89 protein-coding genes, 1 tRNA gene and 3 pseudogenes (2 of these 93 only partly in view) are annotated in these 115,343 nt (G+C 34.9%); 33 read left to right on the forward strand and 60 right to left on the reverse strand.

From position 1 onward, the window contains the following. From QWY90_RS09880 to ribB, 4 genes and pseudogenes are all read left to right on the forward strand, one after another. Window positions 1–544: the end of a DNA translocase FtsK gene (locus QWY90_RS09880; RefSeq protein WP_290285749.1), read on the forward strand. The gene continues 1,892 nt to the left of window position 1, outside the view; only the last 544 of its 2,436 coding nucleotides appear in the window; the start codon falls outside the window, past its left edge; the stop codon is at window positions 542–544. Between the two features lies 1 nt (window position 545). After that, complete coding sequence (lolA1, locus tag QWY90_RS09885) at window positions 546–1,187, forward strand: outer membrane lipoprotein periplasmic chaperone LolA1 (protein WP_290285751.1); 642 nt, start codon at window positions 546–548, stop codon at window positions 1,185–1,187. A gap of 6 nt (window positions 1,188–1,193) precedes the next feature. Continuing rightward, a pseudogene (locus QWY90_RS09890) lies at window positions 1,194–2,621 on the forward strand (LptF/LptG family permease); the annotation flags it as partial. 383 nt (window positions 2,622–3,004) lie between these two features. Further along, window positions 3,005–4,138 carry a 3,4-dihydroxy-2-butanone-4-phosphate synthase gene (ribB, locus tag QWY90_RS09895; RefSeq protein ID WP_290285753.1) on the forward strand — a complete coding sequence of 378 codons (1,134 nt, stop codon included), beginning with the start codon at window positions 3,005–3,007 and terminating at the stop codon, window positions 4,136–4,138. A 97-nt stretch (window positions 4,139–4,235) separates the two neighbouring features. Here ribB and QWY90_RS09900 read toward each other — a convergent pair whose 3' ends face one another. The 40 genes from QWY90_RS09900 to QWY90_RS10090 all read right to left on the reverse strand — a co-directional run bounded on the left by QWY90_RS09900 (window position 4,236) and on the right by QWY90_RS10090 (window position 39,300). Next, window positions 4,236–4,388: a lmo0937 family membrane protein gene (locus tag QWY90_RS09900; protein WP_290285754.1), complete on the reverse strand. Its 153-nt coding sequence runs from the start codon at window positions 4,386–4,388 to the stop codon at window positions 4,236–4,238. 88 nt (window positions 4,389–4,476) lie between these two features. Then, a complete protein-coding gene (locus QWY90_RS09905; RefSeq protein ID WP_336622159.1) occupies window positions 4,477–4,725 on the reverse strand; it encodes a CsbD family protein in 249 nt (82 codons plus the stop codon). Window positions 4,726–4,779: 54 nt separating this feature from the next. Next, entirely contained in the window at window positions 4,780–5,184 is a 405-nt protein-coding gene (locus QWY90_RS09910) for a low affinity iron permease family protein (protein WP_290285755.1), read from the reverse strand. A 43-nt stretch (window positions 5,185–5,227) separates the two neighbouring features. Beyond that, window positions 5,228–5,407 carry a hypothetical protein gene (locus QWY90_RS09915; RefSeq protein ID WP_290285756.1) on the reverse strand — a complete coding sequence of 60 codons (180 nt, stop codon included), beginning with the start codon at window positions 5,405–5,407 and terminating at the stop codon, window positions 5,228–5,230. A 152-nt stretch (window positions 5,408–5,559) separates the two neighbouring features. Beyond that, window positions 5,560–5,967, reverse strand: a complete 408-nt coding sequence (locus QWY90_RS09920; protein WP_290285757.1) for a hypothetical protein — start codon at window positions 5,965–5,967, stop codon at window positions 5,560–5,562. A gap of 36 nt (window positions 5,968–6,003) precedes the next feature. Next, window positions 6,004–6,318, reverse strand: a complete 315-nt coding sequence (locus QWY90_RS09925; RefSeq protein WP_290285758.1) for a hypothetical protein — start codon at window positions 6,316–6,318, stop codon at window positions 6,004–6,006. 338 nt (window positions 6,319–6,656) lie between these two features. Then, the gene (locus QWY90_RS09930; protein WP_290285759.1) at window positions 6,657–9,158 is read right to left on the reverse strand and encodes a cation-translocating P-type ATPase; all 2,502 of its coding nucleotides are present in this window, start codon (window positions 9,156–9,158) and stop codon (window positions 6,657–6,659) included. 113 nt (window positions 9,159–9,271) lie between these two features. Beyond that, entirely contained in the window at window positions 9,272–9,706 is a 435-nt protein-coding gene (locus QWY90_RS09935) for a response regulator (RefSeq protein ID WP_290285760.1), read from the reverse strand. A 4-nt stretch (window positions 9,707–9,710) separates the two neighbouring features. Continuing rightward, the gene (locus QWY90_RS09940) at window positions 9,711–13,187 is read right to left on the reverse strand and encodes a CHASE3 domain-containing protein (protein ID WP_290285761.1); all 3,477 of its coding nucleotides are present in this window, start codon (window positions 13,185–13,187) and stop codon (window positions 9,711–9,713) included. Between the two features lie 16 nt (window positions 13,188–13,203). Further along, a complete protein-coding gene (locus tag QWY90_RS09945) occupies window positions 13,204–13,398 on the reverse strand; it encodes a hypothetical protein (RefSeq protein ID WP_290285762.1) in 195 nt (64 codons plus the stop codon). 18 nt (window positions 13,399–13,416) lie between these two features. Further along, window positions 13,417–13,956 (reverse strand): helix-turn-helix domain-containing protein, encoded by a 540-nt coding sequence (locus tag QWY90_RS09950; RefSeq protein WP_290286962.1) that lies wholly within the window; start codon window positions 13,954–13,956, stop codon window positions 13,417–13,419. A gap of 105 nt (window positions 13,957–14,061) precedes the next feature. Further along, window positions 14,062–14,622: a helix-turn-helix domain-containing protein gene (locus QWY90_RS09955; RefSeq protein WP_290285763.1), complete on the reverse strand. Its 561-nt coding sequence runs from the start codon at window positions 14,620–14,622 to the stop codon at window positions 14,062–14,064. Window positions 14,623–14,663: 41 nt separating this feature from the next. Continuing rightward, window positions 14,664–15,005: a cupin domain-containing protein gene (locus QWY90_RS09960; RefSeq protein WP_290285764.1), complete on the reverse strand. Its 342-nt coding sequence runs from the start codon at window positions 15,003–15,005 to the stop codon at window positions 14,664–14,666. Window positions 15,006–15,376: 371 nt separating this feature from the next. Then, window positions 15,377–16,105, reverse strand: a complete 729-nt coding sequence (locus QWY90_RS09965; protein WP_290285765.1) for a DUF2490 domain-containing protein — start codon at window positions 16,103–16,105, stop codon at window positions 15,377–15,379. Window positions 16,106–16,108: 3 nt separating this feature from the next. Then, a complete protein-coding gene (locus QWY90_RS09970) occupies window positions 16,109–16,294 on the reverse strand; it encodes a YgaP family membrane protein (protein WP_290285766.1) in 186 nt (61 codons plus the stop codon). Window positions 16,295–16,305: 11 nt separating this feature from the next. Then, a complete protein-coding gene (locus QWY90_RS09975) occupies window positions 16,306–16,623 on the reverse strand; it encodes a hypothetical protein (RefSeq protein WP_290285767.1) in 318 nt (105 codons plus the stop codon). A gap of 20 nt (window positions 16,624–16,643) precedes the next feature. Next, on the reverse strand, window positions 16,644–19,835 hold the full coding sequence (locus QWY90_RS09980) for an efflux RND transporter permease subunit (protein WP_290285768.1): 3,192 nt from the start codon (window positions 19,833–19,835) through the stop codon (window positions 16,644–16,646). Window positions 19,836–19,880: 45 nt separating this feature from the next. Beyond that, window positions 19,881–20,969, reverse strand: a complete 1,089-nt coding sequence (locus QWY90_RS09985) for an efflux RND transporter periplasmic adaptor subunit (RefSeq protein WP_290285769.1) — start codon at window positions 20,967–20,969, stop codon at window positions 19,881–19,883. A gap of 2 nt (window positions 20,970–20,971) precedes the next feature. Next, window positions 20,972–22,282 (reverse strand): TolC family protein, encoded by a 1,311-nt coding sequence (locus tag QWY90_RS09990; RefSeq protein WP_290285770.1) that lies wholly within the window; start codon window positions 22,280–22,282, stop codon window positions 20,972–20,974. A gap of 125 nt (window positions 22,283–22,407) precedes the next feature. Continuing rightward, window positions 22,408–22,695, reverse strand: coding sequence for a hypothetical protein (locus QWY90_RS09995; RefSeq protein WP_290285771.1), 288 nt, complete (start codon window positions 22,693–22,695; stop codon window positions 22,408–22,410). Window positions 22,696–22,817: 122 nt separating this feature from the next. Beyond that, the gene (locus QWY90_RS10000; protein ID WP_290285772.1) at window positions 22,818–23,255 is read right to left on the reverse strand and encodes an OsmC family protein; all 438 of its coding nucleotides are present in this window, start codon (window positions 23,253–23,255) and stop codon (window positions 22,818–22,820) included. 13 nt (window positions 23,256–23,268) lie between these two features. Next, window positions 23,269–23,571 (reverse strand): thioredoxin, encoded by a 303-nt coding sequence (gene trxA / locus QWY90_RS10005; RefSeq protein ID WP_290285773.1) that lies wholly within the window; start codon window positions 23,569–23,571, stop codon window positions 23,269–23,271. After that, the gene (locus tag QWY90_RS10010; RefSeq protein ID WP_290285774.1) at window positions 23,564–23,770 is read right to left on the reverse strand and encodes a hypothetical protein; all 207 of its coding nucleotides are present in this window, start codon (window positions 23,768–23,770) and stop codon (window positions 23,564–23,566) included. Before QWY90_RS10010 ends, trxA begins: the two co-directional genes overlap by 8 nt. 11 nt (window positions 23,771–23,781) lie before the next feature. Then, window positions 23,782–24,039 carry a heavy-metal-associated domain-containing protein gene (locus QWY90_RS10015; protein ID WP_290285775.1) on the reverse strand — a complete coding sequence of 86 codons (258 nt, stop codon included), beginning with the start codon at window positions 24,037–24,039 and terminating at the stop codon, window positions 23,782–23,784. Continuing rightward, complete coding sequence (locus QWY90_RS10020) at window positions 24,039–24,248, reverse strand: YgaP family membrane protein (protein WP_290285776.1); 210 nt, start codon at window positions 24,246–24,248, stop codon at window positions 24,039–24,041. Before QWY90_RS10020 ends, QWY90_RS10015 begins: the two co-directional genes overlap by 1 nt. Window positions 24,249–24,260: 12 nt before the next feature. Beyond that, entirely contained in the window at window positions 24,261–24,575 is a 315-nt protein-coding gene (locus tag QWY90_RS10025; RefSeq protein WP_290285777.1) for a rhodanese-like domain-containing protein, read from the reverse strand. A gap of 226 nt (window positions 24,576–24,801) precedes the next feature. Beyond that, the gene (locus QWY90_RS10030; protein ID WP_290285778.1) at window positions 24,802–25,431 is read right to left on the reverse strand and encodes a Crp/Fnr family transcriptional regulator; all 630 of its coding nucleotides are present in this window, start codon (window positions 25,429–25,431) and stop codon (window positions 24,802–24,804) included. 305 nt (window positions 25,432–25,736) lie between these two features. Further along, window positions 25,737–26,594: a CPBP family intramembrane glutamic endopeptidase gene (locus tag QWY90_RS10035; protein WP_290285779.1), complete on the reverse strand. Its 858-nt coding sequence runs from the start codon at window positions 26,592–26,594 to the stop codon at window positions 25,737–25,739. Between the two features lie 68 nt (window positions 26,595–26,662). Next, window positions 26,663–27,487 (reverse strand): DUF4249 domain-containing protein, encoded by an 825-nt coding sequence (locus tag QWY90_RS10040; RefSeq protein WP_290285780.1) that lies wholly within the window; start codon window positions 27,485–27,487, stop codon window positions 26,663–26,665. A 12-nt stretch (window positions 27,488–27,499) separates the two neighbouring features. Further along, window positions 27,500–29,911, reverse strand: a complete 2,412-nt coding sequence (locus QWY90_RS10045) for a TonB-dependent receptor (protein WP_379691449.1) — start codon at window positions 29,909–29,911, stop codon at window positions 27,500–27,502. A gap of 46 nt (window positions 29,912–29,957) precedes the next feature. Then, window positions 29,958–31,385 carry a C1 family peptidase gene (locus QWY90_RS10050; protein WP_290285781.1) on the reverse strand — a complete coding sequence of 476 codons (1,428 nt, stop codon included), beginning with the start codon at window positions 31,383–31,385 and terminating at the stop codon, window positions 29,958–29,960. Between the two features lie 127 nt (window positions 31,386–31,512). Next, a complete protein-coding gene (locus tag QWY90_RS10055; protein WP_290285782.1) occupies window positions 31,513–32,208 on the reverse strand; it encodes a LytR/AlgR family response regulator transcription factor in 696 nt (231 codons plus the stop codon). Beyond that, complete coding sequence (locus QWY90_RS10060) at window positions 32,201–33,268, reverse strand: sensor histidine kinase (RefSeq protein WP_290285783.1); 1,068 nt, start codon at window positions 33,266–33,268, stop codon at window positions 32,201–32,203. Before QWY90_RS10060 ends, QWY90_RS10055 begins: the two co-directional genes overlap by 8 nt. A gap of 139 nt (window positions 33,269–33,407) precedes the next feature. After that, entirely contained in the window at window positions 33,408–34,094 is a 687-nt protein-coding gene (locus tag QWY90_RS10065) for a peroxiredoxin-like family protein (RefSeq protein ID WP_290285785.1), read from the reverse strand. 73 nt (window positions 34,095–34,167) lie between these two features. Then, on the reverse strand, window positions 34,168–35,541 hold the full coding sequence (locus QWY90_RS10070; RefSeq protein ID WP_290285786.1) for an alginate export family protein: 1,374 nt from the start codon (window positions 35,539–35,541) through the stop codon (window positions 34,168–34,170). A gap of 164 nt (window positions 35,542–35,705) precedes the next feature. Beyond that, the gene (locus QWY90_RS10075) at window positions 35,706–36,299 is read right to left on the reverse strand and encodes a short chain dehydrogenase (protein WP_290285787.1); all 594 of its coding nucleotides are present in this window, start codon (window positions 36,297–36,299) and stop codon (window positions 35,706–35,708) included. Window positions 36,300–36,491: 192 nt separating this feature from the next. After that, entirely contained in the window at window positions 36,492–37,127 is a 636-nt protein-coding gene (locus QWY90_RS10080; protein WP_290285788.1) for a class I SAM-dependent methyltransferase, read from the reverse strand. A gap of 11 nt (window positions 37,128–37,138) precedes the next feature. After that, window positions 37,139–38,170 carry an NAD(P)/FAD-dependent oxidoreductase gene (locus tag QWY90_RS10085; RefSeq protein ID WP_290285789.1) on the reverse strand — a complete coding sequence of 344 codons (1,032 nt, stop codon included), beginning with the start codon at window positions 38,168–38,170 and terminating at the stop codon, window positions 37,139–37,141. 6 nt (window positions 38,171–38,176) lie between these two features. Beyond that, complete coding sequence (locus QWY90_RS17675; protein WP_500683690.1) at window positions 38,177–38,401, reverse strand: hypothetical protein; 225 nt, start codon at window positions 38,399–38,401, stop codon at window positions 38,177–38,179. A gap of 86 nt (window positions 38,402–38,487) precedes the next feature. After that, window positions 38,488–39,300 carry an AraC family transcriptional regulator gene (locus tag QWY90_RS10090; RefSeq protein WP_290285790.1) on the reverse strand — a complete coding sequence of 271 codons (813 nt, stop codon included), beginning with the start codon at window positions 39,298–39,300 and terminating at the stop codon, window positions 38,488–38,490. A gap of 622 nt (window positions 39,301–39,922) precedes the next feature. On the opposite strand from QWY90_RS10090, the gene QWY90_RS10095 reads away from it, so the two are divergent. The 17 genes and pseudogenes from QWY90_RS10095 to QWY90_RS10170 all read left to right on the forward strand — a co-directional run bounded on the left by QWY90_RS10095 (window position 39,923) and on the right by QWY90_RS10170 (window position 63,479). Beyond that, on the forward strand, window positions 39,923–41,239 hold the full coding sequence (locus QWY90_RS10095) for a phage integrase SAM-like domain-containing protein (RefSeq protein WP_290285791.1): 1,317 nt from the start codon (window positions 39,923–39,925) through the stop codon (window positions 41,237–41,239). Between the two features lie 482 nt (window positions 41,240–41,721). Beyond that, window positions 41,722–43,365: a site-specific DNA-methyltransferase gene (locus QWY90_RS10100; RefSeq protein WP_290285792.1), complete on the forward strand. Its 1,644-nt coding sequence runs from the start codon at window positions 41,722–41,724 to the stop codon at window positions 43,363–43,365. 2 nt (window positions 43,366–43,367) lie between these two features. Continuing rightward, window positions 43,368–46,007, forward strand: coding sequence for a DEAD/DEAH box helicase (locus QWY90_RS10105; RefSeq protein ID WP_290285793.1), 2,640 nt, complete (start codon window positions 43,368–43,370; stop codon window positions 46,005–46,007). Window positions 46,008–46,196: 189 nt separating this feature from the next. Next, window positions 46,197–46,568 carry a hypothetical protein gene (locus tag QWY90_RS10110; protein WP_290285794.1) on the forward strand — a complete coding sequence of 124 codons (372 nt, stop codon included), beginning with the start codon at window positions 46,197–46,199 and terminating at the stop codon, window positions 46,566–46,568. Window positions 46,569–46,726: 158 nt separating this feature from the next. Further along, the gene (locus QWY90_RS10115; protein WP_290285795.1) at window positions 46,727–47,581 is read left to right on the forward strand and encodes a DUF3347 domain-containing protein; all 855 of its coding nucleotides are present in this window, start codon (window positions 46,727–46,729) and stop codon (window positions 47,579–47,581) included. 9 nt (window positions 47,582–47,590) lie between these two features. Continuing rightward, window positions 47,591–48,313, forward strand: a complete 723-nt coding sequence (locus QWY90_RS10120) for a DUF3347 domain-containing protein (protein ID WP_290285796.1) — start codon at window positions 47,591–47,593, stop codon at window positions 48,311–48,313. Beyond that, window positions 48,314–48,772, forward strand: a complete 459-nt coding sequence (locus QWY90_RS10125; RefSeq protein WP_290285798.1) for a heme-binding domain-containing protein — start codon at window positions 48,314–48,316, stop codon at window positions 48,770–48,772. 21 nt (window positions 48,773–48,793) lie between these two features. Next, window positions 48,794–51,331: a heavy metal translocating P-type ATPase gene (locus QWY90_RS10130; RefSeq protein ID WP_290285799.1), complete on the forward strand. Its 2,538-nt coding sequence runs from the start codon at window positions 48,794–48,796 to the stop codon at window positions 51,329–51,331. Between the two features lie 8 nt (window positions 51,332–51,339). Further along, complete coding sequence (locus tag QWY90_RS10135) at window positions 51,340–53,853, forward strand: multicopper oxidase domain-containing protein (protein ID WP_290285800.1); 2,514 nt, start codon at window positions 51,340–51,342, stop codon at window positions 53,851–53,853. 296 nt (window positions 53,854–54,149) lie between these two features. Next, window positions 54,150–54,311 (forward strand): annotated as a pseudogene (locus tag QWY90_RS16980) (DUF6799 domain-containing protein); the annotation flags it as partial. Between the two features lie 75 nt (window positions 54,312–54,386). Then, window positions 54,387–54,473 (forward strand): annotated as a pseudogene (locus tag QWY90_RS16985) (heavy metal-binding domain-containing protein); the annotation flags it as partial. A gap of 91 nt (window positions 54,474–54,564) precedes the next feature. Then, window positions 54,565–54,879, forward strand: coding sequence for a DUF6660 family protein (locus QWY90_RS10145; protein WP_290285803.1), 315 nt, complete (start codon window positions 54,565–54,567; stop codon window positions 54,877–54,879). Window positions 54,880–54,973: 94 nt separating this feature from the next. Then, window positions 54,974–59,278: a CusA/CzcA family heavy metal efflux RND transporter gene (locus tag QWY90_RS10150; protein WP_290285804.1), complete on the forward strand. Its 4,305-nt coding sequence runs from the start codon at window positions 54,974–54,976 to the stop codon at window positions 59,276–59,278. Between the two features lie 11 nt (window positions 59,279–59,289). Beyond that, window positions 59,290–60,444: an efflux RND transporter periplasmic adaptor subunit gene (locus QWY90_RS10155; protein WP_290285805.1), complete on the forward strand. Its 1,155-nt coding sequence runs from the start codon at window positions 59,290–59,292 to the stop codon at window positions 60,442–60,444. 34 nt (window positions 60,445–60,478) lie between these two features. After that, on the forward strand, window positions 60,479–60,832 hold the full coding sequence (locus tag QWY90_RS10160) for a heavy-metal-associated domain-containing protein (RefSeq protein WP_290285806.1): 354 nt from the start codon (window positions 60,479–60,481) through the stop codon (window positions 60,830–60,832). A gap of 5 nt (window positions 60,833–60,837) precedes the next feature. Further along, complete coding sequence (locus QWY90_RS10165; RefSeq protein WP_290285807.1) at window positions 60,838–61,452, forward strand: class I SAM-dependent methyltransferase; 615 nt, start codon at window positions 60,838–60,840, stop codon at window positions 61,450–61,452. Between the two features lie 2 nt (window positions 61,453–61,454). Next, on the forward strand, window positions 61,455–63,479 hold the full coding sequence (locus QWY90_RS10170) for a heavy metal translocating P-type ATPase (protein ID WP_290285808.1): 2,025 nt from the start codon (window positions 61,455–61,457) through the stop codon (window positions 63,477–63,479). Window positions 63,480–63,925: 446 nt separating this feature from the next. Here the strand turns inward: QWY90_RS10170 and QWY90_RS10175 are convergent, their stop codons facing one another. From QWY90_RS10175 to QWY90_RS10195, 5 genes are all read right to left on the reverse strand, one after another. Next, window positions 63,926–65,116 carry a primase-helicase family protein gene (locus QWY90_RS10175; protein WP_290285810.1) on the reverse strand — a complete coding sequence of 397 codons (1,191 nt, stop codon included), beginning with the start codon at window positions 65,114–65,116 and terminating at the stop codon, window positions 63,926–63,928. Then, complete coding sequence (locus tag QWY90_RS10180) at window positions 65,113–65,436, reverse strand: hypothetical protein (protein ID WP_290285812.1); 324 nt, start codon at window positions 65,434–65,436, stop codon at window positions 65,113–65,115. The genes QWY90_RS10175 and QWY90_RS10180 overlap by 4 nt, the downstream gene beginning before the upstream one ends. Window positions 65,437–65,447: 11 nt before the next feature. After that, the gene (locus QWY90_RS10185; RefSeq protein WP_290285813.1) at window positions 65,448–65,744 is read right to left on the reverse strand and encodes a helix-turn-helix domain-containing protein; all 297 of its coding nucleotides are present in this window, start codon (window positions 65,742–65,744) and stop codon (window positions 65,448–65,450) included. Between the two features lie 82 nt (window positions 65,745–65,826). Further along, entirely contained in the window at window positions 65,827–66,681 is an 855-nt protein-coding gene (locus QWY90_RS10190) for a hypothetical protein (RefSeq protein WP_290285814.1), read from the reverse strand. Between the two features lie 253 nt (window positions 66,682–66,934). Further along, window positions 66,935–67,019 (reverse strand) — tRNA-Ser (locus tag QWY90_RS10195). 263 nt (window positions 67,020–67,282) lie between these two features. On the opposite strand from QWY90_RS10195, the gene QWY90_RS10200 reads away from it, so the two are divergent. Beyond that, a complete protein-coding gene (locus QWY90_RS10200; protein WP_290285816.1) occupies window positions 67,283–69,529 on the forward strand; it encodes a M1 family metallopeptidase in 2,247 nt (748 codons plus the stop codon). Between the two features lie 215 nt (window positions 69,530–69,744). On the opposite strand, the gene QWY90_RS10205 is transcribed toward QWY90_RS10200, so the two are convergent. From QWY90_RS10205 to QWY90_RS10220, 4 genes are all read right to left on the reverse strand, one after another. Further along, complete coding sequence (locus QWY90_RS10205; RefSeq protein WP_290285817.1) at window positions 69,745–70,101, reverse strand: YegP family protein; 357 nt, start codon at window positions 70,099–70,101, stop codon at window positions 69,745–69,747. 26 nt (window positions 70,102–70,127) lie between these two features. After that, window positions 70,128–70,877, reverse strand: a complete 750-nt coding sequence (locus QWY90_RS10210) for a sensor histidine kinase (RefSeq protein ID WP_290285818.1) — start codon at window positions 70,875–70,877, stop codon at window positions 70,128–70,130. A 219-nt stretch (window positions 70,878–71,096) separates the two neighbouring features. Beyond that, window positions 71,097–71,747, reverse strand: coding sequence for a response regulator transcription factor (locus tag QWY90_RS10215; RefSeq protein ID WP_290285820.1), 651 nt, complete (start codon window positions 71,745–71,747; stop codon window positions 71,097–71,099). Window positions 71,748–71,771: 24 nt separating this feature from the next. Next, window positions 71,772–73,487, reverse strand: a complete 1,716-nt coding sequence (locus QWY90_RS10220) for a sensor histidine kinase (RefSeq protein ID WP_290285822.1) — start codon at window positions 73,485–73,487, stop codon at window positions 71,772–71,774. 804 nt (window positions 73,488–74,291) lie between these two features. Between QWY90_RS10220 and QWY90_RS10225 the strand changes: the two genes are divergently transcribed. Both QWY90_RS10225 and hemN read left to right on the forward strand, forming a co-directional pair. Next, complete coding sequence (locus tag QWY90_RS10225; RefSeq protein WP_290285824.1) at window positions 74,292–74,663, forward strand: hypothetical protein; 372 nt, start codon at window positions 74,292–74,294, stop codon at window positions 74,661–74,663. 127 nt (window positions 74,664–74,790) lie between these two features. Continuing rightward, window positions 74,791–76,155, forward strand: a complete 1,365-nt coding sequence (gene hemN, locus QWY90_RS10230) for an oxygen-independent coproporphyrinogen III oxidase (RefSeq protein ID WP_290285825.1) — start codon at window positions 74,791–74,793, stop codon at window positions 76,153–76,155. A gap of 57 nt (window positions 76,156–76,212) precedes the next feature. Here the strand turns inward: hemN and QWY90_RS10235 are convergent, their stop codons facing one another. From QWY90_RS10235 to QWY90_RS10275, 9 genes are all read right to left on the reverse strand, one after another. Next, window positions 76,213–76,443 (reverse strand): HP1242/YdcH family protein, encoded by a 231-nt coding sequence (locus QWY90_RS10235; RefSeq protein ID WP_290285826.1) that lies wholly within the window; start codon window positions 76,441–76,443, stop codon window positions 76,213–76,215. Window positions 76,444–76,468: 25 nt separating this feature from the next. Then, window positions 76,469–77,173: a sulfite exporter TauE/SafE family protein gene (locus tag QWY90_RS10240; RefSeq protein WP_290285827.1), complete on the reverse strand. Its 705-nt coding sequence runs from the start codon at window positions 77,171–77,173 to the stop codon at window positions 76,469–76,471. Between the two features lie 15 nt (window positions 77,174–77,188). After that, window positions 77,189–77,647 (reverse strand): FixH family protein, encoded by a 459-nt coding sequence (locus tag QWY90_RS10245; RefSeq protein ID WP_336622160.1) that lies wholly within the window; start codon window positions 77,645–77,647, stop codon window positions 77,189–77,191. Between the two features lie 15 nt (window positions 77,648–77,662). Beyond that, window positions 77,663–79,084, reverse strand: coding sequence for a cytochrome c oxidase accessory protein CcoG (ccoG, locus tag QWY90_RS10250; protein ID WP_290285828.1), 1,422 nt, complete (start codon window positions 79,082–79,084; stop codon window positions 77,663–77,665). Between the two features lie 32 nt (window positions 79,085–79,116). After that, a complete protein-coding gene (locus QWY90_RS10255) occupies window positions 79,117–80,061 on the reverse strand; it encodes a cbb3-type cytochrome c oxidase N-terminal domain-containing protein (RefSeq protein ID WP_290285830.1) in 945 nt (314 codons plus the stop codon). Between the two features lie 19 nt (window positions 80,062–80,080). Then, window positions 80,081–80,248: a CcoQ/FixQ family Cbb3-type cytochrome c oxidase assembly chaperone gene (locus QWY90_RS10260; RefSeq protein ID WP_290285831.1), complete on the reverse strand. Its 168-nt coding sequence runs from the start codon at window positions 80,246–80,248 to the stop codon at window positions 80,081–80,083. Between the two features lie 7 nt (window positions 80,249–80,255). Further along, window positions 80,256–82,439, reverse strand: a complete 2,184-nt coding sequence (gene ccoN, locus QWY90_RS10265; protein ID WP_290285832.1) for a cytochrome-c oxidase, cbb3-type subunit I — start codon at window positions 82,437–82,439, stop codon at window positions 80,256–80,258. 3 nt (window positions 82,440–82,442) lie between these two features. Further along, a complete protein-coding gene (ccoS, locus tag QWY90_RS10270) occupies window positions 82,443–82,664 on the reverse strand; it encodes a cbb3-type cytochrome oxidase assembly protein CcoS (RefSeq protein ID WP_290285835.1) in 222 nt (73 codons plus the stop codon). 107 nt (window positions 82,665–82,771) lie between these two features. Continuing rightward, window positions 82,772–85,153: a heavy metal translocating P-type ATPase metal-binding domain-containing protein gene (locus tag QWY90_RS10275; RefSeq protein WP_290285837.1), complete on the reverse strand. Its 2,382-nt coding sequence runs from the start codon at window positions 85,151–85,153 to the stop codon at window positions 82,772–82,774. Between the two features lie 108 nt (window positions 85,154–85,261). On the opposite strand from QWY90_RS10275, the gene QWY90_RS10280 reads away from it, so the two are divergent. The 5 genes from QWY90_RS10280 (at window position 85,262) to QWY90_RS10300 (ending at window position 108,411) form a co-directional block, all read left to right on the forward strand. Beyond that, a complete protein-coding gene (locus QWY90_RS10280) occupies window positions 85,262–85,942 on the forward strand; it encodes a Crp/Fnr family transcriptional regulator (RefSeq protein WP_290285838.1) in 681 nt (226 codons plus the stop codon). A gap of 293 nt (window positions 85,943–86,235) precedes the next feature. Next, the gene (locus QWY90_RS10285; RefSeq protein ID WP_290285840.1) at window positions 86,236–86,709 is read left to right on the forward strand and encodes a hypothetical protein; all 474 of its coding nucleotides are present in this window, start codon (window positions 86,236–86,238) and stop codon (window positions 86,707–86,709) included. Between the two features lie 11 nt (window positions 86,710–86,720). After that, window positions 86,721–106,421 (forward strand): FIDD domain-containing protein, encoded by a 19,701-nt coding sequence (locus tag QWY90_RS10290; protein ID WP_290285841.1) that lies wholly within the window; start codon window positions 86,721–86,723, stop codon window positions 106,419–106,421. A 39-nt stretch (window positions 106,422–106,460) separates the two neighbouring features. Next, window positions 106,461–107,735, forward strand: a complete 1,275-nt coding sequence (locus QWY90_RS10295; RefSeq protein ID WP_290285842.1) for a sterol desaturase family protein — start codon at window positions 106,461–106,463, stop codon at window positions 107,733–107,735. After that, window positions 107,725–108,411, forward strand: a complete 687-nt coding sequence (locus QWY90_RS10300; protein WP_290285843.1) for a lysoplasmalogenase — start codon at window positions 107,725–107,727, stop codon at window positions 108,409–108,411. Before QWY90_RS10295 ends, QWY90_RS10300 begins: the two co-directional genes overlap by 11 nt. Window positions 108,412–108,426: 15 nt before the next feature. On the opposite strand, the gene QWY90_RS10305 is transcribed toward QWY90_RS10300, so the two are convergent. Together QWY90_RS10305 and QWY90_RS10310 are read right to left on the reverse strand one after the other, a co-directional pair. Beyond that, entirely contained in the window at window positions 108,427–108,840 is a 414-nt protein-coding gene (locus QWY90_RS10305) for a DUF6691 family protein (RefSeq protein WP_290285845.1), read from the reverse strand. A 3-nt stretch (window positions 108,841–108,843) separates the two neighbouring features. After that, a complete protein-coding gene (locus QWY90_RS10310) occupies window positions 108,844–109,401 on the reverse strand; it encodes a YeeE/YedE family protein (protein ID WP_290285846.1) in 558 nt (185 codons plus the stop codon). A 132-nt stretch (window positions 109,402–109,533) separates the two neighbouring features. Between QWY90_RS10310 and QWY90_RS10315 the strand changes: the two genes are divergently transcribed. The 4 genes from QWY90_RS10315 to QWY90_RS10330 all read left to right on the forward strand — a co-directional run. Beyond that, on the forward strand, window positions 109,534–109,989 hold the full coding sequence (locus QWY90_RS10315) for a 2-dehydro-3-deoxyphosphooctonate aldolase (protein WP_290285847.1): 456 nt from the start codon (window positions 109,534–109,536) through the stop codon (window positions 109,987–109,989). 64 nt (window positions 109,990–110,053) lie between these two features. Next, window positions 110,054–110,872 (forward strand): 3-deoxy-8-phosphooctulonate synthase, encoded by an 819-nt coding sequence (gene kdsA / locus QWY90_RS10320; protein WP_290285848.1) that lies wholly within the window; start codon window positions 110,054–110,056, stop codon window positions 110,870–110,872. Between the two features lie 11 nt (window positions 110,873–110,883). Further along, complete coding sequence (locus tag QWY90_RS10325) at window positions 110,884–111,744, forward strand: hypothetical protein (protein WP_290285849.1); 861 nt, start codon at window positions 110,884–110,886, stop codon at window positions 111,742–111,744. A gap of 35 nt (window positions 111,745–111,779) precedes the next feature. Next, window positions 111,780–115,343, forward strand: the 5' portion of a protein-coding gene (locus QWY90_RS10330) for a CUB domain-containing protein (RefSeq protein ID WP_290285850.1). It continues 4,722 nt past the right edge of the window; 3,564 of the gene's 8,286 nt are visible here — the first part of the coding sequence; it begins with the start codon at window positions 111,780–111,782; its stop codon lies off the right edge, out of view.

The following is a 115,343-nucleotide window of genomic DNA, read 5'->3' on the forward strand; positions in this document are numbered from 1 at the left end:
GGTGAATGTAATTACAGGACTTATCAAAGCGAATTTCCCGGCACGTATCGCTTTTAGAGTTACTTCTAAGATAGATTCAAGAACGATTTTAGATACACAAGGAGCTGACCAATTAATAGGGCGAGGCGATTTACTTTATTCAAACGGAAATGATTTAGTGCGTGTTCAATGTGCTTTTGTAGACACACCAGAAGTCGAAAGAATTGTAGATTATATTGGTTCCCAAAAAGCCTATGCCAGTGCTTATTTATTACCTGAATATGTTGGTGAAGAAGGCAGTAGTATAAATTTAGAATTTGACATATCCGAAAGAGATAGCTTGTTTAGAGATGCTGCCGAAATAATTGTAACCGCGCAGCAAGGTTCGGCATCATTATTGCAAAGGAAGCTGAAATTGGGTTACAACCGCGCAGGACGATTGATTGATCAGTTAGAAGCCGCCGGTATTGTAGGTCAGTTTGAAGGAAGCAAAGCAAGAAGTGTTAATATTACTGATTTAGCTTCATTAGACCAATTCTTTAATAATGAACAAAACAATGATTAAGATGAACAAAATAGTATCAATTGTTATTTTATTTTTAGTAACTTTTACTACTAATGCTCAAGATAAAAAAGCAAAAGATTTGTTAGACCAAGTAACAACAAAGATTAAATCCTACGATAATATCGTTATCGATTTTAAGTATACTCTAAACAATCTAAAAGAGAACATTAACAAAGAAAGTAAGGGAAATGTGATAATTCAAGACAACAAATATGTGTTGAATTTCATGGGTGTTACCAAAATATTTGACGGTAAAAAAAACTACACCATCGTCCCAGAAGACGAAGAAGTTACCATATCAAGTTTAACTGAAAAAGACGATAACTCAATTACACCATCAAAAATGCTTACCTTTTTTAACAGCGGTTATAAATTTAGCTGGGATATTCTTCAAGATGTAAAAGGTCGAAAAATACAGTATATCAAATTAGTGCCAACCAATACAAAAGACCAACGAAAAGAAATCCTTTTAGGCATTGATTCCCAAACCAAGAACATCTACAACGTCATTGAAATGGGCAAAAACGGAACTAAAACCACACTTACTGTTAATTCTTTTAAAACCAATCAGCCATTATCAAAAAATCAGTTTACCTTTGCCGCCAGTAAATATCCAAATTACTACATCAATAAACTAGATTAATTTCGGGTGAAAATACTTGACAAGTACTTATTAAAATCCTTCCTCATTACATTTGCTACGGTATTTGTAATTCTATTTTTCATATTCGTTTTGCAAGTAGTTTGGCTGTTCATATCTGAATTGGCTGGTAAGGACTTAGATTTCATAATGATTTTGAAGTTCCTTTTGTTTAAAATGCCAAGTATTATTCCACTTGTATTACCCTTATCTGTTTTATTAGCTTCCATTATGACTTTTGGAAGTTTAGCCGAAAATTATGAGTTTGCCGCAATGAAATCTTCCGGAATATCATTGCAACGTTCCATGAGAACCTTAATTTACTTTATTACATTACTTAGTATTGTTGCCTTTTTCTTTGCTAATAATGTAATTCCGTATGCCGAATATAAATTCATCAACTTCCGTAGAAATATAGCCCAAGTAAAACCGGCAATGGCTATAGCCGAAGGACAATTCAGCCAAGTTGGAACTTATAACATTAAAGTTGAAAAAAAAACTGGCGATAATGGCAGATATCTTAGCGGTGTTACCATTCATAAATTGTCCACTATTGGTGCTGGAAGCAACACCGTTATCAAAGCTAAAAAAGGAGAATTAATAAGTAGTGAAAACTCAAACATTCTGAAATTAGTATTGAAAGACGGGAATTATTATGAAGACATTATTCCTAAAAAATTTGAAGATCGCAATAAAGTCCCTTTCGCAAAAAGCGAATTCAAAACCTATGTTTTCAATATTGACTTGTCAAAGTTGAACAGTGCGAATTTAGACGAAGAACAAATCACCAATACCAATACGATGCTCAATATTAGTGAACTAAAATTCACTCTTGATTCCTTACAAAAAAATTATAAAAAAGACCTAGTTTCCATTGCTGAAAATATAAACCTACGTTCAGCAATGACTACTTCAAGTTTTACTACTAATACCAATTTACCATCACTTAACACTGCCAATATCTTAGCTAATTTCTCTGAAAGTGATAAAACACAAATGCTCCGAGTAGCAAGCAGTAACGTTGATGCTACCAACTTTTCTTTAGAAAGTTCTCGCTTTGAATTGGAAGACAAAAAAATGAATATCAACCAACATTGGATTGCTTTTTATGACAAATTCGTAATTGCTTTTGCTTGTTTGCTAATGTTCTTTATTGGTGCACCTTTGGGTGCTATTATCAGAAAAGGCGGATTAGGATTGCCTATAGTTTTTGCGATACTTATTTTTATCATTTTCCACTTCATTAATACTTTTGGGAAAAAAGTGGCACAACAAGATGAATTAACACCTTTCTTGGGTTGTTGGATGTCTACTTTTGTTTTGACTCCTTTAGCAATAATATTAACCAAAAGAGCTACTGATGATAAAGGATTTACGATTAGTTTTGATTGGATAACAGATATTTATAACCGATTTATACCATCCAAAAGTGAAGAACAACTAACAGAACAACCTGTTGTAAACATCAAACCCGTTAAGGTTGAAAAAGATTCAGATTGGGAAAAACTCAACAAGCAATATAATATCTATAATACAATATCTTTGGTTGCCTATTTGCTGCTTTTAGGAATATCTTTCCTTGGAAAACCTGAAACGGTTATTGCTATTATATTGACGCTTACAGTTGCCGGTATTTTCTATTCCGCATTGATAAAGTCTCAACTATTATTGGGTAAAATAGGAACAATTACTCATAAAAAAGCAGATTTAAATATATATCAGATTATATTGGCAGGGTTTCCATTCTTTATCTTGTTTTATTTCTTCAATAGAAGTTATCTAAAAGAAATCGTTTCCGAATATACTAAAAGTACTAATTAATGAGCTCAAGTAAAATAAAACTCAACACAATAGAAGAAGCTATAGAAGACATTCGACAAGGCAAAATTATTATTGTAGTTGATGATGAAGACCGTGAAAACGAAGGAGATTTTTTGGCTGCAGCCGAAAAGGTAACTCCGGAAATGATAAACTTCATGGCTACTCACGGAAAAGGATTAATCTGTGCGCCATTGACCGAAAAGCGTTGTGATGAGTTAGAATTGCATTCAATGGTGAAGAACAACACCGACCACATGCAAACCGCCTTCACTGTTTCAGTAGATTTAAAAGGCCATGGTGTTACCACAGGAATATCAGCATCAGATAGAGCTAAAACGATATTAGCTTTGGTAAATGAAGATACAAAACCATATGATTTGGCTCGACCAGGACATATCTTTCCCTTAACGGCTAAACAAGGAGGCGTATTGCGCAGAACAGGTCATACTGAAGCTGCTATTGATTTTGCAAGATTAGCAGGTTTTAAAGCTGCTGGTGTGATTGTAGAAATCATGAATGAAGATGGTACAATGGCGCGCTTACCTCAACTAGTTGAAGTAGCTAAGAAATTTGACCTGAAATTAGTATCCATTGAAGATTTAGTTGCCTATAGAATGCAACACGATAGCTTGATTGTCAAGAAAGATGATTTTGAAATTGAAACCCGTTTCGGTAAATTCCGTTTGCGAGCTTACCAACAAACAACTAATAAGCAAGTACATTTGGCATTGACCAAAGGAAGCTGGAATTTAGGTGACCCAATACTTACCAGAATTAATTCTACACAAGCCAATAATGATATCCTCAATACGCTAGCCTCAACTATTGATAAAAAACTGGACGATGTTTTTAACCGAATTATCCAAGAAGAAAAAGGTGCAATCCTATTTATCAATCAAGAAGTAGATTCTTCAGATTTGCTAAATAGGTTGACGGAGTTGAAGAATTTACAAGCGGAAGGTATTTTTAAAGTGCCACAAATCAAAATGGACGTAAAAGATTTTGGTATTGGTGCACAAATACTTCATGATATAGATATCTCTAAAATACGTCTGATTTCAAATACGACACAAGCCAAACGTGTCGGAATGATTGGATACGGATTAGAGATTACTGAATACGTGGTTTATTAAATAACTTTGACATATCCAGAAAACAGAAAACCGAAAATTCATTTGGTTGATTATAAGTAAAAAGGTAGTAACGAATTTTGAGTAAGTTGCTTTATTTTTATATTTTTTTACCTTGAATTAACCTCAATAGTATTGCAATAATGGCAATAACTAATAAAATGTGAATAATACTTCCGGCACTGTAGGCAAAGAATCCTATAGCCCAAAAAATAATTAAAATAACTGCGATTGTGTAAAGAAGATTGCTCATAATATTTTTTTAATTTATAAAATTGAATAAGTAAAGAAAAAAATGATTAATGCATTTTTCCTTCAGAAAATAAATAGTTTTTTCATAATTATAGATTTTCAAGAATCTTAATTAGTTCTTCTTTAGTCTTCCCTAATTTGATTTGAAGTTTACCCATCATTTCTTCTTTTTTACCTCCCATAAATAATAAATCATTGTCGGTTAGCTTGGCAAATTTTTGTTTGAGTTTCCCTTTTTGTTCTTCCCAATCTCCGTTTAAGATAGCTGTGTTCATAGTCTTTTTTTTAGTATTAGAATGCTTTTCATAACACAACAAAGTTGCGGTGAATTTTGCCATTATGTTTTATATAGTTGTTTCAAAGAGTTTTAAAATTCACAGTTTTTAGTAAATTTATATTTGACTTTCATCTGCATCTTCCTTTATAATTTTTTCAATTTCTTCATCGATATACTCTCTGGCTAATTCTCTGATTTCTTGTTCGGTTTTTTGAGACGTATTCATTACCGAATTATTTGCTGGTTCATGGGAAGAAATAAGCTCATTAATTTTTAAATGTATTAAAGCAGAATATCTGTTGAATGATTTTTGAATGACGAACAAACTCAAGAATGTAATACCAAAAATGATGTCTCCAATGTTTTGATGCTGATTATTTGAGGTAAATAAATTTGTTGCCCACCAATATATTACAAGTATAAATGCCAAAATAAATGTAATAGCGTTCCCTAAAATTCGGGTGGCAATTGAAGTTAATTTTTCAAAAACTAGTTCCACTTTTAAATAAATAATATTCATACGTTATCACTATCTTTTTTATGATTTTTCATTAGGTTATGTTTTAAAGGGTTCTACCCATACTGATATGATTTGGAGCATATTTCAATAGTAAATTTTCTAAAGAGTTGAAATAGTCTTGCAAGATTTTAATGGTTATTTCTGGGTGTAAAGCATCCGGAATTGTCTCAGGCATTTCGTTTAAGAATTTTATCAATTCCGGAAATTCCTTACGAATGGTCATTGTTATCTTTGAAATATTCTCGTTAAGCTCTTTTTCTGTTTTCATCCTATATATGCTAAATAAAAAGCACCAAAATTGACTTTGGTGCTTTCTAAAGTTAAAAATTAACCAATAAACTAAACTTAAGCAATCTTTAATCACTATTCTCTCAACTATTTATTCCGTTTTCCTTTTCCGTTGCCATGATTTTCTTTTCGATCACCGTTGCCTTTCCAGTGTGTACCATTATTATAAAATTTCACTTTATGCTTTTTAAAATGAGTGTATGGACTACGACCATGATAATTATTTAAAACAACTATGTGACCCGTATTTAAATTGTAATTCCTGTAACGTCTTGGTAAGGCTCTTGATCGAACCCATGTTCCGTTATTAAGGTATATAAACTGTGATTGACGGATATCGTAATACGAATCTATGTCGGATAAATAATAATATTCTTCGGTTGTATATGCTGGTCCCCAAACCGGACGAGCACCAATATTTACTGTGACTTGTGCGGTTATTGAACTTGTTACGATTAACATCAATACAATCGCAATTACTTTTAGTGTTTTCATTTTTTTAATAATAAGTTAGTGTACGCTATCAGAAAATTATAATAAAATAATTAATAATAGAATGATTATAATGATGGCGCCAATAGATAAATAAACCCCATTTCCTCTAGCTTTTAAACTTTTTTTGATGGCACGAACTTCTTTTCTCAATTCTTTTTTCTCAGAAGATTTCATTTCGGATTTATCCATGGCTTTAATTTCATCTAAACGATCGAGCATATTTTTAACTTCAACAGGCATTTCTGTTTTATTGCTTATAGTACTTGGATTTTTTTCCACCGTATTTGGTGTATTTGCAAAAGCACCTATTGATAGAAGGAATACCAATAAATAATAGTTTAATTTTTTCATCTTTTTATTTGTTTATGTTATCCTGTAAAATTGATGATAATTAGCATTTGTAGTGTTACACAAATTTTGCTTAATGTTTCAAAATTCATAGTTTTCATTTTTATTTTTTAGAACTCTCCTTCAATTCTTTTTTCTTTTTTGCTTCGGCTTTTTTCTTTTTATTAAAATAACCTTTCAACAAAAAGTTATTTATATGATTTCGATAATAATGTAAAACACAAAATTGACAATGAAAACGGCAAACTAGTTGTAATATAGCTATATAAGGTTAAGCAAAGTTGGTGTTTAAACTTGAAAGAAGTTATATACTATTTTAAAAGAGTTGCAGAATTCCTATATTATGAAGTAGATACTCGCTTATACAACTTAACTAATTCATACCAAATAACAGCTAAAAAACCAATGCCAATACTCATAGATAACTGCGAAATACTTAAATGTTCAAAGCCAAAGAAATTGGTCAAAGGTTCTACATAAAGTAACAATCCGGTAATGGCAATTGTAATTCCGATAATTACTGAAACTAAATTGTTTTTATAGGCTAATGTTGTAAAAATAGAATAGTAAAAAGAGCGATTGACCAAGGTTAGAAATATATTGGCTGTAACTAAAACTACAAAAACCATTGTTCTAATAGTTGCTTCGGTAAGCCCAAGATAAATGGCATATTGATACAAAAATAATGTCCCAACTGTTATCATCAAACCTTGAATGATACTTGTAGAAAGTTCTTTCCAATTAAAAAAAGTGCTTGTAAACAGACGCGGTTTTTGCAACATGGTATTTTTTTCGATAGGTTCATTTTCATACACTATAGAACAGGTTGGTCCCATTATCAATTCTAAAAATATGATGTGAATGGGTGAAAAAATGTTAGGATATACCCATCCCAAAGCCAACGGAATAAATACTGTCAGGATAATTGGAATATGGATAGAAATAATAAACTGAATGGCTTTTTTTAGATTGGCATATATTTTTCTTCCCATAGAAATGGCATTAACCATTTTGTCTAAATCGTCATTTATTAGGATTAAAGATGCCGCTTGTTTTGCTATTTCCGTTCCTTTTTTGCCCATCGCAATTCCAATGTGAGCGGCTTTTAATGCTGGACCGTCATTTACACCATCGCCCGTCATTGCAACTATTTCTCCAGTAGCTTTTAAGGCGTTAATGATAAGAAGTTTGGCTTCGGGAAACATTCGAGTAAACAAATTAATTTCTGCAACTTTCATTTTAAATTCCGCGTCTGATAATTTCATCAAATCATCTCCCGAAATGCTATTTTCATAACCTATAAATCCAATTTGTTTGGCAACAGAAGAAGTGGTTTCAGCATTGTCGCCAGTGATTATTTTTACGGAAATTCCGGCTTTGTAAAAATGTTGCAATACTAAATGAATGTCCTTTTTGGGTGGGTCATAAAATGCTAATAGTCCTTTGAAATCCAATTGAAATTCTTGTTGCGTTTTTGGATAATTTTTGCCTTCAAAAATAGCTTCACCAACTGCTAATACACGATATCCTTCTATAGAAAGACTTGATATCGTGGCTAAAATTTGCTCTTTTTCTTTTGCCGATAATTTAGCCATTGACATGATTGCTTCAGCTCCGCCTTTTGCAGCGATAATTCGATTTCCTGATTTACCTCCAAAAATATGGGTCATCATTGGCGGTTTGCCCGATAAAGGATATTCGTGCACCATTTTAAAATGAGAACGTTCGTCTTTTTTGATGAATTTTGAATAGGCTTCGTGAACTGCCACTTCCATTGGATCAAAAGGCATAGGTTCACTTGCCCACATTGATAATGAAATTAACTCTTTTTCGTCATCGTTCAATTCGGTTTCTAAATCCGTAATTTTTTCAGATTTTAATGCAAATACTTTCGCTAAACTCATGGTATTTTCTGTAATTGTACCTGTTTTATCAATACAAATTACTGTAGCACTTCCGAGTGTTTCAACGGTTTTCATTTGCTTTACTATAATGCCTTCTTTCATCATACGCCAAGCGCCAAGTGCCATAAATGTGGTAAAAGCAATAGGAATCTCTTCAGGTAAAATACTCATCGCTAAGGTTAATGCTTTGAGTAAACTATCGAGTATATTATAGGAATGAAAATAATTTAATACCCAAACAATTCCAAAAACTAGGGCTCCAATGATTGCCATTTTCTTCACGAAATTCCCTATTTGTAGTTCTAAAGGTGTTTTTTCTTCTGTAATAGCTTCGAGACTTTTGCCAATTTTACCTAGTTTGGTTTCATTACCAATGGCTGTAATTGTTGCAATGGCTAATCCGCTAGCTACGGTTGTTCCTTGAAAAACTAAGTTGTCTGTACCCGACTTATCTTTGGTAACCGACATAGATTCACCGGTTAAGATGGCTTCATTTACCGAAAAGTCATTAGAATGTATAATAGTGCCATCTGCCGAAATGGACGTTCCTTCTTCTATTAGTAAACTATCGCCAATGACTAATTCTTCCGTTTTTATTTCAATGGTTTTTCCATTTCTGATGACTTTACAATTTGGTTTTGTAAACTCTTTTAATTTAGCTAATGCATTTCGGCTACGGGCATTTTGATAAGAAGAAATAAGTGAAATTAGTACAATTGATGATGCCAAAAAAAAACCATTAACTAGTTCTCCACTAATAAAATAAATAGTTGAAGCAAACAATAACAGCAATACCATTGGATCTTTTACAAATTTTAAAATGGCTTTTAAAAAGTGGTTTTCTTCTTTTAGATGTATGGAATTTTCGCCATGAGTTCTTCTTGAGAGAATCACTTCTTCGTTTGACAACCCTTTGATATTGAAATTTTTTACAGACATAATTGTAGTTTTTCAGTCTTACTTAACGAACAAATTTCAAATAACAAGGTACAAAATAGTTTACTCAATTTTAATGATTCTATGTAAAAAGATTGTAAAAATCTGAATGAAAGTTACATTCTATCCATATACCATTTGAGTTCTTTTTCTATTTTTTGGTATTTAAAAACCGTATTGATTGCTTTTTGTAATCGGACAAAAGCGGTTTCACTTTTCACCACATAATCAAACGCTTTGTGATGCATGCAACTTACAGCAACGTCAATTTTATCTTGTGAGGATAACATAATAACCGGTATTTCAGTGTCAAATTCTTTGATTTTATCTAAGGTTTGAATTCCGTTCATCGCATTTTTAACAATGCCGTCAAGATGAAAATCGAGTATGATAATATCGGGGGTTTTGGATAAAGCAGCAACGCAAAGTTCACCAGTGGCAAAGGTTTCTATTTCAAAATCGCCATGATGAAGAAACTCAATTTCTAATGCTTTTAAAAATACCGCATCATCATCTACTAAGAACAATTTGATTTTATTTTCGTTTTTCACGATATTATTTATTTAAATTATTTAATTCATTTTCCAATTCTGAACACGATTGCACACACACTTTTTCGAGTTTTACAACCAATTCATTTAACTCGACTGATGCTTCTAATCGCTCTGCATATTCCTGAATTTTCTTTGCCAATTCAGTAAATTGTGGATTGATTCCCATAATAGCAAATGAAGGAATCATTTTATGCACTGTTGCTTTTAATAACAACCAATCTTTATTTTTATGACTTTCTTTCATTGAAGAAATTAATGGTGGCGTTTGTTTTAAATACGCTTGTATCATTTCGGTCATTAATTTTGGATTGGATTTGGTCAATTTTGTTAAATAACTTAAATCCACGTATTTTATCATATCGGTTTCATTTTCACCATCAATTACATGTTCGATGATGACTACTGGTTTCTTAATCAATCCAATTAATTTGCTGTATAACAAACGTTCGTCCACTGGTTTTGAAATATAATCGTTCATGCCTACTTCTTTGCATTTGGCAACATCTACAGTAGTTACATCTGCCGTAAGCGCAATAATTGGAAGGGTTAACTTCATGGTCTTTCTAATGTATTCTGTTGCTTCAAAGCCGTTCATTTCGGGCATTTGCAAATCCATTAATACAATATCATAGTTGTTCTTTTTGAGTTTTTCAACCGCAATTTTACCATTAGCCGCAATTTCACATTCAAATCCGAAATCGTCTAACAAGGTTTTCATCAGTAATTGATTGAGCTCCATGTCTTCCACCACTAATATTTTGGTGTCTTTGATATCGGTATTTAATTCGAGTATTTCCGGTTCCAGTACGGCATCGGCATTTGTTTTCATAAATTTTAAAATGAAACTAAAAGTAGAACCTTTTCCAAAGGTACTGTCAACAGTAATGGTTCCTTTCTGAGCTTCGACTAATTGTTTTACAATAGCCAATCCCAAACCTGTTCCTCCAAATATTCTAGAAGTGCCGCTGGTGGCTTGTTGAAAGTTTTCAAAAATTTTCTCCGTTTTCGTTTCTTTTATTCCAATTCCAGTATCAGCAATAGCAAATTTAAGTAGAACCTCTTCATCGGTTTCTGATTGCAAGTTCACACTTACTGTTATCTTACCTTCATTGGTAAACTTCACGGCATTACTTACTAAATTTAAAATAATTTGATGTAATCTAACGGAGTCACCTAATAAAACTTCGGGAATGTTCTTATCGTAATGGGTAATTAACTTTAAATTTTTCTCCTGAATTTTGGTTTCAAAAAGATGCAACATGGCTTTTATTGACAAATGAAGTTTGAAAGGCGTTTTTTCGAAAGTCATTTTTCCGGCGTCCACTTTAGCTAAATCCAGAATGTCATTAATCAATACAATTAAGGCATCGCCGCTCATTTTTATTGCCGTTAAGTATTCTTTTTGTTTGGCTGTTAATTCGGTTTTGAGTACTACTTTGGTAAAACCTATAATGGCATTCATTGGCGTTCGAATCTCGTGACTCATATTTGATAAGAACTGCTGTTTTGATTTCACAGCTTCTTCGGCTTTTGTTGTCGCTGTTTCGGCTATTACTTTGGCATCTTCTGCAATAGAAGTTGCCAGTTCTGCATATATTTTGGCTTCGATTAATTCTTTTTCAGCTTTCTTTTGTTCGGTAATATCTCTTGCTACCACTACGGCACCAATAACATTTCCTTTATCATTTTTATAAACCGACCCGTTAAAAAGTACGTCGGTTAGTTTGTGGTCTTTTATGGTAAGCGGATAATCGACCACAAAACCTTTAGCAAAAACTTCTTCATACCCTTCTTTAGCTTTTTGTGGGTCAGTAAAATAAGTAATAAAGTCAGAACCTAGTAAATCTTCTTTGGATACATGTGTAACTCTAACTGACGCTTGATTGGTATCGGTAATTTTGCCTTCTGGACTAATGGTAAATAGAGGATCACGACTGGCTTCAATTAAGCTTAAGGAATATTGAGATGCTAATTCTAAGGAATCAGTATAAGCCTCTAAGACTTTACTTTCTAGAACTCGTTTTTCTTTTTCTTCGTTTTGGAAATTTAATTCCTTATCGGCAATTTCTAATTCATCGGCGCGATTTTGCTTTTCGTCAATTTGAAATAAAAGTTCTTTGTTGGCAATTTCTAACTCATCAGCACGATTTTGTTTTTCGTCTTTTTGAAAAGCTAATTCTTTATTGGCAATAACCAATTCGGCTGCTTTTTTTTCTTTAATTTTATTTTGGTATTCTAATTCTTTGTTGGCAAGTACTAATTCTTCGGCGCGGTTTTCTTTTTCCTGATTTTGATAAGCTAATTCTTCATTAGCAAGAATTAGTTCGTTTGCACGGTTTTCTTTTTCTTCGTTCTGAAAAGCCAATTCTTCGTTGGCAATGACCAACTCGGCGGCGCGTTTTTCTTTTTCTTCATTTTGGTACGCCAATTCATTATTAGCACTACGCAAGTCTAAAGCCCATTTTTGTTCGGCAATATCACGAGCAACAATTACAACACCTTTAATTACTCCTAATTCATCTTTATAAACAGAACCATTAAAAAGTACATCGGTTAATTTTCCGTTTTTGTGTCGAATGGTTAGCGGTGCATCTACAACAGAACCATTGGCAAACACATCTAAATATACTTCGAGTGCTTTTTGATGATCGGTGAAATAATTGATGAAATCGGAACCAATTAATTGCTCTTTTTCTATTCCGGTTACCTTTACTGTGGCTTGATTTAAATCGGTTATTTTACCTTCATTATTGATCGTTACTAATGGGTCTAAACTGGCTTCAATTAAACTTAAGGAATATTGAGAAACGTCTTTTTGATGTTTATTATGCAGCTCTAATTCAGCATTTCGCTTGTTATGATTTTTAGATAAATAATAAATAAAAATAACTAAAAGTACTAAAAACAAGAATAATCCGAAGAGTGAAATTTTTGATAATTTTACACTAGAAACATTTTCGTCTTTTCGTTCTTTTAATAAAGCTAATTCTTCAGAATTGATGGTTTTGATGTTTAGCCTGATGGCATCCATGGCTATCTTCCCTTTTAGAATGGCAGCTAATTCAATATCTTTGTTGCCTCCGTTTTTCTTTTTATTATCAATCAATAATTTTGACAAACCGATTCGTTCAGCAATAGATTCTTTTAATTTTTTTACCCTTATTTGTTGATTGGGATTGTCTTTTGTTAGTAGTAAAAGAGCGTTTATATCTTGATTAATTTGATTTAAACTTTCGTTATAAGGGGCTAAAAATGCTTTATTATTTGTTAAGGCAAATCCTCTAACACCTGTTTCTATATTGATGATATCTAAAAGAATTTCATTAGTTTTATTGATAACAAGATTGGTGTGATTTACCATTTTTTCTGATGACTTTACTACTAAAGTATTGTAATAAAAAATGGCCAATAGTATGGCAATCAAAGCAATTGCAATGTAATAAAAGAGTGTGTATTTTTTATTTAAAGTATAAGTCATTTGGGCTTTTTTACAATTATGATTCGTCTTTTGTGGTACGAACTAAACTTATACCGGTACCAAAAAACAACAATCCCAAAACACCATAAATGATTAGCATTTTAATGTCACGATTGCCACCAGAAGTGTTTAAAAATAGGTTTGCAGTATATATAAGTCCAACAATTCCAAGTATTGTTAATATGGCGCCAAAAATTCTTTTGATATTCATAATTGCTGTTTTAAGTAGTTAAATATCCTCTATAGAATTTCTCCTTTTATCTTTTAGTTGTTTAAAATGCGATGGCGAAAGTCCGGTTACTTTTTTGAATTGGGTGGATAAATGCGCCACACTACTATAATTCATTTTCCATGCGATTTCGGTAATATTTAGTTCTCCATAAATCATGAGTTCTTTGATGCGCTCAATTTTATGAGAAATGATGAATTGTTCTATTGTTGTTCCTTGGACTTCCGAAAATAAATTGGCGAGATAGGTGTAATTGTGGTTTAATTTTTCGCTTAAATAATCAGAGAAATTCACTTTTATTTCTTGTTCTGTATGGTGGATCATTTCAATAATAATATTTTTTATGCGTTCAATGAGGATGGCTTTTTTATCATCCATAAGTTCTAAACCAGACTCGAGCAGGCCTTTTTTTAACATTTCACGTTTCTCGAAAGTGATGTTTTCCATGATTTCAACTTCACCTAAATCGACGACAATAAAATGCAGACCCAATTTTTTCAATTCGTCTCTAACTGCTAATTTGCAGCGATTGCTGACCATGTATTTGATAAATAATTTCAAGAATAGATAGTTTTATTAATTTACTCAAATTTGATGCTTTCTATTCGAAATATGTTACACTATAAACAAAATAAGTTGTACAATTCAGATGTTTTCGAGCGTAATTCTTTTTTTGCCTTTGAGTTGTTTGAAGAAACTTGGCGTCAGTCCGGTTACTTTTTTGAACTGATGGGATAAATGGGATACGCTACTATAATTGAGCATATAAGATATTTGGGAGAGATTTAATTCGCCGTATAAAAGCAATTCTTTTACACGTTCTATTTTATGAGCGATAATGAATTGTTCTATAGTTATTCCTTTTATTTCAGAAAACAATTTAGAAATATGGGTGTAATCAAGCCCTAATTTTTCACTGATGTAATCGGAATAATTTACTTTAGGAAGTTCATCAGTATAATGAACCATTTCGATAATAATGTTTTTGATTTTTTCTATTAAAACTGCTTTTTTGTCATCCATCAATTCCAATCCGGATTTCAAAAGTCCTATTTTTAAAATACTTCGTTGACCAGGTGTTAAATCATCTATTAATTCAACAGTCCCTAAATCTAAAATAACATAGCGAAGATCCAGTTTGTCTAACTCTTCTTTGACCACCATTTTACAGCGGATACTTACCATGTATTTTATGTAGAGCTTCATATAAATTTGTTTTCAAAATAAAGTTATCAAGAATTTATAATTTAATCTTCGTAACCGCTTTTAATTATGGTAGAAATCATTTTGAATTGCACATTGGCATTAAAGCGATGTCTGGCATGTGCAGGAATAATAATTCCTTGTCCTAGAGTTAGTTTGTGTTTTATCTTGTTGAAAATAATTTCAGCAGTTCCATCAATTATTTGTATATAATTGTCAAATGGAGAAGTTTTTTCGGCTAATTCTTCTCCAGCATCAAAAGAGGAAGCCGTAATGTTACCTGTAGTTTTTTTAATTATTGTTTTACTTAATACAGCATTAGGTATGTACTGAATGATTTCGACAATGATATGTGATTTTCCTTTTTCAATTTCTAGGGCTTCCATTTTTGTTGAGAAACTTACCGATTAATTCAAAATTCGCACTAAGCGATTGTATTGAAAAATAACTTTCTATTACAAATGTGATGTTTATAATTGGTTAAATAAGTAAACATTTCTTAAAATAAGTTATATAATTCTTAGGTCTTGTTATTTATATGGATAAGAATGGCTTTAAAAAAATTCAACATTTTTAGGCCTTCTTAGTATCCTGTTCTATATTGGTTCGGTACTTGTTCGGTAAAAGCTCCATTTTGCCAAAGCGCTACCGAACGAATATCGAACATGTATCGAACAAAACACGAATAATTATAGAGCAAAGGGACAGTAAAGGACAAAACCGGACATTATCGGACATGCTAATTTCAAAATCTGTTCTAAAATGGAATGATTTGTTTTTTAATTAAGGTGTAAGTGAAATTCAAGTACAAATTGTTTTCCCTTATTAAATCACTAGTACTTTTTGGTAGTCTTGAGATATGGTTATAGCCTAAATCGAATTTTATAGCATCATTAGGCTTAAATGTTATGTTAGCTACTGTTCTGTTTTGATCAAATAGATGTTGGGAATCCGTTCCATAGGCATTTATGAATATTTCATCGCCAATATCCAGATTGTATTTTGGATTTAAATCATATCGCAACCCTAGGCGTTGCCTTACTCGAATAACATTCTCTGTTGCTCCTTCAAATACTCGGTATTCGAAAGCCGTTCTATTGAGAAGAAATAAATTTGAGGTCATTTTGTGCTGCACTTCGATAGCTGCCGAGAATCTATATTCACTGGTAGGGCTAGCTGATTCATCCGATTGCTTTTGGATAATTTTGTAGTTTGAAAAATAGGCAAAAGGAGATATTGCAAATGTGACCTTTTCACTTTGTTTGAAATAGCACCAAGTTCTGAATGAATATAATAGTTTTTTATCCAAAGGGTTTTCGTTATCAAAACCATTTTGACGACGGAGTTGCCCTTCGAAATCAGTCTTAAATTTAGTTCCAATGGGTATACTCAAAGTTGCTCTAAACCAACTATTAGTATGCTCTTGCGCTTTTACCTTACTACCAGCTAAAACAACCAGTATTAGTAAGAGAATGCCTCTTTTCAATTTTTAGTCTTTAATGCCGAGTTTCTTTAAAATATCTTCCATCAAACACCATTTGGTAAAAGATGATTGTAAAAGATTGACACCTACAAAAGCGGTAAACCATAACCAATTCTGATTTACATATACAGCCAATAGAAGACTGATTATGATAAAAATTCCAGCTATAGCTCTTATTAGTCTGTTGATCATATTTTAGATTTTTAGGTTGTTGAATTACTAGATTTTTCGATGTTGAGTACTGCAATGTGAATGTGTGATAACGACACTTGAGCAGTATTGAATTCAGTTATTAAATTAAAAAGGTGGTTTACGTTTTCTTTTTTAACGAAAGCATAAAAGAGAATGGATTCCGTTTCGTTTACTTCTGAAGCAAACCAATTTTCAGGGGTTGCTGTATCTGAAAAATCCATATACCCGGTTACTTCCCTGAATGAATAGGTTTTGACATCCGCTTTTTTTAAAATGGTTTTGATATCCTTTTGAAAGGCTATGCTTGAAGTGATAATTACTAATTTCATTTTTTTTACTTTTTAAAGAATTATTTTTCCCATTTTTTCCTTTCGGTTACATAGTAGATGATTGGCACTACTAAGAGCGTTAGTATCGTAGAAACTATAGCTCCAAATACTAACGATATCGCCAATCCTTGAAATATAGGGTCAAATAGTATAATAGAAGCTCCAATTACTACAGCTCCGGTAGTTAATAATATTGGTGTAGTTCTGACGGCTCCTGCTTCTATAATGGCTTGTTTTAAGGGAATACCCTCTTGTAATCGAATCTCGATAAAGTCTATTAGTAATACCGAGTTCCTCACCATAACTCCGGCTAAGGCAATCATTCCGATAAAGGAAGTAGCTGTAAAAAATGCTCCCAATAACCAGTGACCCAATACAATTCCGATTAACGAAAGAGGAATCGCCATCATCATCACCATTGGTGTTTTAAAGTTTTGGAACCAACCTACAATCAGCATGTAAATGATTACGATAACAATCATAAAAGCGAGCCCTAAATCACGGAATACTTCTAAGGTTATTTGCCATTCCCCATCCCATTTTACCGTAAAATCACTTTCGTCTGTAGGTTGTTCCATATAAAGCTCGTTTACTTTATAGCCTTTGGGCAATGCCATTTTTTGCAGTTTTTCATTCATCCCCAAAATGGCGTATACGGGACTTTCCAATGCTCCCGCCATATCTGCTGTTACATAAACTACCCGTTTTTGGTCTTTGCGGTAAATGGTTTTTTGTAAAGTGTCCTGAACTACTTTCACCAAATCACTCACCGGAACTACATTGCCGCGATTGCCTTTTATTTTTAGGTTTTCGATGTCTTGTAAACTGGTTTTGTCTTTATCATCAAGTGAAAGCACGATGCCTACATTGTCGTTCGAGTTTTCATCATAGAGATTTGAAACCGGATATTCTTTTAGTAAATAAGTTAAGTTTCCAATTACTTGTTGTGGCGCAATGCCATTAAGCATCGCTTTCTCTTTATCGACTTCCAAACGGTATTCGGTTTGGTTGTCTTCGGTCATCCAATCTACATCCACAATATCGGATGTTGTAGCTAAAATGTTTTTTACCTGATTGGCTACTTTGATTTGGTCTTTGTAATTTGGCCCATAAATCTCCGCTACCAAAGTGGACAATACAGGTGGTCCCGGCGGCACTTCAATAATCTTAACATTGGCACCATATTTTTCGGCAATTTTTTGCACTTCGGGACGCACTTCTTTGGCAATGCCATGACTTTGCATATCACGGTCTTCTTTATGCAATAAATTCACTTGAATATCTGCCATGTTACTTCCACCACGCAAATCATAATGACGCACCAATCCGTTAAAAGTAATTGGTGCTGATGTTCCTATATAGTTTTGATAGTTTACTACTTCTGGAACGGTTGAAAGGTATTGCGCTATTTCCTGTGTAACAGCTGCGGTTCTTTCTAAGGTGGTTCCTTCTGGCATATCAATCACTACTTGGAATTCGTTTTTATTATCAAAAGGCAGCATTTTTACCACTACCGATTTGGTGAAGAACATAGTTACTGAACCCAAAAGTAGTAAGACTGTAATCCCCACTAAAAGTCTACGCTTCTTACTGCTTTCCAACAATGGTCTTTCGAGTTTGTTGTAGATTTTATAAATGAATGATGTTTCTAAACCCTGTTCTGCTTTGTGTTCCTGAGTTTCTTTTTCCTGTAACAAATGATAGCCCAGATAAGGTGTAACAGTTAAGGCAACAAATAAAGATAGTAACATCGCTATAGAAGCTCCAATAGGCATCGGACTCATATAAGGTCCCATCATGCCTGATACAAAGGCCATAGGTAGAATAGCGGCAATAACGGTAAAAGTCGCTAAGATGGTTGGATTTCCTACTTCATTTATAGCATATATTGCCGCTTGTTTGAATGGCAGTCGCTTCATTTTGAAATGGCGGTGCATGTTCTCGGCAATGATGATGCTGTCATCTACAACTATACCAACCACAAAAACTAAGGCGAAAAGCGTAATTCTGTTTAGAGTATAGCCTAATAGGTAATAGGCAAATAAGGTTAAGGCAAAAGTCAGTGGTACTGAAAAAAATACTACTAATCCACCTCGCCAACCCATTGCCAATATTACTAAAAGTGTAACGGCAATAATGGCAATTCCCAAGTGAAGCAATAATTCACCCACTTTATCAGAAGCAGTTTCTCCGTAATTACGGGTCACTTCTACATGAACATCGTCAGTAATAATTGTTTTTTTCAATTGGTTGACCCGATCCAAAATCTTTTCCGATATCTTCATGGCATCGGCTCCTTTTACTTTTCCGATAGAAATGGTTACTGCTGGATATTCTGACTTTGCTGTTTTGAATTTTTCATTGGCTTTGCCATAACCAAACGATACATAGCTGCTTGGCGTTGATGGACCGTCTTCTACTTTGGCTACTTGTTTTAAATATACCGGTAAATTGGCATTGACACCTACTACTAAATTCTCAACATCTTCGGATGATTTTAAAAACTGTCCTGTGGTAACTAAATATTCTTTATCGCTATTTACAAAACTGCCCGATTGCGAGCTGCCATTATTGGCTTGAATCATTTGCATAATGCCCAAAGCATCTATACCGTTTTCGGCCATTTTATCTTTGTCTAAGACTACTTTTACTTCACGATTTCGCCCTCCAATTTCTCTGGTGATGGCAACATCTTTTACTTTTTCTACCTCTGAAGTTACTTCTTCAGCAATTTGACGTAATTCAAAATCATTCAATTTATCACTCCATAAGGTCAATCCTAACATTGGGACATCATCAATGGAACGTGTTTTTACAATAGGTTTGTAAACGCCTTGCGGAAACATATTTTCGTGCTTGGCCAACTCGTCGTATAGTTTTACATACGAACGTTCTACATCCTGACCCACATAAAATTGTACTATCAACATTGCCTGACCGTTCATTGCCATACTATGTACATGTTCTACACCTTTGATGTTGGAGAGTATTTTTTCTAAGGGTTTTACCACACGACTTTCTACTTCTATCGGGTTTGCTCCCGGATAGCCAACCATTACGTCAGCCATTGGCACATTAATTTGTGGTTCTTCTTCACGGGGAATTAAGAACGAACTATAGACACCAATGATCATCAATCCTACCATTAACAGAATAGTTAACTTGGAATGGATGAAAAAATGGGCGATTTTACCTGATATACCTTCTTGCATTTTTTAGATTTTTAGAATATTAGCTTCTTAGACAGTAAACAATGATTATTGGATAACTACTTTTGCTCCGTTATATAATTTACCTTCTGCTGAAAGGATGTATTGTTCGTTAGCTGATAAACCAGATAATATTTCTACCTGACTGCCATAGGTTTTGCCAATGCGCAGCCATCTTAATATGGCTATATCTTTGTTGCCTATGGTATAAATTCCGGTTAGTTGTCCTTGATGAATTAAAGCGCTTTCGGGCACTACAACTTTGTTTGTGGTGGTTGTAGTTGCTTGTTTCTTACTAACCAATGGAAACTGTACATTGACAAACATGCCCGATAGCACTTTAGTATTACTGTTGTTTAAATTTATTTTGACCAAATATTGTCCGCCTGTGTTTTTTGCCGAACCACTTACTTCAATCACTTTTCCTGTTAAAGTCTGATTGGTCGATTTTACCAAAACTTTCACGTTCATACCGTTTTGAATGGAAGTAATATCACTTTCAGAAACCATTGCTGTTATTTGTAAGCGCGAAGCACCTTCAATGCTTACTAATGGCATTCCGGGATTGGCCATATCGCCTTCTTTGATAAAAGTATTGGTCACTTCTCCTGAGAATGGAGCGGTAATATTGGAGTAAGAAAACTGCGCCATGACTTCGTTACGCATTTGTTTGGCTCCTTCTAAACCTGCTTTTGCCATTTCATAGCGTGAGGTCATATCATCCAGTTCTTTTTGAGAAGCGCTTTGTTGGTTGAATAATGCTGTAAAGCGATCGAAATCTTTTTTTGCATTGTTATACGTTGCCGTAGCTTGTAAAATTGATGCATCTACTTGGGCTTTTTTGGCCTGCAAATCGGCGTTGTTGATACTTACCAACAATTGTCCTGCAGTTACTTTTTGACCCACTTTGACATTTACCTTGGTCACATAGCCCATCATGCGAGTGCTTACATTAGCACTGTTTTCGGCTTCAATCTTACCGCTGGCTGAAACAAAATCAGGATTGTTGTCAGCTACGATGCCACTTACTTTTACAAGAATGCCAGCTTCATTGTTGGTTACTTCTTTTTTCTCCTTTCCACAAGAAAGCATTAATGTTAATCCGATTGTGAGTAGTGGTATATATATCTTTTTCATGATTAATTGGTTAAAAATTGTAAATATTGTTTGGTGAAATTGTATTCGAAAACGGCTTGCACATGCTCTAGTTCTTTTTGAATTGTTTGGGTTTCTGATTGTAGTAAATCAGTTGTTTTTTCTAATCCTTGTGTAAATCTATTTTGACGAATTCTGTATGCCTCTTGGGATTGCTCGAAAGCTAATTGAGATAACTTGACTTTGTTTTCGGCATCGAGTAACTGACGATTTGTTTTATTGACTTCTAGTTGGCTTTGTTTTTTGTATTGTTGCGTTTCGATACTGGCTTTTTGAAAATCGGCTTTGGCTTTGTCCATTTTACCAATGGATTTATAGCCGTCAAATACGCTCCAGGACAATTGGGCTCCTACAGTATATCCATTTGCTTTAGTACCGAATAACGTTTGATCATATAGTTCATAGCTACCAAAGGCATTCAATCGTGGCAAGAAATTCATTTTGCTTGACAAGTACATTTTTTGATAAGCCGATGTCGATAAAGTCATGGCTTGTATGTCTTTTCTGTTTTCGGGAACCTCTGTTGTAACTGTAGCTACGCTAATGTTGCTTTCCAATTCTTCCGAAGGTTTGTAGGTTTTATTTTTAGTGTCTTCATTCAATAAAAAACCTAAATAATCAGAAGCATTTTGAATGTTGCTTTTTGCATATTGCAATTGATTAGTAACCTCATTTACCCGAATTTGAACATTTAAAACATCCGTTTTTTGCACTAATCCTTGTTTGAAATAATTGTCAATTAATTTTAAATTTGCTTGCGCTGTTCTTTCTGCTTTTGTCAAAACAGTTACCGCTTTGTATGCCAACTGCAATTGCATATAAGCTTTGCTTACTTCTAACTGCATGTATTCCTTAGTACGTTCGGTTTGCAGTTGATAGGCTTGCATTTTAGCAAAGGCCGCTTTTCTCTCGTAAAGTCCGTCAGCATTGAGTAATGGTTGTTGGATACTAATTACAGTAGCAAAGTTTTGTGTTTTGGCCGGATTGTTTAACAGAGTCGGATTAAAGTCGGAAGCCGTTAGTATTTCCTGATTTAGTTTAGAACCAAATGCCATCAATGGATTCGTAGTTGAAATTCCGGTATGACTAGCTGTAATGTTGGGCAAAAAGAGCGCATTGGATTGTTGGTAATCTGCTTTGGCTGATTGATAGGTTTTTTCAGCCTGCTTTATCTGAAGATTGGCATCGGCTATTTTTTCTTGAATTTCTTTTTTAGAAATAGACAAGGTATCTTGACTGTAGCCAAAAATGGAGTAACTTAAAATTCCGATGGTGATAAGAAATTGATTCTTCATAATGGTTGTTCTGAATTATGAAGCAAAGATATTATGGCGAAATTCTGTAGTCAGTAACTATTGTCACACAGCCAAAAAAAAGTGCCTGATAAATCAAGCACTTGAAAAAATCTTACTGTAAAAAATCAGGATTTGGTCTTAGCGGCACAACAGGCAGCTTTTCTTTCTTTTGGACAATTTTTCATTTCTGCTGCAGTACACATTTTTTTATCCATAGCACATTTCTTCATTTCTGCTGCAGAACATGTTTTTTCTGTTTTAGCTTTTTGTTTTGCTCTTGGCTTGCCAGCTTGAGCATTGCTATTGACTGAAAATAAGATAGCTGCTAAAGCCATCATTGAAACAATTTTTTTCATATGTATTGTATTAAGATTATTATATATTATTATTTTTTTTATTGCTTTCGGAATCATTTTCAGGTTTCTTTTTTTGGATTTCTAATTTGTAGAATAGCCATCCAAAACCTATCACAAGGTGCAACAGTATGATCCCAAAGATTATTTTTTCCATAGTTGCTTCAATTGTTGTTTTATAATTATTCGATGTTGACTTTGGGTTGTAGTATCACTTTAGAAGTGATTGAATTTGAAATAAGGCAAGCTTTCTCGCTCATTTCCATTACTCTAATTCCTTTGTCTTTTAATGTTTCTTCTTTAATGGTTAGTATGGGTGAAAGTGTTATTTCAGTAATGCAAAATTTGCCTTCAACCCTGTCTAAAGTTCCAACGGCATTGCATTCAAACTTTGTAAATTCAAATCTAGAATTTTCGGAAACCGCTAAGAATGTTGTCATAAAGCAACTATTTACTGAAGCCACGAACAAATGTTCCGGCGACCATAAACCAGGAATTCCTTTTGGGAATTCAGGAGGCGTAACTACTTCTATTTTACTGTTTAATACATCCGACTGTAGTATTCCTTTTCTATCTTCAATCCAGTTTAATTTTACTTGATATTGGTGTTGATCTGACATGGTTTGCGATTTGTTATTTAGTATTTTGTAAAATAGTCTCCGTTATCTGCTCTTTAGTTAATACACCTGATTGCCGCCATAATTGCGCTCCGTTTTGAAATAACATCATGGTAGGAACACCTCGGATTTGGTATTTTGCCGCCAGTTCCTGATTTTTATCCACATCTATCTTTATAATAGTAATTCGATCGCCTAAACTATCTTTAACATTTTTAAGTACTGGACCTAACATTTTGCATGGGCCACACCAAGTTGCATAAAAATCTAGCAATACAGGTTTATCTGAATTTATAATTTCCTGAAATGAATTATTCATTATTCTCTTTTTTAGTGTATGAAAGGTTACATCCACTTGCGCCACATCCTAAGTTAAAAATGGCTTGGGCAAAGAAGAATATACCAAAAGCTATAAAAAACCATTCGTGTGTAGTATATGCTTGAAAGAATAGAAAAAAGGCAAATCCCAATCTTACCCAACGCATCGTGTGCCAGTTTGTAAACAAAAGTTGTTTCATCGTATTGTCTTTTAATTCATTTTCCCAATAGCACAATTCACATAGGACTTTGCTATTTTTAGGAGTGAGTTATCTCCTTTTTCGGGATAGCCTAACTCATTGAGCTTCTTTATTAGAAGGGCTTTTTCGACATCCCCAGTAATGGTAATGGTATCTGTCTCTTTGTCGATAACCACTTTTTCTACTTTGTCTAACTTTAATAAGGCGGTTTGAATACTATTCATGCAACCGCCACATTTAATGTTTTCGACGATAATTTGTTGTTCCATTATTTTGTTTTATTAGAACAGGTATTGATGCCAAACGGAGCATACAATGGGCAAAAGCTAATTAAGCTGGTTAATACAAAGACCACTGCTAACGCTCCTAATACTATCGCAACTGTCCCACTGATGGTATTGGTAAAATATAAAATTGCTACTATAACAGCTAACACGATTCGGATTAGCTTGTCGGTTGTTCCCATATTTTTTTTCATGATTTCTTGTTTTTATTTGGTTAAAAGTGACTCGACATTTTGCCAAGTTCTACCGTTGGTTACGTTTGTAATGCCATTTCGTTCTAAAATGGCTTTAGCCTGACTACTGCGGGCTCCGCTTCTACAAAACACCACAATATTTTTTTTGCCTTTAAATTTGGACAACAGGTTTGGTATTTGATCTAAAGGGATGTTTACAGAACCTTTTACATGTCCTTGAGCAAATTCGGCTGACGAACGAACATCAACCAAGAAAGCTTCATCATTTATTTTTTGAGACAAATTGTTATCTTCTTTTGAAAACATATTTTTGAGTATTCCAAACATATTTTAGGTTTTAGAGTTAAAAAAATAGTTGTTAAAAACAAAATGTACACCGGCTTTACAACTATAGCATTTTGATAAAATGTATTATAGGTATATAAATAGGGCAATTAATTTTTTGTAAAATTACAGCCAATCGTTTAGATAGTTTGTGATATATATCACATAAAGGAGAAACGAATGTAATAAAAGAATGTAGTAAAATAAATAGTGATGAAATGATAACTTATCAGACTTTTAAGAGTTCTATCTGATTTCGTTGCAAAATTAAAAGTCCGCGTTGCTCCATTTTTTTTAGTAATCTTGAGATTACTTCTCGTGACGTATTTAACTCTGTTGCAATTTCTTGGTGGGATAGGTTTAGTTTGTTTGAATTATTGGCTTCTTTGTGTCTTTTTAAATAAAAGACTAATCGTTCATCCATTGCTTTAAAAGCAATATTATCTACTACATCTAAGACTTCTTCAAATCGGCTACGATAGGTTTCAATTACAAATTCGTACCAACTTCGATGTTGCATCATCCATTTATCCATTAAAGAAAGAGGTACCATTATCAATTCTACATCTTCGACAACTTTTGCCATAATTTGGCTAGTTTCATTTTTTGTAGCACAAATCATTGATATTGCGCAAGCTTGACCAGGTTGGAGGTAATACATGAAAAACTCTCCGCCATTTTCATCTTCTCTGTATATTTTTATTCTGCCGCTGATAACCAATATTGTATTTCTTATATATTGACCTGTTCTCATTAATACATCGCCTGTTTTGAATTCTTGAATTGTGGCGTTAGTATCAATATCATCAATGAGTGAATTTGAGAAATAAGGGAATAATTTTTTGATTGGTTCGTGCATTAGAATGAATTTTAGAAAAGTAAAAGTACTATAAAACAAATTGCATTCTAGTGAAGAACGCTAATTTTTGATTTAGCTGATTGTAAAGGCATCTTATTTACTTATTGTTACTATTTCTACAATACTAGATTATTTAAAGAAGCTTGAGAGAAAAAATTTGCTCACTGTGTATTTATTTTTTTAAAGGTATTCGCAAAAAGCTAGGAGCATTTCCGGCGCAAGTCAAGTAGTGAACATGTTATTGCACTAATAACTGTGACGGTATTTTTTTTAGGAGCGTTGGGAAGGAGTGGTAGAAAAAATATTTATCTATTCCAAGAAGGACTTATAAGTTTGGCTTTACCTAATCGGATTAAAATCATTGAAGCCAATAAGCAAAAGATGATAGCTTGTATTGTTGCTTCCGGACCAAATTCACCACCTGTTATTAAGCTATTTCCTGAAATTTTTGTAGTTAGGAAACTGCTTGTTTTTTCATTACCGGAAGTTATGGCTCCAAAAATCCCCGATTGCGTAAAATTCCAGGCAAAATGTATAGCGATTGGAAACCATAGATTTCGCTTGTAAATATAGGCAGCCCCCATAAGGAATCCGGCTTCTATAGCAACACATACTCCGGAGAATAAAGTACTATTTGGATTTATTAAATGCAATGCCCCGAAAATAATGGCAGAGAGTAATAGCGCGATATAACTGCCTAACTTTTCTTCTGCGATTCGAAAAATAATTCCCCTTATTAAAATTTCTTCAAAAATCGCTACTGAAAAGGCTACCGTGAAAGGAATAATCATATTGGAAATCGCATTAATAGCAACAATTTCAAAACCACCATTTAAAGCAATCACTAACACTGTCAGGCTCTGTAATAGTGACCCTATCAGTATTCCTGTAATACTATAGTTGATTATTCCTTTACTAGAAAATTCTGTTATCTCTCTTTGTTCAATTTTTCTAAAAAAGTAACTATAGGCGCCAATTACAGCAGCAGATGCAATTATTCCTTTTATGAGGTTTCTGTAATTTTTATCTAATAACGTTAAATCAAGTATTTTCGATGTTACTTGCTGAGCGATTATAAAGGCAATAAAACACACTAAAAGACCGAGTAGGATTAAAGTTATTGGAGCATTTAAAATTCTTTTTTTGGTGGTAATTATTTCCATAAGATTTAAATTTGATGGTTAAATTAAATAGCTTAAATTGTAGTGTTAGATTTTAATTGCTAGTGAATTTATTGAATGGTATAATTCGTTACATCCGATTCACTTACTCTGAAATAGCCAAGTGCATAGTTTTCAAAATTGGTTTCGTTTTTTATATTTCCTCTCACTGTGGCTGGTGGAGACTGAAACGGTCCTCCTCCGGAACTACCAGCCACACTTAGCAGTATACTCATATAATTATAATAGGCTTGTGATATACCATAGTGCGTAATTTCAATCTGTTCGCCAGGATTAGTATCCGCTTCGAGTACCAAACTGAAAAAGGTATTTCCCTGAAAAAAGGTATCGTCATCAATAGAGTATTCCGGTTTTAGGTTATTTGAGAATTTGTATTTATAGAGATAATAATTATCAACGTTTGGCGGATCGTTGAAAAAAGTTTTAATTTTCAGGAAGTCATTTCCAAGACCCGTTTGAAATTCTTGTGTCACTGAAGTTATTGCCGATACTGATTTTAGGGTTTCAGAAGCGGTATATTGCTGTCCGTTATTGACCACCGTTAAAGTGTAGGTTTCGTCAATCACCGGAACAAAATTGGAACAAAGATAAACTCCCGTATTAGGTGTTTCTGTAAAGTTAAAAACAACATTGGAGCTGTTTTTTACCAATACCGTTGCCCCGGAAACTGCTGGTATTACATTGGTATAAAAATCAGTTGTGGTAGACAATTTTATAACCTGGTTGTTGCCAGCTGTCCCTTTTTGCCAAATCAGAGAGGCATCAATTACTAGCCTAGGGTTTGCTGTGTTTAAAGGAATGTCAACTACATCCTGGCAGCTGTTTAAAAATGTAGCTGCGAGTATTACGATTATTAAATTTACTTTATTTTTCATGGTGTTTAGTATTTAAAATTTAAAATTATAGCTTACAGAAGGAACCATTCCGAAAATGGAAGTTCTTAAGGCTTCATTATTTCCAGTATCGGCATTTTGTTTAAAATTTATTGAAGCAGCATTCTTACGGTTGTAGACATTATAAATACTAAATACCCATTCTGATTTCCAGCTGCGTTTTTCATTACTATGAGGCGTTAAGGTTGCCGAAATATCTAAGTGATGGTAAACCGGTAATCTATTTTCATTTCTTAGTCCATAACTGGGTACCAAAATATCCTGATAAGTATACTGACCGTTTGGATAGGTTACCGGCTGTCCGGATTGGAGTATAAAGTTAGCTCCAAAACTCCATTTTTTATTTAAAGTATAGGAGCTTGTAACGGCTAGATTGTGTAATTTATCATAGGCAGAGCTATACCATTTTCCGCTGTTTATTCCTGTTTCAGAACTGTTTCTTCCCGGAGTTTGTTGTTCTGATTTTGATAAAGTGTATGAAATCCAACCTGTTAATTTGCCTTCATTTTTTCGTAACATTAATTCTAAACCATAAGAGCGCATTTTACCGTTGAGGACCACTTGTTCAATTGCTTCGTTAGCAACCAAATCAGCGCCATCGATATAATCCATTCTGTTTTGGATTTTCTTGTAGAAGGTTTCTACTTCAAGGGAATAGTTATCATTACTAAAATTTTTGAAATATCCCAAAGCCACTTGGTCAGCAATTTGGGGTTTGATGAAGTTGTCACTTGGCATCCAAACGTCAAGTGGTGTTGGCGATGAAGTATTGGAAACTAATTGTAAATACTGAACCATTCTGTTGTAACTGGCTTTTATAGATTGATTTTTATTCAATTCATAAGCAATAGAAAAACGAGGTTCTAAATAATTATAGCTTTGAATTACTTTGTTTTTATCATAATACCGGGTTCCGATTGGCGTTGCTTTTTGATACGTTTGTGTATCCTGATCAAAAATTACGGGTTCGTTGTTGGTATAAAGATTTATGTTGGATTGACCAAGTCTATAAAAGAGGCTGTATCTTAAACCATACGAAAGTGCTATTTTTTTAGAAATTTCTTGTTGGGCATCTAGGTATATGGCTGGTTCAAAAGCATATTTTTTATCTAATTGTTTATAATTTATTCCCGAATTTGCACTTGTTGGTGAAATGGTTCCTGGGTTGAAATCATAATAAATACTATTGATACCAAAATTTAATTTGAATTTATCAGAAATGTAATTCTTGAAATCATATTTTACAGTGTAGTTTTTTATTCCGGAATCCCAATTGAAATCGGCTAAATCCAAACCTAATCCAAAATAGTAATCGCTATAAATTAGTGACAGATTTGAAAATAATTTGTCATTGTATAAATGATTCCAACGCAAGTTTAAGATGGAATTACCATACGTATTGGTAAAACTTTTATTTAAACTAAAAACATCGCGACCGAAATACCCTGATAAGAAGACATTATTGTTTGGGTTTAATTTATAGGATACTTTTGTGTTTAAATCATAGAAATAGGCAGCGTCATTTTTGTGTTTATCCGAAAGTTTTAAAAATAAATGGGCATAAGAAGCGCGACCACCTATTAGGAATGAACCTCTTCCCTTTACTATAGGACCTTCGGCTAATAATCTGCTGGAAATTAATCCAATGCCTCCATTCATATGGAAACCGCTACTGCTGCCGTCTTTTTGATACATATCTAAAACAGAAGAGGCTCTTCCTCCAAATCTTGCTGGAATTCCACCTTTGTATAATTTCAAATCCTTTATGGCATCAGGGTTAAAGACTGAAAAGAAGCCAAAAACATGGGAAGAATTAAATATGGTTGCTTCGTCTAAAAGAATTAAATTCTGATCGGCACCACCTCCCCTAACATTGAAGCCAGAAGCTCCTTCTCCAGCATTAGTAACTCCAGGCAGTAGTAACAGCGATTTGAGCACATCAACTTCACCAAGAACGACAGGCATCTTTTTTATAGTAGCAATAGAAAGTTTGTTGATACTCATTTCTGCTTTTCTGATGTTGGTTGCTTTTTTTTCGGCGGTAACCACTACTTCTTGTAATTGCTCTTCGCTACTGAAAAGTTGAAAGTTGGTTTTGGTGTTTTTGTTCAGCGTAACGCTTTCTGATAACGTTTGAAAACTCACAAAACTCAATTGGACGATATAATTTCCTTTGGGAATTGTTATAGAGTAGAAACCATATTCATTGGTTGTTGTTCCTGTTTTTAATTCAGGAATATACACGTTGACACCAATTATAGTTTCATTGCTTTTGGCATCGGTAACCGTTCCGCTTAAGGTAAATTTTTGAGCTGACAGGTTACCTGTGTTTGTGTCTTGCGAATACATATTACTAAAAAAAAGCAGCAGTGTTGTGGTTAAGAGGTAAATTAACTTTGCGTTCATATTTTTATTTTTTAAAAGGATTTTTAAATTTCAATTGGTAATAGCATTACAGATTTTTGCCTACCTTCTTAGTTATTTCTTTAGGGATGGCATTTTTATTGACCATTACAGAAATTGTTTTTAATTGCAAATATTCTTTTGACATATAGAGATACCCACCACAATCACTATTGTCAGATGAGTTTTTTAGGATATAAAAGCGATTGCCTTTTTCGTTTTCTGCCATTCCAATAATGTGCATGTTGTGTACATCTTCGGTGGTGCGATTATCGAAAGCTGCCTGTCTAATATCTTGAGTTATGATTTTAGGATTATCCAATACTGCGAAACCATTTTTAAATCCTTCGTAAATATCTCCATCCCAGCAAACCGAATAATTTTTCATCAAAGCATTATCGATTACGGTAGTGAAATCATCGATTGGAAGATTTAAATACTGATTGTTGTTCCAGTTGGCTTCAATCTCTAAATTGAACTTTGCATAAAAAGGATGATGCGTATAGGAAGTTATTTCTACATAATCATCAGGATTGATTCCAATCATTTCATTGGCAAATGATATAGTATTGTATTGTTTACCATCATACTCAAAAGTATAGGGTACTTCGCCCATAGTTTGCGTTAGGATTTTATCCATGTCATTTCGGTATAGTTCTGGTGTCAAATCTCCATGGGAATTTTTATAATAATTAGCCTTTTCTAATAAGGCTTTATTCATATCACCATGATCATGTTTAGTATCAGCATCATTTTTTCCGGAATAAACACTTTCTGGAATGGCTCCATATTCCTTGTAGGCTTTTAAAACACTAAAAGTTAAATCGCCTTCTGAAAAAGCACTGGCACCATTTCGTCTGATATAATTTTCGGCTTTATTGATATAAGTAGGTCTAACAAAAAACATAGGAGAAAGCACAATGGTTTTTTTACCCAATCTAATGGCTTCGGTTTCTATGAATGAAGTGGTAGCAAAACTCCAACAATCACCAGTGGCTTGTTGGTCTTTAATGGGTGTGGTCTCTATTAACTTAATTATTTTATATCCAGCAATTTTTGGATTTAGATTTGTTTTTAATTTAAATACATAATTGGTTCGGCTTAATTTTAAAGCGGTATTACCACCCCACATTCCAGTAATAATAGAATCTCCGGGCATAATTTTTCCTTTGAAAATTAAAGGAGCAGTTTCTGGCCAACCTAATGATTTTCTCGCGTCAGCGAAAACACTATCCTCAACCATCCATACTTTATCAAGGGAAATGTCTTTTAGTCTTTTATCAGGGAAATCCATGAAGCCTTTGATTGAATTATTTTTTAATTCAAATCTAAAAAGCACTAATTCAGATGAAGATAAGTCTTTGGTATTCGTTTTTCCCATCCAAGAACCAGCTAATGGGTTTTGGGTTTTAGGTTGCGCTTGCATTAAAAAGCCAATAAATAATAGAATAATTAGAATTGCATTTTTAGTTCTCATACTTGTTCTTATGTATAATTTTATACAAAAGTCCAAGAATGAAACAAGGGCTACAATATTATTATGCGAAGTACCTGAAGCTGTCTGCAAACTAGCGTTTTAAGTCTGCAAGGCATTTGCTGAAAAGCTAGATTCTGTTATTTATCATCTTAAAAAACAGTTCTTTATAGGTTTCAGAAATTGGAATTATCTGATTAGCAATTTTTATTCTCATCCGTTCAATGGATTCTATTTTGTTAATCCCAACCATATAGGATTTATGCACTCTGCAGACCAGATTGGATGGTATGATTTGCTCTAGTTCACTAAAGTTTTGAAGCGTCATTATTTTTTTATTTAAGGTATGGATTCTGCGGTAATCCCGCATTCCTTCAATAAATAAAATATCGCTTAAATCGATTTTTACTAATCGGTTTTCAGTCTTTACAAAAATAAAGTCCTGTTGCGTTGAAGGTAAAGGTTGAATGGTATTTTCTTGTGCTTTGTTTACCGCTTTTAAGAATCTATCGAATGTAAATGGTTTTAATAAATAGTCGGTGACGTTGAGTTCGTAACCTTTTATAGCATATTCTTGGTAGGCCGTAGTTATAATAACCTGACTTTCTATTTTGGAACTCTCCAGTAATTCGATACCAGATAACTCATCCATATTAATGTCTAAAAAAAGTAAATCAACTTTATTAGCTTTTAAATACGCCAACCCATCCAGTGCATTTTCGAATGTACCACATAAATTCAGAAAGGGTATTTTGTCGACAAAACTCTTGGTTCTCTCAAGGGCCAAAGGTTCGTCTTCTATGATGATACAGGAATAGCTATCCATTTTTGATTGTTAATTTTACACTGTAAAGGTTCGTTTGTTTGTCAATTTCTAATTGATGTTGCTCGGGATAGATCAAATGTAGCCGTTTTTGAATAAGATCATTGCCTAAACCATTGCTTTCTTGCACTACTTTTCGATTGGAATCATATTTATTTTCACAAACAAACAGAATTTCATTCTGATTAATAACTAACTGAACCGTAATAGCATTGTCTATTTTCTTATTGGTGCTGTGCTTAAAAGCATTTTCAATAAAGGGAATAAAAACCATTGGAGCAATTGTTATGTTCGCTGGATTACCTATTACTTGAAAGCTAACATAATTCGCATTTGCCGTCCTAATTTTTTGTAATTCGATGTATTTCTCAATGTATTCAATCTCTTTTCGCAGTAAAATTTCATCTGTTTTGGTTTCGTAAAGCATAAAACGCAAGATGTCGGAAAGCTTGTTTAAATAATTGGAAGCTTCGGTTGCATCTTTTAAAATCAGTACATCAATGTTATTTAGTGTATTAAATAAAAAATGAGGGTCCAACTGCGATTTTATCAATGCCATTTCGGTTTCATGATTTTTTTGCTTCAACTCTTCTTTTAATTTTATTTCATTAAACCAGGTGATAAAACCTTTAATAATTAATGCTGCTAAACCTACTATTGCAGCAATAAAACTCATAAATAATATTGTTCTTATAGCGGTTGACCTACCATTTACGCCTCCTTTATCCATGTCATTAAGAAAACCAGATTCAATTAAATAGCGCATCAGGATATAGGCAATTGTAGAAGCAGCAATTGAAATTAATACCCCAAAAATAAAGGAAAGGAAAAACTTCTTTTGTTGTAGGTATTTTGGAAAAACTAGTAAATAGCAACCATAAAATGTTAGAAATGATGGAAGAAAGGCAAATAGGAAAAGGGATTTGAAGGCATTTAAAACTCTTACTGTTTGATCGACTGCTTGATTACTGCTCCTGTAGAAAACAGCTAACATGATTGCTATTAAAAGTAAATAACAAAACCAAAAACCAATATGTAATAAAATAACGATTGATTTTTTCATAACTTCAAATTTAGGGATTTAGAAGAACAATATTCGATGATTTTAAAATCATTAGAAAATATAGTATTCCAATTGGGGATATTCGTCTGCAAGATGCCGAAAAGTCAATGCAGAAGCAATATCCCAATAGTAAAAAATCCTAAAATCCGGATATATTAGATAATGCATCTAAAATATCTTGTGGTTCAACTCGAAGTCTATAATCACCGTTTTCAGATTTTGCAAAAACAATTGTCCCGTTTTTATCAATTATAAACACCGCTGGAACTGGAATATCCTTAGTATCATGGTTGTAAAAATCATAGAAATCATAAAAATCAACCCCCAGTTTTTGGGCTTCATTTATAATTTCGGTTTCACTATCTATTATAGTTGTAAATAATTTTGCTACACTATTTCCAGCATCACTTAACACGTCATAACCGAGGTCATGTTTGGCTTGCATGTACAAAGAACTAACAGGGTTTTGTGGAGAAATAGCAATTAAGTTAGCCCCAAATGCTTTAATTTCTGGCACTATTCTCTGATAAGCATTTAATACAAGATTACAATAGGGACACCAATTGCCTCTATAAAAAGTAACAACAACAGGTCCTTTATTTATTAAACTCTCCATTGAAATTATAGTACCATTGGCATTAGGAAGTTTAAAAAATGGTGCTTTATCACCTACTTTGATTTTTAATGGGTTTTTGATTTTTTTTGCTAAAAGCGTTGCATCCAAATTGAAGATGTCTAAAGTTTCTTTACCAAGCATAGCTTCTAGGTCATATTCAAATGTATTTTTTTCTTCGCTATATACTGGAATTTTAATTGATTCAGCCATTTTTTTGGATTTAGAATATTTGTTTTAAAAATTAGAATTGCTTTAATAGCGTAATCAAACCTTGATTAACATTTTAAAATTTGAATGTTGTTTTAAAAGAAAGATAGCTTACATCTTTTCCATTTCCTGTAGCTTTTGGATAGCTGCCCGCTTCAAAATAGGAGGCATCCAATGAGAAAGATAGATTCTTATTTTGTTGATAGTTGGTTTCCAAAACATAGAATTGGCCTAGTGTTTTTTTATCCGAAACAAAAAGGGCATTAGGTCTTGGTCTGTTTTCAATCATACCTGGCGAATAGGTTCCGTCCTGATTGCTGTTTCTTGCCATAAAGAATACTTGTGCCAGTATGTTTAGCTTTTGGATAGGATTTATTTTAAGGTAAGGATAGAAACTGATGATGTTTGTTGCTCCAATTGGAACTGCAAGACCATAAGCAGGTTTAGCATACAATAAATTATAGGTGTTTAATTTGTTGTCACTATTGTCTTTATCCCCTGAAGCCACATTAGCGGCAAAACCAATTATTCCTTTTTTGGCAGGCAAGACCGTTAGATTAACATCCGCTAAAAAGTTATACGCTTCAATAGTTAAATCATTGAATTTACCTGTTTGATACCCACCTTCAAATTCAAAGTTTATGGTTTTCATATTTGAGAACAAACGTATACCAAATGTTTGACGGTCTTCAAATCCGCTTAAATAATTGTACATTCTAGCTTTTGATTGGAAATCGACTAGATAATAGTCCAATCCCAGTTTGCGATTAGAAAAATAGTGTGTTCCATAGATACCATATAAACCATCATGCATGCTTTCGTCATCAAAGACATATTGTTTTGAAATTACTTTAGAAACGGCAAAGAAGTCCATTGTCCCATTTTTGAATTTATGTTTAACTACCAATCCATCAAAGGCTTGTCTTGTGTTTGGTCCTTCTCGAACAGTAATTAAACGATGGTTGCCATAATACATTTCCTGATGGCCTAGTCTGAAATTCCAGTTGGTTACTTTTAATTCTGCAAATGCCAGATGAAGACTTAACTGGTTTTCATCAATTTCGGGAATAATTGGGTTGTCATTCAGGAAGCGAAGTGTGCTGTTAAGCTGGATGAAAAAACGAAAATGATTTCCTAATTCTATATTAGAATGTACCATTAATCGGTGCCAAAGTTGATTGACTGAAACATCTTGAAAAGTAGGAGGCACATCACCAAAGTTGATGTTGTTATACACCTGAAACTGTTCACGCAATTCGCCTCCAAAAGAAATGGAATTGTTCTTTCCCAGAGGAATATATTTTAGCTGATTGAACCCTTTTTTGATACTGTCTTTTTTCACCATCGAAAAGTCATCATCGTAACGCATCAAGCTGATTTTATTTTGCGCCTGTGTTGATGACACCATCATTGTGACCAAAAGTGTTATTGTATAGATTAAATTTTTCATAAGTATTGTAATTTGTTGGTATAAATCCCAACAGTTATTTGATTAAATTTTTTGATTGTAACTTCATTTCTCTGAAGTTCGATTGAAACCCATTCATAAACCGAAGGTCATTACCATTGCAAAATAATGACCTACGGATACTATCGCTTTCGCGAATAAAAAAATTACGGTTTGATTACGTGTCCTGTAACCGATCCAAAAACACTTTTGCGGAACATGAACTCCAATTGTTTCATAGTGGTTGGAATTTCTCCCGGAAAATAAGGGAAATAATGTGGAGAGTTTTCGATAACTGTTGGACTAACTGCATTGATACGAATACCATTTTCCAATTCGATGGCAGCTCCACGAACAAATCCTTCTACTGCTCCGTTGGCAGCTGATGCATTGGCGAAGTTGATTTGTGGTTCTTCTGTTAAAGCACCAGTAATTAAAGTGAATGATCCTTTAGGATTAATATAATGTTGTCCGATAAGCACTAAATTAATTTGTCCCATCATTTTTCCTTCTACACCTTTTCTGAATGTTGTATCGTCTAATTTTTTCCATGGTCCAACGAAAGTTGGTCCAGCTGTTGAAATAAGAGCGTCAAAAGGTCCTACTGCTTGAAAGAATTTTTCAATGGCTTCTGGTGAAGTAATATCGACTTGAAAGTCTCCTCCTTCAGAAGCTGCTCTAATGATTTCATTTTCTTTTTCAAAGGCACTTGATAAGTACGTTCCCATGGTGCCAGTTGCACCTACGATGATAATTTTCATTTGTTAAAATTTTAATTAATTATTTATTTAGCAAAGATATTTCAGGAGATAGGCTGCAGGATAGGACAAAAATGAAGTTGAATAGGACATATTTTAAATTGTTTTTCAGCTATAAACCACAAACAAAAAAACCCTGAAACTTATTAATTTCAGGGCTTACTCAGCTAATTATTGGGTGTGCTAAGCTATAGCTTATTTTTTTCTGCCAACAAACCGAATTACAGAACCTTTTCCGATATGGTATTTGCCTTCTTCTAATGTAATTTCTTTTTCTTCTAAAAGTAATATCTCATAATTGTCAAAGTCAGCTGCTATTTCAGCAGTAGAGAACAACATATCAAAATCTTTTGGACCACCGACTTTTGGGTCAATACTATTGTAAAGCAAATGCAATTTACTGAAAGCTTCGAAAATAATAATGCCTCCGGGTTTTAGATAGTCATTTAATTTCTTATGCAACACTGATTTTTTTTCAGCAGCAAAATGTGCGTAGATTAAACCAATAGCATCGAATGACAATGGCTCAAACTGGAGTTCTTCGAGATCTCCAACACTATATTCCAGGTCAACCTTTTTTTCTTTTGCCAATTCAAATGCTTTTGACATTCCTTCTTCACTTAAATCAGTTGAGGTTACTTTCCATCCTAATTGTGCTGCAAAAACGCCATTACGCCCTTCGCCATCAGCGGGCATTAGTATTGAACCCGGTTCGAATTTTTGAATCCATTCTTTGAAAAATAAATTAGGTTCTTTTCCGTAAACAAATTCGTTGTCCATGTATCGTTCATTCCACATGGCTTTATAATCAGCATCCCAAGATTTATTCATTATTGTTTTTTTTAAAATTGTTCTAAAATCATTTTTTTACTAACCATCATTCCGGCTGCTGTCCCCATTGCTACTGAATTTGCAACAGAGCGCAATCGGGTTACATTATCACCGCAGGCATAAACGCCATCAATAGAAGTTTCTTGAGAAGGATTTACCTTGATATAGCCTTCGTCATTTAATTCGCAACCTAACGATTCGGGAATAGCACAATTTTGTTCAAACGAGTTTCGGGAATACATTGCCTTTACTTCAGCTTTTGTACCGTCTTTGAAAATGATATTTTGTATGTATCCATTGTTGTGATCTAGTTTTTGAATTTCTTTTTCTACTATTTTTATCTGATGTTTTAAAAGTTTCTCTGTTTGTTTGTCACTCAATGTTGATTTTCCATTGGTATACAAAGTTAAGTCGTTTGTCCAATTAGAAATCAGTTTGGCTAATTCATTTCCGTGTTCCCCATTGCCTAATATACCCGTTTTTTCATTTCTAACTTCGTATCCATGGCAATAAGGACAATGCAACATCGAAATGCCCCAACAATCTGAAAATCCTTCTATGGCTGGCATTTTATCTTTTATACCCGTTGCAAAAATTAGCTTGTCAGCCAGAAATGTTTCGCTCGTTGTTACCTGAATTTCAAATTGATTCCGTATCTTTTTTCCATTGGTTGCAAAACCTTCAAAAAAGGTAACAGAATCATAATTTTCAACTTGTTGTTTGGCAAGAGTTGCAATTTCTAATGGCGTTTTTCCATCTTGGGTAAGGAAGTTATGTGAATGTGGTGTTTGCGCATTACAAGGTTTTCCGCCGTCAATAATTAGCACTTTTTTCAAAGCTCTGCCCAAAGCCATAGCTGCAGCAAGTCCGGAATAACTTCCGCCTACAATGATTACATCAAATTTTTTATTCTCTTTCATAGTATCGTCTTTTGAAAATTTTAGTGTTGGAAATGGTAATGAAAGTGCCACCAGTGCGAGTCCGCTTTGCCTTATAAATTCCCGTCTGGAATGTGATGGTACTGTTGAGTTGTCATCATTCATTCTGGATTATTTCTTGTTTATGTCTATTGATAGTTGACGCATGATAAAATCCACAAAAGGAACACCAACGAACACAACCCAAGGCACTAATATAAGCGTTAGCATTAAAGTCTTTAAATACAAAGGTAATTCCAGTGAGGATTTGCTTAACAGATAAAGGAATAATGTAATAGAGGGGTAAATTGCCACCCAGATTTTGAAGGCAGCCATTAATTTCATTTTTGTTTTCATACCGATTATTATTTTGAATATTTATTCAGCAAAAGTAAATGCAACAACAATGATGGGAATAGGACAAAAATAAAGTTGAATAGGACTTATTTGGAATTGTTTCGGAAGGCCTCGGGTGAACTCCCAACATGCTTTTTGAAGAATCTTATAAAATAAGACGCATCCTCGTAACCCAAGTGATAGGCAATTTGACTTACTTGGTTTGAGGTGGCAAGAAGTTGTCTTTTTGATTCTAAAAGAATGCTTTCATTGAGAATATCGGAAGGTGTTTTGTGGAGTAATGTTTTAGTAATGGCATTAAGTTGATAAGAAGTAAGATTTAGCAATTGAGTATATTGAGATACTTGTTTGTATTTGGCGATATTCGATTCCACCAGCTCTAAAAATTCCTCCAGTTTCTCTTGTGCATAAGGAGTGGCTTTCGTTGGAGGGACAGGTATATTTTGTCTTTGTCTAAGCAGTTCTATTAGTAAAATACTCAGGTTGGCTTTCAGAACTTCCTGATAACCTTTCGCTTTTGTGGAATACTCTTTTAAAATGTCTGCTAAAATCGTTTCTGTTTTTTGGTAGCCTTCCGGTCCAAGCAGGTAAAGATTATTTTGGCTTATCTTTCTTAAATGCTGCTGTGAAACACTGTTATGAGTATAGAGAAAATCACTTTTAAATTGTATTAAATACCCTGTACTTGCAGCTTTGAGATTAAGTTGATGTACCTGTCCCGGTCGCATTAAGAAAACGGTGTGGTTTACAATATCATATTGTGTAAAGTCTATTTCATGGAGTCCGTTACCAAATTTTAAAATGAGTATATAAAAGAAATCATGTCTGTGTAGCTCTTGAATCATATCTTTTCCCTCTAACAACTCTTGAATTTCTCTTATGCTGAAACTTCCTGACAAGTCAGGTTCTTTTTGAGTTTGTAGAATATGTCTTATAGGAATTTTCGACACTTAGTATTTCTTAATTATTTCAAAGATAATTAAGTTTTACTAAAATGTATAATTGAAGTAATTTTTAGGACCGTTGGGAAGGCATACCTGACAAAGATTTATATTAAGATGAGGACTGTCAGTGGCAGTAAGGCACAAAGTCTTTAGAGTTTAAAAAAATCTTTAGTTCGTAACATAAATTCGGGATTAACTTCGTTGAGTCCAAAAAGGGATCCTGAGCAAAGGAAACCCAAACGGCATTTCATGCCGTTTGGGTTTTTATTTTCCAGACACTTACAAAAGCAGGGCTTTTGACGCGGCTGGAAAATAAAAAACCCGAAACTTTCGTTTCGGGTTTTCTTTGCGGAGAAAGAGGGAACGAAATAGCTTAATTGCTAATTAACTCTAAATAATTGAATTAGAACAAAAAACCTCGTTAAGTTAAGTATTTAAAGGGTTTTTAATAAAAAACAAAATTAATTTGCATTAGGTTAAATTAGTGTAAATTCGCTTTTGGTCGGACAAATGTCGGACAAAATATTTTTTTATAATAATTCTACTATTTATATTTGTCGTAACTAAAATATGAAATATGGCTACGATAAAATATTCGATTAGAGGAAATAATAATCCATCAAAAATATACATCCGATTTGTTGCAAATAGAGAAACTGATATTAAACTAGCAATTCCGTTAGTTATCAATCCAGCTTATTTTAATAACGCAAGTGGTAAAATACGGAAAGTCTCCCAGTTTGCTGAAAGAGACAATTTGCAAAATGAATTAGACACTTTAGAATCCTATATAATTAGCAGATATAATAAAAGTGGTACAGGTGCAGATATAGTCAATAAAGATTGGCTAAATGAGTGTTTAAATTCCCATTTTAATAAAGCCGAAAAAACAGATAACAATTTCATTCTTAATTATTGCGACCTCTATGTAGAAAAATTGGAGTTAAAAACCAATGACCGAACTGGAGAACTCGGAACATCTAAAGCAACAATTACAAAGTACAAAACAATAAAATTAAAAATACAGGGGTTCCAAGAGTATAAACGCCACAAGTATAAACTATCTGAGATTGATTTAAAATTTAGAAATGATTTTCTCAAATATTTGCTTGAAGTAGAAAAGTTAGGCAGAAATACGGCAGGGCGTTATATCAAATTTTTAAAAACTATTTGTTTAGATGCTCAAAAGTCGGGCTATACTGTTAGTCCACAACTTCAACAAATTAAAGGTTTTAGTGTTCAAATTGATAAAATTTATCTTAATTGGAATGATTTAAAGAAAATCGAAAAAGTTGAATTGAAACAGGCACATTTACAAGATGCCAGAGATTGGCTTTTGATAGGTTGTTACATTGGTCAGCGTGTTGGAGATTTACTGCAATTAACAAAACAAGATATTAAGAAAATTGGTAATTTGGATTTTATAGAACTTATCCAACAAAAAACTAAAAAGAGAGTTTCCATACTTGTACACGATAAAGTAAGAGCAATTTTAGATAAAAGAAATGGAAACTTCCCACCTCTTTACAGCAAAAACATAGAAAGTTCAAAAGCTAAATTTAATTTGTACATCAAAGATGTTTGCCAAGAAGCCAAATTGAATGAAACAATTTCGGGTTCAATAATAAACCCTGAAACTTCTCGAAAAGAAAATGGAGATTTTCCAAAATGGAAGTTGGTCACTTCACATATTTGCAGACGTTCATTTGCTACAAATTATTACGGAGATATTCCGACAGGTTTATTATTGAATGTAACAGGACATAGCACCGAAAAGGAGTTTTTAAATTACATCGGCAAAACCCCAATAGATTATGCACAACAAATGGCGGTTTATTGGAACATACAAAGTCAAAAACAAGAAAAGAAATCAGTTTTGAGAATTGCTAAATAAATCAAGAATAGATTTAGTATAAGAACTATTGCAATGGCATTGCAATTAATATTAGAAAACATTGCAATACCATTGCAATAACTCACAACCGAAGCTAGATAAAGGAAAATGTTGTGTTAAAAAGGTAATAAATAAAACACATATATAATAACTAAGAGTATAATTTAGGAAAAGGCTTTTCAATTTTTTGAGAGCCTTTTTTTATGTTTTTTAATAAACTATATTTGCGTAATAAACAAAACAAAAAATATAGAGATAGATTAATTAAATAATATAAAAATATAGCGTTTTGCTAATGATTTCCCTGCTTTCTTAAATCCGCAAAATTTAAAAATTGTAGCACTGGGAGTTCAAAGCTGAAACGCCTACGGTAAACGTGGGCGGTTCTCTTTGTTCGTGCTACAAGGGTTTTTTGCGGAACCTAAGAAAGTGGACATTTGAGGATTTAGCCCACGTCGTATTTTTGGTAACACCAAAAATATATGCCCACACTACATTGGATTGGTAAAGACAAAATTATCAATCATCATCAAGAAGTTCCTTATAAAGTACTTAACCACGAATATGGTTTTTCCGAAAATGGAAAAACCGAAACTTCTATTGCAACAGGAAACCTTATCATTAATGGCGATAATCTTGAAGCACTAAAATCATTATTACCTAAATACGAAGGAAAGGTAAATTGTATTTATATAGACCCTCCTTATAACACAGGGAACGAAAGTTGGGTGTACAACGATAATGTAAATGCTCCACAAATAAAAAAATGGTTAGGCAAAGTTGTAGGCAAAGAAAGTGAAGATTTGACAAGACATGACAAGTGGTTATGTATGATGTATCCGAGATTGAAGTTGCTACATAAATTGCTTTCTAAAAATGGATTTATATTCATAAGTCTTGATGATAATGAGATTCATTCAATGAAGTTTATGTTGAATGAAATCTTTGGCGAAAAAAATTTTCAAGCTGAAATTATTGTTCAATCTAACAAACGTGGACAAACATATAAGCAAATTGCTAAAACTCACGAATATCTAATATGCTTTTCTAAAAGTGAAATTTCTAATATCAATGAATTGCCTACTGAGGTTGGGGAATATCCCTATGAAGATGAATTAGGAAAATATTCAATAAGAGAGTTAAGAAATAGAAATCCAAAATTTGGTAGATTTAATCGTCCAAATTTATTTTTCCCAATTTATGTAAATCCAAAAAATCCAGATAAGAATGGGTTTTGTCCAATATCATTAAAAAAGGATGATGATTTTACTATTGAAGTTCTCCCACTAAATAGTCAAAAAGAAGAAAGTTGTTGGAGATGGGGAACAAAAAAAGTTGAAGAAAACATTACCCACGAAAATGATATGGATTCAATTTTTGGTAAACCAAAGCAAGATGGTAGTTGGGGAGTTTATGATAAGTATAGAAAAGGAACTGTGAAAGCTAAAACTATTTGGACTGAAACAGAAATGATTAGTGAACAAGGTACATCATTACTCCGTAATCTAGGATTAGCAGAAGTTTTTCAATTTCCAAAGCCAATAGAACTGATTAAAAGAGTTTTGCTTTTAGGTACAGATGAAAATAGTATTGTGCTTGATAGCTTTGCTGGTTCAGGCACTACAGCTCATGCCGTTTTAAATTTGAATAAACAAGACGGTGGTAATCGTAAATTCATTTTGATAGAAATGGAAGATTATGCCGAAACCATTACAGCGGAACGTGTTAAACGTGTTATTGGTGGTTATGCTGATGTAGAAGCTACTGGAGGTAGTTTCAATTTTTACACTTTAGGCGAGCCTTTGTTTGATGACAATAATAATCTTAATGAAACGGTTGGCGTTGATAAAATAAGGGAATATGTTTGGTTTACAGAAACCCGAAGTACCAAAGCCATTGCCAAAAATGCCAATCCCTATCTTGGTGTTCACAACGATACAGCCTATTATTTTATTTATAATCAAGATAGCTTGACAACTCTTGATTATGAATCATTAGCGAGTTACATTCAACAGAAAGCAGAACGCTACATTATCTATGCTGATAACTGCCTTTTGCCCGAAACCTTTTTGCGAGAAAAAAATATTGAGTTCAAAAAAATTCCTAGAGATATAACCCGATTTTAAGTATGGAACTAAAAAGTTATCAAAAGCAAGTTATTGATGATTTGCACAAGTATTTTGAATATTTGCAGCTTCATAAAAAAGCCGATACTGCTTTTAATAGCTATTGGCAAGACAAAGTTGGAAGTTATAATCCACTCACGGGAGAAGGAATGCGACCTTATCAAAACACCGTGCCGGAGGCTGTTCATTTAAGTATTAAAGTGCCTACTGCGGGCGGAAAAACCTTTATAGCCTGTAATGCGTTGAAAACTATTTTTGATGCAATGGCTGATGATAAACCTAGAGCCGTAGTTTGGTTAGTGCCTTGGAGTAATCTTTTAGACCAAACAGTTAAAAACTTGTCTAATCCCGATCATCCATATTGTCAAAAATTAAATTCATTGTTTAACAACCGTGTTCAAGTTTTTGAGAAAAAAGATTTGTTACAAGGTGCTGGATTTAATGCTTCATCTGTAAGAGAACAATTGAGTGTAATGGTAGTCAATTTTTCCTCAATCAGAGCCAAAAATAAAGAAGATAGAAAATTTAACGAGCAGAACTCTAATTTATCCAGTTTCTCAAATAGCATTGATGACACTATAGTTTTAGAGGGGACAGAAAAGGAAGCTTTAATAAATGTTATTAGAAGTTTAAATCCCATTTTGGTAGTTGATGAAAGTCATAATGCCGAAAGTGATTTGAGTGTTGAAATGCTAAATAACCTTAATCCTAGTTTTATTCTTGATTTGACCGCTACACCCAAGCAAAATGCCAATATTGTAAGTTTGGTTTCGGCTTTTGAATTGAAGAAAGAACACATGGTCAAACTTCCTGTCATTGTTTACAATCATCAAAATATTGAAGGTGTTGTTGAAAGTGCTTTGCATTTGCAACATAAATTGGAATTGGAGGCTATTAAATTGGAACAAGATGGAGGGAAATACATTCGTCCGATTGTTTTGTTTCAAGCCCAATCCAAAACCAAAGAAGAGAATACCACTTTTGATAAATTGAAAGCTCAATTAATAGCAATTGGGATTCCTGATGAACAAATTAAGATTAAGACTGCTAATAAAGATGAACTAAAAGGAATTGATTTAATGAGTAGAGACTGTCCAGTTCGCTATATCATTACTATTAATGCTCTAAAAGAAGGTTGGGATTGCCCATTTGCTTATATCCTGGCATCATTAGCCGATAAATCTTCGGAAGTTGATGTTACCCAAATTTTAGGTCGTGTATTGCGACAGCCTTATGTAATGAGACATAACAGCACAATGTTGAATTTGTCTTATGTAATTACCGCTTCGGCAAAATTTCAAGATACATTGCAAAACATTATCAAAGGTTTGCAACAATCAGGCTTTAGTGAAAAAGATTATCGAGAAAAGGATATAATGACAGAAGCAGTAAAACAAACTGCCACACAAGAAACTTTGGATGATTTTTTCTTTCCGGAACAGAAAGAGGTTTCAACAACAGAACCAGCCATATTTGACACTCAAAAAGTCTCGTTTTCCCCTGAAGTTGTTTCAACAATACCATCAACTGTTTTTGAAATTGAAGAAATGGCAATTTCTCAAAATGAAGCTTTTGAACAAATGGTAACTCAAGGTGCTACCAATATTAGTAATACACAAATTTATACAGAAGTAGGTATGAAAATAAAGCAATATCCAATGCGTGAAAGCGTTGCAGAACAAGCCAAAGCAATAATATTACCAAAATTTGTAATTGAAATTCCTAAAAACGAATTTTTGCTTTTAGAAGAAGGCTCTACCGCATTATTGGATAGGGTAAACTTATTGAAAGATTTTAAATTATCTGATAAGGATATTCAAATTCCATTCAAAAGTATGTCTTCTGATTTGTATAAAATTGATGCAGAAGAAATACGGAAAGGAGAATATAAAATGTCACCTTTTAAGATAGAAAAGAGTAATGTTCAGGAACAAATAACAGAATATATTTTAGCAAAGCCAAAAGAGGGACAGATTAAAGATTTGGTGCATTTTGTATTAAAGCAAATTGATAAAATGCCACCTATTGCTGATGCCGAAATTAAGAAATACGTTACCCGAATTTTAGAAAACTTATCCCCACAGGAGTTGATTGATTTTAATCAATACAAACTTACCTATTCGGATATGATTAAAAAGAAGATTAATGATTTGGCTGATATTGAAGCAGAAGGCATTTTTAAGGATTGGGTTGCAATTAAAAAAATAAAAACAATGCCTAACTGGAGATTTGAAACGGTTATTATTCCATCAAAAATCGGTAATGATATTGGAAACTCTTTATACACTCACGAGGGTGATATGAACTCTTTGGAACAGGAATTTATAATGCAAATTTCGAGCTTGGAGAATATATCTTTTTGGCACCGAAATTTAGGACGTGGAAAAGGATTTTCACTAAATGGATTTAAGTCTAATCATTATCCTGATTTTATTATTGTAACCAAATCGAATAAAGTAATATTGGTTGAAACCAAAGGTTCTGACCGTGACAATTCGGATAGTGCTGCTAAACTTCGTTTGGGGTTGGCTTGGGAAAAATCTTCGGGAGAACAATATAGTTATATGATGGTTTTTGATAAGAATGCTATTGAGGGTGCTTACATTTTAGAAAAATCGATTAGTTTGATAAAACAGATGTAGCAAATTGATATAATATAATTCTTAACAATTCAAGAGAATGAAAAATCTTATTCAATAAATCAAATACCTTTTTAATAATAAGCCTCTCATTGATAATTTTAAATAATTCTCAAAAAAGCATAACGTTTTAACAAATGTTTGGTGAAATACTAATTCAATTTAACTACTTTTGATGTGTTTAGTTTTAAAATGAAAAAATACCACTTCATATTACTTCTGTTATTAGGCATATTCTTTATGCCTAATAATACTTATGCTTGTGGTTCTTGTTCTGCTGATAAACACCCAGTAAAAAAAGAAGTTTCTTCAAAAGCAAATAAAGATGATTGTTGCGATAGAGACAGTCATTCTAAATCAAAAAACAATGATGGATGTGGTGGTAAATGTGGTCATTCAAAATGTGCGTGTCCATCAGCAACTAATGGTTTTACCATTTCATCTGAATTTATTTTAAAAAACAATAGTTTTGATTTTTCTTCCGAAAAACAAAAATATTCTAATGCTGAAACCTTTATCTCTTCTGGTTTCTATTCCCTTTGGTTAATTCCAAAAATAAGCTAAATCCCAATTTTGACAGCCATAAGTGTGTCAAATCGAAAGCATAAATTTGCTTTTAAATTCATTTATTTTCTCGGTTAAATTCAATTTCAAAATTTGAACATAGTATGCTTCGTTTTGTTTTTGTTTAACTAATTCAATTTAAAATTAATTTCTTAACAATGAACTCATTAAATAAAATAATGATGGCAATCCTTGTATTGTTATCAGGAATATCAAACGCACAAATTAAAAACACTAAAACAGAAAGCGTAAAAATCTATGGTAACTGTGGTATGTGCAAAACCAAAATAGAAAAAGCAGGAAATCTAAAAAACATTTCTCATGTCGATTGGAATGAAGATACCAAAATGGCTACCCTGACTTATGATGAAAACAAAACCAATCAAGATGAAATACTAAAACGAATTGCTCTTGTTGGTTATGATAGTGATAAATTCCTCGCTCCTGCTGATGTTTACTCAAAACTTCCCGGCTGTTGCCAATATGACCGAGAAGCTAAAGTACCTGTAAAAACTCCTATAAAAGTGGATGCAATATCGAGAGAAACTGTATTAGTAGAGGATAACCATAATCCAATGTCTGAAAATCAAGAAAGTAATCAACTACAATCTGTCTTTGATAATTATTTCTCATTGAAAGATGCTTTAGTAAAAACAGATGCTAAAACAACCGCATCTAAAGCGAATGAATTACTAACATCAATTGAAACCGTAAAAATGGAAGCTTTGAAAATGGACGTTCACATGGTTTGGATGAAAGTTTTGAAAGATTTGAAAGCTGATGCGAAAAGTATTTCAGAAACACAAGACATCAAAAAGCAAAGAGATTCTTTTAAGTCATTATCTAAAAACACTTATGAATTGATAAAAGTTTCAAAACCTACAGAGCCTGTATATTATCAATACTGTCCTATGCAGGATGCAAATTGGTTAAGCAAAGAAAATGCAGTAAAAAATCCTTACTACGGTTCTCAAATGTTGACTTGTGGTAAAACAGTAGAAACAATCAAATAAAATAATCAAATGAAAAATATAATGATTTCAGCCATAGTAATGGTTTTCGTATTGGTTTCATGTAACCAAAAAAGTAAAGAAACAGAAGTTAAGGCTACCGAAAAAGCAGATACAAATTCACAACTGTATGCGTGTTCAATGCACCCAGAAGTTACTGGTAAAAAGGGAGAGAAATGTTCTAAATGCGGGATGGAGTTAACAGAGCCAGTTACACAAAAAATTAAAAATGTAGCTGAACCAAAATCAACTGATACCGTAGCAAAAGTTGAAGAAACTGCTGTTACTTCTGCGGTAACATCGTCAGATTATGTCACTGATATTATAACTTGTTATATAAATCTTAAAAACAAATTAGCAAAAGATGATTCTAAAGGTGCAGCTGATAAAGGAAAAATGCTATTAGAATCATTTAACCGATTTGATACCAAAACACTAAATGCAAAACAGAAAAAAGATTATCTTGATATAGCTGATGATGCTAAAGAACACGCTGAACATATTGGAGCAAATGGAGATAAATTAGAACATCAAAGAGAACATTTTGTATTGTTAAGCAAAGACATCAACGATTTGATTAAAATGTTTGGTTCAAACAGAAAACTATACCAAGATTATTGCCCAATGGCAAACGATGGTAAAGGTGCTATTTGGATAAGTGAAGTCAAAGAAATCAAAAACCCATATCAAGGTAACAAAATGCTTACTTGTGGTACTGTCAAAAAAACGTATTAAATGAAAAAACGCATCAAAAAAATAGCAATTATTGGGTTCATTATTTTTTTGTTGATGCAATGTTATCAACCTGCTCGTAACATTGGTTATGAGCAGTATTTTTCATCAAACTTTACAGAAATGTATAAGGTTCCGAAAAACGTTGAGACTTCTTTAAGAACATCCTGTTATGATTGCCATAGTGATAATACCGATTATCCTTGGTACTCCTATATACAACCTATTCGTTTCTTTATGGACGGACATATTAATGAGGGAAAGAAAGAATTAAATTTTAATGAATTTGGAAATTATTCTAACAGGAAACAAAGAAGTAAATTAGATGCAATAAGCAAACAAATAAAATCTGATGAAATGCCTTTAAGTTCCTATACACTTATTCATAAAAATGCACTACTTACTGTCAATCAAAAAGAAGAAATAATCAATTGGATAAATACTCTTAATAAAAATGAGTAACCTAACACAAATTTTAGCAAGATGATACATACTTACAACATAGCCGGAATGACTTGTGACGGTTGTCGCACCAAAGTCGAAAAAACATTAAATGCTATTGATGGTGTTGAAGCTAAAGTTTCATTAAGCCCACCAATTGCTACTATAACTATGGAAAAACACATTCCAACAACACAATTGCAAGAAGTATTAACTGTCGTTGGAAAATACACTATTGAAATGACCAATGGAAAGAGTTCACAGGAATCTACTGCAAATGAATCTACTGCAAAATCCTGTTGCTCCACCCATTCTCATAGTGATAAAAAAGAAAATATGGTTCCCGCTAATGCAGGTGGAAAATACCATTGCCCAATGCACTGCGAGGGTGAAAAAGTCTATGACAAAGCAGGCGACTGCCCTGTTTGTGGAATGGATTTAGTCAAAGCACCAGAATTGACCGTTAGTAAAGCCTTATATACTTGTCCTATGCATCCCGAAGTAATTAGTGAAACTCCAGGTTCATGTCCAATTTGCGGAATGGATTTAGTACCTATGAATCCAACTGACAACGAAGACCAAAAAACGTACAAGGATTTGGTAAAGAAAATGAAAGTAGCGATTGTATTTACAGTTCCAATTTTCGCTATTGCAATGATAGAAATGGCACACAACAATCCATTACTTCAACTAATGGACGCTTCAAAATGGAATTGGGTACAATTAATTCTATCTCTTCCTGTAGTTTTTTATGCCTGTTGGATATTTTTTGTTCGTGCTTGGAAGTCAATCATTACATGGAATTTGAATATGTTTACCCTTATCGGAATTGGTACAGGAGTGGCTTTTCTATTTAGTTTAGTCGGAATGTTTTTTCCCGATATTTTTCCAAGTGAATTTAAAACCGAACACGGAACAGTATTACTCTATTTTGAAGCTACAACTGTCATTCTAACTTTGGTTTTGTTAGGACAATTATTAGAAGCCAGAGCGCACAGTCAAACCAGTGGCGCAATAAAAGAATTATTAAAATTGGCTCCTACTGAAGCTACTTTGGTTATTGATGGAAGCGATAAAGTAATCTCGATTCACGACATCAAAAAAGGCGATTTATTAAGAGTAAAACCAGGAGACAAAATTCCTGTAGATGGAAAAATAACCGATGGCGAAAGTAGTATTGATGAAGCTATGATTACAGGCGAACCAATACCCGTTGACAAAAAGAAAGACGATAATGTAATTGCAGGAACAATAAACGGTAACAAATCATTTGTGATGGTAGCTGAAAAAGTGGGTTCAGAAACCTTACTTTCTCAAATCGTTCAAATGGTAAATGATGCCAGTCGTTCACGAGCACCAATTCAAAAATTAGCCGATAGCATCGCAAAATACTTTGTGCCAATTGTTGTAATTATTTCCGTAATTACCTTTTTCATTTGGGCAAAATTTGGTCCCGAACCTGCATTAGTTTACGGATTTATAAATGCTATTGCCGTTTTAATTATTGCCTGTCCTTGTGCTTTAGGATTGGCAACTCCAATGTCAGTAATGGTTGGTGTTGGTAAAGGTGCGCAATCAGGCGTTTTGATAAAAAATGCTGAAGCTTTAGAAAACATGAATAAAGTAAATGTACTAATTACTGATAAAACAGGAACCATAACAGAGGGAAAACCATCTGTTGAAAAAATCTATTCGTCAGATAATAACGAAGAGGATTTATTGAAAAGCATAGCTTCATTAAATCAATATAGCGAGCATCCATTGGCGCAAGCTGTTGTGAATTATGCAAAAACAAAATCCATTTTATTAGTTGAAGTTAAAGATTTTGAAGCCGTTGCAGGCAAAGGAGTTACAGGAACAGTAACCAATAAAAAAGTAGCATTAGGAAATAAAAAACTAATGGAACAAGTAAAGGCAAATGTTTCAAATGATTTGGAAAACAAAATTATTGCCGAGCAAAAACTAGGAAAAACCGTTTCATATATAGCTGTTGATAGCGTAGCAGTTGGTTTTGTATCAATTACCGATGCAATTAAAATATCGAGTAAAGAAGCTATAAAAGAACTAATGCGTCAAGGTGTAGAAGTAATTATGCTTACTGGAGATAATGTCAATACTGCCAAAGCTGTTGCTGATGAACTAAACTTAACGGCTTATAAAGCAGGATGCTTACCAGAAGATAAACTCAAAGAAATTAAACGCTTACAGGCAGAAGGAAAAATTGTAGCGATGGCAGGAGACGGAATAAACGATGCTCCGGCATTAGCGCAGTCCAACATTGGAATAGCAATGGGAACAGGAACAGATGTAGCTATAGAAAGTGCCAAAATAACTTTAGTTAAAGGCGATTTACTAGGTATCGTAAAAGCCAAAAATTTAAGTCATGCAGTTATGAAAAACATTAAGCAGAACTTATTTTTTGCGTTTTTCTACAATGTGTTGGGAGTTCCAATTGCAGCAGGTGTTTTATATCCCTTTTTTGGAATTTTATTGTCCCCAATGATTGCCGCTTTAGCAATGTCATTTAGTTCAGTATCAGTAATTGTAAATGCCTTGCGTTTACGAAATTTAAAACTTTAAATAAAAAGATGAAAAATTTAATTCTAATAACATTCTTTATATCTATATGCTCATTTGGCAATGCTCAAGTCAAAAAGGAGACACAGCAAACATTTTACACTTGTATTATGCATCCCGAAATTCATTTACCTAAACCGGGAAACTGCCCTAAATGTGGTATGACGCTCATAAAAGAAAAGCCTAAAGTAACTAAAGAAAAAGCAGTTCCAAAACAGGATAAAACTCAAACCCGAGCCAAAGGCGAACAGAGCGAAGCTAATTCAGAGAAAGAAGTTACAACTAACAATAGTATTTCTTACCCAAAAGCGGAATCAAAACAAACCACTTTTACAGCAAAAAATGAGCCTTCAAAAACTGTTCGTTATGACTTATATGTTCGTGATACTATTGTGAATTTTTCGGGTAAAGAAAAACGAGCAATAGCGGTAAATGGACAAATTCCAATGCCAACCTTAACTTTCACTGAGGGCGATATTGCTGAAATCTATGTACATAATGAGTTAAACGAAGAAACTTCTATGCACTGGCACGGTTTGTTTTTACCAAATCAATACGATGGCGTTCCAAACCTTACACAAATGCCAATTAAACCACACACCACACATTTATACAAATTTCCAATTATCCAACACGGAACACATTGGTATCATAGTCATACTGGCTTGCAAGAACAAATAGGAATGTACGGTTCATTCATTATGAATAAAAGAAATGAAGACCCAACTTTCAGAAAAGGAATTGATGATTTACCAACCGTTCCAATTATTTTAAGTGAGTGGACGGATATGAAACCCGAAAACGTACACCGTATGCTACACAATGCTACGGATTGGTTTGCCATTAAAAAAGGAACAACCCAAAGTTATGCAGAAGCCATAAGAAGTGGACATTTTAAAACCAAAGTAACCAATGAGTGGAAGCGAATGAACGCAATGGATGTGAGCGATGTCTATTATGATAAATTTCTAATCAATGGTAAAAACGAAAGTCAATTATCTCAATTCAAAGGTGGCGATAAAGTCCGTTTAAGAATTTCAAATGGCGGAGCATCAACTTATTTCTGGTTAACCTATGCAGGTGGAAAAGTTACAGTAGTAGCCAACGATGGTAACGATGTCGAACCAGTTGAAGTTGATAGATTAATAGTAGCTGTTTCCGAAACCTATGATATTATTGTTACTATTCCTGCTGAAAAAACCGCCTATGAATTGTTGGCAACACCCGAAGACCGAACAAAATCAACTTCAATATATATTGGTGGTGGCATCAATCAATTAGTTTCTCCATTGCCAAAACTCAAATATTTTGAAGGAATGAAAATGATGAACAGCATGATGAAAATGAACGGTGATTTAGACGATATGGGTATGCAAATGTCATTAAACCAAATGGATATGAATGTAGTTATGTATCCAGAAATAACAGGCGAAACCAAAGCAAAAGCAGATGGTAAAATGGGGGATATGAAAATGACTGAAAGCGATTATGACAGTAACAAACTTTCAGATATTGTTACTTTAAATTATGCAATGCTAAAATCGCCTACTAAAACTACACTTCCAAAAGACGCTCCAGTAAAAGAATTAAAATTTGAACTCACAGGAAATATGAACCGTTATGTTTGGAGTTTAGATAACAAAGTAGTTTCAGAAACCGATAAAATCCTAATCAAGAAAGGCGAAAATATTAGAATCATTTTGCACAACGGTTCTATGATGCGACACCCAATGCACTTACATGGTCACGATTTTAGGGTGTTAAATGGTCAAGGCGATTATGCTCCACTAAAAAACATTGTGGATATAATGCCAATGGAAACTGATACTCTCGAATTTAACGCCAATGTTGAGGGAGATTGGTTCTTTCACTGTCATATTCTCTACCACATGATGTCAGGAATGGGAAGAGTTTTTACCTATGAAAACCAAGCAGCCAACCCCGAAATTCCAAATCCAAAATTAGCACAGCGAAAACTATTTGCTGATGACAGAAAAATTCATTTAATGATTGAAAATGATTTTGCTAATAATGGAAATGATGGGGCTTTGATGATTGCCAATACACGTTGGAGTATTGGAACGGAATGGAGATTAGGATATAATAATATGCATGGTTATGAAACGGAAACACATATAGGTAGGTATATTGGAAAAATGCAATGGTTAATGCCTTTTGTTGGTTTTGATTGGAGATACAGAAAAATGGGAATTGATGAAGAAGAAAGTAATCTATTTGGTCAATCCAATTCAAAAGATAATAGGTCAACACTTACTGTTGGTGTAGATTACACTTTACCTATGTTAGTAATATTTCAATCCGAATTATTTGCAGATGGTAAAATACGCTTCCAACTGATGAGAGAAGATATTCCTGTTTCCAAAAGACTAAGAATGGGATTTATGGTAAATACAGATAAGGAGTATATGGTCGATGCACGATATATAATTGGAAGAAATGTAAGTATCAGAACCCATTACGATAGTGATATGGGATTTGGAATTGGGGCTAATTTGAGGTATTAACAACAATTTAAAAAGAACGAATCATGCAACTATAATTTAAAATAGCATAATGCTTTATTGGATAAGTTAAATCACCTTTATTAAGTAATTATTATTAATTCAAATAATTTTCTGGGCAACAGCAATCTGAAGGGCGGGTAACAGCGCAACTGAAAAAACTAAATTTATATATTATGAAAAACACAAAAATGTTGGCAAAAATGTTTACTGTAATGCTATTCATTGCAGCATCACTTACAACAAGTAACACTTACGCACAAACCAAAACAAAAAAAGCAATGATGAAAGATTGTTGCATGATGAAAGACGGTAAAATGATGTGCATGAAAGATGGTAAAATGATGCCTATGGACAAAGACATGAAAATGAAAAATGGTACTACCTGCATGAAAAATGGCGAATGCGTAATGAAAGATGGCAAAAAAATGACAATGAAAAATGGTGATTGCATGGATATGAACGGAAAAATGGATAAGTGTTCTATGATGACTAAAAGCAAAAAAATGAAAACTAAAAAACACACTATGGCAATGACTTACACTTGCCCAATGCATCCCGAAGTTACAAGTGATAAACCGGGAAAATGTCCTAAATGCGGAATGGATTTAGTGGCAAAAAAATAAATCAAAATTACATTTAAAGAACATTAGGCAAATAGTGAAATATATTATTTGCCTACTTTTTTATTAAAAAAATACTACTTTTACAATCGTGAAAATACTAACCCTCATATTATCATTCTATTTGATTGGACTTTCCTGTATGCCTTGTGCAGATGGAGAGGCGTTTTCAACTTCCAAAAAAGTAGCGATAAGCAACCAATCTACACCACACCACGATAATGATGTGTGTTCCCCTATGTGTGTTTGCAGTTGCTGTGGCTGTCAAGGGTTTTCACTAAACAATACGTTCTCTTATAGTCTGATTTCAATTAAGACTATTATTGATAATAAAGTACCCGAATACAAATCAGTTTTTGCTTCAAATTTCTTCGGAAGCATTTGGCAACCGCCTCAAATAGCATAATGAAGCCCGAGTAATTTCGGGTAATAGAGTTGTGGTCTTTCCACAGTATTTAATGGGCATTAGTGCCTAATTACTCATTCATTATACTATTAAAATGATAAATAAAATCATAAACTTTTCAGTAAATAATAAACTGATTACAGGGGTTTTACTTGCTATTTTTGTTTCGTTTGGTATCTATTCATTTACACAATTGAGTGTAGATGCACTACCTGATGTAACCAACAATCAAGTTCAAGTAATTACAAACGCCCCGAATTTAGCAACCCAAGAAGTAGAACAATTTATTACCTATCCATTAGAAACGGAATTCAAATCATTGCAGGAAATGGTTGAATTACGAAGTACAAGCCGTTCGGGATTATCAGTTATAACAATTGTTTTCAAAGACAATGTGCCTGTTAACATTGCTCGTCAACGAGTAGATGAAAAAATAACAACTGCTGCGGAAAGTATTCCAAAGCAGTATGGAACTCCCGAATTATTACCACCGACCACAGGACTTGGAGAAATTTTTCAATATGTTTTAGTACCACAAAAGGGGTATGAGAAAAAATACAATTTAACCGAATTAAGAACTATTCAAGATTGGATTGTGCGCCGTCAATTATTGGGAACGGTAGGAGTTGTTGATGTTAGTAGTTTTGGTGGCAAACTTAAACAATACGAGGTTTCCGTAAAACCAGAACGATTAGCCGCCAACAACCTAACGTTAATTGATGTTTTTGAAGCTTTACAAAACAACAACGAAAACACAGGCGGAAGCTACATTGATAAAGGTCCAAATATCTATTTTATAAGAGGAGAAGGATTAATTCAAAATTTAGAAGACATCAATAACATTGTAGTTAAAAATAATACTGGTGTTCCTATTCTGATAAAAGATATTGCAGAAGTAAAATTTGGTTTTGCACCTCGTTATGGTGCAATGACAAGGAACGGAAACGGAGAAACTGTTGGAGGTGTTGTCTTAATGCAAAAAGGAGAAAATGCAGTACGAGTTATTGAGCGTGTAAAAGAGAAGATTAAATCAATAGAAAAATCATTGCCTAAAGGGGTTAAATTAGATGTTTTCTTGGATAGAACAAAACTTATCAATAAAACAGTTCATACAGTTAGTACAAATTTACTTGAGGGTGCATTAATCGTAATTCTTGTTTTGGTTCTCTTTTTAGGAAGCTTACGGGCTGGATTAATAGTTGCTTCCGTAATTCCTTTAGCTATGCTCTTTGCCATAATCATTATGAATATGTTTGGGTTAAGTGCCAATCTAATGAGTATGGGTGCGTTGGATTTCGGGCTTATAGTGGATGGTGCAGTTATCATTGTCGAAGCCACTTTGCACATTTTTTCCAAGCATTATAAAAGTAATATCCTTTCGCAAAATCAAATGGATAAGGAAGTAATCAAAAGTTCATCAAAAATTATGAGTAGTGCCATATTTGGACAAATCATAATCTTAATAGTTTACATTCCCCTATTTGTATTAAGTGGTGTTGAGGGTAAAATGTTTATGCCAATGGCTCAAACAGTGAGTTTTGCAATTTTGGGAGCATTAATACTTTCCCTTACTTATGTGCCTTGGGCAAGTAGTCTTTTTCTAAGTAAACAAGTACACGACAAACCTAATTTTACAGATAGGTTTATGAATAAACTGAACAATTGGTATCAACCCTATTTAGTAAAAGCTTTAGAGCGAAAATTTATGGTCATTGGAACTGCCATTTTTCTATTCATCGCATCATTATTTATATTCAATTCTTTGGGTGGCGAATTTATCCCCGAATTAGACGAGGGCGATTTTGCAATGAATTACACCATTCGTCAAGGAAGTAGCTTACCTCAAAGTATTGAAGTAGCCACACAATTAGAGAAAATTGTAAAGCAATTTCCAGAAGTTAAAGAAACAGTAAGTAAGATAGGAAGTAGCGAAATTCCAACCGACCCAATGCCAATTGAAAGTGCCGATGTAATAATGGTTTTAAAAGATAAAAAAGAATGGACAACAGCACACAACAAAGAAGATTTAGCTGAAAAGATGAATGAAAAATTAAGTGCTATTCCGGGATGTAATTTGTCTTTTGAACAACCAATTCAAATGCGTTTTAATGAATTGATTGCGGGTGTTAAATCGGATATTGCCATAAAGATATTTGGGGATAATTTAGACCGCCTTTTTTCAGAAGCCAATAAAGCACTACCACTCTTAAAATCAATTGATGGTTTAGCTGATATTAAAGTAGAGCAAGTAACAGGGATGCCTAATTTAGTGGTCAATTATAATCGAAATAAGATTGCGCAGTATGGTTTAAATATAGCCAATGTGAACCGAATTATAAATACCGCTTATGCAGGGGGAACTACTGGAGTTGTTTATGAGGGAGAAAGAAAATTTGATTTAGTGGTTCGTATTCCAAAAAATGAGAATACCGATATTGATGCTCTTAGAAGCTTACTTATTCCTACTCCAAATGGCAATCAAATACCATTAAACGAGGTAGCCGAAGTAACGTTTAAAACCTCGCCATCGCAAATAAGCCGTGAAGATGCACAACGCAGAATTGTTATTGAAGCCAATGTTAGAGGTCGTGATGTGGAAAGTGTGGTTTTAGACATTCAGAAAAAGCTAGATGCTAAACTTAAACTTCCCGAAGGCTATTTTATTACTTATGGTGGACAGTTTCAAAACTTGCAGGAAGCTAAAGGACGTTTACAATTGGCTGTTCCTGTAGCATTATTGCTGATTTTCTTTTTACTGTTTATTACATTCAAATCCATCAAAGAAGCAACCATTATATTTTCAGCTATTCCATTGGCGGCTATTGGTGGCATATTGGCTTTATGGGTTCGTGGAATGAATTTTAGTATTTCCGCAGGAGTTGGATTCATTGCATTATTCGGGGTAGCTGTACTCAATGGTATTGTATTAATCAGTTATTACAATAGTCTCAAAGAAGAGGGAGAAGATGATTTATTAAAGCGTATTTACAAAGGAAGTGCTGCAAGGTTAAGACCAATTTTAGCAACAGCAACAGTAGCCTCATTAGGTTTTTTACCAATGGCATTGTCAACCAGTGCAGGTGCAGAAGTACAAAAACCTTTAGCGACAGTTGTAATTGGTGGTTTACTAACTTCTACATTACTGACCTTATTTGTTTTACCAGTTTTATATTATTTAGTTATGACACCAAGAAAACCTAAAAAGACAAATCCTGTAATTACGGTTATTGCATTGTTTTTAGTTAGTAGTTTATCCTATACAGCAAAGGCACAAACCAATCCGTTACAGTTAAATGATGCTTTGCAATTAGCAATAAAGAATTACCCTGCTATTCAACAGGCATCATTGCAAACCAAGCAACAGCAAACCTTAACAAAAACGGCTACTGTTTTAGATCCTTTCAACATCAATAGTAATTTAGGTCAAATGAACAGTAAACTTTTTGATTACAATGTTGGTGTAGCACAAGGTTTTAGATTGACTAATAAAGCGGACAGAAAACTTTTAAATCAGAATGTAACCGTAGCGAAATCCTTTGAAGAAGTTACAAAAAGTGAATTGATAAAAAATGTTTCTAATGCCTATTACAATTGGCTTTACAGTTGGCAACAATATAATTTACTGGTTGATGCAGACAAGGTTTTTGCGGACTATGAAAAGTATGCCGATAAAAAATTTCAAGTTGGCGAAAGCAATAGATTAGAGAAAATCAGCGCATCATTACAGCGCAAAGAATTGAAAAATCAACTGGCACAAGCCAATACACAGGTTGTATATTATTTAGCTGAACTTCAAAAATGGACAAAAAGCAATGAAAATTACACAGCACCATCAAAGTATGAAGCTTTGCCCGAAATCAGTTTAACGGATAGCACTTTAGTTAAAGACCATCCAATTTTAAAGTATTTGCAACAACAAATTATTGCTAAAGAATTAAGCGTAAAAGTTGAAAAAGCAAAAGCAATCCCCTCTTTTAATTTGGGCTTTAACGGACAAAGTTTAGACAAAGAAAAACCATTCTATTACGGAAGTGTTGGCATTAATATTCCTTTGTTCAGAAACGGTATTAAAGCACGAAGCCAAGCGGCTGAAATTGAAACACAGATTGCAAAAAAGGAATTGGAAAAATCCCAACAGGAATTAGCCACAATTTACTTGCAACAATTTGAACAGCAAAAACAGTATTTGGAACAACTCAACTACTATAAAGCGGAGGGTTTACCAATGGCTGAAAGTATAATAACTTCCGCACAACGGTTATACAAATCGGGAGACATTGGATATATTGAGTATGCCCAAAATCTAAAAGATGCCAATAAAATAAAAACAGATTATCTAACGGTATTGAATAATTACAATCAAACGGTTATCAATATTCAGTACTTAATAAACAAATAAAATTCATCACTATGAAACACAATATATTCATCGCACTAATAGCTATACTGACCTTTAGCTCGTGCAAGAACAGTTCTGAAGAAGCTAAAAAAGAAGAAGCTGCTCCCGAATCAAAAAGCCAAACTATTATACACTTTACAGATGCTCAAATAAAGGCTATCGGATTAGAGTTAGGTAGTTTTGAAAACAAGAATCTAACTTCTTCGTTAAAAATCAACGGTAAACTTTCTTTGCCTCCACAATACCAAGCACAAGTGAGTATTTTGAGTGGTGGAATTGTAAAAAACATTTACGTTCAAGAGGGCGAATTTGTAAAGGCAGGGAAAACATTAGCTACTATCGTCAACACCGAAGTTTTACAATTGCAACAGGATTATTTAGAAAACAATGCTAATCTCTCTTATTTGGAAAAGGAATACCAACGCCAAAAGGAATTAAGGGATGACAACATCAATGCAGGTAAAACCTATCAACAAGCACAAAGGGAATTACAGATTGCACAAGCCAAAAGAGAAACGTTTAAATCTAAATTGATGCAATTGGGTATTAACGTTAGTAATCTTTCTTCAAAAAATATTGCTTCAAACATCGCCATTACTGCTCCGATAAGTGGTTACATTCAACACATCAATTTAAGTATGGGAAAATATGCCGAACCCAACGCCTTACTTTTTGAAATCATTGATAACCGTTTTTTACATTTAGATTTGAAAGTTTTTGAAAAAGACATCCATAAAATACAAATCGGACAACAAATTACATTCAGTGATGCCAATGATATTGCGCACACGCATCCTGCTACTATTTATGCTATAAATAAAGCGTTTGAACCTAACGAACAAGCGGTAATAGTTCACGCCAAAATAAACGAGATTACAGAAACCGTTTTGCCGGGTATGTATGTTGAAGCAAGAGTAAAAATAAACAATGCTAACGCCATTGCATTGCCAACGGAAGCTATTGTAAACAACGGAGAAGAGCATTTTATATTTATTGAAACAGCCAAGAATACGTTTCAGCAAATAAAAATAACGACTGGTGCAACAGATATGGGATACACGGAAGTAAAGGCAATAGACAAAGTAGCCTCCAATGCTAAAGTGGTAATTAAAGGTGCTTATTATTTATTGTCAGAATTGACAAAAGGAAGCGGAGAAGAAGAGTAAATAAAACACAATAATAATTTAAAAAATAATCAAAATGAAGAATGTACTAAAATCAACGCTATTGATAATAGCTGTATTGTTTATTTCAAATACATCAGTAGCACAAAAGACAAATCAAAAAGCAGTTATTAAAACCACTTTAAACTGTGACCATTGTAAAGAATGTGAAACGTGTGGATTAAAATTCAAAACAGAAATGCTAAAAATCAAAGGCGTAAAAATGTATGAGCTTGATGATAAAGCAATGACTTTTACAATCTACTACAACCCGAAGAAAACTGATTTACAAGCTATAAAAGTGGCTATTTCTAAATTGGGTTATGATGCCGATGAAGTAAAAGCAACTTCAGAGGGAATTGCTTCATTGGACGGATGTTGTAAAGCATAATAATTATGGGAAATCAAAAAGCACATTGGGAAAATGTTTTTGCTACAAAACAACCAAACGAAGTCAGTTGGACACAAGAATATCCTAAAACTGCAATGGATTATTTAGAAAATCTAAACCTATCTAAAACCGCCAATATTATTGATATTGGTGGTGGCGATAGTAATTTTGTCGATACTTTATTAGAAAAAGGGTATCAAAACATTTGGGTTTTAGACATTTCAGAATTTGCATTAGAAAGAGCAAAAAAGAGATTAGCAGACAAAGCACATTTGGTTAATTGGATTGTTTCTGATATTACTGAATTTCAACCCGAAACAACATTTGATTTTTGGCACGATAGAGCCGTTTTCCACTTTTTGACAGAAGAAGAAAGCATCAAGAAATACGTTGCTATAATTGGAAATGCAATAAGCCAAAACGGAAATTTTCTATTAGGAACTTTTTCAGAAAATGGACCTTTAAAATGTAGTGGTTTAGAAATAAAACAGTATTCAGAAAGCACCATGAAAAGAGCTTTTAACCAAAGTTTTCAAGCCGTTAAATGTTTTACAGAAAATCATACAACACCTTTTGATACAACACAAAATTTTCAGTTTTGTGGATTTAAAAAAATATAGTAATGGCGCACCAACACAAATATGATGCTAATGGCAAACAGCTTTGTTGCACACTCGAAGAAAAAATAAATATGAAAACTGATAAGGATAGCGGTTGTTGCACTACTCATAAAGAGCATAAACATTCCGATGATGATGGACACGACCATGACCATTCAAGCGGAGACCAAACCACATTGCAAATGTTTACACCTGCAATTATTAGTTTCTCTTTGTTACTCATTGCAATTGGTTTCGATAACTATTTTCCTCAAACTTGGTTTTCAGGTTGGGTAAGAATAGCGTGGTATATTGTCGCTTACGTTCCTGTTGGTTTTCCAGTTCTCAAAGAAGCATTTGAAAGCATCCGCAAAGGCGAAATATTTTCAGAATTTCTATTAATGTGCATTGCCACAATTGGAGCATTTTCAATAGGACAATTTCCCGAAGGTGTAGCCGTAATGTTATTTTATGCCATTGGCGAAATATTTCAAACGTTGGCAGTTCAAAGAGCAAAATCTAATATAAAATTACTGTTAGACCAACGACCAGATGAAGCTACCGTTTTAAAGGAAAATATTGCCATTTCTAAAAAAGCTTCTGAAATAACTGTTGGCGAAATCATCCAATTAAAACCTGGAGAAAAATTAGCATTAGATGGTAAATTACTTTCATACAATGCCACGTTTAACACAGCCGCATTAACTGGAGAAAGCAAACCCGATAGTAAGCTAAAAGGCGAAACCGTTTTGGCAGGAATGATAAACTTAAACACCGTTGTTCAAGTTGAAGTTACTACTGCTTACACAGATAGTAAACTTTCAAAAATTCTCGAAATGGTGCAGGAAGCAACAGCCAAAAAAGCACCAACAGAATTGTTTATTAGAAAATTTGCCAAAATTTACACGCCAATAGTAGTGTTTTTAGCAATTGCAATTTGCGTTTTGCCAATGCTTTTTGTAGATAATTATGTGTTTAGAGATTGGTTGTATAGAGCATTAGTATTCTTGGTTATTTCTTGTCCTTGTGCTTTAGTTATCAGTATTCCTTTGGGCTATTTTGGAGGAATTGGAGCAGCGAGTAAAAACGGTATTCTTTTTAAAGGTTCTAGTTTTCTTGATATAATGGCATCTATTCAAGTAGTTGTAATGGATAAAACAGGAACACTAACCAAAGGAGTTTTCAAAGTTCAAAAAGTAGTAGCCGTTGATGTTTCGGAAGCAGATTTAGTAAAATGGGTTGCATCACTTGAAACCAAATCAACGCATCCAGTGGGAACAGCTATTATTGAACACGCAAAAGGAAAAGAAAAAGGTGCAACTGTTACTGATGTAGAAGAAATTGCAGGACACGGATTAAAAGGCAAGGTGGACGGAAATGAAATCTTGGCAGGAAATGTAAAACTGATGAAAAAATACAATATCAGTTACGATGCTGAAATTGACAATACGCCTTTTACAATTATCGTTATTGCAATCAATCAAAAGTATGCAGGTTACTTTCTAATTGCCGATGAAATCAAAGAAGATGCAAAACAAGCAATTGAAAGTTTACATAAAGTAAACATCAAAACTGTAATGCTTTCGGGAGATAAACAGGCTGTTGTAAATGCAGTTGCTGAAGAATTAAGCATAGATTTAGCACATGGCGATTTATTGCCAGAAAACAAAGTAGAAAAAGTGCAGGAACTGAAATCACAAAACCTAAAAATTGCTTTTGTTGGCGATGGTGTTAATGATGCGCCTGTAGTTGCTCTTGCTGATGCAGGAATTGCAATGGGTGGTTTAGGAAGTGATGCCACAATAGAAACAGCCGACATCGTAATTCAAAACGACCAACCTTATAAAATCTTTACTGCTATCAATATTGGCAAAAAAACAAAGCAAATTGTTTGGCAAAATATAGGTTTAGCCTTTACAGTAAAAGCAATAGTTTTGGTACTTGGTGCAGGAGGATTAGCAACAATGTGGGAAGCCGTTTTTGCAGATGTTGGAGTAGCATTGTTGGCGATTTTAAATGCGGTTAGAATTCAAAGAATGAAGTTTTAGCTTAACTATAATTAAAGACTAAAAGCAGTTTTGAGAATTGCTAAATTAATCAATCATTGCAATACCATTGCAATGATTGATTAATACTATTACAGTCTGTTTTAAAGGGATTACGAGGGATTGCAATGCTATTGCAATAATTTATGGAGATAATTGCAATTCCATTGCAATGGTTTAATACTAAAACAATCTTATCGTTTAGTAACCCTGTTACTCTAACATTAAAATTAAATGCAAGAGGATGTTGTTTTTGTTGATTTGTTGAAATTATGCTGTAAAGCCTTTTGTTTATTAGGTTTATGACTTCAACAAATTGTCAACACGCTGTCAACAAAAAAATAACTGCTTCGTATGAAATATATTTTGTTGAAAGCTTGTTGATGTTCCGTTGACTTGTAAAGTATTATTTTTATTGACTTTTTTCTTGTTTGTCAACAAATCAACAATTATTTGATAAACTCCTCTTTCTTGAAAGTATAGAATCTCCCTTTTCGATTTTCCGTATAAACGCTCCATTTACCGTTATTCATTGTAGATAAATCCAAACTGTAAAAATTGTAGCTACTATTTTTAGGTTCAAGTTTAAAATTCTCTGTAATTATTTTGGACACATAATTTTTTCCTACTCTGATATTGGCTAGGTTTAATTGTTCGTGCAAATCTTTAGTAGTATAATACAATTCATCCAATTCAAGAGTGCAGAACTGGTCAATTAGAAACTCTTCAATTTCCTTTTCAATAGAAGTTCTGTTTCCACGAACTAAAACATCTAATGCTTTGGTATAAATCTGCTCTTTAGTAAACCACATTCGGGTTGTTCTTTGGGTTTCAATTTTCCTATGAGTTAAATGATATGCGAATGAGGCAATTTCTTTTCTCATTTGCTCTAATAAGTCCGGGTTTTCTTTTGCAAAAGGATTGACTTTAATTACCCAGTATCGAATTTCTAAATCATCTATCTTAATAAAGTTTTCTTCATTATTTGAGCATAGAATAAACTTGCCGAAAAACTCGATTTCAGCCTTATCAACTCCTTTACCCTCTAGTTTGTAATGATTAGAGGTTGAAAGGTTTTTTATTCGTTCGCTGTCTTCTTTTTTGTCCAGTAATACTTCATCAACAGCCACAATTAATTTTCCAGCCCAATCGGAATTAAAACGGCTTCTAAAGTCTTCGTTCTTATTGATTGTCATATTGCCTTCAAAAATCAGTTTTAAGAGTTTTAGAAAAGTACTTTTACCTGTATTTCTCTCAACGCTTACTAAACACAAAATCGGCAAGATTTGACTAGGGTACTTCCAAAGAATTGTTAAGTAATCTAATGCTAATTCATACTGCTTACCAAAAAGATGTTGCAGAAAGAGTTTTATATTTTCCCAATCTCCTTTCTCACTCACGCAATAAGAAAGAGGTTCATACTTATTGTAAAAATTATTAATCTCTCTTTGATAATTAATATGTGACGGAAACGTACAGAAAGTTTCATATTTTTTTATGCCTTTCAAACTGTCTTTCCCAAAATCATCAATAATGGTGGCTTTATTCCATTTTATCAATGATTTCATATTGTCGCCACTCATAAGAGGACATAACACTTCCTTAAAATATTCTGTTCCCACACGGATATACTCTTTCATATTTCAAAAATTATAGATGCCATTTTTGAAGGGTCAAAGTTATGGGAGTGCTTATTTTTCCTGATTGTGATTAAAACACCATGCAATTCAGAATCTTTTAATAAAACGCTATTGATATTGTTTGATAATAATTTGAAATTATGATTATCGTAGCCTTTTATGAGTTGCCCGATTAATTCGCAAGATTCAATGTATTTTCCAGTTGCATATACTAGATTAGTATCTCTATTATAATCCACTCGTAACCTCGCAAAATCGTTTTTTAAGAAATTCAAATGACTTAAAGCATCTGAAATTAAAGCTTGATTATTAATTTGCATAAAAAAGTGTTTTAAAGTTGACCAAATTGGTTTTTTTGATTCAATGATTTTAAAACCTCACTTTTTTTATAGCGAACTTTATTTCCAATTCGATACGCAGGAATAATATCTTTTTTTGTCCAGTCCCATAAAGTAACTAAACTAACCGAAAGGAGTTTTGCGGTTTCTTCTCTTGTTAATAATGTTTCGTTATCGGGATTTAGCATATTAGTAGCATATCCTTTAAGTGCTTGGGTAATGTCTTTTACGATTTCGTTTTTAAAATCATTAGCGTTTGTGCTTTCGAGTTGCAAGATTTCTTTAACCATAATTTAATTATTTATTTTATTAATTATGGCACAAACTTAATTTAGTCGAATGGGGTTAAAACTATTAGGGTAACCCTGATGGTTACCCTAATAGTTTTTTTATAATTTCATCTGCTTGTTTTCTATCATTTAAAAGTTTTTCTGAATTTTCAGAACTTTTTTTGTCAAGCTCAAGATAAATCTTTTTAATGTTGTCTTTATTTTTAACTAGTAAATGACTAAGAATTTCGCCTTTTTTTGTTGCACTTATGCTGCTCCAGTCTTTTATGTTTATTATTTCCTCAAGTAGAAAAACTTGTAATGAAGTATCAACAATGCTTGATTTCTGTTTAGTGTTTTTAAGTTTATTAATTTGCTCTTTACAAAAATCTATTTGTGTCTTTATGGTATAATATTTTACCCATAAACTTAAAATCTCTTTGGGAACATCTGACATTTCAATATCTGATGTTAAATACTTCTGAATAAAAGCACTTTCTCCATTGAGAATATCAATAATTAATTCCTCCCAATTTTTATATCCATTAAACTCTTTTATTTCGGCATAGATTAGATACTCTGGTTCATTTTTAACTTGTGAGTATAAATCTTTGTGTTTCTTTTCTAAATATTTTATTTTTTCAATATTTTCAATTCGTCCCTCTAAATTGGTTAAAATCTTGTTTAAATCAAATTGCGTGTCCGTTGCTACAACTTCAACAAAAAAATGAATGGAAGTATATATTTCTTTTAAAATGTCTTGATTTATATGATACTCTTTTGCTCCTAATGTTATCATAGTATCAAATTCTATTGAATCAGTTTTCACATTGTCAATAAAAATTTCATCTTCAATAAAAACATTTTGCAAAATGAGATTTTCTATATTTGAAAGCCCTAATTCTTCGAGCTTAAATTTCTTTACAAATTTTCTGTTTTCTATATCTTCGTAATCCATTATTATTTTTATGTAGATTATCTTAGTATCTATTTTGTTCTTTTCAATCCAAAAATAAACTTTTATACTTTCAATTTTATAAAACAAAAATTAATCAAGCTTACTATTTGACTGAATTAATCAATATCGGACAATAATAGAAAAAGAAATTAAAAAACTGAATATTTTTTTTAAAATTGGGACAACCGTCGGACAAGAAGAGAATAAAAAAACCGTAAACACTTATTTATAAGTCGTTTACGGTTTAGTGTTGCGGAGAAAGAGGGATTCGAACCCCCGGACCTGTGACAGTCAACAGTTTTCAAGACTGCCGCATTCGACCGCTCTGCCATTTCTCCAGTTTGAGCGTACATTAATTTCTTAATGCGAGTGCAAATATAATAACCTTTTATTGATTGCAAAAAGTTTTTCAGTAAAAAATAAAGTTATTTTTTAATAAACTAGCTATTCGATTAAAATAGTGATAATTATCCAATGCAAAATCAGTTGCAAGAAGCATCTAAACATACTACAATTTATAAAATTCAGTTAAAGTTGTCAATTATCAAAAAAGACACATAAAAAAGATATATTTTTAAAACTTAAAAATAATTAATACAACATGATATTATCTTATTCAAAAATAAAATTAATAGCTTCACTTCTACTTGTGGCATCTGGATTGTATGCTCAAGAATCTCCAGCTATTTCCAATTATGATTATCAAGTTGCATTTGGGAACAACTTCTATACAAAAACAAGCACAGAAACTCGATCTGCTGGCGGGCAACCTGGTCCTAAATATTGGCAAAATAAAGCCAATTACGAACTAACTGCTAATCTGAATGAAAACAATAGTGAAATTACAGGAACAGAAATCCTTACTTACACTAACAATAGTCCAGACAAGCTAAACTTTTTATGGCTTAGCTTAGACCAAAACTTATTTAAAGCAGATTCACGAGGAAACGCTATCATTCCTTTATCAGGAAGTAGAAATGGTGCAGCGGGAGAAATACTTGATGGTGGTTTTAAAATAAAATCGGTTAATCTTCTTATTTCTAAAAAAGGAAAACTAGAAGAAGTTATTCCTCAATTTATAACTACCGATACGCGGCTGCAAATTATTTTACCCGAAGCAATTACAGCAAATGGTGGTACTATTAAAATTAAAATAACATATTCGTTTATCTCTCCAAAATATGGTTCTGATCGAATGGGCGTATTAGACACTAAAAATGGTAAGATATTTTCTATAGCACAATGGTATCCTAGAATGTGTGTTTATGATGATGTCAACGGATGGAACACTTTTCCCTACACTGGACCAGGAGAGTTTTATTTAGAATATGGTGATTTTGATATTAAAATTACCGCACCAGCTAGTCATATAGTTGTTTGCTCGGGCGAATTGGTCAATCCCGCTGAAGTTTATACCGCTGAACAACAACAACGATGGACTTTTGCCAAAAAAAGTGACAAAACTGTAGTAATTCGTTCTGCCGATGAAGTTACAAACCAAGCTTCAAGACCAACGGGTAAAACATCACTCACGTGGCACTTTAAGATGATAAACTCTAGAGATGTTTCCTGGGCTTCCTCACCAGCTTTTATAATTGATGCCGCTAGAATTAATTTGCCAAGTGGAAAAAAATCAGTAGCTGTAAGTGCTTATCCTATTGAAAGTAATAGTAGTAATGCATGGCAACGCTCAACAGAATATACTAAATCTTGTATTGAAAATTACTCCAAACGATGGTTTGAATTTCCATATCCTACAGCTATTAATGTAGCCAGTAATGTTAGCGGCATGGAATATCCGGGCATTGTATTTTGTGGTTATACTGACAGAGGGCCAAGCTTGTGGGGTGTTACTGATCATGAGTTTGGACATAGCTGGTTTCCAATGATAGTAGGTTCTAATGAGCGCTTATTTGCTTGGATGGATGAAGGGTTCAATACTTTTATTAATTCTTTAAGCGGAGTTGATTTTAATAATGGTGAATATAAAAGTGCCAAAAGCGATCTGCATAGAGAGGCTGATGATATTACGGCTCCCGAATTAGAAACCGTAATGAGTTCACCCGACAATATGAAAGAAAGTAATACCGGAACTTTAAATTATTCAAAACCCGCTGAAGCCCTTGCTATATTAAGAGAACAGATTATAGGTATTGAAAGATTTGATAATGCTTTCAAAACTTATATTGCTCGTTGGGCATTTAAACACCCACAACCCGATGACTTTTTTAGAACTATGGAAAATGTGGCTGGCGAAAATTTGAATTGGTTTTGGCGAGGTTGGTTTGCCAATAACTGGCGATTGGACCAAAGCATTCGTTCTATCATGTATCCTAAAAATGATCCTACACAAGGAGCCATTATAACTATTGACAACCTAGATAAAATGGTGATGCCTGTTATTTTAGACATCAAAACCAAAAGCGGAACGGTTAGGAGAATTAAACTGCCTGTAGAAGTTTGGATGCGAAACACAAGTTGGAAATTCAAATTAGATACCAACGAAGAAATTGAAAATATTACTCTTGACCCTGACCATGTTTTCCCAGATTATAATTCAAATAATAACACATGGTTTGCCAATAAAAGTTTACTTGAAAAAGACATTATTTTAGCTGAATATACAGGTGTTTTTTTTAATCAGCAACTAGGATTTAAAGTAATAGTATCTGAATTAGATGAAAACTTAAATGCTGCTTTAACCGATGGCAATTCGTTTAGGTTAAAACCATCTGGAAAGAACATTTTTAAATCAAATAGATTTGGCATTGAATTTCAATACAATGAAGCTAAAACGGAGTTTACTTTTATACAAAACGGAAAACCCTTTGTGATGACCAAGCAGTAAATTGAAATACAAATTTAAATAAAGCTGTCCCAAAATATCGGGACAGATTTATCTAAATGATGCAACATAAAAGTAAACTAGGTAAGTAAGGGACAGTCTCAATATCCAACGCTTGATAAAAGTTGCAATCAATTTAACCCTAAACCAAAATAATAACCATTTTTTCAAGTCACTTACCTAGAGAACTCCATTTGGGGCAAACGGGTTTCAGTATGTTAATTAGCGTATTGTAAAATTCGTTTGCTAGTCTTGTCCTCAGTAGCAGCTTCAACTGCATTGTTTTTTACCGATGCAATTCCTTTCTCGGTAGCAAAATCACTACCATATAGTTGGCTGGTGCCAATAATTTGACCATTGCCTGCTTTTAGCGTAAAGTAATATTTGTTATTAACCGATTTGCACTTTTGAAATAGCACGTCATCCTGTGAATACCTTTTCACCGATTGAATGCCGTTTTCACAATTTTCTTTGGTGGTATATCCTTCACTGGTGAGAATTACCAGACCATTATTTGACTTTAAATTAAATTGAAATTCTCCGTTAAGTCTTTTGGTGATTATAAATTTTCCCATCGTATGCTTATTTATTATTTTATAATTTAATTGCTAAAGTGTATTTTAAAAGTACTTCCTGCTCCTACTTTACTTTCCACACTAACGCTTCCATTCATGGCTTCTATTTGGTATTTTGAAATGTATAATCCAAAGCCTTTGGCCTCTTCATGCTGATGAAACGTTTTGTACAAGCCAAATAAAGAATGGCCATACCGGTCTAAATCAATGCCTAATCCGTTATCGGTAATGGCTAAAACCTTTTTCCCATTCTCGGTTAAAAAAGTAAACTCCACTACAGGCGGTCTGTCCTGATGTGCATATTTTATGGCGTTGGTAGTGAAATTCAGTAATATGCTTTCTAAATATGCCTGATTAAAATTCACAAAGACATCATCGGGCACTTTGTTTATAAATGTTAGCTGGTGTTCGTTTTTACAGCCAATAATAAGCTGTCGCACTTTTTCTAAATTCTGATTCAAATTCAACCTTTCTTTGATCACTTCGGCATTGCTCTCTATAGTAACCAACTTAAATAAATCGGTTATCGTTTGGTTCAAACCATCGGAAACTGTGCGTAAATGTGAGAGTGTCTTTTTGTTTTCAATAGAATCATCTTCATAATCCATAACGTCTAACAGCAACTTAAAATTTGCCGTATGCGAATTTAAATTATGAGAAATAGTATAAAACAAATTCAACAGCCGACTATTGTAGGCTCTATAAGCTTCTACTCTATCTATCAAATCTAATTTTTGTTCTTTCAGAGTAGTGCTATAGGTATTTGTGTCATTCATTAGCGTGTACTTTATTCAATTGTTTTTTAACATATCAATACAAATATAATTTCAACGAAATCAATAACTTGTAGTACATTCGAAATCATTTCGTAGAATTGTTTCTACAAAAAATCGTTTAAAGAATGAATGAAATAGGTTATCAGAAAGCATAAAACCAAAAGCCAATACTAGCAAGTATTTACTATCTAAGGTGTTATGAAAAAAGGGGTTTACTGCCTATTTGCTTTCCTCAAAATAGAGTTGGAAAAGTTCTATCAATGAGGCTAAATTGTCGATGCCCAACTTTTCGAATACTCTGTTTTTAAAAGTACTTACTGTCGTTTTTTTAATCTGTAGTAATTCTGAAATCTCTAAATTGCCATAGCCTTTGATTAGTAATCGAGCAACTTCAACTTCTCTAACAGAGAGTTTTTCTAATGGGTTAACGGGTGTTTTTGAGATATAGGAATCTAAAATTCGGTCTTTGATGGTTTGGGTAACATATTTCCCGGTTCCAATCATGCTCTTCACAGCCAGCTTTATTTCTTCCTCGGTGCATCCTTTGTTTAAGTAACCCGAAGCTCCGGCATTGAGATAGCGCATCGCATAAATACTTTCATCAAAAGCAGTAAAGATTAGAATTTTAATATCGGGCTGAATAGTTTTCACTTCAGGAATGATGTTTATACTATTGCCATCGGGGAAGTTAATATCTAAAATCAGTAAGTCTAACTTGGTTTCTTTGACTACTTTGAGCGTGTCTTTGAAAGTTCCGGCGGTATGTATTTTAGCATTTACAAACAACTCTTTAACCACTAACGAAATGCCTTGTCTGACAACACTATGGTCGTCTGCAATTAAAAAAGTATAGTTGTTTGCTATTTTCATGGGTTGGTTTTTTGGCTTAATTGGTTATTCGGCTTGTGTTAGTATCAGGTTGAATGTTACTTTGGTTCCTTTTCCGGTGTTACTTTCAACAGTGATTTTTCCGTCGAACAATTCGATAATCTCTTTACATATATTCAGCCCCAAACCAACTCCTAAATCATTCACTTTCTCTGAAACCGTACCCTGATAATAGGACTCAAATATATTTTGCAAATCGTCGGTAGCAATTCCTATGCCATTGTCCGATATAACAACAGCAAGGTTCATCTCATATTCCGAAAGCTCTTTCAGCATAGTACTGACGTTAATGCGTCCGTTTTCGGTAAATTTATTAGCATTGCCAATTAGGTTATAAAACAGCTGATGAATCTTTGCAGCGTCAGAATAAACCACCGTATCCTCTTTTATATTTGAGACCAGCTTTAAAGTATTTCCTTTGACTTCTGCTAAAGATGTCATCGAATGTACTATCTGATAAATTTCATCCTTCAGATTTATATTCCTGCACTTTAAGCTTGGCTCATGGTTTTCCTCTTTTGAGTATTCCAAAATCTGATTGGATAACAACAATAAGGAATTAGTAGTAAACTCTATCGATTTGAAGGTTTCTTTGAGGGCCGCATCTTTTGAGGAAGCACTTGCCTTTTTGCTATACATTCCGATGATACTCAACGGAGAACGAATCTCATGGCTTATCATTCCTGTAATTCGGTTTTTAAACTGCAAGCTTTGACGGATTTTGGCTGTAGCCAATGTCAATCGGTTTTCGTATTCAAAAGCCACGTGGGTAAAATTGAAAAGGATTACCGAAACTACTAGCATTAGCAGTATCAGCAAAACAATGCTATAACTTCTGACGGCTTTGTTGGACTTGTATTGGTCTTCCAACTGTTGTGCATCGGGTTGTAGTAAATGAGTCCCATTTGAATAATCATTCATGGTTTGGGTTAACGCTAACAACTGGTTGTTGAGTTCCATTAACTTTACATCATTTTTTCTCAAGTTAGCAAAAGACTCTTTTAATTTGGCAAACTCATTAGCATAATACTTATTGGTAATGGTAACTACATTAGCCATTTGCTCTTCGATATCGCCCGTAGTTACTTTGTCTTTGTACTGCATAGTAACTACCGTATTCACATACTCCTTTTGTACATTAACGCGATTGGCAATAGCATCGCCTAATCTGGAGAACAATCCTTTTTGACTGGCGCTATCTACCTTTACATAAGAATCGGTTTTGACATCATCGAGGAACTTTTTGGTACCAAAGGCTTCGAACTTAAATGCCTTAGGAAAATCATTTTTGTATTGACTTGATTGCTTTTCGATAACAGAATCTATAGCCGATTTTACTCTCAAAATATCGGCTTGTGTTTTAGTCTTCTTTTTTAAGAGTGCAGTGGTGTTTTTATTGTCATCGTTTTCCAGACGCAAACTGCTAATCAAAGCACTTACTTCGTTTAGGTTGGCAGCATAGTTTTTTAAAGATGTTGCATCTTTGTTGGTTATATAGGTATTAAAATAGCCCTGAGACTTAACCAACGAACTATTTAAACGACTCATTCTGCCCGCAGAAGCCATATTCTCAAAAGCTTCGGAAAGTTTGGTTTCGTTGTACCAAGTTACAATAGCGATAACTTGTAATAAGATAATACTGGACAATAAGGTGTAGTGAACTACTTTTCTATGCTCAAACTTTAATTGTTTCAAGTAAATGAAATTTGCTGTTATCTTCATTTGATTTAAACGTACAAGCACGTAAAAACCGAAAATAACTCAGATTATAAAATAAAAAATCATCATAAAAACTAATTTACCGCAATACCATTGTAGTACATAAATAATTTTATAATGTTAAAAGAGACTTGGGGATATCTTTTAATTTTATCAAGTGAATCTAAAAAAACACTCAACACTATTTCTTCTATTTTTTAATTTAGTAGAGAAATACTAGGCAAATTTAGTATTCTTGGAGACAAATCAACGTAGTACATTACAAATATTTGTGTAGAATAAATTCTACATCAGTCTCTTTTCATTAAGAACCAACACGTCTTAAAATAAACAAAGCTGAATCAATTCAGATTCAGCTTTGTTTTTATGTACTATAGTCTTCTGATTATCAAAGACTATTATTCCTAATTCTTTATTATTCCAGTATTTTAGCTCTATAATAAGCGGTTTTAAAAAAAATGTTATAGAAATCATCTCATTCAAAAATGGTATTTGGTTGCCTATAAAAGTGAACAAACCGCAATAAATGGAAAAAATAGGCATTTGGCTCTTGTCCTGGTATCAAGTAACCGCTAAATATAAAAGAGGAAAATCAATGACGCAACGAATACATATCTTGTATCATTTTGATAATAATGATAAAGTAGATCAAGTAAGTCAATAGCTGGACAGAGTACCCATAAATGAGGCGATACCCAAAAAATAATAAATCAAAAACTTATAGAAAAACAGCACTTAAGAGTGTTGTTTTTTTTGTAACTTTAATTAGTAAAATTTATAAATGTTCCACTTAAAAATGCAACTATTATGAAAGAAACTATACATTGGACACGTGTTCTTTATATTACTGGTGTCGTTGGGCTTATAATTGGTATAATAGACCCTTTAGAAGGTGCTGTTATAATCCTAATTGGTAGTGTGTTAATTGCATTAGCCACCTATTTAACAAAAGACAAACATTACAAGCTATTTTCGGTTACATTGATAATGATTATCATTGGTATTTTTTTCTTATTTTACTTATCATCTCTCGGTGGCTTTGGTGGTACTTCTAAACTTTCATGGTGGTGGGGGTTACTAATCCTTCCTTACCCTATAGGTTGGTTAATTTCCATAATTACATTAATTGTTAGAATGGTTAGAAAAATAAAGTTGCCAAACTTGAATAAGAACCCATAAATAATCTCCCTTAAAATCTTGAATACATAAATTTCATTATAGGTAGGTAGTTTTTTTTCCTGTATGACAATTGTCATTTATTACCTTAAAAAGGTGCATTACTTTTGGTATCAAGAAAAGGTGCATTATGTCAATTTCATTAGTTCAAAAATATAACGTTCCCGGTCCGAGATATACTAGTTATCCAACGGTTCCTTATTGGGATGAGAACTGTTTTTCGGAAACAAATTGGAAACAAACATTGTTGCAAAGTTTTGCTGAAAGTAATGACACAGAAGGTATCAGTTTGTATATCCATCTACCGTTTTGTGAAAGTTTGTGCACGTTTTGCGGTTGTCATAAACGCATCACTAAGCGCCATGAAGTGGAACATCCATATATTGAAGCAGTACTAAAAGAGTGGCAGTTGTATTGTGATTTGCTTCCTTCAAAACCTGTTATCAAAGAAATACATCTTGGTGGTGGAACCCCAACTTTTTTTTCACCTGAAAATTTAGAACAATTAATTAAAGGAATTCTAAAAAAAGTAAAAGTTGCTGCTGAACATGAATTTAGCTTTGAAGGACATCCCAATAATACTACGCGGGCTCATTTGCAAAAACTATATGACTTAGGCTTTCGAAGAGTGAGTTTCGGTGTACAAGACTATGCCGAAAAAGTGCAAACCGCAATTCATAGAATCCAGCCTTTTCATAATGTGGCCAAAGTAACTTTTTGGGCTAGGGAAATTGGATATACTTCTATTTCGCATGATTTAGTTTTTGGTTTACCTTTTCAAACATTAGCCAATGTGATTGATACCATTGAAAAAACTAATTCCCTTTCGCCTGATAGATTAGCCTTTTATAGTTATGCTCATGTGCCATGGATTAAAGGTAATGGGCAACGTGGATTTAAAGATGAAGATGTTCCAAAAGATGATGCAAAGCGATTGCTGTATGAAGAAGGTAAAAAGCTACTAGCACAAAAAGGATATCACGAAATTGGTATGGATCATTTTGCTTTAGAAACCGATAGTATGTACAAAGCTTTTAAAGAAAACAAACTGCATCGCAATTTTATGGGTTATACGGCTTCAAAAACCAAACTGATGATTGGTTTAGGCGTTTCTTCTATTAGTGATAGTTGGTATGCTTTTGCACAAAACGAAAAAGAATTAGAAAGGTATTACGCCCGATTAGATGAAAACGAATTACCCGTTTTTAGAGGACATATATTGACACCAGAAGACTTAATTATTCGCCAACACATCCTAAATTTAATGTGTCAATTTAAAACTTCTTGGCACAATAAAAATTATTATTTTGAAGACTTACCAATAGTCTTATCCCAATTAACTGAAATGGAAAACGATGGGTTAATCATATTAACTCAAGATACGTTATCTGTAACCGAAAAAGGCAAACCTTTTGTGCGCAACATCTGTATGGCTTTTGATTTACGATTAAACCGTAACGTTCCCAAAAACAAATTGTTTTCAATGACGGTATAGTTTGCCTCAAACAAAAAAACCACGTCTTTAGGCGTGATTTCTTTATTTGGCTTAAAACTATTTATTCAAATAGGAATATATTTCATCTTTCATAAACAATAATTTGGCTTTTAATTCGTGTACGAAAGTATCATTAGCTAGTTCTGAACCCATATTAATACGGTGAATCTGATGCTCAATTTCATGGTAATCATCAAATAATTTTCTGAAATGCTCATTCGAAATTTTCAGCTCGTGAATTTTATCTTTATGTTCTGGGAATTCATGTAATAAATCGTGTTTTTCCATACTATCTTAATTTGGTTATTAATTCCTATCTATGACAATTGGCAACAGCCTGTACAAACAAATGAGTATTGCTTGGCGACATATAAGCTATATCTAATCCCATTCCCCTGAGTACAAAGAGTACTCCAATAACTACAGTTACTAAAGGCACAATTTTTTGCAATTTATTTCGAAAAGGAAAGCTTAAAAAATTGGCAATATAAACGACCGCACTCATCAACGGCACAGTTCCTAATCCGTAAAGCAACATATAGAGTGTGCTTAATCCGACATTTTGCATAGCAATAGCACCAAACAACGCGGCATAAACTAATCCACAAGGCAATAAGCCGTTAAACAAACCTATAGTAAAAAGTGCATCAGGTGTTTTTCTTTTAAACTGTTGACCCAAATTAGTTTTAATTTTAGAAATCAGTTTATAAATTGGTTTGGAAAAATTGTACCGTGCAAATATCTTTTCGGGCACTAAAGCCATTACAATCATCAAAACGCCAACTACTATAGAAATGTGTTGTTGTATTCCGGCTAAATATAATCCTCTGCCAAGCAATCCAAAGAGAAAACCCAAAACAGCATAAGAGGTTAATCTTCCTGCATGATATAACAAAATCTGCAATGCTTTTTGTGTTGGATTCGTGCGAGATACAGGCAGCATCATCGCTATTGGTCCACACATACCAATGCAGTGCAAACTGGAGATTAAGCCAAATAAAAGTGCGGTGTAAAGCATGACCCCAATTTTGAATTATTGCTGAAAATACAATTCTTCTTTATTCAAATAGGTTTTACCATCATATGTCCATTCGACAGTAATATCCCAGAGACCGCCCACCAGATTCTTTTTAGGTATGAGCAAATCGGAGTCAGATAAAGCAATTGGGTTGACAAAATCTAACTTTTTGTTGGACGGTCTATAAAGGGATACTATTCCTTTAATTTTATTAAAATCTAAATTTTTTGGAAAGCTAATCATTATGCCATCCGCAGTGTTCCCAAAGACAAGTTTTTGGGGTAACGCATTGGCATTTTGTTCACTATTAATTTCATTTTGAACCAAAGCTTCTTTTTTATAATATTCTTCGGTAACTAACTCATTGTCATATTTGCTGTCCGATTGAACACGGAACACAAAAAACAATATAAAACTCATAAATAATGCAAACGCTATCACGATTGCAGTTCCCCAATTAATTTTAATTTTCATACCTTTTATTTTGTGTTAATCGAAACTTCTTGGTCCCAAGAAATTGGTTGTTTCGGTATCAATTAACTTGTTTTCATTATAAACATCTAATACTAGTTTTGTTCTGTCACTTTCCAAAAGAGCCTGTTTAATTTCAATAAATAAAGTCCCTTCGGTAATTCCTTCTCTTGGTACTTTGAAATAACGTGGTCCAACCATTTTAACTTCACCTTTTTGATTGACTACTTCGATGTGTACTTTGTCAAAATTGATTGAAGTTTTATTTACTATTTTGAATGTATAAATATTACTAATCTTATCGCCTTTGTGTTGAAATAATTGCCCTGGCAGACGTAAGATAGTAGCTTCCACTTCATTTCTTAAAAACAACATTCCGATGAAAACACCTGTTAGAATTGCCAAAATTGCTACATATCCTTTCATCCTGTTTGTAAATTTGAAAGGTTCCTTTTTGGAAATTTCATCTTCACTCGCATATCTAATTAATCCTTTAGGCAAACCGACATTCTCCATCATGCTATCACAAACATCTATACAAGCAGTGCAATTGGTACATTCTAATTGTGTTCCGTGTCGGATGTCGATTCCGGTTGGGCAAACATGCACACACAAACTGCAATCAATACAATCACCTTTCCCTGTTGTAGCTCTATCCTCGTTTTTGTTGAATTTGGCTCTACCTACTTCTTTTTCACCGCGTACATAATCGTAAGCAACATTTATGGATTTGTTGTCCAACAAAACGCCTTGCATTCTGCCATAAGGACAAGCAATAATACATACTTGCTCTCTAAACCAGGCGTAGATAAAGTAGAATACAGCGGTAAAAATTAATAAGGCAATCAGCGTAGAGGTATTGTTTGCAGGGCCTTCTTTAACTAATAAGATTAATTTATCACTACTAATTAAATAGGCTAAAAATACATTGGCAATCCAAAACGAAATCACAAAAAAGATAAACCATTTAGCTAAACGCTTTCCTATTTTCTCGGCGTTCCATTCTTGTTTAGCTAAGCGAATTTGTGCACCTCGGTCACCGTCAATCCAAAATTCTATTCGGCGGAATACCATTTCCATGAAAATGGTTTGTGGACAAAACCAACCGCAAAATATTCGTCCGAATGCAACAGTAAATAATGTCAATCCTACGACTCCAATAATCATAATTATAACAAAGATGTGGAAATCTTGAGGCCAAAAAGGAAAACCAAACAAGTTAAAACGTCGTTCTAAAACGTTGAACATCATAAACTGATGGTGGTTAATCTTTATAAAGGGCGCAGAAAACAGAAACAGTAACAAGAAATAACTCAACCATTTTCTGCGCTCATATAGTTTCCCTTTTGGGATTTTAGTAAAAATCCAAGCTCGTTTACCTTTGGCATCAATAGTACTTATACTATCTCTAAAACTATCCTCTTCGTGCTCGTCAGACATTATATTGTGTTTTATAAAAATGTTTAATTCTATTATTTTACAGCTACTTTTGTACTATCCGCAACAGCTTTGGCAGGTATTACAGCTGGCGCAGCTTCCCCTTTCCATTCTTTAGCTTCCTCTTCTGTAGGTTTTGGATTTACAGGATGTGAATTTTGTAATGACAATACATAACTGGCAACCTTTTGAATATCGGAAGGTTTGATGGTGGCTTTCCAGGAAATCATTCCTTTTCCGTCGCGACCACCTTCCATAATAGTGTTGAATACATTTTTGATTCCACCACCATTTATCCAATATTCATCGGTAAGGTTTGGACCAATTTGTCCTCCGGCATCTGCTCTGTGACAAGCAATACAGTTCGTAGTAAAAATAGCTTTACCAGCAGCAATACTTGGAGCATCTGTTAATAAAGTTACTTTGTCTTTGTTCATAGCATCTGGAGCTGTTTTCAAATAAGCATCTACAGCTGCCTTTGCTTCGGTCATTTCGGTTTGAAACTCTTGGTCTTGATTATAATCGCCCATAATTTCGAAACGAACTAAATATACCGCTGCAAAAAGAATAGTACCATAGAACAAGTACACCCACCATGGTGGCAATACATTATCTAACTCACGAATACCATCGTAATTATGGTCTAACATTACATCAGCTTCCTGCTCAATAGTTTTTGAGCGAGTTAGTTTTTTCAAGATATTTTGGTAGAAAGCACTTTCGGTAAAAGGAACTGATTGTACCTCTGCCAATTGTTTTTTCTGCTCTTCTGTTAGCATGTGATATGTAACATTATCTACCGCACTAATTACCATTTCGATGGCAACTAGTAAGAAAAGAAACACTGCTAAAAACAAAGACACCATTGGGTATTTGATAAAAGCTGGTTTATCGCCTGAGTCGATGAAATATTCCAATGCTGCAAAAACAAAGGCAAAAATCAACGGTACTCTGACATATACTGGAATTAATTTTTTCATGGTTATAACTTTTGGTTAATTAATTTTTCATTGGAAGTTCGCTCATTTCCTGAAGAGTTTCTTTTTTATAAGTAAACACCCAAAAGAACAGACCTACAAAAAAGGTAAAGCAAATCAGCAGAGAGATTATAGGATATATTGCTACTCCGGCTATGGTTTCTAAATTATGTTGTACAAACTTTAACATGGCTTTACTATTTAGTGTTTTTTACTTTAATATCAGTTCCCAAACGTTGTAAGTAGGCAATTAAGGCAACTATTTCTCTGTCTTTCATTGGTACGAAAGCTTCTCCTTTTGCGGCTGCTTTTGCTTTACTGGCTTCGTATGATTTCACAAAATCAGGGTCATTATATAGATTTTTTTCTATCGTTGAAGACTGTTTTTCTATACTTTGTTTGGCATTGGCTATGTCAGCATCGGTATAAGGAACACCTAGGGTTTGCATGGCTTTCATTTTAGCTTCTGTGTTAGAATAATCCATAGCTTCATTATCAAATAGCCATTTATATCCTGGCATGATTGAACCAGGTGAAATACTTTGCGGACTCCACATATGATTGAAATGCCAGTTGTCATTGTACTTGCCTCCTTCTCTATGCAAATCCGGACCAGTACGTTTTGAACCCCAAAGGAATGGATGATCATAAACATATTCACCCGATTTAGAATATTCACCATAACGCACTACTTCTGAACGGAACGGTCTTATCATTTGAGAGTGACAACCTACACAACCTTCACGGATGTATAAATCGCGACCTTGTAATTCAAGCGGAGTATAAGGTTTAACAGCTGCAATAGTTGGTATATTTGATTTAACCATAATAGTTGGTACAATTTGAATGATACCTCCAATAAGAATTGCAATAGTGGCTAATAAAGTCAATTGTATAGGTCTTCTTTCCAACCAAGGGTGGAATTTTTCACCTTTCAATCTTCCTTTAGTTATTTTAGTTAATTCAGGAGCTTCGGCTAATTCGTCTTCAACAGTACTTCCTTGTTTAACGGTTTTAATAACATTGTATATCAATACTAACATACCGATTAAGTAGAAAGATCCTCCGATGGCTCTCATCCAGTACATTGGCATAATTTGGGTAACCGTTTCTAAGAAGTTACCGTATTGTAACGTCCCATCCGGTTTGAATTGTTTCCACATAGAAGCCTGAGTAAATCCGGCAACATACATTGGCAAAGCATACAGTACAATTCCTAAAGTTCCAATCCAAAAGTGGAAATTGGCCAACTTTTCAGAATATAAAGTTGTTTTAGTCAATCGCGGAATCAACCAATAAATCATACCAAATATTAAGAATCCGTTCCAAGCTAAAGCACCAACGTGTACGTGCGCAATAATCCAGTCGGTAAAGTGGGCAATAGCGTTTACGTTTTTGAGCGATAACATTGGACCTTCGAAAGTTGCCATACCATAACCAGTAATTGCAACTACAAAAAATTTCAATACTGAATCGGTACGCACTTTATCCCAAACTCCACGTAGCGTTAGTAATCCATTAATCATACCTCCCCAAGATGGTGCAATCAACATAATAGAGAAAACAACTCCTAAGTTTTGTGCCCAATCAGGTAAGCAAGAATAAAGCAAATGGTGTGGTCCAGCCCATATATAAAGAAAAATTAATGACCAAAAGTGGATGATAGAAAGTCTATAAGAATATACCGGTCTGTTAGCTGCTTTTGGCACAAAATAGTACATCATTCCTAAGAACGGAGTGGTTAAGAAAAATGCTACTGCGTTATGTCCGTACCACCATTGCACCAAAGCATCTTGAACTCCAGCATAAACCGAATAACTTTTTAAAGCTGACACAGGTAATTCTAAACTATTAAAAATATGTAATACAGCAACAGTTACGAAAGTGGCTATGTAAAACCAAATGGCAACATATAAGTGACGCTCTCTTCTTTTTAAAATGGTTCCAATCATATTGACACCAAAGGCTACCCAAATTAGAGCGATGGCTATATCAATTGGCCATTCTAATTCAGCGTATTCTTTAGAAGTAGTGTATCCTAACGGAAGCGTAATAGCCGCCGCTACAATAATCAATTGCCATCCCCAAAAGTGAAGATTACTTAAAAAATTGCTAAACATTCTGGCCTTTAGTAAACGTTGCAAAGAGTAGTATACTCCGGCAAACATGGCATTACCTACAAAGGCAAAAATCACAGCATTGGTATGTAAAGGTCTCAATCTTCCATAACTCAAAAACGATACTCCGTCTGTTAAGTTTGGAAAAAGGTAGAATATGGCTAATAGTAGCCCTACTAACATTCCCACTAAGCCAAAAATTATACTGGCGTAGAGAAACTTCTTTACAATTTTGTTGTCGTAATAAAATTGTTGCATTTCCATTGTTTAAATTATTTTGGTTTTTACTTTAGTTTTGATATTCTCTGTTTTGGAAGAGGGAAGGTCATTTTTGATACTTCCTTTAACTAATTCATCGTCAAAAAGCATTCGGACTGACGGAGTATAATCATCGTCATATTGACCGGTTTTTACGGCTCTTAAAAAGGCGTATAAAAACACTCCTGCTACTATGATACTGATGGATATTAATAAATAAATGACACTCATACCTCTAATTTGTGTGTGACAAAGTTACTGTTGGGACTATTCTTAAAATATGATATTTATCATACTTGAAAATTTGATTTAATATAAAGTTTAATTGATGCTAAATGTTATAGAATTCTATTTTTAGTCGCATAATAATTACTCATAATTGTCACAAAACTCACAATTGTAATGGTGCTCAACGGCATAATGATGGCCGCAACAATTGGGAGTAAGTTTCCAGAAACAGCAAAACTCAATCCGACAACATTATATAATAAGGACAACCCAAAACTCATATAAATAGTTCGCATTGCATTTTTAGAATACCCTAAAAAGAAATGTATTTTTTTAAACTGGGAAGCGTCAAGAATACCATCGCAGGCAGGTGAAAACACATTCACGTTTTCTGAAATAGAAATCCCTATATTGCTTTGCGCTAAAGCACCAGCGTCATTCAATCCATCACCAATCATCAAGACGTTCTTACCTTCTTTTTGCAGGTTTTCGATAAAGGATAATTTTTGCTCTGGTTTTTGGTTGAAAATTAGTTCTATAGTATTGGGCAATAATTGTTCTAAAGATTCTTTCTCACCTTCGTTATCACCAGAAAGCACTTTTATTTCATACTTTTTGCTTAGTTTGCTAAAAAGCTCTTCTAATCCGTCACGGTATTGATTGTCAAAAATAAATTTACCGATATATATTCCATTAATGCTAATGTACACGTTAGTTTGTTTCAATACATTTTCATCAGAATAACCAACGAATGAAGCGGAACCAATTCTAATAGATTTCCCATTTATAGCTGCTTGAATTCCTTTTCCTGTAATTTCTTCAAAATATGAAATGGTGTCCTTTGGAAAAGATGGTAGAAAGTCATACAATCTTCGGCTCAATGGATGATTGGAACCACGAAGCGCATTTTTCAGCAAAATTAAATCTGATTCATCAAAATTTCCTTCTTGAACTATAGCCGATTTTTTATGTGTTGTTATTGTTCCCGTTTTATCAAAAACTATGGTATTTACTTTGGCTAATTGTTCGACCACAATGGCATTCTTGAGATATAATTTTCGGTTACCCATAATGCGTAAAACATTACCCAAAGTGAAAGGAGCTGTCAATGCTAAAGCACAAGGACAGGCTACAATTAGTATGGCGGTAAAGACATTAAAGGCAGTAGTTACATCTATAAAAACCCAATAAGTAAAAGATGTAAAAGCTAATATAAGTAAAGCTGGAGTAAAATAACGACTGATTTTATCTGTAATAGATTTATGTTTTTGGTCGACTCTTTTTTGAAACACATCATTACTCCATAATTGCGTCAAATAACTTTGAGAGACAGAAAGTAATACTTCCATCTCGATGACTTTACCCAATTGTTTTCCGCCTGCAAAAATTTTGTCTCCAGATTTTTTATCAATAGGAACTGCTTCTCCTGTTACAAAACTGTAATCAATTGAGGCTGATTCTGAAATCAAAATACCATCAACCGGAATTAATTCCTGATTTCTAATTAATAATCTATCGCCTTTTTCAATATCATACACTTGAACGGCTACTTCATTCCCATCAGGCAGAATCTTTGTAATAGCAATAGGAAAATAGGATTTATAATCGCGTTCAAATGAGAGGAAATCATACGTTTTTTGCTGAAACAATTTTCCTAATAACATAAAGAAAATCAAGCCACACATACTGTCAAAAAAACCTTGTCCGTAGTTAAATACAATATCAACTGTGCTTCGGATAAACATGACAACAATTCCCAAAGCAATTGGAATTTCAATATTTAACATTCCTTGTCTGATGCTTTTCCAAGCTGCCACATAATAACCAGAAGCTGAATAAAGGAAAGAAGGCAATGAAAGTGCAAAAATCAACCAACGCAAAAAACCACGGTATTGGTCAATCCAAAACTCATTTACTTCAAAATACTCGGGAAACGATAACAACATAATGTTTCCAAAACAGAAAAAAGCCACGCCAATTTTATAAATCAAAGAGCGATCAACTTTCTTCTTGCCTTCGTCAAAGTTTTCCAAACTGATGTAAGGTTCGTAACCAATAGAACACAACATTTCTACAATTTGTTGTAACGAAGTTTTTTCGGGGTTATAAGTAATTCGTACTTTTTTGTTAGGAAAATTAACTTGAGAAGTACTTATTCCAAGTTGTAGTTTTTGCAGATTCTCCAAAATCCAAATACACGAACTACAATGTATATGAGGAATATAAAGTGAGACAATATGCGTTGCATTCTCTTTGAATTCCAACAACTTGTCGACAATTTTATCATTGGCTAAAAAATCATATTTCCCTTTAATGTCAAGTGGTGTGGCACCGGGAGATGCTTGGAAATCATAGTAACAAGATAGGTCGTTTTGACTAAAAATTTCGTAAACGGTTTTGCACCCGTTACAACAAAAGTTCTTATTATCAAAAAATACCTCGTCCTTTTTAATAATTTCGTTACCACAATGGAAACACTGTGATGTATTCATAATTTGCTCATTTTACCTGGGACAAATTTCCACTAACTGTTAACATAAAAATATGATATATGTCATCCTTTTGAATATATTTGTACTACGAAAAAACAATTCTTCTTTATGTCAAAATGTGAGCAATGTATCGTACGTCAATTCAGTTCTCTTAAAGCTCTGAATAAAGAAGAGTTGCTCAAAATGGCTAATTGTAAAACATCGTACACTATTAAAAAAGGTGAGCCTGTTTTTGAGGAGGGCGAAATTACAAACGGAATATATTGCATCAAAGACGGTGTTTGCAAACTCTCTAAACTCAGTTCTAACGGAAAAGACCAGATTGTAAAATTAGTTAAACCGGGCGAGTTACTCGGGCAACGCTCTATGATTAGTGAAGAACCTGCTAATCTGAGTGCCGTAGCTTTAGAAGATATGGAAGTGTGCTTTATTCCGAAAAAAGAAATCATGCAGTTCTTTACGCAAAACAATGATTTCTCGATGAATGTAATGAAATCCATTTGCGGTGATTTGAAAGAAGCTGATGAACATATGGTAGATATGGCTCAGAAAAGTGTGAAGGAACGTTTAGCCGGAACCCTAATTTACTTAGAAGAAAATTTTGGAACGGATACTGATGGAACACTTCGTTTACAATTATCTCGTGAGGAATTGGCTGGAATGATTGGCACTGCCACCGAAAGTTGCATACGATTACTTTCGGAACTTAACAAAAGTAACCTCATTGAACTGGTGGGCAAACGCATCAAGATAGTCGACAAAAATAAGTTACTTCGATTAGCAGAATAGCTTTTTTAAAAATTAATCTTGTTACAATAATTCAATAAACTTATTGTTTTTTTTGTAGTTTTTACAATTAGAATTAAGCTTGTCATAGGATTTCTTTATTACTACTTTAAAATCAAGTCAATTCAATACTCTTTACATTAATGCAAGAATGTAAAAGTGTTAAATTACTTATTAATTTGCATGTAATTATTCTTTTTTATAAAAAAAAAATTAGAAATACTTAACATTTGTTTAGGTTAATACAATCAATTTAATATATTTGATTTACTATATAATAGTACTTAATTTAATCTATGGTAAAAGTTTTACATATCAAATTTAGAGCACCTAAAAAACATACTAATAGTATTTTGTGTTTTTTTGTTTTATCATTTTTAAATGCTGGAGCTACTACTTTTTATATTAATGATAATTCCACAAAAGGAGATTTATACACTTTTGTTATAGGTAATGATAAAAATAATGGAACTTCTACTACTACTCCAAAATTAAATATACAATCAGCTTATTATCTTGCCAAAGAAGGAGATACCATTATTATTGATACTGGAAATTATAATGATATCAATTCAAGCGGAGAATTACTATTTGAAAATACCAAAAAAATAAAATTTATTATTGCGGGTTTCTCAGATATTATTTATTCTAAAAATAACTTTCCCACAAATGAAAAAGTTTCCCCAGCTATTTTCTACATAAAAAATGACAAACCTATTGATCGTGATGCCTACTTGCGAAATTTACAAAACGAAGTAGAGAGGAAATAATTACCAATAGGATGAAAACTTGGATTAAATATTTACATATACTTATAGTATGTGTTGGTTTTTCGAATTTTACATATGCTCAACCCTCTAACGATGTTTGTGGTGTTGGTACAGCTATTCCTATTACAATAGGAGTTGGAAGTTGTAGTTCAATTTTATATACCAATGTTGGAGCAACTTCTGTTGGGGATCCTGCAACGCCAGCTTGTTGGTCACCCAATACTTTAAGTCATACTGTTTGGTTTTCATTTGTAGCTACTACTGCTGATATTGAAATTTCTACCAATTTCGGTGGTACCTTAGCTAATACACAATTAGCTGTTTATAGTGGCGCTTGTGGAAGTTTAACTCAAATTGCTTGTCAAGAAGATGTAAACACAGCTGGCGGCTTATTTCATGCTGATGTAATTTTACATGGTTTAACTATTGGCAACACGTATTATATGCTTGTTGATGGTAACGGAAATACTACAGGTACTTTCGGAATTTGTGCCCAAGAAGCTTTACCAATTGGACCTGCTTTACCAACTCAAGACTGTGTTGGTGCTCAAACTTTATGCAGTGTTGGTAATGTTACTGTCCCAAATGGTGCTGGAGGGGTAGGATCTAGTCAAGAATTACCTTCTTGTTTTGGAACACCAGGTGAGCGTTCTTCAAACTGGTATACTTTCACTGTTGCTACTTCTGGAACTTTAGCTTTTACTATAACTCCTACTTCGGTAATTGATTATGATTTTGCAGTATTTAATACAACAGCATCTTGTCCTGGAACTGAGTTGTCTTGTAACTGGAGCCCAACTACTGGTGCAGCTGGAACAACAGGATTAGGGTGTGCGGGAGTACAATGCAACTCGACATTCACAGTAACTGCTGGTCAAACTTATACTATTTTAGTTGACCGATTTACGGCAGCTTCTAATTCAGGTTTTACATTAAATTTTGCAGGAACCACTGCTACTTTTGCCAGTCCCAATCCTACTTTTACTAACACAACTGTTTGTATAGGAACTGCTACTCAATTTACCAATACTACTAATGGTAATTTTACTTACAATTGGACTTTTGGAGATGGATTTACCTCTAATTTGGAAAATCCAAGCCATACCTATTCCTCAGCAGGAAGTTACACTGCAACTCTTTTGCTAACAGCTGTCCCAGGAGGATGTCAGAACGCCATTACTCATACTGTAACTGTAAGTCCGCTTCCAACTGTGGATGCCGGAACTGGAGGTACTGTTTGTACTGGTAATTGCATTACTTTAGGAGGTTCAACAAATGCTGTAGGTTCAACTGGTCCTCTTTCATTCACAAATGGAGGAAGTTATATAGTACCAGACAACACCAACACAGGTGTTAATTCTCCAATAACTGTATCTGGTGTTTCTCCAGCTGCCATCACAGCAAGTTCTATAGCTTCTGTTTGTCTTTCTATAGACCATCTTTGGGTTGAAGATTTAGATATCTTTCTAGTATGCCCTGATGGAACGAGGATACAGTTATCAACAGATAATGGTGCTGATGGAATAGATTATGTTAATACTTGTTTTACACCTACTTCTGTCAATCCAATTACTGCTGGAACTGCTCCTTTTACTGGAACTTACGCACCTGAACAATCATTCAATTTATTAAACGGTTGCACTACAAATGGAAATTGGCAACTTTTTGTTAGAGATGATGCAGCACTTATTGGAGGTACTATAACAGGTTGGACCATAACATTCAACAATAATCTGCCAGCATATTCATGGTCACCAACAACGGCCATGACCAATTCGACGACTTTATCACCCACTGTTTGCCCAACTTTAACCACTACATATACTTTAACTGCTAATAATGGTATTGGATGTACCGCTAATGACACTGTTACAGTAAATGTAACACCTGCTACTATTGTGCCTACTTTTAACGCTATCTCTCCAATATGTTACGGTAGCGCATTAGCTGCTTTACCAACAACTTCAACTAATGGTATTACTGGGACATGGGCTCCAGCACTTGACAATACGACTACTACAACTTACACATTTACACCAACTCCTGGGCAATGTGCAAGCACAACAACTTTAATTATTACAGTAAAACCATTACCATCTGTTACATCAGCATCACCAAGCTATTCAATTTGCTCTGGACCTACACTTGGCACAGCATCATCTGCAACTATTAATCTTACTCCAAATCCTGCCGGGGCTAGTATTAGTTGGTCTGGCTCTGATGGTAATAGCGGAACAGGTTCTCCTATTAGTTATGCTATCCCAAACAATACTTGTTCAGATCTTTTAATAAATTATACTATCATTCCAACCAATAATGGATGTCCTGGAACACCGTTAATTGTCCCTTTAACTGTAAGACCAAAACCAATAGCAACATTTACAGTTACACCAAATCCAGTATGTCAAAATCAAAACGCAACAGTTACCTTTACCGGAACTTCCTGTCCTGGAGCAACCTATAATTGGACTTGGCCAGTTGGAATTACCGTTGTTAGTGGTTCGGGTGCTGGACCTTATACTATTAGTTTTGCATCAGCAACCACGTATACTATTTCTCTTCAAGTAGTTGGTCCTGCATCTCTAGGAAGTTGCACCTCTCCTTTGGTTACTATTCCAGTAACTGTTTCTCCTTTACCAACAGCTACTATCAGTTATGCTGGAACTCCTTTCTGTTCTTCTTTAGCTGCTTCACAAGCGGTAACTTTAACAGGAACTGGTGTTTATATAGGTGGAGTATATTCTTCTACCGCTGGACTTTCTATCAATGCAGCTACGGGAGCAATTACTCCTTCAACTTCTATTCCTAATACCTATACAGTTACGTATAGCATTGCTGCTAGTGGTGGCTGTGCTGCAGTTACTGCAACAACTACAGTAACTATTACGACATTGCCTACGGCTATTATATCTTATGCAACACCTTTTTGTTCTTCCATAGCTGCTGCACAAGCGGTGACTTTAACTGGAACTGGAGCATATACAGGTGGTGTGTATTCCTCTACTGCTGGGCTTTCTATCAATGCGGCTACAGGAGCAATAACGCCTTCGTCTTCTACTCCAAATACGTATACCGTTACCTATACTATTGCTGCTAGTGCGGGTTGTACAGCAGTTGTGGCAACTACTTCGGTAACTATAACGCCATTGCCTACTGCAACGATATCTTATGCAACTCCTTTTTGTACTTCAATAGTTGCAGCACAATCAGTGACTTTAACTGGAACTGGTGCTTATACAGGTGGTGTGTATTCCTCTACTGCTGGGCTTTCTATCAATGCGGCTACGGGAGCAATTACTCCTTCAACTTCTATTCCTAATACCTATACAGTTACGTATAGCATTTCTGCTAGTGCAGGTTGTGCTGCCGTTGTGGCAACTACTTCAGTAACTATTAATCCTATTCTATCTCCAACTGTTAATTGCGGAATATCTACCACTACTTCTGTACAATTTACTTGGGCTGCAGTCGCAGGAGCTACTGGTTATTCAGTCTCTTATCAAGTAAATGCTAATCCTTTGGTAAACGTTGGAGCCATCGGAAATGTATTGAATTATACTGTAAATAGTCTAACTCCAGGTGATTCGGTAACTATTACATTAACTCCAACTGGTGGTGTTAGTGCTTGTTTTACTTTTAGCACAGCAACTTGTACTGCAGCTAATTGTAATCCTCCTACAGCTACTATCTCATATGCAGCAACTCCTTTTTGTACTTCTCTAGCTGCTGCACAGGCAGTAACTTTAAGTGGTACTGGAACCTATACAGGTGGTCTGTATTCTTCAACCGCTGGGCTTTCTATAAATGCTGCAACGGGTGCTATTACACCTTCAACTTCTACTCCAAATACCTATACCATTACTTATACTATTGCTGCTAGTGGAGGTTGTGCTGCGGTTACTGCAACTACTTCGGTAACCATTACGCCATTACCTACAGCTACAATTAGTTATGTCGGAATACCTTTTTGTTCTTCTCTAGCTGTCGCACAAGCAGTAACTTTAACAGGAACAGGTGCTTACACAGGTGGAGTGTATTCATCAACTGCTGGGCTTTCTATTAATGCTGCAACAGGTGCTATTACGCCTTCGACTTCTACTCCAAATACGTATACTGTTACCTATACTATTGCTGCTAGTGCTGGTTGTGCAGCAGTTGTGGCAACTACTTCAGTAACTATTACGGCATTGCCTACGGCTATTATATCTTATGCAACTCCATTTTGTTCTTCAATAGCTACTGCGCAAGCGGTGACGTTAACAGGGACTGGTGCTTATACTGGTGGTGTCTATTCATCAACTGCTGGGCTTTCTATAAATGCAGCTACGGGTGCTATTACGCCTTCGACTTCTACTCCAAATACGTATACCGTTACCTATACTATTGCTGCTAGTGCTGGATGTGCTGCTGTAACTACAACTACTTCGGTAACTATTACGCCATTGCCTACAGCTACAATTAGTTATGTCGGAACACCTTTTTGTTCTTCTCTAGCTGTCCTACAAGCGGTGACTTTAACTGGAACTGGTGCTTATACAGGTGGTGTGTATTCCTCTACTGCTGGGCTTTCTATCAATGCGGCTACGGGAGCAATTACTCCTTCGACTTCTACTCCAAATACCTACACCGTTACTTATACTATTGCTGCTAGTGCGGGTTGTGCTGCTGTAACTGCAACTACTTCGGTAACCATTACACCATTACCAACGGCTACTATATCTTATGTAGGAACGCCTTTTTGTTCTTCTCAAGCTATAGCACAGGCAGTAACTTTAACTGGAACTGGTGCTTATACAGGTGGTGTCTATTCATCAACTGCTGGGCTTTTTATCAATGCGGCAACGGGTGCTATTACACCTTCGACTTCTACTTCAAATACGTATACTGTTACCTATACTATTGCTGCTAGTGCGGGTTGTGCTGCGGTTACTGCTACTACTTCGGTAACCATTACGGCATTGCCTACAGCTACAATTAGTTATGTCGGAACACCTTTTTGTTCTTCTCTAGCTGTAGCACAAGCGGTGACTTTAACTGGAACTGGAGCTTATACAGGGGGTGTGTATTCTTCTACCGCTGGGCTTTCTATCAATTCGGCAACGGGAGCTATTACACCTTCGACTTCTACTCCTAATACGTATACCGTTACCTATACTATTGCTGCTAGTGCGGGTTGTGCTGCTGTAACTGCAACTACTTCGGTAACCATTACACCATTACCAACGGCTACTATATCTTATGTAGGAACGCCTTTTTGTTCTTCTCAAGCTATAGCACAGGCAGTAACTTTAACTGGAACTGGTGCTTATACTGGTGGTGTCTATTCATCAACTGCTGGGCTTTCTATTAATGCTGCAACGGGAGCTATTACTCCTTCGACTTCTACTCCAAATACGTATACCGTTACCTATACTATTGCTGCTAGTGCGGGTTGTGCTGCTGTAACTGCAACTACTTCGATAACTATTACTGAATTGCCTACGGCAACAATTAGTTATGTCGGAGCACCTTTTTGTTCTTCACTTGCTGCTACACAAAACGTGACTTTAAACGGCACCGGAGCTTATACTAGCGGAGTGTATTCTTCTACTGCTGGACTTTCTATAAATGCTGCTACGGGAGAGATTACACCTTCGACTTCTACTCCAAATACGTATACCGTTACCTATACTATTGCTGCTAGTGCGGGTTGTGCTGTTGTAACTGCAACTACTTCGGTAACTATTACGGCATTGCCTACAGTTACTATATCGTATGCAGGCACTCCTTTCTGTTCTTCTTTAGCTACTGCACAAGCGGTGACTTTAACTGGAACTGGTGCTTATACAGGTGGAGTCTATTCATCAACTGCTGGGCTTTCTATCAATGCTGCTACAGGAGCAATTACTCCTTCGACTTCTACTCCAAATACGTATACCGTTACCTATACTATTGCTGCTAGTGCGGGTTGTGCTACTGTAACTGCAACTACTTCGGTAACCATTACGGAATTGCCTACAGCTACTATATCTTATGTAGGAACGCCTTTTTGTTCTTCTGTGGCTACTGGACAAACGGTAACTTTAACTGGAACTGGTGCTTATACAGGCGGAGTCTATTCATCAACTGCTGGGCTTTCTATAAATGCGGCAACGGGTGCTATTACTCCTTCGACTTCTACTCCAAATACGTATACCGTTACCTATACTATTGCTGCTAGTGCAGGTTGTACAGCAGTTGTGGCAACTACTTCAGTAACTATTACGGCATTGCCTACAGCTACAATATCGTATGCAGGTACTCCTTTTTGTTCTTCTGTGGCTACTGCGCAAGCGGTGACGTTAACAGGGACTGGTGCTTATACAGGTGGTGTGTATTCATCAACTGCTGGGCTTTCTATCAATGCGGCTACGGGAGCAATTACTCCTTCGACTTCTACCCCAAATACGTATCCCGTTACATATACTATTGCTGCTAGTGGAGGTTGTGCTGCCGTTGTAGCTACAACTTCAGTAACTATTAATCCTATTCTATCTCCAACTGTTAATTGCGGAATATCTACCACTACTTCTGTACAATTTACTTGGGCTGCAGTCGCAGGAGCTACTGGTTATTCAGTCTCTTATCAAGTAAATGCTAATCCTTTGGTAAACGTTGGAGCCATCGGAAATGTATTGAATTATACTGTAAATAGTCTAACTCCAGGTGATTCGGTAACTATTACATTAACTCCAACTGGTGGTGTTGGTGCTTGTTTTACTTTTAGCACAGCAACTTGTACTGCAGCTAATTGTAATCTTCCTACAGCTACTATCTCATATGCAGCAACTCCTTTTTGTACTTCTCTAGCTGCTGCACAAGCAGTAACTTTAAGTGGTACTGGAACCTATACAGGTGGTGTGTATTCTTCTACCGCTGGGCTTTCTATAAATGCTGCTACAGGAGCAATTACGCCTTCGACTTCTACTCCAAATACTTATACTGTAACGTATACTATTGCTGCTAGTGCGGGTTGTACAGCAGTTGTGGCAACTACTTCAGTAACTATTACGGCATTGCCTACAGCTACAATATCGTATGCAGGTACTCCTTTTTGTTCTTCTGTGGCTACTGCGCAAGCGGTGACTTTAACAGGGACTGGTGCTTACACTGGTGGTGTATATTCATCAACTGCTGGGCTTTCTATAAATGCTACTACGGGAGAGATTACACCATCAACTTCTACTCCGAATACTTACACCGTTACCTATACTATAGCTGCTAGTGCTGGTTGTGCTGCTGTAACTGCTACTACTTCGGTAACTATTACACCATTACCTACGGCAACAATTAATTATGCAGGAACTCCATTTTGTTCTTCTACAGCTATTGCACAAGCGGTAACTTTATCAGGAACTGATGCTTATACGGGCGGGGTGTATTCTTCTACCGCTGGACTTTCTATCAATGCGGCTACGGGTGCTATTACGCCTTCGACTTCTACTCCAAATACCTACACCGTTACATATACTATTGCTGCCGCTGGTGGTTGTGCTGCCGTTGTAGCTACAACTTCGGTAACCATTACGGCATTGCCTACAGCTACTATATCTTATGCAACACCTTTCTGTTCTTCGGTAGCTACCGCTCAAAGTGTGACGCTAACAGGAACAGCTACTTATACTGGTGGAGTATATTCTTCAACTGCTGGACTTTCCATTAATCCTGCAACTGGAGTAATCACACCTTCAACTTCAACTCCGAATACCTACACCGTTACTTATACTATTGTTGCTAGTGCGGGTTGTGCTGCTGTAACTGCAACCACTTCGGTAACTATTAATCCAATAGTAACGCCAACTATTAATTGTGGTGTATCTACCACCACATCCGTTCAATTCACTTGGACTACAGTCGCTGGGGCAATCGGTTATTCAGTCTCTTATCAAGTAAATGCTAATCCAATCGTCAATGTTGGAGCCATAGGTAATGTTTTAAATTATACTGTAAATAGTTTAACACCTGGAGATATAGTAACAATTACTCTAACACCAATGGGAGCCGCAACCTCTTGCTTTGATTTTGGTACGGCAACTTGTACCGCTGCTAATTGCAATCCACCAACTGCCTCCATTAGTTATGCAACACCATTCTGCTCTTCGGTAGCTACCGCTCAAAGTGTGACGCTAACAGGAACAGGTGCTTACACAGGTGGTGTCTATTCTGCTCCTGCTGGACTTTCCATTAATAGTGCTACGGGAGATATTACTCCTTCAACTTCTTCTCCAAATACGTACACCGTTACGTATACTATTGCTGCTAGTGCTGGTTGTTCCCCTGTGGTTGCTACTACATCATTAACTATTACTGCTCTGCCTACAGCTACTATATTTTATGCAGGTACTCCTTTTTGTTCTTCTCTGACTACTGCTCAAGCGGTAACTTTAAATGGAACTGGCGCTTACACAGGTGGGGTGTATTCCTCTACTGCTGGGCTTTCTATTAATACTGCAACGGGTGCTATTACACCTTCGACTTCTACTACAAATACGTATACCGTTACATATACTATTGCTGCTAGTGGAGGTTGTGCTGCCGTTGTGGCAACTACTTCAGTAACTATTAATCCTATTCTATCTCCAACTGTTAATTGCGGAATATCTACCACTACTTCTGTCCAATTTACTTGGACTGCAGTCGCAGGAGCTACTGGTTATTCAGTCTCTTATCAAGTAAATGCTAATCCTTTGGTAAACGTTGGAGCCATCGGAAATGTATTGAATTATACTGTAAATAGTCTAACTCCAGGTGATTCGGTAACTATTACATTAACTCCAACTGGTGGTGTTGGTGCTTGTTTTACTTTTAGCACAGCAACTTGTACTGCAGCTAATTGTAATCCTCCTACAGCTACTATCTCATATGCAGCAACTCCTTTTTGTACTTCTCTAGCTGCTGCACAAGCAGTAACTTTAAGTGGTACTGGAACCTATACAGGTGGTCTGTATTCTTCAACCGCTGGGCTTTCTATAAATGCTGCAACGGGTGCTATTACACCTTCGACTTCTACTCCAAATACCTATACCATTACTTATACTATTGCTGCTAGTGGAGGTTGTGCTGCGGTTACTGCAACTACTTCGGTAACTATTACGCCATTACCTACAGCTACAATTAGTTATGTCGGAACACCTTTTTGTTCTTCTCTAGCTGTCGCACAAGCAGTAACTTTAACAGGAACAGGTGCTTACACAGGTGGAGTGTATTCATCAACTGCTGGGCTTTCTATTAATGCTGCAACAGGTGCTATTACGCCTTCGACTTCTACTCCAAATACGTATACTGTTACCTATACTATTGCTGCTAGTGCTGGTTGTGCAGCAGTTGTGGCAACTACTTCAGTAACTATTACGGCATTGCCTACTGCAACTATTTCATATGCAACTCCTTTCTGTTCTTCTTTAGCTACTGGACAAGCAGTAACTTTAACTGGAACTGGTGCTTATACAGGTGGAATCTTTTCGTCTACCGCTGGGCTTTCTATAAATGCTGCAACGGGTGCTATTACGCCTTCGACTTCTACTCCAAATACGTATACCGTTACCTATACTATTGCTGCTAGTGCTGGATGTGCTGCTGTAACTACAACTACTTCGGTAACTATTACGCCATTGCCTACAGCTACAATTAGTTATGTCGGAACACCTTTTTGTTCTTCTCTAGCTGTCCCACAAGCGGTGACTTTAACTGGAACTGGTGCTTATACGGGTGGTGTGTATTCCTCTACTGCTGGGCTTTCTATTAATGCTGCAACAGGTGCTATTACTCCTTCGACTTCTACTCCAAATACCTACACCGTTACTTATACTATTGCTGCTAGTGCTGGTTGTGCAGCAGTTGTGGCAACTACTTCAGTAACTATTACGGCATTGCCTACGGCTATTATATCTTATGCAACTCCATTTTGTTCTTCAACAGCTACTGCGCAAGCGGTGACGTTAACAGGGACTGGTGCTTATACTGGTGGTGTCTATTCATCAACTGCTGGGCTTTCTATTAATGCTGCAACGGGTGCTATTACGCCTTCGACTTCTACTCCAAATACGTATACCGTTACCTATACTATTGCTGCTAGTGCTGGATGTGCTGCTGTAACTACAACTACTTCGGTAACTATTACGCCATTGCCTACAGCTACAATTAGTTATGTCGGAACACCTTTTTGTTCTTCTCTAGCTGTCCTACAAGCGGTGACTTTAACTGGAACTGGTGCTTATACAGGTGGTGTGTATTCCTCTACTGCTGGGCTTTCTATCAATGCGGCTACGGGAGCAATTACTCCTTCGACTTCTACTCCAAATACCTACACCGTTACTTATACTATTGCTGCTAGTGCGGGTTGTGCTGCTGTAACTGCAACTACTTCGGTAACCATTACACCATTACCAACGGCTACTATATCTTATGTAGGAACGCCTTTTTGTTCTTCTCAAGCTATAGCACAGGCAGTAACTTTAACTGGAACTGGTGCTTATACTGGTGGTGTCTATTCATCAACTGCTGGGCTTTCTATCAATGCGGCAACGGGAGCTATTACACCTTCGACTTCTACTCCAAATACCTACACCGTTACCTATACTATTGCTGCTAGTGCAGGATGTACAGCAGTTGTGGCAACTACTTCAGTAACTATTACGGCATTGCCTACAGCTACAATTAGTTATGTCGGAACACCTTTTTGTTCTTCTCTAGCTGTCCCACAAGCAGTAACTTTAACAGGAACAGGTGCTTACACAGGTGGAGTGTATTCATCAACTGTTGGGCTTTCTATTAATGCTGCAACAGGTGCTATTACGCCTTCGACTTCTACTCCAAATACCTACACCGTTACTTATACTATTGCTGCTAGTGCGGGTTGTGCTGCTGTAACTGCAACTACTTCGGTAACCATTACGGAATTGCCTACAGCTACTATATCTTATGTAGGAACGCCTTTTTGTTCTTCTGTGGCTACTGGACAAACGGTAACTTTAACTGGAACTGGTGCTTATACAGGCGGAGTCTATTCATCAACTGCTGGGCTTTCTATAAATGCGGCAACGGGTGCTATTACTCCTTCGACTTCTACTCCAAATACGTATACCGTTACCTATACTATTGCTGCTAGTGCAGGTTGTACAGCAGTTGTGGCAACTACTTCAGTAACTATTACGGCATTGCCTACAGCTACAATATCGTATGCAGGTACTCCTTTTTGTTCTTCTGTGGCTACTGCGCAAGCGGTGACGTTAACAGGGACTGGTGCTTATACAGGTGGTGTGTATTCATCAACTGCTGGGCTTTCTATCAATGCGGCTACGGGAGCAATTACTCCTTCGACTTCTACCCCAAATACGTATCCCGTTACATATACTATTGCTGCTAGTGGAGGTTGTGCTGCCGTTGTAGCTACAACTTCAGTAACTATTAATCCTATTCTATCTCCAACTGTTAATTGCGGAATATCTACCACTACTTCTGTACAATTTACTTGGGCTGCAGTCGCAGGAGCTACTGATTATTCAGTCTCTTATCAAGTAAATGCTAATCCTTTGGTAAACGTTGGAGCCATCGGAAATGTATTGAATTATACTGTAAATAGTCTAACTCCAGGTGATTCGGTAACTATTACATTAACTCCAACTGGTGGTGTTGGTGCTTGTTTTACTTTTAGCACAGCAACTTGTACTGCAGCTAATTGTAATCCTCCTACAGCTACTATCTCATATGCAGCAACTCCTTTTTGTACTTCTCTAGCTGCTGCACAAGCAGTAACTTTAAGTGGTACTGGAACCTATACAGGTGGTGTGTATTCTTCTACCGCTGGGCTTTCTATAAATGCTGCTACAGGAGCAATTACGCCTTCGACTTCTACTCCAAATACTTATACTGTAACGTATACTATTGCTGCTAGTGCGGGTTGTACAGCAGTTGTGGCAACTACTTCAGTAACTATTACGGCATTGCCTACAGCTACAATATCGTATGCAGGTACTCCTTTTTGTTCTTCTGTGGCTACTGCGCAAGCGGTGACTTTAACAGGGACTGGTGCTTACACTGGTGGTGTATATTCATCAACTGCTGGGCTTTCTATAAATGCTACTACGGGAGAGATTACACCATCAACTTCTACTCCGAATACTTACACCGTTACCTATACTATAGCTGCTAGTGCTGGTTGTGCTGCTGTAACTGCTACTACTTCGGTAACTATTACACCATTACCTACGGCAACAATTAATTATGCAGGAACTCCATTTTGTTCTTCTACAGCTATTGCACAAGCGGTAACTTTATCAGGAACTGATGCTTATACGGGCGGGGTGTATTCTTCTACCGCTGGACTTTCTATCAATGCGGCTACGGGTGCTATTACGCCTTCGACTTCTACTCCAAATACCTACACCGTTACATATACTATTGCTGCCGCTGGTGGTTGTGCTGCCGTTGTAGCTACAACTTCGGTAACCATTACGGCATTGCCTACAGCTACTATATCTTATGCAACACCTTTCTGTTCTTCGGTAGCTACCGCTCAAAGTGTGACGCTAACAGGAACAGCTACTTATACTGGTGGAGTATATTCTTCAACTGCTGGACTTTCCATTAATCCTGCAACTGGAGTAATCACACCTTCAACTTCAACTCCGAATACCTACACCGTTACTTATACTATTGTTGCTAGTGCGGGTTGTGCTGCTGTAACTGCAACCACTTCGGTAACTATTAATCCAATAGTAACGCCAACTATTAATTGTGGTGTATCTACCACCACATCCGTTCAATTCACTTGGACTACAGTCGCTGGGGCAATCGGTTATTCAGTCTCTTATCAAGTAAATGCTAATCCAATCGTCAATGTTGGAGCCATAGGTAATGTTTTAAATTATACTGTAAATAGTTTAACACCTGGAGATATAGTAACAATTACTCTAACACCAATGGGAGCCGCAACCTCTTGCTTTGATTTTGGTACGGCAACTTGTACCGCTGCTAATTGCAATCCACCAACTGCCTCCATTAGTTATGCAACACCATTCTGCTCTTCGGTAGCTACCGCTCAAAGTGTGACGCTAACAGGAACAGGTGCTTACACAGGTGGTGTCTATTCTGCTCCTGCTGGACTTTCCATTAATAGTGCTACGGGAGATATTACTCCTTCAACTTCTTCTCCAAATACGTACACCGTTACGTATACTATTGCTGCTAGTGCTGGTTGTTCCCCTGTGGTTGCTACTACATCATTAACTATTACTGCTCTGCCTACAGCTACTATATTTTATGCAGGTACTCCTTTTTGTTCTTCTCTGACTACTGCTCAAGCGGTAACTTTAAATGGAACTGGCGCTTACACAGGTGGGGTGTATTCCTCTACTGCTGGGCTTTCTATTAATACTGCAACGGGTGCTATTACACCTTCGACTTCTACTACAAATACGTATACCGTTACATATACTATTGCTGCTAGTGGAGGTTGTGCTGCCGTTGTGGCAACTACTTCAGTAACTATTAATCCTATTCTATCTCCAACTGTTAATTGCGGAATATCTACCACTACTTCTGTCCAATTTACTTGGACTGCAGTCGCAGGAGCTACTGGTTATTCAGTCTCTTATCAAGTAAATGCTAATCCTTTGGTAAACGTTGGAGCCATCGGAAATGTATTGAATTATACTGTAAATAGTCTAACTCCAGGTGATTCGGTAACTATTACATTAACTCCAACTGGTGGTGTTGGTGCTTGTTTTACTTTTAGCACAGCAACTTGTACTGCAGCTAATTGTAATCCTCCTACAGCTACTATCTCATATGCAGCAACTCCTTTTTGTACTTCTCTAGCTGCTGCACAAGCAGTAACTTTAAGTGGTACTGGAACCTATACAGGTGGTCTGTATTCTTCAACCGCTGGGCTTTCTATAAATGCTGCAACGGGTGCTATTACACCTTCGACTTCTACTCCAAATACCTATACCATTACTTATACTATTGCTGCTAGTGGAGGTTGTGCTGCGGTTACTGCAACTACTTCGGTAACTATTACGCCATTACCTACAGCTACAATTAGTTATGTCGGAACACCTTTTTGTTCTTCTCTAGCTGTCGCACAAGCAGTAACTTTAACAGGAACAGGTGCTTACACAGGTGGAGTGTATTCATCAACTGCTGGGCTTTCTATTAATGCTGCAACAGGTGCTATTACGCCTTCGACTTCTACTCCAAATACGTATACTGTTACCTATACTATTGCTGCTAGTGCTGGTTGTGCAGCAGTTGTGGCAACTACTTCAGTAACTATTACGGCATTGCCTACTGCAACTATTTCATATGCAACTCCTTTCTGTTCTTCTTTAGCTACTGGACAAGCAGTAACTTTAACTGGAACTGGTGCTTATACAGGTGGAATCTTTTCGTCTACCGCTGGGCTTTCTATAAATGCTGCAACGGGTGCTATTACGCCTTCGACTTCTACTCCAAATACGTATACCGTTACCTATACTATTGCTGCTAGTGCTGGATGTGCTGCTGTAACTACAACTACTTCGGTAACTATTACGCCATTGCCTACAGCTACAATTAGTTATGTCGGAACACCTTTTTGTTCTTCTCTAGCTGTCCCACAAGCGGTGACTTTAACTGGAACTGGTGCTTATACGGGTGGTGTGTATTCCTCTACTGCTGGGCTTTCTATTAATGCTGCAACAGGTGCTATTACTCCTTCGACTTCTACTCCAAATACCTACACCGTTACTTATACTATTGCTGCTAGTGCTGGTTGTGCAGCAGTTGTGGCAACTACTTCAGTAACTATTACGGCATTGCCTACGGCTATTATATCTTATGCAACTCCATTTTGTTCTTCAACAGCTACTGCGCAAGCGGTGACGTTAACAGGGACTGGTGCTTATACTGGTGGTGTCTATTCATCAACTGCTGGGCTTTCTATTAATGCTGCAACGGGTGCTATTACGCCTTCGACTTCTACTCCAAATACGTATACCGTTACCTATACTATTGCTGCTAGTGCTGGATGTGCTGCTGTAACTACAACTACTTCGGTAACTATTACGCCATTGCCTACAGCTACAATTAGTTATGTCGGAACACCTTTTTGTTCTTCTCTAGCTGTCCCACAAGCAGTAACTTTAACAGGAACAGGTGCTTACACAGGTGGAGTGTATTCATCAACTGTTGGGCTTTCTATTAATGCTGCAACAGGTGCTATTACGCCTTCGACTTCTACTCCAAATACCTACACCGTTACTTATACTATTGCTGCTAGTGCGGGTTGTGCTGCTGTAACTGCAACTACTTCGGTAACCATTACGGAATTGCCTACAGCTACTATATCTTATGTAGGAACGCCTTTTTGTTCTTCTGTGGCTACTGCGCAAGCGGTGACTTTAACTGGAACTGGTGCTTATACAGGTGGTTTGTATTCTTCTACTGCTGGGCTTTCTATAAATGCGGCAACGGGTGCTATTACACCTTCGACTTCTACTCCAAATACCTACACCGTTACTTATACTATTGCTGCTAGTACAGGTTGTGCTGCCGTTACTGCTACTAGTTCGGTAACCATTACGGCATTGCCTACAGCTACAATTAGTTATATCGGAACACCTTTTTGTTCTTCTCTAGCTGTCGCACAAGCAGTATCTTTAACAGGAACAGGTGCTTACACAGGTGGAGTCTATTCATCAACTGCTGGGCTTTCTATTAATGTGGCAACGGGTGCAATTACGCCTTCGACTTCTACTCCAAATACGTATACTGTTACCTATACTATTGCTGCTAGTGCGGGTTGTGCAGCAGTTGTGGCAACTACTTCAGTAACTATTACGGCATTGCCTACAGCTACAATTAGTTATGTCGGAACACCATTTTGTTCTTCTCTAGCTTTAGCACAAGCGGTGACTTTAACAGGAACTGGAACTTATACAGGTGGTTTGTATTCTTCTACTGCTGGACTTTCTATCAATGCGGCAACAGGAGCGATTACGCCTTCAACTTCTACGCCAAATACTTATACAGTTACTTATATTATTGCCGCTAGTGGAGGGTGTACTGCTGTAACGGCTACTACTTCGGTAACCATTATTCCAATAAAAATGACAACTTTTAATCCTGTAGGCCCTATTTGTTCAGGAAGTCCATTATCGCCGTTGCCAACACTTTCAAATGAAGGAGTTACAGGAACTTGGTCTCCAGCTTTAAATAATACCAGCACTACAACTTATCATTTTACACCTTCAGCTGGATTGTGTGCTTCTGGTAGTAACTTAACAATTACCGTTTATTCATTACCTCAAATTACAGCAATAAGTCCATTGTATTATTGTGATCCAAATAATGATGGATTTGGAGTTTTTGATATGACACAAGTAATTCCGACAATCACAGGAGGAACTCTTTATCCGGTAAGCTTTCATGAAACGATAACAGATGCTGAAATCAATGGAACCACTATTCCAAATCCTTCTAATTATTTTAATATTCATATTGACCACCAAACTATTTACATTAGAGTAGAGTCAACAGAATCATCAACCTGCTATAAAATAATAACTTTAGAATTAATTGTAAATCCTACTCCGGAAGCAACTGAGCCTAACGATTATCATATTTGCGATACCAATAATGATGGTTTTGCAAGCTTTAATTTAACAACTGTTGCATCGCAGGTATTTGGTTCCATAAATCAATCAATACATTCAATTGGCTATTATACAAGTTTGGCGGATGCTCAATTGACAACAAATCCAATAATAAATTTTAGCAACTATAGCAATCAAACCATAAACACACAAACTATTTGGATTAGAATTACAAATAGTACTACTGGTTGTTATGATATTGTAACATTACAATTATTTGTCGATCCTTTACCTTTGGCTACTCAACCAAATTATCCACCTTATACTTTGTGTGATACGCATGCACCTTTATCTTATGAAGAATTTGATTTAGGCTCAAAAATTACTGATATATTAATTGGGCAAACCGGCATGAATGTCACCTTTCATTTCAGTCAAGCAGATGCATTAGCAGATATAAGTCCTTTACCTCTTCTTTACACTAATGGTGTTCCTAATGTACAAACATTATGGATACGAGTGGAAAATGCAATTACTGGTTGTTTTGTTTTATCAACTATGGATATAAGAGTTGAACCATTACCATCACCTATTCCTCAAAGTCAACCTTACACTATTTGTGATGGCAATCAAGATGGATTTGGGACTTTCGATTTGAATACCTTAACGGCTGATATATTACAAGGTGCTAATTATACCATTACCTATCATGAAACTATTGATGACGCTCAATTAGGAAACAATCCATTAGTTAGTCCATATGATAATATAACTGCGTTTGTTCAATATATTTATGCTTCGGCAATTGATAATGTGAACGGTTGTAGAAGCATTATCCCTATCGAATTAAATGTAAATCCACAACCAATAACTCCATTTACAGTTCCTAATTTAATTCAATGTGATGAGGATAATAATCCACAGAATCTATCAATGATCTTTGATTTAACCCAAAATGATGCTCCTGTTTTAGCTATACAAACTTCAGCTGCATCAAATTATACGGTTACCTATTATACTTCTCAAACTGACGCCATTGCAGGTATTGCGCCTATTATTCCGTCAAGTCATTATGTTGGAGCTAATCATGAAATAATATGGGTGAGAGTTGAAAATAATAATTCAAATTGTTTTGCAGTTGGTTCATTCGAATTATTGATTAATCCGCCTTTAGCATTAACTACACCAACACCTTTGAGTATTTGCGATGCTGACGCTATTCCAAATAATCAGTATACCCAATTTGATTTAACCGTTAAAAACAATCAAATTACAGGTGGATTACCAAATATGACTGTAACCTATTATCCAAGTTATCCTGTCACCGCTTCGAGTGTTGCAATTCCAAATCCAACAACATATACAAATGCGTTACCTGCTGTACAAACATTAGGTGTTATGGTTACTAATGCCCAAGGTTGCAGAAGTTATACTTCATTAGATATTCGAGTATTACCAATTCCAACGCCAAGAACTAACGGAATCAGACCTTTGCCAGCACAATGTGATGTAAACAATACTGGAGATTTGTTAGAAACTTTTAATTTGACCTTAAATGCTTCTATCATAATAAATGGCGACCCAACTCTAGTGCTACATTATTATCCTACACAAGCTGATGCTTTGGCTGCAACCAATGAAATATTAAATCCAACTGCTGCTTTGGTTGGACAGAATATATGGATTAGAGTCGAAAACAATAGAGTTGATTATCTTGGACATAATTGTTTTGTTTTGGTGGAACAGCCTTTAACGGTTAATCCATTACCAACTATTGTTCAACCAATGTCGTTTCAGGTTTGTGATGACGATACTGATGGAAGTGTGATGACAGATTTAACTACTACCACAACTGCTTTACTCGCAAGCGGACAATTGGCATCTGATTACACTATTAGTTATTACACTACTGCTTCTAATGCTCAATTTGGCACCAATGCTATCGCAAATCCAACGCAATTCATTAACCAAACAAATCCCCAAAACATCTTTATTAGAGTTGTAAATAATGCTACTGGTTGTGTAAATTACAATAGCGAATTTACCCTAGTTATTAATCCTCAACCGACTATAGTCATTCCTTCAAATTTTGGAACCTGTGATACCGATGGAACTAATGATGGCTATTTTGCATTAGATTTAGGTTCTTATACCATTGGAATTATTGGAAGTCAAACCAATGTTTCTGTTGCTTTTTATGATACCCAATCGGATGCTTTAACAGGAAATAACGCAATTACCAATTTAGCAAATTATCAAGCTTATACACATACGCTTTGGGTTCGTGTGGACGATTTAACAACAGGTTGCTATCGATTGGCATCATTTGATTTAACAGTTGAACCATTAGCTGAACCTACTATTTCTTCTCCAAGAGATACTATTTGCGTTGAATATGGAACTAATGCATTTCTAAGCGGCTTAACTTTAGATAGCGGAATCACAAATCCTAATTATTCTTTTGCCTGGTCATTAGAAGGAACTTTAATTCCAACCGCAACTGCTTCAACTTATAATATTACAACTGTTGCTCCCGGAGATTATACTGTTGTAGCTACAAGCACAAGTCCATTGGGTTGTGTTTCTAATGTTTCAAATCCGTTTACCGTAATTCAATCAGGACCAGCACAAGTTTCATCTCCTCCGTATACAGTTAGTAACGCATTTAATGACAATCAAATTATAACTGTAAATGTGGTTGGATTTGGTATTTATGAATATAGTTTAGATGATGGCCCATTCCAAAGCAGTACTATTTTCGAATATGCATCATTGGGAGAACATACTGTTACCATTCGTGATGTAAAAGGAAATACCAGTTGTGGTGAAATTGTAATTTCTGGTGTTCAAACCATTAATTATCCGCATTACTTTACACCAAATGGTGATGGTTTTCATGATACTTGGAATGTTATCGGGTTGGAAAATCAACACAATGCACGACTCTATATTTTCGATCGTTATGCCAAATTATTAAAACAGTTGAGCACTGATGGTCCAGGTTGGGACGGAACTTTCAATGGGCATTTACTTCCTGCAGACGACTATTGGTTTAAAGTGGAATATCTTGAACAATCGCAATGGAAAGAATTTAAATCTCACTTCACATTGAAAAGATAGTAGCGGATTTTTATATATTTGAGAGACAAATTAATTATTATGGAACAATACGGGAAAATCTTATTGATTGCTATGCCTTTTTTTCTTTTGCTAATTGTAATCGAAAAAATATATGGCTATTTCAAAGGCGTCAATCATGCACCTATGATGGACAGTATTTCGAGTATCAGTTCCGGAATGACCAATGCTGTTAAAGATGCATTGGGTTTAAGCATTGCAATTATTTCTTATGAATGGATGGTTACACATTTGGCACTTATTCATGTTGAAGCTACAATTCTTACGTATGTAATTGCTTTTTTTGTAATTGATTTTTATGGCTATTGGAGTCATCGTTGGGCACATCAAATTAACTTCTTTTGGAATAAACACGCCATTCATCATAGCAGCGAAGAGTTCAATTTAGCATGTGCATTACGTCAACCAATTTCTAGTTTTATCAATTTATTTACATTCCTTTTGTTGCCAGCTGCACTTTTTGGTGTTCCATCTACAGTGATTGCTATTTTGTTGCCGATACATTTATTTTTACAATTCTGGTATCATACACGATATATTGGCAAATTGGGTTTTCTGGAAAAATTTATGGTTACTCCTTCGCACCATAGAGTTCATCATGCTATTAATCCTGAATATATGGATAAAAACCACGGACAAATATTTATCTTTTGGGACAAACTTTTCGGTACTTTTCAGGAAGAATTAGATTCGGTTCCTCCTGTTTTTGGAATAACGCGACCTGCGCATACTTGGAATCCTATTAAAATTAATTTTCAACACTTGTGGCTTTTAATTAAAGATGCTTATCATGCCGAAAACTGGAAAGATAAATTCACAATTTGGTTTAAACCAACTGGTTGGCGTCCAAAAAATTTTGATAAAAAATATCCGATTGATAAAATTACAGATGTATATCGTTTTGATAAATATGGTCATCAACATTCACAACTTTTGATGTATTGGTCGCTAGTTCAATTGTTTACTACTTTGGGATTAATAAGCTATCTTTTTGGAAACATTGCCACCATTGGTCTACCAACAATTTTTGTATACGGATTATATATTTTTCTGACTGTTTACAGTTATACTGAATTAATGGACACCCGTAAATTTTCTGTATTTTGGGAAGGATTGCGATTCCTTTTTTCAATGGGAATACTGTATTACTATGGTGATTGGTTTGGAATGTCATCCCTATTATCTTTTTCAAATGAAATGCTTATCACCTATTTTACTTTATCATTAGTAATGAGTTGCTATTTCGTTTTTATAGAGTTCAAGAATACTCAAAATTCATTATCTTATGATAACTAGTCAACGATTGCTTCAAGTTTTTCTGATTTTGGGGATAGTCTATTCTGTGCTTTTACTGACTGGAAATGACTCTTTAACTTGGCATTTAAAACCTTTTCTTCTTCCATTTTTATTTTACGCTGTCGTTAAAAGCACTCCTTTTGAAACTAAAAGATGGTTGCTTTTTGCTTTGCTCTTTTCCTGGATTGGCGATTGTATTTTGATGTTTGCCGACAAAGGAGAATTGTATTTTATCTTCGGATTAATAGCATTTCTGATTGCTCACATTTTGTTTATCCGTCTTTTCTTCAGACAAACATCAGAAAACAAACATGCTAAAAACCCGTTGTTTTGGATTGGGTTTATTGGGATAATAATCTATTTGAAAAGTATGCTTTCGCTACTATTTCCTAGTTTGGGCGATTTAAAAGTACCTGTAAGTTTTTATGCTATGACTATTTCAATCATGTTGGTTATAGCTTTAAAAGGAGCTTTTAATTGGGAAACCAATTCAAAATACATAATACTTATTGGTGCTTTTTTCTTTGTGACTTCGGATAGTATTTTGGCTATTGATAAATTTCATGCGCCAATTCCGCTAGCGACTTTTTGGATAATGCTGACGTATCTGATTGCACAGTTTTGTATTACTTATGGAATTTTGAAATTGAATCAAAAAAAACAACCTTTCGATTAAAATGCTATTTGAATATTAATGAGGCAATTTATCCTTAAAAACACCATACAAAAACGTACCTAAAACAGCTCCGACTAATATCAATCCGACACTCATAAAACCAGCGCCAAATAAAATAAATATTGGTCCCGGACAAGCGCCAACCATTGCCCAGCCTAATCCAAAGATAATTCCGCCAAGCCAATAACGCACATTTCCTTTTTCTTTATCCTGCACAATCAAAAGATTACCATCGATGTCTTTTAATTTATTCCTTTTTATGATTTGGATGCCAATAACTCCGGTAACTATAGCAGTCATGATAATGCCATACATATGGAAAGATTGAAATTGAAACATTTCATAAATTCGATACCAGGAAACAGCCTCAGCTTTTGTTAAAACGATACCAAAGAAAAATCCAACAAGTAAATATTTTATATGATTCATAGCTTAAAAAAGTAAGGGTAAAATATAATGTGACATTATTAATCCACCAATAAAAAATCCAATAACCGCTTTCAATGAAGGCAATTGCAAATTACTCATTCCGGCAATGGCGTGACCTGAAGTACAACCTCCGGCATATCGGGAACCAAAACCTATTAATAATCCGCCAATAAGTAAGATGCTTATCATTTTTGGTGAACGAAATATTTGGCTTCCAAATAATGCATCAGGTAATAATTTCCCATTTGGGGCATCAATTCCAATAGCAGATAATTGTTCAATAGTTTTTGGATTTATATCGACATTCGAAGCATCGCTTAAAAAATGAACTGCCACATAACCGCCAATCATTGCACCTATAACTATGGCTAAATTCCAGCGTTGCGATTTCCAATCCCAATCAAAAAAGGAAATTTTTTTTCCAATGCCGGTCATAGCACATAACGAGCGTAAGTTGGACGACATGCCAAATACTTTTCCGAAATAATTGAGCGTGAGCATAACCGTTGCGATAAGAAAACCTGTAACCGACCAATGCCAAGTGTGAGTTAAAAATTCCATACAATATCTTTTTTACAAAAATAGAAATTCATTTGAACTGCATCGATAAACTATTGCTATAAATTCCTTATTTTTGATATGTAATTTTTTTGCATGATAATTGTAAAAGGAAAGAAAAAAAAATTATTTATCATGAAAATCAAGCCTTTTTTAGTCGCAATTCTTATCGCAATAACAACCTCATCTTGCGTTAGTACAAAATCTACTTTAAAAAATGTAGATGACAATGCACCAATTCCAATAGTATCAGCAAACAACACTTTTGTTTTAACAGAATACAGTAAAGACAAAAAGTATGGATATAACCCTGATTATCCTATCAATGTTTTTTACAAAAATACTAAAGATGAAAACCTAAATGCAGAACGTTTTTTAAATGCTTTAGCTGGACCAAAAGGGGAGAAAATAACCTTTTCTAAAATTGAAAGTTGTTGTCCATTCCCTACAAAAAAAACAGAAATTGGAGCAGGTTTTCTTGATATTTATGAGTTAAAATGGGAAGGACAAACTAAGTCAATAAAATTGTATTTAAACATTTATGAGAAAGGATATTTACTTGTACCACTTGGACTTTCTATTAAACAATAACTAATTATACTGTAAGAAATATTCAAAATATGCTTACCTTAGCGGTCTTAAAAACAATAAGTTTATGAATTTAAATACTATTCCACAAATCAAAAACATTGATAGTGGAAATTTCTTTGTTCTTGCTGGTCCATGTGCAATTGAAGGAGAAGAAATGGCGATGAAAATAGCCGAAAAACTAGTTACAATAACAGACAAATTACAAATTCCATACGTATTTAAAGGTTCTTTCAAAAAAGCAAATCGCTCTCGGATTGATAGTTTTTCAGGCATTGGTGATGAGAAAGCGTTAAGAATACTACGTAAAGTTTCTGAAACTTTTCATGTTCCAACCGTTACAGACATTCATACAAATGAAGATGCTGATAAAGCAGCTCAATATGTTGATGTGTTACAAATTCCAGCTTTTTTGGTTCGCCAGACGGATTTAGTAGTAGCAGCGGCAAATACTGGTAAAGTAGTCAATCTTAAAAAAGGACAATTCATGAGTCCAGAAAGCATGAAACATGCGGTTCAAAAAGTATTGGATTGCAACAATGAGAATGTAATGGTTACCGATAGAGGAAGTATGTTTGGCTATCAGGATATGATAGTTGACTTTCGCGGAATTCCAACAATGCAACAGTACGCAACAACTGTTTTAGATGTTACTCATTCGTTACAACAACCCAATCAAACGGCTGGTGTAACGGGCGGAAGACCAGACATGATTGAAACTATTGCCAAAGCCGGAATTGTTGTTGGCGTTGATGGTATTTTTATCGAAACCCATTTTGACCCGGCTAATGCTAAAAGCGATGGTGCTAATATGTTGCATTTAGACTATTTTGAAGGTTTAATGACCCGTTTAGTAGCTATAAGAAAAACAATCAATCAATTTTAATACAAAACATCTTGAAAAAAATAATTTTATTTTCATTCATAACTTCTTTTGCTTTGACACAAGCTGTTTCTGCACAAGAAAAAATAGCTAATCCAGATAAATATACCGCACATAACAAGGGAAAAATGTATGTGTTTTGGGGTGGAAATCGCGAAAGTTTTTCCAAATCAGACATTCACTTCAAAGGGCCAGATTATGATTTTACCCTTTATGATGTTATGGCAAATGACAAACCAAAAGGTTGGCAATTAGACTATGTGAATCCATCACGAATGACGATTCCGCAAACCAATTTGAGAATCGGTTACTTTATCAATGACCATTATAATATTTCTATTGGGCTTGACCATATGAAATATGTGATGATTCAAAATCAAAATGTTGAAATTGCTGGTGTTGTTGGAGCATCGTATCCTGACTATGCCGGAGTTTATTTACCATCCGGAAATCATACGATTGATATGACAGATGGTACTTTTCTGAAATTTGAACACACTGATGGTTTGAATTATATTAATACAGAGTTTTCTCGTGTGGATGATGTTTCAAAACTTTTCAAAATTAGAAATACTGATAAATTTCAAGTGAACATCACTGAAGGTGTCGGAGCTGGAATATTATATCCAAAAACGAATGCTACTTTACTTGGCAAAGAAAGACACGACGATTTTCATGTTTCTGGATTTGGAGTTTCTGCTAAAGTTGGTTTGAATTTGACTTTCTTCAAATACTTTTTTATTGAAGCCGAAATGAAAGGCGGATATATCAATATGAACGACATAAGAACAACCAAAGACCTATCAGATAGAGCATCACAACATTTTTTATTTTTACAACGAATAATTGCTTTTGGCGGAATCTTCAAAATATAATTTTTCATTTCATCTTCGACCTAAAACCAACCAATATGAAAAAATTTTTATTCTTTCTAACGCTATTACTATTTTCATTTAATACCTATTCGCAATTCACAGAAGGTTTTGAAAACACAACTGGTCCCGATGCCTTTCCTTCAACTAACTGGACTTTAGAATCAGGAAATTGGGCCGTTTTTGATAATAGTATTGGCACACAACGTTGGGGAATAAATGCTACAATTTCAACGCCGGTAACGGTTTATCAAGGTACGAATGCCGCTTATATATCCAGGGATAATATTGGTCAAGGTAACACTTCCGAAAATTATTTAGCTACACCAGCAGTACAAATTCCAACCAACGGTGAATTACATTTTTTTACAAGAATGTTTACCAGTGGAAATCAAGGAACAATTTATCAAATAAAAGTAGCTCCCGCCTCTGCCTCACAAATTGATATTTCTGCCTATTCGTTAGTACAACAATGGACAGAATCAGAATTGATTGTACCTACAACAAACTTTAATATCTATACTGAAAAAACAGTTGATTTATCTGCTTTTGCTGGCACTTTTGTTTATATTTCTTTTGTAAAAGTATTTACACAACCTACTACCTCTATAGATGGTGATAGATGGTTAATAGATAGCGTTGGTATTAACTCTCAATGTTTGTCCCCAACCGGATTAACTTTCTCTGCTATTACAACAAATGGAGCTACTTTAAACTGGCTGAATCCAAACGGCTCAGGAACTACTTGGGAAATAGAAGTTGTTCCTGCATCTGGAACACCTACAGGAATACCAACAAATACAACAAGTACATTACCATATATAGTAACCGGATTGCTTCCAAATACAACTTATAAGTATTATGTTAGAGCAGTATGTTCAACCGGATTTACAAGTGCATGGTCTGCAGTTTCTGCTAATTTTACAACCGGAACAGCTCCACCTGTTTGTGGTGGTAATTTTGTTGACTCTGGTGGTGTAGGAGGCAATTATGCTAATAATGAAAATATAACTACAACGATATGCCCTACAAATCCTGGAGACCAAGTTACGGTTACATTTACTTCTTTTAACATTCAAAATAGTTCTGATTTGTTGAAAGTATATGATGGAAATAATGCCTCAGCTCCTTTATTAGCCACTTTAACTGGAACTACTTTACCGCCAGCTTTTACATCTTCTGCAGTTAGCGGATGCTTAACATTTGTATTTACTTCAAATGCTACAACTACAGCCGCTGGTTGGGTAAGTAATGTTACTTGTGCACCAGCGCCAACATGTAGTATACCTACAGCGGTAACCAATTCGACGGTAACTTCAAGTTCGGTTAGTGTAAGTTGGACACAACCTGCAAATCCCAATTCATCAGTTGCCACGGCTTGGCAGGTTTTGGCTTTACCATGTGGTTCAGCTGCGCCAACTGCTAGTTCAACCGGATTTGTTAGCGCAACCTCAAATCCATTCACTTTAACTGGATTATCTCCAGTAAGCTGTTATGATATTTATGTTAGAGCGGTTTGTTCGGCTTCAGATAGTAGTGCTTGGTCAAGAATTGCAAGTTCTTTTACAACCCAAGCTGCACCACCAATTTGCGGTGGAAACTTTGTTGATACAGGTGGGACAACCGGAAACTATAGTGATAATGCAAACTCAACAACTACTATTTGCCCGACCAATGTTGGCGATTTGGTAACAGTTACATTTACTTCATTTTCATTAGAAAGTTGTTGCGATAGTCTCAAAATTTATGATGGAAGCAGTCCAGCTGGAGCTTTATTGGGCACATACACAGGTACAACTTTGCCTCCTACATATACTTCGAGTATACCAAATGGTTGTTTAACTTTTGTTTTTACTTCTGACAGCAGTATAAATCAGACAGGTTGGATAGCCAATGTAACGTGTTCGCCTGCTCCAACATGTAGTAAACCCATATCCTTAACAAATTCTACAGTTACTGCAACCTCAGTAATTTTAAGTTGGACACAACCAGCAAATCCAAATACAACAACTGCAAATGCTTGGCAAGTTTTAGCTTTGCCTTGTGGTTCTCCAGCACCAACGGCTTCTTCAACCGGGTTTGTTACTGCTTCTACAAATCCATTTACTTTAACTGGATTGAATCCAACTACCTGTTATGCTGTCTATGTAAGAGCAGCATGTTCGGCTTCAGATAGAAGTGCCTGGTCAGCTTTAACTACTTTTACAACTCAGGCTCTACCGCCAGTTTGTGGTGGAAATTTTGTTGATACTGGTGGTACAACTGGAAATTATACTGATAACGCTAACGTAACCACAACAATTTGTCCTGTAAATACTGGAGATTTAGTGACTGTAACTTTCACTGCTTTCTCATTAGAAAGTTGTTGTGATAGTCTTAAAATTTATGATGGAAGTAATGTTTCGGCTCCATTACTTGGAACATATACAGGTACATCTTTGCCTCCAACTTATACTTCAAGTACACCCAATGGTTGTTTAACTTTTGTTTTTACTTCTGATAGTAGTATTAATCAAACAGGTTGGATTTCGAATGTAACATGTACACCTGCTCCAACTTGTAGCAAACCTATATCTTTAACAAATTCAACAGTTACAGCAACTTCAGCAATTTTAAGTTGGACACAACCTGCAAACCCTGATACAACAATACCAAGTTCTTGGCAGGTCTTGGCTTTAACATGTGGTTCTCCTTCACCAACAGCTGCTTCAACGGGATTTGTTAATGCGAATTCAAATCCGTTTACTCTAACTGGGTTAACTTCATTAACTTGTTATGATGTATATGTAAGAGCGGCTTGCTCGGCTTCAGATAGCAGTGCCTGGTCAGCTTTAACTACTTTTACAACTCAAGCTTTACCACCAGTTTGTGGTGGAAACTTTGTTGATACCGGTGGCCCGACTGGAATCTATAATAATAATGCTAACATAACAACAACCATTTGTCCAACAAATATTGGAGATTTGGTAACTGTATCGTTTACTTCATTCAGTCTTGAAAGTGGTTTTGATTTTTTAAGAATATATGACGGAGACAATGCTTCAGCACCTTTATTAGGATCGTATACTGGAACTGCTATTCCACCAACCTTTACTTCAAACGCTACCAGTGGATGCTTAACTTTTGTTTTTACATCTGACTTTACAGGAACCCAAGCTGGTTGGACTTCTAATGTAACTTGTGCTCCGGCACCTTTATGTCGTAAACCAACAAACTTAACAACATCAACTGTTACTAACAATTCGGTTAACCTAGCGTGGACCAATGTGGGTAATGCTACTTCTTGGCAAGTTTTAGCATTAACTTGTGGCTCACCAACTCCAAATGAAACAACGACAGGTTGGGTGACAGCTTTAACAAATCCTTTTGTGCTCAACGGATTATTTCCAAATACATGCTATAACCTATATGTTCGTGGAAATTGTGGCAGTGATGGTGTTAGTGAATGGTCAAATTTGGCAACAATAACAACTCAAATCGCACCTCCAGGCTGTGGTGGAAATTTTTTGGACTCAGGAGTATTAAGTAATTATGCAAATAATTCAAATATAGGAACGCTAATTTGTCCTTCATCACCAACAGATAAAGTCACCATAACTTTT

The organism is Flavobacterium paronense, assembly GCF_030409795.1.
GTDB classification, from domain to species: Bacteria; Bacteroidota; Bacteroidia; order Flavobacteriales; family Flavobacteriaceae; genus Flavobacterium; species Flavobacterium paronense.

What these genes read in the sequence shown, in the direction of transcription:
- lolA1 (WP_290285751.1), top strand. Translation starts at nt 546, where the DNA reads ATGAACAAAATAGTATCAATTGTTATTTTATTTTTAGTAACTTTTACT.
- ribB (WP_290285753.1), top strand. Translation starts at nt 3,005, where the DNA reads ATGAGCTCAAGTAAAATAAAACTCAACACAATAGAAGAAGCTATAGAA.
- QWY90_RS09900 (WP_290285754.1), bottom strand. Translation starts at nt 4,388, where the DNA reads ATGAGCAATCTTCTTTACACAATCGCAGTTATTTTAATTATTTTTTGG.
- QWY90_RS09905 (WP_336622159.1), bottom strand. Translation starts at nt 4,725, where the DNA reads ATGGCAAAATTCACCGCAACTTTGTTGTGTTATGAAAAGCATTCTAAT.
- QWY90_RS09910 (WP_290285755.1), bottom strand. Translation starts at nt 5,184, where the DNA reads ATGAATATTATTTATTTAAAAGTGGAACTAGTTTTTGAAAAATTAACT.
- QWY90_RS09915 (WP_290285756.1), bottom strand. Translation starts at nt 5,407, where the DNA reads ATGACCATTCGTAAGGAATTTCCGGAATTGATAAAATTCTTAAACGAA.
- QWY90_RS09920 (WP_290285757.1), bottom strand. Translation starts at nt 5,967, where the DNA reads ATGAAAACACTAAAAGTAATTGCGATTGTATTGATGTTAATCGTAACA.
- QWY90_RS09925 (WP_290285758.1), bottom strand. Translation starts at nt 6,318, where the DNA reads ATGAAAAAATTAAACTATTATTTATTGGTATTCCTTCTATCAATAGGT.
- QWY90_RS09930 (WP_290285759.1), bottom strand. Translation starts at nt 9,158, where the DNA reads ATGTCTGTAAAAAATTTCAATATCAAAGGGTTGTCAAACGAAGAAGTG.
- QWY90_RS09940 (WP_290285761.1), bottom strand. Translation starts at nt 13,187, where the DNA reads ATGACTTATACTTTAAATAAAAAATACACACTCTTTTATTACATTGCA.
- QWY90_RS09945 (WP_290285762.1), bottom strand. Translation starts at nt 13,398, where the DNA reads ATGAATATCAAAAGAATTTTTGGCGCCATATTAACAATACTTGGAATT.
- QWY90_RS09950 (WP_290286962.1), bottom strand. Translation starts at nt 13,956, where the DNA reads ATGGTCAGCAATCGCTGCAAATTAGCAGTTAGAGACGAATTGAAAAAA.
- QWY90_RS09955 (WP_290285763.1), bottom strand. Translation starts at nt 14,622, where the DNA reads ATGAAGCTCTACATAAAATACATGGTAAGTATCCGCTGTAAAATGGTG.
- QWY90_RS09960 (WP_290285764.1), bottom strand. Translation starts at nt 15,005, where the DNA reads ATGGAAGCCCTAGAAATTGAAAAAGGAAAATCACATATCATTGTCGAA.
- QWY90_RS09970 (WP_290285766.1), bottom strand. Translation starts at nt 16,294, where the DNA reads ATGATCAACAGACTAATAAGAGCTATAGCTGGAATTTTTATCATAATC.
- QWY90_RS09975 (WP_290285767.1), bottom strand. Translation starts at nt 16,623, where the DNA reads ATGAAATTAGTAATTATCACTTCAAGCATAGCCTTTCAAAAGGATATC.
- QWY90_RS09980 (WP_290285768.1), bottom strand. Translation starts at nt 19,835, where the DNA reads ATGCAAGAAGGTATATCAGGTAAAATCGCCCATTTTTTCATCCATTCC.
- QWY90_RS09985 (WP_290285769.1), bottom strand. Translation starts at nt 20,969, where the DNA reads ATGAAAAAGATATATATACCACTACTCACAATCGGATTAACATTAATG.
- QWY90_RS09990 (WP_290285770.1), bottom strand. Translation starts at nt 22,282, where the DNA reads ATGAAGAATCAATTTCTTATCACCATCGGAATTTTAAGTTACTCCATT.
- QWY90_RS09995 (WP_290285771.1), bottom strand. Translation starts at nt 22,695, where the DNA reads ATGATTCCGAAAGCAATAAAAAAAATAATAATATATAATAATCTTAAT.
- QWY90_RS10000 (WP_290285772.1), bottom strand. Translation starts at nt 23,255, where the DNA reads ATGTCAGATCAACACCAATATCAAGTAAAATTAAACTGGATTGAAGAT.
- trxA (WP_290285773.1), bottom strand. Translation starts at nt 23,571, where the DNA reads ATGAATAATTCATTTCAGGAAATTATAAATTCAGATAAACCTGTATTG.
- QWY90_RS10010 (WP_290285774.1), bottom strand. Translation starts at nt 23,770, where the DNA reads ATGAAACAACTTTTGTTTACAAACTGGCACACGATGCGTTGGGTAAGA.
- QWY90_RS10015 (WP_290285775.1), bottom strand. Translation starts at nt 24,039, where the DNA reads ATGGAACAACAAATTATCGTCGAAAACATTAAATGTGGCGGTTGCATG.
- QWY90_RS10020 (WP_290285776.1), bottom strand. Translation starts at nt 24,248, where the DNA reads ATGAAAAAAAATATGGGAACAACCGACAAGCTAATCCGAATCGTGTTA.
- QWY90_RS10025 (WP_290285777.1), bottom strand. Translation starts at nt 24,575, where the DNA reads ATGTTTGGAATACTCAAAAATATGTTTTCAAAAGAAGATAACAATTTG.
- QWY90_RS10030 (WP_290285778.1), bottom strand. Translation starts at nt 25,431, where the DNA reads ATGCACGAACCAATCAAAAAATTATTCCCTTATTTCTCAAATTCACTC.
- QWY90_RS10035 (WP_290285779.1), bottom strand. Translation starts at nt 26,594, where the DNA reads ATGGAAATAATTACCACCAAAAAAAGAATTTTAAATGCTCCAATAACT.
- QWY90_RS10040 (WP_290285780.1), bottom strand. Translation starts at nt 27,487, where the DNA reads ATGAAAAATAAAGTAAATTTAATAATCGTAATACTCGCAGCTACATTT.
- QWY90_RS10045 (WP_379691449.1), bottom strand. Translation starts at nt 29,911, where the DNA reads ATGAACGCAAAGTTAATTTACCTCTTAACCACAACACTGCTGCTTTTT.
- QWY90_RS10050 (WP_290285781.1), bottom strand. Translation starts at nt 31,385, where the DNA reads ATGAGAACTAAAAATGCAATTCTAATTATTCTATTATTTATTGGCTTT.
- QWY90_RS10055 (WP_290285782.1), bottom strand. Translation starts at nt 32,208, where the DNA reads ATGGATAGCTATTCCTGTATCATCATAGAAGACGAACCTTTGGCCCTT.
- QWY90_RS10060 (WP_290285783.1), bottom strand. Translation starts at nt 33,268, where the DNA reads ATGAAAAAATCAATCGTTATTTTATTACATATTGGTTTTTGGTTTTGT.
- QWY90_RS10065 (WP_290285785.1), bottom strand. Translation starts at nt 34,094, where the DNA reads ATGGCTGAATCAATTAAAATTCCAGTATATAGCGAAGAAAAAAATACA.
- QWY90_RS10070 (WP_290285786.1), bottom strand. Translation starts at nt 35,541, where the DNA reads ATGAAAAATTTAATCTATACAATAACACTTTTGGTCACAATGATGGTG.
- QWY90_RS10075 (WP_290285787.1), bottom strand. Translation starts at nt 36,299, where the DNA reads ATGAAAATTATCATCGTAGGTGCAACTGGCACCATGGGAACGTACTTA.
- QWY90_RS10080 (WP_290285788.1), bottom strand. Translation starts at nt 37,127, where the DNA reads ATGAATAAATCTTGGGATGCTGATTATAAAGCCATGTGGAATGAACGA.
- QWY90_RS10085 (WP_290285789.1), bottom strand. Translation starts at nt 38,170, where the DNA reads ATGAATGATGACAACTCAACAGTACCATCACATTCCAGACGGGAATTT.
- QWY90_RS17675 (WP_500683690.1), bottom strand. Translation starts at nt 38,401, where the DNA reads ATGAAAACAAAAATGAAATTAATGGCTGCCTTCAAAATCTGGGTGGCA.
- QWY90_RS10095 (WP_290285791.1), top strand. Translation starts at nt 39,923, where the DNA reads ATGGCTACGATAAAATATTCGATTAGAGGAAATAATAATCCATCAAAA.
- QWY90_RS10100 (WP_290285792.1), top strand. Translation starts at nt 41,722, where the DNA reads ATGCCCACACTACATTGGATTGGTAAAGACAAAATTATCAATCATCAT.
- QWY90_RS10105 (WP_290285793.1), top strand. Translation starts at nt 43,368, where the DNA reads ATGGAACTAAAAAGTTATCAAAAGCAAGTTATTGATGATTTGCACAAG.
- QWY90_RS10110 (WP_290285794.1), top strand. Translation starts at nt 46,197, where the DNA reads ATGAAAAAATACCACTTCATATTACTTCTGTTATTAGGCATATTCTTT.
- QWY90_RS10115 (WP_290285795.1), top strand. Translation starts at nt 46,727, where the DNA reads ATGAACTCATTAAATAAAATAATGATGGCAATCCTTGTATTGTTATCA.
- QWY90_RS10120 (WP_290285796.1), top strand. Translation starts at nt 47,591, where the DNA reads ATGAAAAATATAATGATTTCAGCCATAGTAATGGTTTTCGTATTGGTT.
- QWY90_RS10125 (WP_290285798.1), top strand. Translation starts at nt 48,314, where the DNA reads ATGAAAAAACGCATCAAAAAAATAGCAATTATTGGGTTCATTATTTTT.
- QWY90_RS10130 (WP_290285799.1), top strand. Translation starts at nt 48,794, where the DNA reads ATGATACATACTTACAACATAGCCGGAATGACTTGTGACGGTTGTCGC.
- QWY90_RS10135 (WP_290285800.1), top strand. Translation starts at nt 51,340, where the DNA reads ATGAAAAATTTAATTCTAATAACATTCTTTATATCTATATGCTCATTT.
- QWY90_RS10150 (WP_290285804.1), top strand. Translation starts at nt 54,974, where the DNA reads ATGATAAATAAAATCATAAACTTTTCAGTAAATAATAAACTGATTACA.
- QWY90_RS10155 (WP_290285805.1), top strand. Translation starts at nt 59,290, where the DNA reads ATGAAACACAATATATTCATCGCACTAATAGCTATACTGACCTTTAGC.
- QWY90_RS10160 (WP_290285806.1), top strand. Translation starts at nt 60,479, where the DNA reads ATGAAGAATGTACTAAAATCAACGCTATTGATAATAGCTGTATTGTTT.
- QWY90_RS10165 (WP_290285807.1), top strand. Translation starts at nt 60,838, where the DNA reads ATGGGAAATCAAAAAGCACATTGGGAAAATGTTTTTGCTACAAAACAA.
- QWY90_RS10170 (WP_290285808.1), top strand. Translation starts at nt 61,455, where the DNA reads ATGGCGCACCAACACAAATATGATGCTAATGGCAAACAGCTTTGTTGC.
- QWY90_RS10175 (WP_290285810.1), bottom strand. Translation starts at nt 65,116, where the DNA reads ATGAAAGAGTATATCCGTGTGGGAACAGAATATTTTAAGGAAGTGTTA.
- QWY90_RS10180 (WP_290285812.1), bottom strand. Translation starts at nt 65,436, where the DNA reads ATGCAAATTAATAATCAAGCTTTAATTTCAGATGCTTTAAGTCATTTG.
- QWY90_RS10185 (WP_290285813.1), bottom strand. Translation starts at nt 65,744, where the DNA reads ATGGTTAAAGAAATCTTGCAACTCGAAAGCACAAACGCTAATGATTTT.
- QWY90_RS10190 (WP_290285814.1), bottom strand. Translation starts at nt 66,681, where the DNA reads ATGGATTACGAAGATATAGAAAACAGAAAATTTGTAAAGAAATTTAAG.
- QWY90_RS10200 (WP_290285816.1), top strand. Translation starts at nt 67,283, where the DNA reads ATGATATTATCTTATTCAAAAATAAAATTAATAGCTTCACTTCTACTT.
- QWY90_RS10205 (WP_290285817.1), bottom strand. Translation starts at nt 70,101, where the DNA reads ATGGGAAAATTTATAATCACCAAAAGACTTAACGGAGAATTTCAATTT.
- QWY90_RS10210 (WP_290285818.1), bottom strand. Translation starts at nt 70,877, where the DNA reads ATGAATGACACAAATACCTATAGCACTACTCTGAAAGAACAAAAATTA.
- QWY90_RS10215 (WP_290285820.1), bottom strand. Translation starts at nt 71,747, where the DNA reads ATGAAAATAGCAAACAACTATACTTTTTTAATTGCAGACGACCATAGT.
- QWY90_RS10220 (WP_290285822.1), bottom strand. Translation starts at nt 73,487, where the DNA reads ATGAAGATAACAGCAAATTTCATTTACTTGAAACAATTAAAGTTTGAG.
- QWY90_RS10225 (WP_290285824.1), top strand. Translation starts at nt 74,292, where the DNA reads ATGAAAGAAACTATACATTGGACACGTGTTCTTTATATTACTGGTGTC.
- hemN (WP_290285825.1), top strand. Translation starts at nt 74,791, where the DNA reads ATGTCAATTTCATTAGTTCAAAAATATAACGTTCCCGGTCCGAGATAT.
- QWY90_RS10235 (WP_290285826.1), bottom strand. Translation starts at nt 76,443, where the DNA reads ATGGAAAAACACGATTTATTACATGAATTCCCAGAACATAAAGATAAA.
- QWY90_RS10240 (WP_290285827.1), bottom strand. Translation starts at nt 77,173, where the DNA reads ATGCTTTACACCGCACTTTTATTTGGCTTAATCTCCAGTTTGCACTGC.
- QWY90_RS10245 (WP_336622160.1), bottom strand. Translation starts at nt 77,647, where the DNA reads ATGAAAATTAAAATTAATTGGGGAACTGCAATCGTGATAGCGTTTGCA.
- ccoG (WP_290285828.1), bottom strand. Translation starts at nt 79,084, where the DNA reads ATGTCTGACGAGCACGAAGAGGATAGTTTTAGAGATAGTATAAGTACT.
- QWY90_RS10255 (WP_290285830.1), bottom strand. Translation starts at nt 80,061, where the DNA reads ATGAAAAAATTAATTCCAGTATATGTCAGAGTACCGTTGATTTTTGCC.
- QWY90_RS10260 (WP_290285831.1), bottom strand. Translation starts at nt 80,248, where the DNA reads ATGTTAAAGTTTGTACAACATAATTTAGAAACCATAGCCGGAGTAGCA.
- ccoN (WP_290285832.1), bottom strand. Translation starts at nt 82,439, where the DNA reads ATGGAAATGCAACAATTTTATTACGACAACAAAATTGTAAAGAAGTTT.
- ccoS (WP_290285835.1), bottom strand. Translation starts at nt 82,664, where the DNA reads ATGAGTGTCATTTATTTATTAATATCCATCAGTATCATAGTAGCAGGA.
- QWY90_RS10275 (WP_290285837.1), bottom strand. Translation starts at nt 85,153, where the DNA reads ATGAATACATCACAGTGTTTCCATTGTGGTAACGAAATTATTAAAAAG.
- QWY90_RS10280 (WP_290285838.1), top strand. Translation starts at nt 85,262, where the DNA reads ATGTCAAAATGTGAGCAATGTATCGTACGTCAATTCAGTTCTCTTAAA.
- QWY90_RS10285 (WP_290285840.1), top strand. Translation starts at nt 86,236, where the DNA reads ATGGTAAAAGTTTTACATATCAAATTTAGAGCACCTAAAAAACATACT.
- QWY90_RS10290 (WP_290285841.1), top strand. Translation starts at nt 86,721, where the DNA reads ATGAAAACTTGGATTAAATATTTACATATACTTATAGTATGTGTTGGT.
- QWY90_RS10295 (WP_290285842.1), top strand. Translation starts at nt 106,461, where the DNA reads ATGGAACAATACGGGAAAATCTTATTGATTGCTATGCCTTTTTTTCTT.
- QWY90_RS10300 (WP_290285843.1), top strand. Translation starts at nt 107,725, where the DNA reads ATGATAACTAGTCAACGATTGCTTCAAGTTTTTCTGATTTTGGGGATA.
- QWY90_RS10305 (WP_290285845.1), bottom strand. Translation starts at nt 108,840, where the DNA reads ATGAATCATATAAAATATTTACTTGTTGGATTTTTCTTTGGTATCGTT.
- QWY90_RS10310 (WP_290285846.1), bottom strand. Translation starts at nt 109,401, where the DNA reads ATGGAATTTTTAACTCACACTTGGCATTGGTCGGTTACAGGTTTTCTT.
- QWY90_RS10315 (WP_290285847.1), top strand. Translation starts at nt 109,534, where the DNA reads ATGAAAATCAAGCCTTTTTTAGTCGCAATTCTTATCGCAATAACAACC.
- kdsA (WP_290285848.1), top strand. Translation starts at nt 110,054, where the DNA reads ATGAATTTAAATACTATTCCACAAATCAAAAACATTGATAGTGGAAAT.